The following is a 115,343-nucleotide window of genomic DNA, read 5'->3' on the forward strand; positions in this document are numbered from 1 at the left end:
GAAAGTATATATTACGCAGAATGCGTTTGAACAAGCCTTAGTAATTCACAATTTATTTTATTTTTAGCATATGCAAATAAAATAAATTTTAGAAGTACTTAGCGATGTGAACGCATTCCAGTAATATATACTTTTCGTTATAGCATACTCTAAGAAAAAAATTCCCCATGCCCTATTCCTTATTTTCTTTCCATATTAAAAAGGCTATAAGAAATACAGATGCATCTTTAAAGTTCCTAATATCAAAATTTGTTTCTTTCTTAATCTTATCCAATCTATAGATCAGGGTATTCCTATGAACATATAGTTTCCTAGCAGCATCACTAATATTAAGACCACAATTTACAAATTGCTCAATAGTTGATATCATTTCACCATCGAAAGCATCGAATTTGTCTTTTAACATATATAAAAGTTCCTGCTTAATTTTTATGTCTATGTTATAGACGATTTTCTCAAACAACATTTTATTATAACTAAATATATGATCTTTTATATCAAATTTTTTCCCTAGCTGCATACATTGAACAGCATCATTATAAGCTTTTTTAAACTCGTTTATATCATAAGCTCTATCTCCATAACTTAGATAACATTTACAATACAAATCTGATGATATGGATTCCTTTATACTTTCTGTATGTTCTTGTATTTCAGCAAAGTCACCAATTACAATAATACTATCATTATATATTAAACTTACAACTGGTTCTTTATCATATATTTGTTTTATTATGTTGAGAGATTCATAATTACTTCCATCTGAACTTATTAATATGATATAACACCCATCTTTGAGAAAAGGTAAATTGTAATTAATATTATCAATAGAAATTTCTCTATTCTCTAAAATATCAATAACTGCTTGTTCTTTAGTTAAAAAATGCTGGGTATATTTATTTTCAATAACATATTTAAGTAAGAATGTACAATTTTCATACTTCTTCTCTAAACTTATTATGCCTTTAACTCGTCCAAGCATAATAGTAAAGTTAGTTATATTTGAATTTTCAATATTTAAGTCACTAATATATAAAGCAATCCCATCTTCGGTAACTATATCAAATGGTATGTTTGAAGAGTGACTTAAATCCTTCAGGAATTCAGTAAAATTGTACATAGTACGTTTCCCCCTATATTATCGTGTTCTCCGTTTCTTTATCAAATATATGAATTTTATTAGTATCTAAAGCAATCTTAATTTTTTCTCCAACTATAGCTTTGGACGATCCATTTACTCTAGCTACAATACTTGTATTTCCTTTTGACAAATAAATATTAGTCTCCGCGCCCATAAGCTCCGTAACGTCAACTTTGGCTTCTATAACTGAATTTTTATTTTTTTCAATAAAGTCAATACCGTCATCAATATCTTCTGGTCTAATTCCCATTATAACAATTTTGCCTATATAGTCTTTTTCTTTTACAGCTTCTGCCTTATCCTTCGGTAATATTATAGTTTCATTATCGAAAGAAAGCACAACTTCACCATCTTTTTCTAAAACCTTAGCTTCCATAAAGTTCATTTGAGGACTTCCTATAAACCCAGCAACAAACATATTAACTGGATGTTCATATATGTTATGAGGAGTATCTACTTGTTGCACTAATCCATCTTTCATTACAACTATTCTTGTCCCCATAGTCATAGCTTCTGTTTGATCATGCGTTACGTATACAAAAGTTGTTTGAAGTTTATGATGGAGTTTTGCTATTTCTGTTCTCATTTGAACTCTAAGTTTAGCATCTAAATTCGATAGTGGCTCGTCCATTAAGAATACCTTTGGACTTCTTACTATAGCTCGTCCAAGCGCTACTCTTTGCCTTTGTCCACCTGACAATGCCTTTGGTTTTCTATCAAGCAAATGTTCTATATCAAGGGTTTTAGCTACATCAGTAACCTTTTGTTTTATTTGATCCTTTGGCATTTTTCTTAATTTTAATCCAAATGCCATGTTATCATATACAGTCATATGAGGGTACAATGCATAGTTTTGGAAAACCATTGCTATATCTCTATCTTTGGGTGCCACATCATTTACTAATTTATCTCCAATATATATCTCCCCTTGTGATATTTCTTCAAGACCTGATATCATTCTCAAAGTTGTTGATTTACCACAACCAGATGGTCCTACAAAAACTATAAATTCTTTATCTTCTATTTCAAGATTAAAATCTTTAACCGCTGTTACATTCCCTGTATAAACCTTGTATATGTGTCTTAATGATAAATTTGACATAATATATACCCCCCCTATATGTTTCTATATATATATATTAAACCTTTAAAAGCTATTTATCTATTTGCAAAACACACAAAAATTGTAAAGTTAATTTGTAGAAAGACACAACTGACCCTTTATTAAATTATCACCTGCGGTGCTGCAACATCTTCACAGAAGATACATTGACGACTTCAGAAGGAGATTTATACTCCCACTGAAGTTTCTCTTTGTTATTGTATGTAACTCCCACTCATAAAAGTGGGAGACTTTCCTTCTGAAATGTCGTCAAAACCTAATCCTTAAAATTTTTCCCTTGATATAAATCTAATTCCTTTAATCTGTTATCTATTCCATTTAAAACTTCCCATTTTTTCAAACTCCACATAGGGCCTATTAGTAACTCCCTTGGTGCGTCGCCTGTTAATCTATGAATAACCATATTAGGTGGAAGCATAGTAATTGACGTACAAATTATATCTATATACTCATCTTGCTGCAAAAACTTCAGCTTTTCTTGTTTGTAAAGGCTAACCATAGGGGTATCTTCCATAAGATGAAGTAGATGCATTTTTATACCCTTTACATTTTTATGTGCCACGTAGTCTATGGTTTTTAGCATGTCCTCCCTACTCTCTCCAGGAAGTCCAAAAATGGTATGCACCACCACATCAATGTTTCTCTTATTAAGCTCACTTAGAGCCTCCTCAAATCTCACTAATTTATATCCCCGATTAATAATTTTTGCGCTTTCATCACTACTAGTTTGAAGCCCTAGTTCTACCCATGTGTATACTCTATTAGAATATTCCTCTATAAGATCTAATACCGCATCGTCTAAACAATCAGGCCTTGTAGCTATAGCAAGAGCCACCACTCCTTCTTGTGATACTGCCTCCTCATATTTTTCTCTTAATACATCGATATTTGCATAAGTATTTGTATAAGCCTGAAAATAAGCAATGTATTTCCCTGTTTTCCATTTTTTATTCATCATAACCTTTATATCTTCAAATTGCTTTGTAATAGAAAAATCCCTATTCCCAGCAAAATCTCCTGAGCCCCTTTCGCTACAAAACAAACACCCTCCACTACTAATAGTCCCATCTCTATTTGGACAAGAAAATCCAGCGTCCAAAGCAATTTTAAAAACCTTATTACCGAACTTGTCCCTTAAAAAATAATTTAAACTGTGATATCTTTTGTCACTCCATATTTTCTGCACTAATATCATCCTTTCTTTATTTAAAGACCATTTAAATAAACTAACTAGTCGTAAGACTAGTTAGTTATTTGAAGATTCAAGCCCTATATCAATTATACCTTATAGTCTGTGAACAGTGCATTATTTATAATTTATCTACGGTAAAAGTCTTTAAATCAAGTTTCCATTTACCAATTATATCTGCTTCCGAACTGTTAACATTTGGTTTAGGCATTACTTCATAAGTCATAGTATCCTCACCAAAAGAAGAAAATACAATTTGAACTTTTTCTACAGGATAGTCTTTTTCAAAATTAACAGGAATCATATCTCCATTATCTACATTATAAACCCTAATATATTTGCCCGTTTTTTCCTTATTATACTGTACAAGCAAAAATTTTTCATCTAAGGAGAAGGTCATAAATTCTACTTTACAATCAAGCAATAAATCTATTGAAATTAATTCCTTTCCAATTGGTTTTTCCTTAGCTACTTCACCCGATCCTCCACCTTGCGGGGACTCCTCAGTTGGATTTGTAGCACTTCCCTGAACTGCTAGAGATTGATCAATGTTAACAATACCAATAAATGAGTTTTTGTTATAAGTACTAACTGCAAGTTTATCTCCTTCATAACTAAAATTTATAGAGCTGAATTCTTTTGTAGGCACCACTACTTTATATAATCGCGCTCCATCATCTTTCGAATATACATATTTAGGAAACCCCGCTTTATCAATAATTAAATTGGTTTTTACATTTTTTTTATCTCTAAATCTAATACCCATGTCCTCCACAAAAGCTTCATTTTGTGGTGTATTGGTTATTTCGCTTATTTTATATTCAGCCCCATCTTTAATAATTCTGATAGAATATTCATCAAGGCATGACTGAGAGCTATCCATCGATGTTCTTGTAACTCTAACCTTAAAAACCCCACTTCTACCAACTTCATTACTTTCTGTAACTTTATAACCTTTTATCTTCATATCACTAATTGGCATATTAGAAACTTTTTCAGATAATTCCTTACTATATAGTTTTTTACCATTTTCATAATCTTCCTTCATTATAAAATTCATATAGCTCTCAACTACATTAGTTGCAGTTTTAATTTCAAAAGCATTAACTTTTGGCTTTTCTTTATTCTCTTTTTTTGAACATGATGTAAAAGACAAAATACAACACGCTATTAATAAACAACTTAAAATTTTTTTCAATTTTTCACTCCCTTTAATCCAATTTTAATTTAATTATGGAAATTATAATTACTTTTATACTTAGGATTTATAAAATCAAATTCATTATGCTAATTATAGTTTCCCTCTAAATAAATTTTTAATTTATAAAATCATCATTTATTATTAAACAATGCACATATATTTAGAAAGACAAGCATCTTATTTAAGTATGACTATTAATTTAATAATTTTGTGGGGGAGATTTTTTGAAAAAAACAATTGGTCAAATGTTTCAAATTTCAGCTGTATTTATCGGAACAATAGTCGGTGCAGGCCTTGCTTCCGGTCAGGAAATAACTCAATTTTTCAGTACTTATGGGTATATGAGCTTCTGGGGAATCCTCATATGTGGTTTAATCTATATTTTAATAAGTTCTATTATAATTTCTATTAGCCTAAAACATAAATTAAGCTCCTATACTGAGCTTATAACCCTTATAAGCCCCGGTTTTTTTGGTGTAATTACCGATGTTTTTACAAGTTTTTTCTTAATTAGTGGAGCCGCCATAATATTAGCTGGAAGTGGTGCGCTTCTTCATCAATATTTTGGTGTTTCAAAATGGGTAGGAATTTTACTTATGTCTGTAATCTCTTTATATACCTTACTTAAAGATACCAAAGGATTAATAACAATAAATTCCTTTATAGTACCTGCTCTTACTACAATCATTGTAACTATATTTGTATTGTATTTAGTATTCTACAAAGATATAGTAAGCGCTTCCTATATAAAACAAATCCCCTCTTATAAAACCCAAATTGTCCCTGTCCAATGGTTTTTTTCAGCCGTGCTCTATGCCAGTTATAACATGCTATCCTGTAGTGGTGTTCTAGTCCCAATAAGTCAAGAAATAAAGCATAAACGTATTCTTATTCCCGGAGTTATAATAGGCGCTATAGTTTTAACCATATTATGCTATTTTGTTAATGTGATGCTTTTATTAAACATTCCTCAAATTTTTAAATATGAAATTCCACTTCTATATATTACAAACCGTTTTGGCACACTAATGCAGATTCTTCTGCTTTGTGTAATTTTTTGTGAAATGTTTTCAACTGAAGTTTCTAATATATATAGCGTAGGCAAGACCCTTGAGAAAAAGTTTAATATTTCTTATAAAAAAGCGGTCATATTAATACTTATTATATCTTTGCCTATTTCTCAAATTGGCTTTAAAAATTTAATTAAAGTCCTTTATCCTGGCTTCGGTGCAATAAGTTTTATTTTTTTGATTCAATGTATTCTATTTTATAGAAAAACTTCTAAAAATCAGAATTGACATTATATATATTGCGCTGTACAGTTCTTATATATTCTAAAGATTTAAATTATAAAACAAGGAGATAAAGATGATTAATAAAGGCACTAGAGAATTAGATAGTTCATATTTTTTAAAATTGTTAAAAAAATGCAATTTATGTCCTAGGAAATGTTTTGTTAATAGATTAGGTGGAGAATTAGGCTTTTGTAGAGCTTCTAAGGATGTAAAAATAGCTAAAGCTTCCCTGCATCACTGGGAAGAGCCCTGTATTTCTGGCGTAAATGGCTCTGGAACTGTATTCTTTTCCAATTGTAATCTGAAATGTGTATTTTGTCAGAATAATAAGATAAGCCATGAAGATGCTGGGAAAACGGTATCTATCTATCGCCTTAGTGAAATTTTTTTGGAGCAGCAGGAAAGAGGGGCCCTTAATATAAATTTAGTTACCCCTACTCACTATGTACCCCAAATAATAGAAGCCTTGAAACTTGCTAAAAATAAAGGCCTTAATATTCCTATTCTCTATAATTCAAGTGGCTATGAAAATATAGATACCATTAAAATGCTTCGAGGGTTTATTGATGTTTATTTACCAGACTTAAAATATTGTAGCAATAAATATGCTATTAAATATTCAAAAGCGCCTAATTATTTTATTGTAGCTTCTGCCGCTATTACTGAAATGGTTTCGCAAGTAGGAGAAGTCAAATTTGATGCTGATGGTATAATTCAAAAGGGAGTAATCATTAGGCACCTTATGCTACCAGGCTTATTATTTGATTCTAAGAAAATAATAGATTTTATATATAACACCTTTAATGATTCAGTATATATCAGCTTAATGAATCAATATACCCCTATGCAAGTCGCAATTAATTATCCTGAAATAAACAAGAAAGTAAACCCTAATCATTATGCTGCTCTAATTGAGTACTGCTTAAACCTAGGCATCACCAAGTGCTTTATTCAAGAAAGCGAAAGCTCATCTTCGACTTTCGTACCTGACTTTGATTTAAGCGGAGTATAATGCTAAAAGGTCCCCATGATTTTAATCATGGGGACCTTTTAGCATATAATCATTCCATATAGGTTGCGCTTTGATCTTTATGAATCATCTCCTGCGGAGCTGGATTAATGACTTCAGAAGGAGATTTATACTCCCACTGAAGTTCTTTCTTTATTACAGTATAGGACTCCCCCCTATAGAAGAGGCCACTGAAAAACTATATGAAAAATCGTCATCTAATTAAAGATGGCGATTTTTTTATATAAAAGACTAAAAAACAAAAAGGAATTTTAAAAGATATGTCGAATTAGTATAGTAGAATAAAATAAAAGGGGCTAAACTATTATGCTAAAAGGACAATTGGAAATAAAAATAAATACATACCATAGCTTATATTCGTTAATTATTCCGAAAGATAACATTTTAAAGCAAATTAATGACCTTGTTGACTTTTCATTTGTTTATGACGAATTGATGATTAACTATAGTTCATCTATGGGTAGAGGTGCTATTAACCCCATAATGCTATTTAAATATTTACTTTTGAAAGTAATATATGAATTGTCTGATGAAGATGTTGTTGAAAGAACTCTTTATGACATGTCCTTTAAATATTTTCTAAATTTAGCCCCAGAAGAAACAAATTTAATAAACTCAAGTACACTAACTAAATTTAGAAAGCTTCGCCTTAAAGACATGAATTTATTGGATTTATTAATAAACAAGACTGTAGAACTTGCTATAAAAGAGGGAGTTTTAAAAAGTAAAGCAATAATAGTTGATGCTACGCATACCAAGTCACGTTATAACCAAAAGTCAGCAAGCGAGGAATTATTGAAACGTGCAAAAAACTTAAGAAAAACATTGTACGGAGTACATCCTGGTATTAAAGAAGAGTTACCTAATAAAGTTACAACTGGAGTACTTGAAGATATTCTTGAGTACTGCAAATTATTAATTGATACCATAAACGAGAAGCCAGAAACTGCAGCAAATCCAGCTGTGAAAACTAAATTAAACTACTTAATGGAAGCTATTAATGATGACTTAGAAAATCTAAAAATATCAAAAGATGAGGATGCAAAAGTGGGGCATAAAACTGAGGATAGTTCTTTTTTTGGATATAAATCACACCTTGCTATGAGTGAAGAACGTTTAATTACAGCAGCTGTTATTACAACTGGCGAAAAAAGTGATGGAAAGGAGCTCATAACCTTAATAGAAAAAAGCCGTGAGGCTGGTATAGATGTAAATGAAGTAATTGGAGATACAGCTTATTCTGAAAAGAAAAACCTAGAATATACAAAAGAAAATAAAATTGCATTAATTTCAAGACTAAATCCTGTAATTTCACAAGGAATGCGAAAAAAAGAAGATGAATTTGAGTTTAATAAAGATGCTGGTTTATTTGTATGTCCGGCAGGTCATATGGCTATTAAAAAAGCAAAACAGGGAAAGAAGAATGTTGGTAAAAATCAAGTGCTAACCTACTATTTTAATGTAGAAAAGTGTAAAAATTGTGTTCATAAAGATGGGTGTTATAAAGAAGGCGCTAAATCTAAAACTTATTCAGTTTCAATAAAGTCAAATACTCACAAAGATCAAATAGAGTTCGAAAAAAGTGAATATTTTAAAAAACGAGCTAGGGAACGTTATATGATAGAGGCTAAAAACAGTGAACTTAAGCACCAACATAGCTATGATGTAGCAATATCGTCAGGCTTAATTAGCATGCAAATGCAAGGTGCATTATCAATCTTCACTGTGAATATAAAGAGAATAATTAAGTTGAAAAGCATGAAATAGGGCTTTTAAAACTTAATTATAAAATAAAAAGCATGAGATATCCAAAATATGGACATCTCATGCTTTTTCTATTCAAGCTTGAAAACTCTACTAAATAAAGAGTGCTTTTTTCAGCGGCCTCCTATAGAAGTGGGAGACTTTCCTTCTGAAATGTCATTAAAATCAAACTTTATATTCTTAAAAGAAAAATACAATACACAAGCGAATATTATGCCTGCAAGCACATCTACAAAATAATGTTGCTTTATAAACATAGTAGATAGAATTATAAAAACAGCTGCAGTAACACAGATCATTTTAATAGGTTTACAAACCTTTTCCGATTCATAAATATATAAAGCTACTAACACTGAATTTAAAACATGAATGCTTGGGAAACAGTTATAAGGATTATCAGCCATGTATAAGCTTAAAACCAAATTACTGAAGAAATCCGTTCCTGTTATCATGGGCCTTGGAACACAGGTTGGATAAAAATAATATATTATATAACATGTAATCATACCTATATTTAAAGTTATAAGTAGCTTTAGATACCTTCCTTTATCTACTATACATAGGATAGTCGCAAAAATTGCTATAAATATATACCAAGATATATAAGGTAATATAAAAAATTTATTAAAGGGGATGAGCTTATCTACAAAAGTAAATAGGTCGTTAGTATCTCCTCTATATTGATTTAACATTGGATATGTCATACTTATTAATGGTATACTTAGTCCCAGTAGGCCTCTTTTAATAATATCCTTCCATTCTTGTAGCGCTACCTTCTTTTGTAGTTGTTCCATTTTATCTCCTCCTTCCCTCCTTAATAAAAGCTATATTTTATACCTTAAACTCTACTCTATCTAACCTTGCAATTATCTTTATATCATTATGTTTAACTGTATCAGTTCTTAATGAAACTCTATTGCTTATTAACAATATTTTATTACTATCTAATTTTTTTATTTGTCTTAACACTCTTTCTCCATTGTAATCCACTAGCGAAATAGCATTATTTTCTATTTCATGTGTCAAATGAGCAAAAGCAATGTCCCCACTACAAATTCTAAACCCAAGCATATCGTCATTCTCTATTTCTAAAAACAATACTTTATCTTGAGCATATCCTTCTACTTTATTTGATATTATTGGCATTTGTTTTACACCTATTGCTTTAGCTAAATCATATTTATAAATAGAAACATCTTTTAACACTGAGCTAAACGCATCATTCCATACCTCGTTTACTTTTCCCACGCTAGGTCTTTCGAGCTTTGGTTTTCTTTCTTCTACATACTCAGCGGCTTGAAATGATACAGATGTATCTTCAATTTCTTCCCCTAAGATTTTAGAGATTTTTTCTAAAAATTTCTCATTTATAATCTTTTTTCCCATTTCAACTTCATTAATAAAATTTTCAGAAACTCCGATTTTTTTACCTAATTGTTTTTGACTTATCGCTTTTGATTCTCTTACCTCTTTAATTCTATCTCCTACTCTGCTCATAATTCTCCACCTTTCCAGTTGAATAATTTTCCGTAAAATATAAATCTCCTGCTATCTTGCAGAAGATTTATATTTTGTGCCACATGCCTTATTCCATTTTTCTATAGGCTTCTCTTTCTTCAATTAGATGTTGCATAAGATAATTAACCGTCCAGTTTATAGATGTTGGTGTTACAGCGGCTAGTATAGTATTACTGCTTTTAATTTGCCTTATACTATCAATTAAATCATACAGTTCCTTATCTTTATAACTATTAAATAAAAGTAATTTTTCGTGGGGTAGTTCGATTTTATTTTTTTCACTTTCTATATTCTCTAATACTTCTTTAATTGTTACATTGCCCATATTTTTCTCAATTACTTTGCAAGGTAACATATTTTGTTTTGATAGTAAACTATTAAGTTTTTCTTCTTCATCCTCGTTTAGTCCATATGCAAGGATAAGTTTTTCATTAATAAGCTCCACAATATATACCCCCTACAATTTAATATTTTTATTACATTTTTTCTGGCTGATCGTACTCAATTCCTAAAGTATCAACGCTCATGCTTTTTATCCTTTGCACCTTACGTGGCATATCTCTAAAATCTCTTTCTACCTTAGCTATTTCTAAAGCATGCTCCATACCCTCAGTTACTTTTCCAAAAGCTGCATAACTTCCATCTAAATGATAAGAATTAGCTACCATAACAAAAAACTGGCTTCCTGCTGAATCTGAATCATTAGATCTAGCCATTGATAGAACACCAACTGAATGCTTTAAATCATTTTTAAATTTATTAGAAGAAAACTCACCTTTTATTGAATAATCTGGTCCACCAACACCTGTTCCCTCAGGGCAGCCACCTTGAATCATAAATCCTGGAATTACCCTATGAAAAGTAAGTCCGTTATAAAATCCCTTGTTTATAAGACTTATAAAATTATTTACCGTGTTAGGTGCAACTTCTGGGAACAATTCAGCCTTTATTACTTTTCCATTTTCCATATTAATTGTTACTATTGGATTCATATATTTATCTCTCCTTCTATTATGTATTCATTATAAATTATATCACATTTTATGTTATTTACTAATTTATATATATAAGCCGTATATTTAGTAATCTAAAAAAATAACTAGTAACTTCCCTAGTTATTTTTTTAGATGATGCGCCTTGTAAAAAGTTAAATAACTTGATGACCGACACTTATTTGCAAAATCATTTTTTCTTGAGGGTTCTCTAATTTTATATGAATGTTACCTCCAGGAAGTATTATTAGAAAATGTTCATCTAGCATGTCTACCTCTCGATTTTTTTCAATATTTACTGTATCTATTTCTAAGTTTCCGTAAGCCTCCGCTATATTGTATTCATATCCAATGTTTAAACTACCAAAGTTAGTTATATTTTCTAACTGTTTATCCTCATTTGCAATGATTAAATGTGCGATATTTTTATTTTCTTCGGATTTACATACTAGATGATTTATAATACATAAACAATCACTTTGAACTGGATTATTGATAATTATACAATTAATTTTTTTTGATTCTTCAATTTCCATATTAAATATATCCTGACCTATATGGTGTTCATTATTATTTTTTAATTGAAATACTCTGATTTTATCACCTTATTTCTGTTGTTCTTTGTATAGTTTAGTCTATTCTCATAGTCATGATATTGCTATACTTAATTCAAAATAAAATATGTAACATCTTCATGTTTTTTAGTCACAAATACACATTATATTAAATAATATATTATTAAGTCTATGCATTAAATTCAGACTGCACCATAAAAAGGAGGAATATTATGCCTTCCGCACCCAATTTGGACAAAATTAAAGATTCAATAAGCAATAGTTTAGATATTATATCAAACAAGTCTGAATATTTTATTGAAATATCAAAACTTAAATATAAAATTCATTCTGAAGAGAACAGTATGGAAGATCTCTACAAAGATATAGGAAAAGAACTGTACGCAATTTTTAAAACTAATAATCACATTGATGACTCCCTTTTAGATTATTGTAAGACATTAAAAAAAATAGAAGCCCGAATAAAAAATCTAGAAAAAAAGCTCAATAAAATTGATAATAAAAAATAAATAAAAAAGTATATATTACTATTAATGCATTCATTTCGCTATGAACTACTAATTTCAATGCATTATACGTAATATATACTTTGTTTTGCGCATGAAAATATTTGTTATTTATTTTAACGTACCCTGTTATGTAATTACATCCATGCCTTCATCATGTAGTTTATTTAAATGTCTTATCTCTACAAAAATAAACACGGCTGTTATAATTGAAGCTAATGCATCTGAACTAGGTCCCGATAACCATACACCATCTAATCCAAAGAACCTTGGCAGAATAAATAGTAATGGTATGAGGAGTATTACTTGTCTGCTTAATCCTAAAAATATGGATATTTTAGCTTTACCTATAGCTTGGAAGTAGTTCGAACTAACTATTTGAAATCCTATTATAGGGAGCATAAACAGGTATATTCTAATGCCATGGCTACCTATTACTATTAGTTCTGGATCCTTATTAAACAAACTTATAATTTGTTTTGGAAATACCTGTATAATTATAAACCCAGTTGTAGTAATAGTTGTAGCTGCGATTATTGCTAATCTTAGGGCATGTTTTACTCGTCCATAATTTTTTGATCCATAATTGTATCCGATAATTGGTTGACACCCTTGGTTAATTCCAAAAGTAGGCATCAACACCATCATCACCACACTCATAATAACTCCCATGGCTCCGAGTGCCATGTCCCCACCATATTTAACTAAACTTCTATTAGAAATAATAGACACTATACTTGCAGCAAGTTGCATTGAAAATGGCGACATACCTATAGCAAAAATGCTTTTTACAACCTTAACATCTAATTTTAAATTTTTATAGCGTATTTTTAGCACACTATTCCCACCAAAGAAATAGGATAATACCCATATCATACTTACGGCCTGAGAAAGAATAGTTGCAATAGCTGCACCTCTAGTTCCCATATGAAAAACAAAAATGAAAATTGGATCTAAAATTGTATTTAATACTCCCCCAATCAACATTGTAACCATAGCTGCTCGCGGATTACCCTCAGACCTTATTATATTATTCAGTCCAAATCCTACACTTTGAAATATTCCGCCTATAAGTATTATTGTTATGTATTCCTTAGCATATGGCAATATATCTTTACTCGCTCCAATTTTAAGTAACAGGGGTTCTAAAAATATAAGCCCTAAAATAGTTACTACAATTGAAAGTATAATAAGAAGAGTAAAGGCATTTCCTAAGATATGTTCTGCCTCTTCTTTTTTTTGTTGTCCAAGTTTAATAGATATAAGTGCGGCACTTCCAATTCCCACAAGCATTGCAAACGCCATAATCATAATAGCAATAGGAAATGTAACTGTAACTCCTGATAGTGCAAGTTTTCCTATTCCTCTTCCTATAAATATTCTATCTACAACATTATATAAACCATTAACTAGCATCCCTATAATGGCAGGAATTGAAAACTTCATAAGTAATTTACCTATATTTTCCTCTCCTAATTGTTTTGAGCTATCCAAAAAATCTCCTCCTCGTATGTATAATTATATAATCTTATCACAAAAGCTATCATTAATACAAAAAAGTATATAATATTACAAGTTAGTTTAACGATATTTTAGAATAAAAGTCCTCCTCTTCTATAAGATGGAGTTACGGACTATAACAAAATCGAGTAGGAGGCTAATCATTATTTGATTAGCCGACCTCTCACACCACCCTGCATACCGTTCGGTACAAGGCGGTTCTATAAGAACTAACAAGTTCTAAGATAATATTTCGTTATACTGATTAGACCTAGACTTTCTAGGTCTTTATCTTTATATGCAATATTCATAATTGGACTCTTGGATATTCTCCAATAACTTCTTCGTGTATTTGCATATTCCCAAGACTTTTGTTTTGATAGCCCTCTCTTTTTAAGTTCCTTGAATCTCGTTCTGACCCTTTTCCATTGTTTCCATATACAGAGGCGTATCCTTCTCCTTAACCATCGGTCTAGCTCTTTTGCTATAGTTTTCATATTAGCTATTCTGAAATAATTTATCCATCCTCGAAGTTTCTGATTCAGTTTTTGGAATCTCCATTCTAGGCTTTTCCCATTACTTCTTGAAGTTACTTCTTTGATGTTTTTCTTAAGTTTTTCTATAGCTTTCGGGTGTACACGTACTTGAATTCCACCTTTGCCATTGTAAAATGAAAAACTTAAGTATTTCAGTTTCCATGGCCTAGCTACCTTACTTTTGTTTAGATTTATTTTCAGTTTCAGTTCTTCCTCCAGAAATTTTGTAACTGACCTCATTACTCTTTCCGCAGATCGTTTGCTCTTAACGTAGATATTGCAATCATCTGCAAAACGACAGAACCTTAATCCACGCCTTTCCAGTTCTTTATCCAATTCATTTAGATAAATATTACTGAGTAGCGGACTACATGGACCACCCTGCGGGCATCCGAGGTCTGTTTCTGCGACCACTCCGTTTATCATTACACCTGATTGTAAATATTTCCTTATTAATCTTAATACCTTTTTGTCATCTAAATCCTTGGATAGGATGGACATGAGTTTATCATGATTTACAGTATCAAAATACTTAGATATGTCAATGTCAACGACCCATTTATAACCGTCGTTGATGTGTTCTTTACATTTTTCAATCGCTTGGTGTTGACTTCTTCCTGGTCGGAATCCAAAACTTGTTTCTGAAAACTTTTCCTCGTAGATTGGTGTTAACACTTGGGCTATCGCCTGTTGTACTACCCTGTCTACTACCGTAGGTATTCCTAGAAGTCTTTTCCCACCGTCGGGTTTATCTATTTCTACCCTACGGACTGGCATTGGGGTATAACTTTCTTCTATTAAATCCTTTTGAAGTTGGCTGTTGTTACGTTTTAGGTATTCTAGTAGTTCATCTACTGTCATTCCATCCACGCCACTACTTCCTTTATTTTTCTTCACCTTTTTGTATGCTTTGTTCAAATTGCCACGATGAAGAATTTGCTCCATTAGGTTATTAGTATCTCGTTTCTTGTCGTCTCTTCCATTCCTTGACGCCGAAGAAATACTCATCACTTCTATGTTATCTTGGATTTCCAACCCTACCTCGCATAGATAGTCTTCATTATGAAGTTTTCTGATTTCTACATATTTCTTTGAGTTCTTCAAAATTTTCAAAACCTCCTATAGTTCAGCCCTTCCCAAAATATTTATAAATATTTTGGTACTATGGCGTCGGCTGACTGCTCATGATAAATCTTATTTCAACCATGTATCGAAATACATCTTAACATGTCCATGAGCTCTCCCCGGGTAAGAACGCAATCTTTCTCTCCATGTATCTGCTACATTTACACAGTATATTTTTTTGAATAGTTTTGGGCTTCAATTTGTTTAGCAATTTTACCCAGTATACCATGCCTTATATGTAATTTCTGTTCGTCAGACTGGAAATTTGTCTACACCTGCCTTCAGATTCCTCGTCGCCGAGGACACCCTTGGTGTTCAACTATGTGCTTGGCACTATCAACCCGCACTCGGGACTTTCACCCGTTAGATTACGCCCATGCCGGGCACACTAAAAAACTTCAGAAGGAGTATAAATCTCCTTCTGAAGTCGTCGATGCATTATCTCCGTACCCCTTTAATTTAATTTAATTATAAATTTGCAACCTTTATCTATATCGCGCCCTAAATATATACTTCCTCCATGCTTTTCAATTATTGCCTTTGATATTGCAAGTCCAAGTCCTGTACCACCATTTTTAGAGTTTCTTGTAGAGTCTACCCTAACAAAAGGCTCAAAAATATCTCCTTCAAATTCCTTAGATATTCCTACTCCATCATCTTCAATAATAATTACAGCCGTGCCATCATCTATTAACAGCTTGATACTAATAGTAATCCCTGGACCATTGTATTTAATACTATTTAGTATAATGTTACTTATAGCTCTATCTAAATTTTTTCTATCAAACGGTATTTCAACTTCATCTTCGGTAATATCAAATTCATATTGAACACCTTTTTGCTCCATCATTGGTACATACCCGGCAATAAGTTCTCTTAAAAACTCGCCTACATCATGATTTCCTATATCTAATTTATATTCCGTACTTTCAACACGAGAAAATTCAAAAAGATCTTGAATTAAGTCATTTGCTCGTCTACTATTATTATTAATAACTTTTAATAACTTATTTTTATCTTCTGATGAGATATCCTCATTTTCTAATAAGAATTCTGAATACCCCAATATACTTGTTAATGGATTTTTTAAATCATGAGATATATCAAGAATCATCCTCTTCCTGTTATGTTCCGCTTTTTTCTTTAGTAGCTTTTCTTGCTGTATTTTTTCAGCCATTAGATTAAATGCATCTTTTAGTTGACCTATTTCATTCAAAGAATTAATTTCAACTCTCGCTGAATATTCTCCATTTTTTATAGTATTAACCCCTTGTAATAGTTTTTTTAATGGTTTAACAAAAATCCTTGATGTGAGTTTAGAATAAAGTACCATTGTAGATATTAAAAATATAAATATTATAAAGGGAAATATATTTAAAAAAATATGTCTTGTGTTTTTAGGTTTAGCGGCTTCTTCTATTTGATCTTTATGTTCAAGCCCCCAGGTATATGCGTCAAAAATACTGTCAGGCATAGCAGTTATTAAAATAAAGTCTTTATTTTCTCCATATTTACTAGAATAAAAATAACCATCTTTTAAATTATTAGTAATCATATCATTATAATAATCTAGTGAGTACTTAAATCCTGCTTTATGGTTACTTCCATTTTCCATCACAATAACTAGGTTTTTATCAAGCACTTCAACATATCCCTTATGTTTTATAAAATTCGTTACATTAATATCCTTATAATTTTGTTTTATCATATACTGTGCTGTAGCCTTATCCGTTGATGGATCAACATAATCAATAGAAATGTAAAAAAATAAAGCACCCATGGCTAGCATAAATATTGCAATTATAATAACCAAAAATAAAATGTAATTTTTAAACAATTGAGTTTCCATCTTCTTACTTTTAAAATATGTTGCTATCTTTTTTAATTTATTTCTATTAATCATGGTTCTTCTCCATTTTATATCCTATACCTCTTATTGTTTTTAAATATTTAGGATTTTTAGGGTCGTCTTCAATTTTTTCTCTAATATGGCTTATATGCACCATAATAGTATTAGAATCTCCATAATATGTATTACCCCAAACTATTTCATATAACTGTTTTTTGGTGTATACCTTTCCTGGATTCTCTAAAATAAACCCAAGCAGCCTATATTCCTTTGGATTTAAAACTATCTCTATATTGTTTTTATAAATAATACAACTTTCCTTGTCTAGCATCAACTCTCCAATTATTATTCCAGTTTTATAAGTTTTATTAGAATATTTATAATACCGTCGTAGCTGAGCCTTAACTCGTGCAATTATTTCAATGGGACTAAAAGGTTTTAATACATAATCATCAGCCCCTAGTCCAAGGCCAAGGATTTTATCCGACTCTTCTTCTCTTGCAGTAATAAAAATCACCGGTATTTCGCTAGTTTCCCTAATCTTTTTTAAAACCTTAAATCCATCAATTTTCGGAATCATAACATCAAGTAGTGCAATATCTATATCTTTATTTTCAAATATATTTAAAGCTTGCATACCATCTTCTGCTGTGAATATTTGATATCCTTCTTTTGATAAATGAATCTCTAGCAATTCTCTAATATCCTGTTCATCTTCTACAATTAGAATATTCATCATATATCTCCCCCCAGCTTATATACATTGTACCTCTAAACTGCACTTTAACTCAAATAAAAAAAGAAAAAAGTATATATTACTGGTGCTTGCTCAAATGCATTTTCCATAATATATACCTTTCTCAGCCTGCTAAAATAATGTAAATCATATAATTTCTAATGAAAAAAGAATAGAGGGTATTCCCCCTCTATTCTTTAGAGCTTTCACGGAAACTCCTTAGCTCCTGTGATTACTCATTTTTAGTATCATTAATTTTTGTTGATTCCCCCACTTTTTTTGCATAAAACACTTGACAAGCCTGTAAAATTTTGCGGTCCTCCTCTTAAAGACATGTTTTAATAGGAGGATTATTTTATGCTTAAAAATTGGAGCTCTCATGCTGATTATCAGCAATTTATTATTTTAAATCTCTCATGTTTCTACAAAGCTTTTCCTAAAAAAATTATAGAACTTGAACCTTCTATCTCTAAGTTGTATTGCTTAGACTTAGATATTCTTAGAGAGATATTAAAACCTTATTATTCTAATATTGGTAGACCTGCAACTCTTCAACCTGAGATATTTCGTTCATTTTCTTTAATGCTTTTTCAAAAGGAAACAAGCATTACCAACTGGGTTAAAAAGATTCATGCCTGTGAGTTACTTGCAACCTGTATAGGCTGCACTAAAAATAATGTCCCATCACTTGGTGCTCATTATGATTTTATCTCTAGATTATGGCTTTCAAATCTGTCTACCGACAGGGTAAACCTAAAAAAAATATATTCGTATAAGAAGAAACCCTCTAAAATTAAGGCACCCGGGAAAAATAAAAAGCTTCCTAATAAAAAAACTGGTGTTGTTAAGAGAATTTCAGATTTTTTTGAAGCTGGTCGCTCATTTTCCCTAAGAGCCGAAAGGCTGCTTCAAAAAATATTCTCATTAGTTGCTGTAGAACCCTCTTTTAATCTTAACTTAATAGAAAAAGATAACCTTACAGTTGGCGGCGATGGTACTTGTGTTCACTGTAAGTCTTCTTACTATGGTTCTAAAGTTTGTGACTGCCGTGAAAATGGAATTTACGATTGCAAATGCCCTCGTAGACTTTCTGACATAAATGCTAATTGGGGTTGGGACAGCCATGAAAATCGTTGGTTTTATGGCTACACTCTCTATGCTTTATCTGTCTATAATAAAAAATATAAGATAGATCTACCTATTTATCTACGATTTGTAGAGGCAAGCAGACACGACAGTGTCACTGGAATAGTAGCATTAGCTGAATTTAGAGAACTGTTACCGCAGTTCACTATATCAAATTATGTTCTTGACTCAGCTAATGATAACTACCCTACATATGAATTATGTTCTAAATGGAACATTAATCCCTTTATTGATCTGAACTCCAAAAACAAAGGAAATTCAAAATATCCAGTTACTCTAGATATTAATGAAAAAGGATTTCCTATCTGTATTGGTGGCCATGAAATGGTCTATAACGGTTATGAAAAAAGTCGTTCACGCCTTAAATGGCGTTGCCCTTTAGTTTTAAAAAAGGTTGCTAGTTGCTCTTGCTGTGAACAGTGCTCACCTTCACCTTATGGGCGAGTAATCTACACTAAACCATCATGGGATTTGCGGTTGTTTACTCCTGTGCCTCGCGGCTCAAAACAATGGAAAACTATTTATAAAACTAGAACCTGCTCAGAACGTATAAACAATCGTATTCTAAATGATTATAAAATTCATACTTTACGAATACATGGTAAAAAACGTTATTCATTTATGACTATGATTGCTGGAATTAATATTCATCTAGATGCAAGACTTAAAGTTTCAGGTTTTAGTATTTTAAATTTATTAGAGTAGCTGTTTGACAATTAAGTACTTTTTTCTGAAAATTCCTGCATCGTGTAGGCTTGTTTGCTATACCTATTTTTATTCCTAACTGCTCTCTGAACATAAAAATTATAGCACTATAATGACTCTATACATAATTAAGTTTTACATATTAGTTTCCGTGACTACTCCTTTACTTTATTAAATCATCTCCTGCGGAGCTGCAATATTAACGACTTCAGAAGGAGATTTATACTCCCACTGAAGTTTTCTATTTGTTAGGGTATGTAACTCCCACTTATATATGTGGGAGACTTTCCCTCTGAAATGTCGTTAAAATCTTGTCGTACCGTCTTTCGTAACAATACCTTTGATTAATGACTTAGCTATTATTTTTTCTTGTACTATTTCATACGCATCTAATACCATTTTTACAGATAATTTTTGTTTTTCAACACTACTTGCATAAACAGTTGCAATAGCCTCACCCTTGTTTACAAAATCTCCGATTTTCTTATGAAGAACAATTCCCACTGATAAATCTATTTTGCTTTCTTTAGTTTCACGCCCAGCCCCTAAAACTAAAGCAGCCTTTCCTATGTCGTCAGCTTTTATTCCTTTCACATAGCCTTCATGGATTGATATAATGGGCTCTATAATAGCTGGCACTGGGAATATAGATGGATCGTCTACGTAAGCTGGATTTCCACCTTGTGATACTACAAGTTCTCTTAATTTCTGGATACCTTTTCCTGATTTTATAATATCCACAAGCACTTTTCTCGCCTGCTGCGCGTCCGTTGCTTTTCCTCCTAATACAAGCATATGTGCTCCTAAGGTTAAACAAAGTTCTGTAAGATCTTCTGGACCTTCACCTTTTAATGTATCTATAGCTTCTTTTACTTCTAAAGCATTACCAACTGCGTAACCTAATGGTTGGTCCATATCAGTTATTACACCAATAGTATTCCTACCTACATTAGTTCCTATATCAACCATCTCTCTTGCAAGTTCAAAGGCATCATCCTCATTTTTCATAAATGCACCACTACCTGTTTTTACATCGAGTACTATGGCATCTGCTCCAGAAGCTATTTTTTTACTCATTATACTTCCTGCAATTAAAGACATATTATCAACAGTCCCGGTAACATCACGAAGTGCATATATTTTCTTGTCTGCTGGTGCTAAATCAGCAGTTTGACCACCTATAGCAATTTTGGCTTTGTTTACATTTTGCATAAACTTTTCAATTGACATGGCAACTGAGAAGCCTTCAAAAGATTCTAGCTTGTCAATAGTTCCACCAGTATGTCCGAGTCCTCTTCCTGACATCTTAGCAACTGGCACGCCTGCTGCTGCAACAATAGGCCCAAGTATTAAAGTAGTTGTATCACCTACACCACCAGTACTATGCTTATCAACCTTTACACCTTCAATAGAAGATAAATCAATAGTTTCACCACTATTCACCATTGCCATTGTTAAATCTTTAGTTTCTCTCTTATTCATTTTTTGAAAGTATATAGCCATAAGCAATGCTGAAACTTGATAATCCGGGATAGTTCCATCTGTATATCCGCCAACAAAAAAATTAATTTCTTCTGTAGTAAGTTCGTTGCCATTTCTTTTTTTTATTATTAAATCATTCATTCTCATACTAATCACCCCTAATTATTCATTTTAAATATATTTATATGTCTTCAAATTTAATAATTATAATTTGACTATTTAAATCCCTGGACTATTGCTATAGAACTACTAGCTCCTACTCTACTAGCGCCTGCTTCAATAACAGCTTTTGCATCTTCAGCTGTCCTTACTGCTCCAGACGCTTTAACTCCCATTTCTGGTCCTACAGTCTCTCTCATTAATTTTACATCATGAATTGTTGCTCCACCTGTTGAAAATCCTGTTGAAGTTTTTACGAAGTCCGCTCCAGCTTCTTTAGCTATTTGACATACCCTAACTTTTTGTGCATCTGTTAAAAGACAAGTTTCTATTATTACCTTTACTAGTGCGTATCCTTTACAAGCACCAACTACTGCTTTAATTTCATCTTTTACTACATCAAACTTGTTTGATTTTATAGCACCAACATTAACTACCATATCTATTTCCTGCGCACCATTTTCAATTGCTTGTTTTGCTTCAAATGCTTTAACTTCTTTTGTTGTAGCTCCCAGTGGAAAACCAACAACGATACAAGTTTTTACGTTACTTCCTTCTAATTCTTTTCTTACAAGTGATGCGTAATATGCATTAGCACATACTGAAGCAAATCCGTATTCTTTAGCTTCAGAACAAACTTTTATAATTTGGTCCTCGCAGGCTTCTTGTTTTAATAGTGTATGGTCTATATATTGTTCTATTTTCATATTAATCTTCTCCTTTATTTTTTATAAAATTATTTCCTATATACTTTTCTGATCCTTTTAAGAGAATCTCTGGCAAAATAGTTACTCTTTTAATTTCGGTAGGCTTGTTACTATTTAAATATTCTAATAACATTCTCATACCAATTCTGCCAAGTTCAATAGATGGCCCATTAATAAAACTAATGTTCATCCCTATTATATTTAACATATCAAGCTTATCAAACCCAATAATCGCCATATCACGCGGTACATCTATTTTTTCTTCATAAAAAGCTTTTATGCATCCCAAAATCATGGTATTACTACTTACAAAAATAGCAGTAGGTCTATTATCCATTTTCAATATTTGCTTTGTGATTTCATAAGCAGTTTCATATTTGTAGTCACCATAAAAAATATATTCCTTTGCTACAGGAATATTATTAGCTTCTAATGCTTTTTCATATCCTAGCAATCGTTCTTTTGCAGGTCTAGAATTCATATTTCCTGTAATTATAGCAATTTTTGTGTGACCTGCTTCTATTAAAGTAGTTGTTCCAGCATAAGCCCCTTTTATATGATCTATAAAAACTCCACTAAAATCAAGATACTCAACATGCCCATCAATTAAAATTATTGGAATTTCTAAGCTTTTAAGAGCATTTAAGTTTTCACTATTACCTGAATCTTTGTAGAACGTTGGAGTTATAAGGAGTCCTTGAATCCTTTGCTGCTTAAGAACATTAATAGCTTTTAGTTCCTTATCTTTATTCTCATCAGTATCACAAAGAATTATATTTAGATTATGTTCATCCGCAATTTCAGTTACACCTTTAATAATCTCCCCAAAAAACAAATTGTTTATATCAGGAACTATAACTCCAATAGTATTAGTTTTACTTTTGGATAGGCTTCTAGCTATAGCACTAGGTGTATAATTTAGATCTTTTATTACCTTTTGAACTTTTTTTCTTGTTTCATCTTTTACATAACCTGAATTGTTTAACACTCTTGACACTGTTGCATGTGATACTTTAGACTTTTGCGCAATATCACTTATTGTCACTGTCATTTTAGCCATCCTCACTTTCAGGAAAACGATTGTAAAATTCTAAATAAATACCCTTAAGACTCAATTTTCTGAAATATGTTACCGCTTTCACATTTAGTATACTGCAAGGTTATGTAAATTTCAATAGGATTTATTCGACATTTTTATGAATTTTATAACTCTATGTTTGTCTTTCAAAACATGTAGTCACCATTTGAAATATGTCAGAAATAAATAAGATGTACTTTTGGTACACAAAACAAACGCCTAAGGACTATTTCAAAAAGTATACTTTATGAAATAGTCCTTAATCCACCTTTTGGATGCTGAATGTAAAAATATAACAGGCATTCCAGCATTAACTAATATGATAGAAAGGAATAGGCAATAAAGAAATTCAGAATCTCATTCTCACCATGAATAAATAATATAATATACAAGGTAATCCGATGGCAGATAGTATTGTGATTGCAGTATGTACTTTTTTCTCATCTCGTAATATACACAATAAAAACTTATACCCTAAAATACCAATCAATCCACCCAAACAATTTAGAAATATATCATCAATGTCTGATGCTCCAATGCCTAAAAGCCCCTGAATGATTTCAACAAACAAACTCACTATAAATATAAACAACAAATTGGTTATTACTCTTTTATCATTTTTGAATAATGACAAATATGTACCAAGTGGAATAAAAATAACTATATTGCCACCCACATTACCAAAAGCAAATGCTTTTATATTCGCAGAACTGCCAGTTATATATTGCATTATACTATAAAAAGGAATGAGATTGATTGACCTATGCTCCAAATGCGAAATTCTTGATAACAACAATATTTTACTTAATAAAAGTATGTAACAAATGAAAACACCATATAAAAAGACTGTTTTAATTCTCTCTCGTTTATTCATAATACCTCCATTTATTCCTCTATTGATTTATTTAATGGTGCATGGAAGCTAATCGATATGATGTTCTGTACACTAAAATAAGCGAACTATTAGATATTAAAAAAGCTACGGAAGATTAATAATTTTTCTTAGCTTTTTTTTAGCTACTAAATGAATTTTAGCCCTATTTCAATGTTCTAAATTCATATCCTTTTTCTTTTAAATACCTTATGATTCTAGGTAATGCTTTAGCCGTTTCTTCCTTACCATATGTATCATGCATCAAAAGGACTACCTTTTCAGTAGTTCCTATAGATGCTTTTGTTAACTCGAATATTTCATCTGCAGTTTTCTTTTTCCCCTCTGAATCAAAATCATAGGCATTCCAATCAATCTCATACATATTGTTTTCCTTTAATCTAGTACTAAACTCATCCAAATTAGGGTCATTATAGTGTTTTCTAGACATATATCCACCTGGCATTCTCAGAACTCTTGTATGAAAATCTTGTCCAATAATTCCTCTTATTACCTCATTGGTTTCATTAACTTCATTCATGTAGGTTCCTATATCAATCTTATTCCCAGGATATATCTTTTTTAAATCGTGGCTATATGTATGATTTCCTAAGGCATGACCATCTTCAAAAGCTCTTTTTACTATCTGCTTACTTTTTTCATCAGCTTCTACGCTTTTCCCAATTAAAAAGAAAGTTGCTTTCACTTCTTCTTCATTTAATACATCCAATATTTTAGAAGTCACCGTGACAGATGGCCCATCATCAAAAGTAAGAAAAACCATTTTTTTACCATCTTTCTTACTACTCATTAAACCCTTTAATTTTGAAATATCATAGGTATACTTATCCCCTTTTTCGTTCACATTTGACCCCTTGATAAGACCTCTATCCGTTGTACTACCTTCATTTTTAGGTTTAGTTTCTTCAACATCCTTAACTATTTCTACCCTACTAGCTTGTCCATCTTTATTATAAAAATGATTATATACCTTATAACCCCCAGAAAAACTTCCAATAATTAAGGATAATATTAAAATATTCTTTATTGTTACAAGGCCTTTGTTTTTTCGCCTATTTCTTCTTATCATTTGTGTTATTTGCATTATTTTTTCTCCTCATATAATCTAGTTATGAATTTTATCGCTTTAGTTCTCACAGGGACAATTAAAATGGCCGCCCAAAGCTTCCCATTCCCGTACAGAATATCAATAACGGCTCGGGCTTATTCTCAGCATTTCCCTATTATTTCATAGGTTCAAATTCTGGTTCAGAAGTAAAATTATTTTCATGATCAATAAATGTTATGCATACATTATTATTTTCTAAGTGTACTGAAACTGCTTAGCCATTTTGATCCTTGCTTTGTTTATAACGTACAGGTATATACTATTCCTTTTTTTTAAATAATTATATTAATTTCAATTGTAATTACTTGTAAATTTTTGCAGATTCATAAAATTACCCTTTTCAACCGACCTCCTAAACGACTTAGCAGTTCACTGGCAATTGTCCCAGCATTTTTAGCTAATTGTTGTGCTGTAATTTTCTCTGGGCCATCACAACCAATCAATGTAGCAATTTCATTTTTACGAGCATCAGGAATATCGGTGACATCAACCATGAGTTGATCCATACAAATCCGGCCAATTGTTGGTGCAAAGCAGCCGTGAATCAAGACATAACCCACTCCACAGGAAAGGCTTCTCGGCAGGCCATCTGCAAAACCTATAGGAAGAATGGCAACGCGGGTCTCCCTTTGTGCAATAAATTGACGGCCATAGCTGACACTTTCTCCTGTATAAATTGTTTTTACGAGTACAATTCTCGCTTTTAAAGCCAGAACAGGTTGCAAATTTATCTGCATTCTTGTTTTATTATCGGGCGAACTTAATGCACCGTATAGTGCATCTCCGATTCTGACATAATCGCATTGGAGTTCTGGATAGTTCAAGACTCCATAACTGCTTTGAATGTGAATTTTAGGTAATGTATGCCCAAGTTTCTCAAGCCGATGCAACAGTGCATAAAAACTATGAAATTGATTTATGGTAAATTCAGTATCATCTGCTTTTGTGCTATCTGCGACGCATAGATGAGTGAAAATTCCACAAACCTTCAAATTCTCGCATCCCAGGATTTTATCAATCTCCATCGTGTTGTTGCAGCGTTCACCCAAACGATGCATACCAGTATCAATTTTGATGTGAACCTGTATAAGTTTTCCGAACACATTAAGCTGTTTTGCGTGGTCATAATCGGTTATCGTCTGCATCAAATTGTAACAAAGCATTTCTCTAGACCTCTTCGGTGAGGTATAACCTAAAATCAGTATATTGCCTTCAATTCCGTGCATCCGCAAATGGATAGCCTCGTCTATTGTGGCAACAGCGAAAGATTTAACGCCCAATTGGTTTAGATTGGCTGCTACCTCCACATCGCCGTGCCCATAGGCATTGGCTTTCACAACAGCCATCAATTCGCATCCATCTGAAAGAACCTCACTTAAGGCTTTCACATTATGTTTTAAGTTGGTTAAATTGATTTCAATCCACGCTCTGTCCATATGTGTTTGTTTTGAATTAAATTCCATTCTTTTCGTTTTTTTTAAAATCATACTGCTAAGGTTCGCAGTATCTTTAGGGTCTAATGTTAGTGTCCTCATCGTCTCATCTCCAGCATTATTAGGGAATCTACAATTTTATCAAAAGTCATACCAATTCCTTTAAGCATATTGGGATAGCGGCTATGAGAAGTAAACCCGGGAATGGTATTGACTTCATTAAAAATGATATCTCTATCCGGTGTTAAAAATAGGTCTACCCGTGCAAATCCGGAACATCGCAGCGCCTGATAAATTATGACAGATGTCCGCTTGATCCGCACAGCCATATCTGCGTCAATGCGGGCAGGCATATGAATTTGGGAGGTTTTCGGGGTGTATTTTTCGATATAATCATTAAACCCATTCGACAGTTCTATCTCATCCACCTCTCCAATAGTAAGTGAATCATTGCCAAGGACAGCGCAACCAACTTCGAATCCATTGATTGCTTCCTCTATGAGGATCTTATTGTCATACTGAAAGGCGACAGCGATCGCACCTTGAAGTTCGCTCTCTTGCGAAACCTTTGTGATGCCAAGAGAGGACCCTCCACTTACGGGTTTAACAAACATTGGAAATTTTAAGGGAACAATCCGCTCCATCAGTTCTGCATCGGAAATCTTAGATCTAAGCAAAATTGATGGGGGCGTTTTTACTCCAGCCAAATGAACGATTTTATGGGCAATGTCTTTGTCCATGCACATTGCCGAGCTCAACGTGTCGCATCCTAAAAAAGGGATACCAGCCATCGTCAATAAACCTTGTACTGTTCCGTCCTCACCGTTTTTTCCATGAAGGACGGGAAAAACCACATCAATTCTGGTCGCAATTATCTTATCATCATAAAACTCAAGCATCCCATGAATATGCCGATCAGGTGAAATAATAGCCGGAACACAGGCCCCAATATCCATCCATGTATTGTCACGAATTTGCTCCGGTGAACCATCATATCTCATCCAAACTCCCCACCGCGTAATACCGATTAGGATTACATCGTAATATTCCAGGTTAAGGCTTATAATAACAGAATAAGCAGATTGTAAGGAAACCTCATATTCGCTAGAACATCCCCCAAATATGATTGCAATTGTTTTCTTTTTCATTGTATTATTCTCCTTTTTCTATAATTTCTATATCATCATGTAACTGATATCCTATTTCACATATATTGTTATAAAGAAGACTATCGTAAAACTGTTGTAATTTTTCATCTGACTTTCTTTGATAAATAGATACCTGCTGAAATACATTGCACCCTTTTCTATAATAGGATATATCTCGATCAAATATTTCGTACGTGAAATCTAGCTCTTTATTTGTCAAAATACAACCCTGCATATAGCTGTCATTGAATGTAATCTTTATTTGGAATATGGAATTTGTCTCATTTTTAACCTTTAAATCCAACCACCCCTCACTGACAGTAGCATCCGTAGCTTCGGGAATATCACTTGCTTCTGATGAAAATGTTTTAATATCGTGGGTATGTCTCTCTACAATTGTAAGTGGGGTGTGAATCAGCAACCAAAAAATTAAATTACTTAATTGACAAAGTCCACCACCATACTCCCCTACTATTTTTCCATCCTGTAAGACTAATCCATCTTTATAATTTTCATAACGGTCGGCTGATTTGACAAGTTGCCAAAAGGAAAAGGTTTCTCCAGGTTGTATTAAAATATTGTTAACTGTTTTGGCAGCAAGTTTTAGGTTATATACTTTATTAATTTGATATTGTAAATCAAATCCACTGTTGTCGTTTATCAACAAAGACCCTGCTTCGAATACCTTGTAGGGTAATTCATTATCTTCTTTCGTTTTCGCATAGCTGTTTTTATCAAAATACATATGTATGTAGAAGAAATTTTTTCTTTGCATTTTTCTAAGTGGCAATAAAAATGGGAATATCTGTGTAATTCTCTTTCGTGTCATATAATCTATCCTTCCATCTATTTATTTGTAATATCTTTTCCTTACTCTCTAATATTACAAGAATTAGTTTAAGAAAATTGTAATTAAATCTTAAGATTTCTTAAGATTACAACTTATTAAGCAATATAATTAAACAATAGTTTTAATTTTTTTTTGTAGCATTTTTGTTAATTTTATCATTTGCATCATATGGAGATATATTCATTATTGAAAACAAATCTGAAAATAGCCTACGTGCTGCTGGTACTGCTGTCTGTCTCGCATAATATTTCATTGAGTTTGGCTCCTCTATAGTAGCTATTGAGCTTACCTTTGTATTACTTGAAGGGTCCATACCTACAGTTGAATTTACAGTAATTATATTTAAATACAACAATACAGTATCCTGCATTTATCATATTATAAATTAGGTAATCATTATACGAGTAGTGTTGTTAATAAGTTTTTATGGGAAGCTTATTTTTTTCCTAAGTTGTTGTACACTGTTAATGCATCGGTAATATTGTACTGCTCAGATTTGTGATTTCCCTTAGCACCGACTGTAATCAAAATATATTCTTTCCCGCCTACTTTAGCGAGACTTGCGAGGCATAGACCAGCCTTATCGGTATACCCAGTTTTTCCTCCTAAAATTTTTCCGCCACCAATATTTGAACCGTTAAGTTTTTCAAACATTGTACTGTTAAATGTTATCCCATCAGGGTGCTTATTCGTGGATTGGGTTGAATAGCTGGAAGAAGTGAAAATCTTACGGAATGTATCATTTTTAAGTGCATAGCTAAGAATTATAGTCATATCCTTAACCGTTGTATAGTGATTTTTATTGTCAAGTCCAGTCACATTGTCAAAATGGGTGTTATTCATACCGAGCTCTGCCGCCTTTTGGTTCATCATCTTTACAAAGTTCTGCTCTGAACCAGCAATTTTGTTGGCAAGCCCAATAGAACACTCCCCACCACTTGGTAGCAGCGCCCCGTATAGCAGGTCAATTGCACTGACTTGCTCATTCGGTAAGAAGCCGGCCATTGAAGCATCTGCATTGTACAGCTTTTTAAACATAGAATTAGGGAGTTCTATCTTTTCCTGCAAATTTGACAAATTTTCTATTGCAACAATTGCGGTAATTATTTTGGTCAAGGACGCAGGATTAATTTTTTCTTCACTCTTTTTCTGCATCATGATAGTGTGATCATTTAAGCAGACCAGAATCGCATGAGGACTATTCAGATTATTTGAAGATATAGAACTAGATGGGTCAGATGCTACCATTACCGAGGGCCTCAGCGTGGTTTTATTATCGCCACTCTTATCATGTAAAGATCGGCCTCCAACGATAGTAATAGATTTATATACGAGAAGGACAATGACAACCATCAATAATAATGACAAAAAAATTACTTTTGTTTTCTTCTTAGGTTTTTTAAGCATAATAAAACATCTCCTTATTTTGTGCTGGTTTTGTTTAATCACAGAAGATTGCACTTTTCTTCTCTTATGTATTATTTATTCATCACGTTTTACAGGAGTAAAATTATAAACTCCTTAATTTAATATTTTTAAAACTCATCCTTTTAACCATTTAAAGGATTGCTATTTTAATAACCTGTTTATTTTATGGTATTTACATATCTCGCCTTACCCTCAAAATATATATCTCACCTGGATGTTACCTTTCCATATCTCTGCACCTAGTTTATTATCATGTTCAAAACATATTTACTCTTCAAAGCTTGTACATTACCTTCTTCACTATCTTATTTCTAATATTACCAAAAGGAGTTTAAGAAAATTGTAATTAATTCTTAAGATTTCTTAAGATTACAATTTATTAAGAAATATTATTACAAAGCTTTGGTCCCAATTCTCATATTATAAACAACCGCTCCATAAAAAAAATAAAAAGGCTACATTCCTTTAAATTATCTTAAAGGGAATGTAGCCTTTTTATTTGGATATTTATTCTGAAGTCATAAATTGACTTTATTAAGAATTTTGCGGTAACTTCTAAATTTTTTTACCATTTTATATACCCAAAATCCTAAAATTGATCCTAAAACATTTAATATAATATCATCAATATCCAAGAACCTAAACTAAAAACTAACTGTATTATTTCAATTGATAAACTTACTGCAATTGTATAAAGAAGATATTTTTCAACTTGTTATATTCATTAAATACCTGTAGCCTAAGATGCTTTTATATTAATAGCTACAGATGTGAATTAACCTATACCATCCTTAGGTAATTCACTTTATTACTCTTATATCAGCTATTTATGGAAGCTTATTACCCGCTGCCCTATATATCTCATACCACTCAATCCTTGTTAGTTTAACCTGCGAGGCCTTACAAATATCCTTTAAACGCTTTTGGTTTGTTGTACCCACTAATGGCTGGATTTTAGCAGGATGCCTTAGAATCCAAGTAATTGCAATTGCTGTATTTGATACACCTCTAGTAGCTGCAATTTCGTTTATTTTATTGTTTAGCTCTGGGAATTTATCACCTTATTAACTATCCAAGGGCAATTTAATTATAAAAGCAGTTCTCTCATAATTGCTTTCAACAAAAATTTCACCTTCATGAAGCTCTATTATACTTTTGGTTATAGCGAGACCTAATCCTGAACCTCCAGTAAATCCTGAACGTGATTTTTCAACTCTATAGAACCTTTCAAAAATAAAAGGTACATCTATACTTGGTATTGGCTCACCATAATTAATTATCTCTATAACCGCACTATTATTTTCTTTCCTAGTACATATGTCAATATACTCAGTCCCACTACCATAGTTCATGCCATTAGAAATTAGATTTTCAAATGCCCTAGCCATTTTAACTGCATCAGCCACTATTAAGAGTTTATCCTCCGAAAAATATGTCCTACACTCTATATCTACTTTTCTAAACTCTAGCCTAAATTCCAATACCATTTGATTTATTAGTTCAATTACGTTTATTAATTCTTTATTTAATTTTAAAGTACTATTCCTCATTATAGTATACTGAAATAAATCATTGATTAAATTATTCAATCGTTTTGATTTTTCATAGGCAATATTTACATAATATCTAAGTTCAACTTCATCTTTATATTTATCCTTATCTATGAGTTCAAGATACCCTAGTATTGATGTTAATGGAGTACGTAAATCATGAGATACATTTGTTATTAATTCATACTTTGTTTGTTCGGATCTCCGCTCTTCCTCTATTGATTTATTTAATTTTTCTATTATTTCATTCATATTTTTAGCTATTTTCCCTAGCTCTGCTTTCGATTGTTCTGGTATCTTTTTATCTATCCTACCCTCTGCTATAGCTTTTATATGTTCATCGACTTCTACAAAGTACTTAATCTTCTTGTAAATTAATAAATGGGAATAACTTATAAAAATTATTATCCATAGTGCAATTGCTATCTTTATAAAATCGTAATGTAGCCTTGCCCTATAAATTCTATCTAAAACTTGTTGTGAATAGATTGCACCTATTTCCAAAAAAAACTTCCACATAATATACATTACTGCCATTGTTAATGTTGATAATAGAAAAGCAAGTAATATATTAAAAACTACTTTTAACTCTAATTTATATATAAGTTTTCTTTTCAATTTTATACCCTACTCCCCATATAGTATGAATAAGTTTCTCACCATCTAAAACCTCATCAAGCTTATCTCTTAATTTACTCATGTGAGTCATAACTGTATTATTAGATTGATAATATTTTTCCTTCCAAACCCTTTGAAATATTTCTTCTGCACTAAAAACTCTCCCTGGATTATTAGCTAAGACGTGTAATATTTCGAACTCTGTAGAAGTTAAAGCAATAATCTTATTATATACTTCTACCTGATGAGTGGATTTTTTAATTTTAAGTGGTCCTATAACTATAATATCTCTATCTTTTAATTCGTCGCTATTTTTATCGAATTCGTAAATTCTTCTAAATATAGACTTAACTCTAACCATAAGCTCTAAAGGATTAAATGGTTTTACCATATAATCATCAGCTCCTGACAATAGCCCTTTTATTTTATCTGAATCTTGATTTTTAGCACTTAACATAATTATAGGTATATTAAGCTTCTCGCGAACTTTGTTACACACTTCTATACCATCAATTTTAGGCATCATTATATCTAGTATTATAAGATTTATATTATAATTATCTATAACCTGCAAAGCTTGTTCCCCATCATATGCTTTGTAAATATTATGTCCTTCATTGGTTAAATATATTTCAATTAAATTAACTATTTCTTTATCATCATCTACAACTAATATATTTTTACCCATATAATCACTCCATTTATTTGTTCAGATAGCATTTTGTTCAATATATAACTTCTAAGCGTACTGAAGGTTGAAACTTATACATTTTTAATAAGTATATAACTTAAAAATATATTTGTCGAACATAAATATAGAAACACAAAATATGGAGGATTTATTCCAAGTTCATTTACTAAAAACACAGGTAATATCATACCAAACATACTTTGATTATATGCTTTGATTGTTTAAAATCCTAAAAACTCCTCCAAAATAATATCTTTTGAGTAAATTTTCTCTGAATTCTCAACACCTACATACCTTACATGCCAAGGTTCATAATTATAACCTGTAATATCTTCTTTTCCTTTTCCATACCTTATTATAAATCCAAATTTATAAGCATTCTCTTGAAGCCATTTACCTTCTTTAGTGTTTTCAAAACCTGTACTCTTTTCAGCATTAGTTATATCCATTGCTAACCCTGATTGATGCTCACTTTTACCTGCCGTTGCCACATACTTATATGTATACCCTTTCCCTCTTATTTTAATACTATTTTCATATAACTCTTTTTGAGTTGCATAAGACCTATAACCAGATAATGCATAAAGTATAATTCCTTCCTCCTCACCTTTATCAAATAGTCTTTTAAGTGCATCTACTGCATTCCCTTCCATTTGCATTTCTTCATTTGACACGTTAGGATAAATTTTAACCTTTGCCACTTTTAAATTATGTGGAACATAATCCTTATCCAGAGTATTTTTTCTATTCACTAACACTAACTCTCCATCATCTACATTGCTATTGTCATTAGACATATCTTTAATAGCTTCAATATAAGCATTCCTTTCAATTATATCCCCTATAACTTTTATACTACCATATTTGCTATTTATATACATTAAGCATACAATTCCTAAAATCAAAATCACTCCGATTTTCTTCTTCACCTTAAACTCCTCCTTATTTACTTTTAAAACTTAATTTCAAGTAAATAACACATTTATTTTATTTGAAATTTTTCAACAAAGTAAAATGCATATTCCTTACTTTCTTATATTACAAAAAGGAGTTTAAGAAAATTGTAATTAAACCTTAAGATTTCTTAAGATTACGGTATGATTATCTTTATGTAGAATACAGCTACACCTTCAAGCTTCATTATTATGTATAAGTAAACAATAAAAAATGGTTAATTTAAACATTTTAGTATTTATTGAATCAATCATTACATACAAATCTTTAGGATAATATATTTCTTTAAAGGACAATATATTAATGAATTAAAATTATTAATATATGGAGGTATTATATATGAGCATACTTGATGGATTTTTTGAAAAAGGTGATTCCGCTGTCAAAAAAACTACTAATGATACCGCAAACCTTAGTCTGCGCAAAGAAGAGCTTGATATTTCGAAAAGCAGAGTACAAAAAGGTGATGTAGAAATTAGTAAGGAAATTTTAGAAGAACATAAAAAAGTTGAAGTACCCGTAACACGTGAAGAAGTAGTAATTGAAAGAAGAACCTTAAACAATGAAGCAAGTGATTCTCCTATTACTAGTGAAGAAACCATTAACATTCCTGTAAGTGAGGAGAAAGTTAATGTAGGTAAACATACAGTAATAACAGGTGAAATTTCAGCTCATAAACACGAAATTGAAAATACAGTGCATATAGATGAGACCCTTAAACGAGAAGAAGCTCGAATAAATAAAATTGGTGATGTCAATATAATTGACAATGGAACCGATCAAAAATAATAAATTAGAAAACACCTCACTAATGACTCGTGAGGTGTTTTTAAAGATAAGTGGAGGGAAAAAGCATGGCAAAGGATTCCACAGAAAACAAAAACGGTAAATATATGCCAAAAGTAGCTGCTTTGAAACAAAGCATATGTGACCCTAATAAAAATGTTACCCTTAAAATTAAAGAAGAACAACTTGATATCTCTAAAGAGTGGATGCAAACAGGAGATGTTAAGATTTATAGAGAGTCTTCTACGCTACAAAAAAGTTTTACTGTGCCTGTTGAACTCGTAGATCTTGTAATAGAACATACAATTCCTGCAGATATTACTACAAAACACAAAGATATGCATACAGAAGTAATACGCATCCCTCTTAGTGAAGAAAGTATCGAATTTACAAAACACAAAGTTACTTTAGAAGATGTATCCATATATAAACAGAAGATACAAGATATAAAAATCATTGAAGCAACATTAAAAAGAGAAGAAGCTAAAGTTAAGATATCTGGCTCCCTAAGAATTAAAGACTAATTAAGTTTAAAGCGCTTTTAATTTCTAAATTTTATGTTACTTTTTCAAAGATTGAAAATATCCACATAAGTATATTAGGATGAATAGCTCTAGAATCTAGAAATTAAACCATCACCGTGTTATTGAAAACTCACTGCGATGGTTATTTCCATATTTTTCAATGTAATACCTTATTTAATCAAATCTATATGTTCTATATTCCTTATAGTTAGATACGCAATAAATACTCCTACAATAGAAAGTGCTATTGGTATTGCAATAATATCACCTAATGAGTACCCTCCATTATTAGAACATACAATAGATACTATTAATATTGAAGATATTATTGTAGTAGGTACCGATTTTTTTCTCATCCCAAAATATATAGGAATTAGTCCCATACCGGTAGAAGCTAAAGCATTAATGCCAATAGTCATAAAACTCCTTATTATCGTGGAACTGGTTAATTTATCAGGCGTAAAATTGTAAAAGTTATTAATAATGCATAAAACAAAATCTATAAAGATATTAGATAAAACTGTAGATATAAAAGTGAATAACACCACAATGAGCAGTTTAGCTATGATCAACTTTTTTCTACTTATAGGATACATAAACAATACCGTAATTGTATTGCTCTTATATTCTTCAATTATGAACCTGGCAATAAGCACTGAAGCAAATATTATAAAAGTAGCTTTTACCGTGGTATCAACCATTGAAAAAGTAAAAGGAAGGCTAGTGAAGTCTATGTCCCCTACATTTTTTGATACAACAATTGTCATTGCGAATATAGCTATTATAACTATGTTTGCGATTATGGCTCCTTTTATATATCCCCCCATCTTAACCTTTTTCATTTCTAATTTCATTAATTTAAACATCCATGTCATCTCCATGTAATAAATTTTAAAAGTGTATTTACCATTTTTTATACCTCTAAATCTACTTGCGGTTCCTTAATCAAGTTACTTCTAACAACCTGTACTCATTACTGTACTTACCCTTCCCATCATTGATAAATGCAAGAAGTTTCAACTTCAGTTATTCCTCCGTCAATATACAAATTTGCTAAATATTATTTAATAACATCTACATGTTCTATATTCCTTATAGATAGATACGCAATAAATACTCCTATAATAGAAAGTGCTATTGATATTGCAATACTATTACTTAATGAATGACCGCCCCTATCGCCACATACAATAGATACTATTAATATTGAAGATACTATTGTAACAGGTACTGATTTTTTTCTCATTCCAAAATATAGAGGAATTAGTCCCATACCGCTAGATGCTAAAGCATTAATACCAATAGTCATAAAGTTACTCATTATTAATGAGCTGGTTAATTTGTCAGGCGTAAAGTTATAAAAATTATTAACAATACATAAAACAAAATCTATAAAAATATTAGATAAAACTGTAGAAATAAAAGTGAATACTACCACAATAAGTAGTTTAGCTATAATCAACTTTTTTCTACTTATAGGATACATAAACAATACCGTAATTGTATTGCTTTTATATTCTTCAATTATGAACCTAGCAATAAGCACTGAAGCAAATATTATAAAAGTACCTTTTACCATGCCATCAACAAATGAAAAAGTAAAGGGGATGCTAGTAAACTCTACACCGCCTTCATTTTTTGTTGAAAAAATCATTACTGCCAGCAGCGCTATTATAACTATATTTGCGATTATAACCCCTTTTATATTTCGCCATACCTTACTCTTTTTCATTTCTAATTTTATTAATTTAAGAATTTATGTCACCTCCATTTAACAAGTTTAAGAAGTGTTCTTCTAATGAACTGTTTTTCTTAGTTATTTCTTCAATGAGAACATCATTTAAAACTAAGGTTTTAGATATAATGCTTTGTGGTACTGTAGCTTCATATATCCTTATTACACCAATATCCAGAACTTTAAAATTGGATATATTAAGATTGTTTGATAGAATATACGACGCTTTTTTGTAATCTTTAGTAACCAGTTCTATATATTCTGTATTACTTTCTCTGATGCTTTGCATAGAAACTTCTTCTATTAATCTACCACTATTTATAACTCCTATGGTATCCGCTATTTGCTCAATTTCTCCTAAACTATGACTAGATAACAATATAGTTATTCCGTACTCCTTACTCAACATTTTAAATAAATTTCTTAAATCCTTAATGCCTATTGGGTCAAGTCCATTGATAGGTTCGTCTAGTATTAATAATTCTGGCTTGGTTGTGATTGCTCTTGCAATTCCGAGCCTTTGCTTCATACCAAGAGAAAAATCTTTAACTAGTTTATTATCAATATTTTTTAGATTTACAAGATCTATCGCTTTATCAATTGCTCCCTTATCGTGGTAACCCATGTACCCACAGTGAAGCTCCAAATTTTCTCTGGCTGTAAGCCTTTCATAAAACACGGGATATTCAATGATAGAACCAAGCCTTTTTAAAACCTCATAGGAGGTATCTGTAAGCTTTTCGCCGAAAATTTCAACTTCACCACTTGTAGGCTTAACTAGATTTGTCATTATCTTCATTATTGTTGTTTTCCCTGCACCATTTGGTCCTAGAAACCCATAAATTTCACCCTTTTTAATATTCATATTCACATTTGCTACCACTTCTTTGCCATTATATGTTTTAGTCAGATTACTAGTTTTTAGTATATATTCCATTTTATCTCCCCCTTCAACCACTTTCCATATTTATATTATAGCAATTGAACTTCTCTTTTTTATTACTTAAATCTTACAAAATTCTTAAGTCTTTTCTAAAAAAAGGTGCCCTATCTTTATAGTGGTACTATAGACAGGTCACCTTGCTTTTCATAATCATTAATAGGTTATTCTTTTTAATTTAAAAATAAACGACGTTTTCTCATAAGGTTTGCTCTCGAGGATTATCTCTCCCTCTAATTTTTCTACAAGTCTTTTAGTTATTGTAAGACCAAGACCACTGCCTTGATACAGTTTATTTCTTGAATCCTCAAGAGTGTACATCCTTTCAAAGACCCTATCTTGATGCGTTTCACTAATGCCTTTACCCTTATCCCAAACCTCTACATATACATACTCCTCATCACTTCTAAGTGTTAATCCTAAAACCATTCCATCGTTTCCATATTTAATGGCATTTGAAATGAAATTATTTATAATTCTATCTAGCGACTCTTCATTTCCTAGACAATAAATGTTGATTTTTGGAATATCAATAATAACCTCAAAGCCTTTATTAGTTAAAATATCATAAAAAGCTAATATGTTTTTTTTGCAAACCTCATTAATATTAATTCTTGTTAGTGGGATATCCGTGTCCCCTGACTCTAGCTTTGCTAAGTCAAAGAACTTATTAATGAGCTTCATCACTTCTTTTGTTTTATTTTCAACCTTTGATAATAAGAAATTTCTTTCTTCGCTGCTTATATCGCTGTCCAGTTTTATTGTTTCAATATACCCAAGCACCACTGTAAGTGGTGTTTTTAAATCATGAGAGATATTTGAAAGCATTTTCTTCATTGTTATTTCAGCCTTCAAATAATCTGCTAGTATTTTTTGATTATGTTCTAAAACCTTATTAATCTCTATTAAAATGGGTATAATCTCTTTATCGTCAGTAAAGACTAAAAGCTTTTCACTGGTGTTGCTTTTTATAATATTGTTTAACTTTTCATGAATGTACTTTAAATTGTCACTTCTATGTTTTTTGGATTTATGCTGAATGTAAATGATACCCAATAAAATAACTATTACTATTAATAAAAAAATAATCATTTTAAAATTCTCCTAATTTGTAGCCTATGCCCCATAATGTTTTAAGATATTTAGGCTCTGAAGGATTGTCCTCTATTTTCTCTCTTAATCTTCTCATATGCACATTTATAACATTCTCATCTCCAAAATATTCATCATTCCAAACAACACTGTAGATTTGTGCTTTAGTAAAAACTCTATTTGGATTCGAAATGAATAGTCTTAAAATATCAAATTCTTTTGAAGTCAGCTGTAGATTTACACCCTTTTTAGTAACTGAATAGTTTTTCAAATTAACAGTAAGGTGGTTAACATTAATAATAGTCGCTTCTTCTTTCTTATCGTTTTTAGCATATTGATTGGCACGTCTTATCCCTGCCTTAACCCTTGCACAAAGCTCTATCATTGAAAAAGGCTTTGTGATATAGTCATCAGCACCGAGTCCCAGTCCTACAGCCGTGTCTACATCACTGTCCTTTGCTGACATAATTAAAATAGGTATTAAGCTTGTTTCTCTTACAATTTTCATAACTTCCATTCCATCAAGCCTCGGCATCATTATATCAAGAACAATTAAATCAAAGGAATTATTTAAAAACTTACCTACTCCTTCTTCTCCATTGAAAGCAGTAGTTATGTTAAAACCCTCTTTTATTAGGTAATTCTCAACCATTTCACTAATAGCTATATCATCTTCAACAAGTAGAATTCTATTTTCCATAAAAGTGACACCTCTTTTTTTATAAATATTTATAACTTTATTATAACTTAGTTATCAGTGTAAATAAATACCTGTAAATTTACACATTCATTGTTCTCTCTTTCAATAGAAAATACAATGACTACACCTAATTTGATTATGTAAAATATTTATTTTTCTATAATATATCTTTCAAAAAATTCATTTACATTCATCCCTGTTTCTTCTTCCATCTTTTTATTTAATTCATCATTCATTTTTGTCATATTTTCTATATATTTTTTATAATCTTCATTAAGAATAGTCAAATATTCACTAAATTTCGTGTGAAAACGCCCAAATTCTTTAGAATAATCATCGCAAAATGAACCGAATTCGTTCACTTGTTCCTTTTCTTTTTCATCTTCTTTTAACAATAGGTAACTGTCCTTAATCCTTTTTATATACCCTTTAATGTATGCTTTATCATAATTTATTATATTTTTAATGCCAGACAAATGTCTTCTCTTATCTTCTTCTGAAATACCTTCATTTTCAAGCTTATTTTGAAGTTCCTTAAAATAGTTATTATCCAAAAAAAATTCTTCGGTATTTATTTCATCCAATTCCTCCACAAGTTTTAACCACACTCTTCTTTTTCCCTCGTTATCAATAACAATATTCAAAAATGGTTCAAAGTTCATAATAAGACTTTCACCAAATATTCCTGGGAATATTCTACTAAGAGCATTTGAAATATATTCTTTCTTTTCACCTATGGACAATTCTAATGTTTCCCTAAGCAGCTTTATATGTTCTCCCGCAGCGTCATAATCAGTTAAATTTTTCTCTATAATATTTAAAATAATTAGTCTACTTTTCTCTAAATTTTCAATATCTTTATCTATTCTAGAAAGCGCTTGCGCCATAACTTCGGGAATACTTTTGTTACCAGAAGTCACAGTTTTGATTTGTGCAATGGGAATACCCAACGTTCTAAGCGCTCCTATTAAATTAAGCTTTATGACATCTTGACAAGTGTACTCTCTATAGTTATTTTGAATATTTTTTAAAGGCATAATTAACCCTTCACTTTCGTAATACTTTATTGCCCTTTTGGTTAATCCAGTTTTTTCAGCAGCATCTTTTATGTTCATGCGTCACCCCTCCCTTATAATAATTCAATTTTAAACCTGACAGTGAGGTACATGTCAATTCTTTTTATAGTATTGTTAAATAATCTAGAGATTTACCCTCATTATTATTAATGTTACAATTATACTAAACAAGGCAAATTTTACTGGAAATTTTCAGATTTCTATTATATATAATATTAGGCGAAACTAACCATTGATGTTTCACCTTATTTTAGGGGTGTAAAAAATGTATAAGATAATGATAGTTGAAGATGATAAATCACTGTGCACTAACATGAATGAAATGTTGATAAAGTGGGGGTTTGATGCAATGCCTGTGGATAACTTTGAGAACATAACTGCAGAGTTTGCTCGCAACAATCCAGATTTGGTTATTATGGATGTAAATCTACCTTGCTTTGATGGATTTTACTGGTGTAATAAGCTTCGCGAAGTATCAAAGGTGCCTATAATATTCGTTTCTTCAAGGGATACGAATATGGATATTATCATGGCCATGAATACCGGTGGTGATGAATATATAACCAAGCCTTTTTCAATGGATATTTTAATTGCTAAAATAAATGCATTGCTTAGAAGAGCCTATTCTTATGGTGAGCAAACTTCTGATTTAGTAGAATGTGATGGAGTAATCCTAAACTTAATTGAAAATACTCTAATGCATAAAGAAGCGAAAATTGAGCTGACAAAAAATGAATTCAAAGTAATGCTACTTCTTATGAAAAACAGGGGTAAGACCATATCTCGCGAGAGGATAATGAGGGCACTTTGGGATGATGATAATTTTATTAATGACAATACTCTTACAGTAAACATTAACAGGCTCCGCGAGAAACTTTGCGGTATTGGCCTCAATGATTTTATAGTTACTAAAAAAGGATATGGGTACATGATACTATGACTATAATGACATATATTAAAAATTCAGCCTTAAAAATATTATATTTCATCTGTATTTTGTTTACTATAAATCTAATCCTATTAAGCAGCAATCCTATTGATGCACAATTTACCGATATAGCATACATGGATTTTTTGCTCCTTTTTATATCATTAATCTTTACATTTATTGATTATAAAAGGTGGGCATACAGTTACAAAGGGATTTGCGAAGCTATAAATAATAAAGATAAAGTAGATACAAGATTACCAAGTAGCAGTTACTATTTTGAAGTTCAGCTTATAAAAGATATAGTCAAACTCAAAAATGTTGAAATGGAAGAAAAAGTTCAAGAAGTAAAGTCAGACCTTGATGAAATGAATGATTATATAACAAAGTGGGTTCATGAAATAAAAATACCTGTTTCGGTATGTGAGCTCATCGCTGGTAAAATAGAGGAAATAACTATGTCAGAGCAGCTTATACTCGAATTTAATCGAATAAATTTCCTTATTAACCAGGTCCTTTATACAAGTAGATCATCTAGCTATTCGGAAGATTTACAAATCAATGAAATTAACATTGAAACTCTGATAAAAAAAGTCGTTAGAAGAAATGCTACACTTTTCATATCAAAAAACATAAGTTTAGAACTTGGGAATATAAACTACACTGTTACGACAGATGAAAAATGGCTCTCATATATTGTTGATCAGCTTATTAATAATGCCTGCAAATATGTACCTAATGATGGTAAAATAACTATTTGTGTTAATGAAGAATCGAAAGTTATTGTACTTCATGTTAAAGATAATGGTATTGGAATAAAAGAAAAAGACATAAAAAGAATATTTGACAGGGGTTTTACAGGAGAAAACGGAAGAATCTTAGCAAAATCCACAGGCATGGGTTTATATTTATCTAAAAAAATGGCTCATAAATTAAGTCATAATATATATGTTAAATCTGAGGAAGAAAAGGGTACAGAATTTAGTGTGTGTTTCTATAAACTATCAGATTACGCAAAGGTTACATAAATGTAACCTTAAAACATTAAATGTAACTTAAATTCGATGGCAGGAAGCGAGGTCAATAGGTAGAATAAAGGTAAGCTTTTATTTTATGAGGAGGATTTTTATGAGTATTGTTATTGAAACTAAAAATTTAAAGAAAGTTTACGGCTTAAAAGGTATGGCGTCTAACGCTTTAGATGGACTTGATTTGCAAGTTGAAAAGGGTGAATTTCTAGGCATAATGGGACCTTCCGGGTCAGGTAAAACTACTCTTTTAAATATTATTTCTACCATTGATGAACCTACTAGTGGTAGCTATTTCTTTGAAGAAAATGATATGAAAAGAATTAAGGGACGTGACCTTGCAGCTTTTAGGAAGAACAAAATAGGTTTTATATTTCAGGATTTTAACCTACTCGATACAATGTCTATTCAGGATAATATAGCGCTCCCTCTTGCCCTTAGTAAAGTAAATCATGATGAAATAATAAAAAAGGTAAATGAGATTGCTGGCTTTTTAGGCTTAAAGGATCATCTAAGCAAATATCCATATCAGCTTTCTGGCGGTCAAAAGCAAAGAACCGCCGCAGCTAGGGCTCTTATAACTTCACCTTCGGTTATATTTGCAGACGAACCTACAGGGGCCTTGGATTCGAAATCGGCAGCAGAACTTCTGCAATGCCTTACAGACCTAAATGAGAAATTTAAAACTACTATAATAATGGTGACTCATGATGCGTTTGCTGCAAGCTATTGCAGACGAATAATGTTTATAAAAGATGGAAAGATTCATGCAAAACTTGATAAAAATCAAGGAAGAAAAGAGTTTTTTAAGCGAATTATGGACATGGGTGCATCAATGAGTGGCGATACAGATTATTACGGACAAAGGGAAGAAAATAGGAGGGCTTTTTAATGAATTCCTTCAGCATAGCTTTCGATAATTTTAAGAGAAACATAAAAGTCTACAGTCTATATATAATGTCTATGATTTTTTCAGTGCTTGTTTTCTACAATTTTGTAGCACTGAAATATAATCCAGATTTTCAAAAAGCTAATGAAACTAGTTATTATATTAAAGACGTATCAAGTTCAGTTTCTTGGTTGCTACTTTTATTTATTATATTTTTCATCTGGTTTTCAAGTTCTTTCTTTTTAAATCAAAGAAAAAAAGAAATAGGAATTTATGCTTTTATGGGCGTCTCCAATTCTCAAATAGCACTTATTTATTCTATAGAACTTATTTTTATGGGAATAACTGCAACAGCAGTTGGGCTTTTACTTGGAATTATCTTTTGTAAGCTGTTTCTAATGATGCTGGCTAAAGTAGCTCTATTAAACATGAAAATAGGTTTTTTCATATCTACTAAAGCAATAATTCAAACTTCCATCACATTTTTTGTAATCTTCTTTTTAAATGCAGTTTTAGGTTATATAAACATATCTAGAAGTAAGTTAATTGACTTGTTTAATGCAACTAAACGAGAAGAAAAACTTCCAAGGGCTAATTATGTAAAAGGTTTGTTGTCTATAATATTCATATTTACGGGATATTACTTTGCAAGAAATGCTATTGGTATGAAATTTACTGCAAACCTACCTCCTGCCATTATATTTGTAGTAATAGGTACCTGTTGGTTTTTTGGCTCTGTGTATTCTATAATAATGAAATTTATAATAAACAGAAAGAAAATATTATATAATGGAGTAAATATAGTATGCATGTCTAACATTGCCTTTAGGATAAAAAATAACTATCGAACTTTAGCGGCAGTTGCCATATTAGCTACAATTACTTTAACTTCTTATGGAACAGTAGCATCTCTTAAGTATTTTATTGGAATAAGAGATTATATACAATCTCCTTATGAAATTTCCTATGTTTCTTCTGAAAAAACAGTTAAGCAGCAGGTAAGAGACAAGTTAAAGGAATATAAAAAAGATATAATCCTTGAAGAAAACACTGAATTTCTTATTATAAAACCTCACGTTTATGTAGAAACCAAATTGAAGGATTCAGAAACAGTAGCCTTAAAATATTCAGATTTTATAAAAATAAGTTCTGACCTAGAAGCAAAGAACATTAATGATTTTAAAAAAGAGACCTTGTCCAGTGGCGAAACAATATATGTAGCACCACCTACTGTAGTAATGAGTCTTTATGATTATAAAAATGAAAAAGCTTCTATAAATAATAAGGACTATACTATAAAGAATACACTTAAAACTCCTGTTTTTGGTATTGGCATACCCACATCATGTCTTATATTAAATGATGAAGACTATGATTTCCTTAAGGCTACTTCTGACACATATCAGTTTAATGGGATAAAAATAAATAATACAGACAATATGAAATTGCTAAAACAGGAATTATACAAGATTAATTCACCTAAAGAGCCTTCGCGTGCAAATGTGAGTGAGAACATATCTTCTTTCCGTGAATTATTCACAACTAATTCAATTAAAGATTCTTTACGTGTAAATGCCAGCAAGGATACATCTTCTTACAATATTTTTGGAATAATTTATTTCCTTGGAGCTTTTCTTTCACTAGTTTTCATAATTGCAACAGGAAGCATAATATATTTCAAAATTGTAAGTGAAGCCTATTTAGATAAAAATAAATATGTTTTATTAAAAAGGCTTGGAATGACAGAGAAAGAAATTTTCAAAGCTACTGCAATACAAATAGGAATGTCCTATCTGTTGCCTTTAGTTGTTGGCATAATCCACAGCTGCGTTGCAATGTCTGTTTTAAGCAAACTGATGAATTATAACATAATAGTACCCGCTATCAGTAGCATTGTTATTTTTGTAGCTGTATATATCGTTTACTTTATTGCTACTACAAGGAAGTATATGAAGATAGTTATGTAAATGGTTTTTTTATTATGGACATGAAAATAGATTAGCACATTGACTTGTTATTTATTTAAATGCACTCTCATTTTTAAAATAAATAGAAGTAGGGAGTCATTCATCCTGTAATCACTTTACAGCTTCTTGACCCCCATACTTCTATTTATTTAGTCTACTTTTTCCCAAGCTGTCCATGGTGTTTCTGGGTTTGTTGTTCCACCCGATCCAGCACCTTAGTATAAAGTAACTCTACCGAATTCTGGACCATTTGCATGCATTCTTTGAGTCATTTCAATACTTACTATTCCGTCTAATCCATTTAATACTTTATCAGTTCTTAAATTAAACTTCATTGAAGCACCTGGCTTTATAAGTTTTTGTTCTGACCCATCAAATGAAAGAACATAGTATCCATTTTCTTCTTTAACTGCTGGTGCTGGATATTCTCCTCCAGTAATTTTAACTCCATTAGTTTTTATATATAATTTAGTATGCTTTAAAGTCTTTGCAGCTGTTTCTGTAAGTTGTATAGTTTGGCCGCTTGTTTCTATTTTACAATCATTTTTTAAATCAATAGATAATGCACCTCCATTTCCCCATGCTGGTTTGCTTGAAGTAACTGAAGCTTTTGCATATACTTTTGGTTGAACTATTTTATAAGTAGGTAATGCATCTTTCCCAAATAAACCTTCTTTAGTTGCTTTTGTTAACTCATCTCTCTTAGTTGAATCTGTTTGCTTATCTTGAGATGCCATCCATGCAATCATCCCACCTAAGTTATTATCCTTAACATACTTAGTTTTTTCTGCAATTGATCTTGGGTTATCATAAGTGAAGAACGCTCCTGTCTTTTCATTGTACATGTATGGTGCTTTTGCAGTATCATCCCAATATTCTTTTATTCCTGGATATTTAGCTTTTAACTCATCTTGATTTCTCCATCCCCAAACTCCACTGTTACGACCACCGTCTCCCGATTTTACCGGAGCATAATTGGTAGCCCCATAAGAGAGTGTTCCATCTGAATCCTTTTTTATTTTAGTTGCTTTTCCAAACAAACCTGGAAGATTTTTATCTGGCACATCATTTGAAACTTTTTCCCAGCCTCTAGTGTAATATGCGGCACCTATAACTAATTTTTCTGATGGTGCTCCAAGTTCAATATATTTCTTAATACTTGAATCAACTGTGAATCCCTTTCCTGCAAACGGATCATTAGGATTATCATAAAGAGCAGTTTGATGACCACTTGTATCTGACCATGCACCTGCTGCATCATAAGTCATAATGTTACCAAAATCTAATATTTTAAACATTTCATTAACATTAATACCAACATTAGTTTTTTCATGTGCCATTGGTAACGCTGCTGACATCTCATATTTCTTATCTAATATTTTTTCCTTTGCATCTAATGCTACTCTAAATTCTTTAAGCATCGTTATATAATTTTCTTTATCTGCCGGAATTGAATCGGGATTACCCATATCATTTTTGTTATCAACCTTGTCTGCCGCTCTAACTTCGCCTGGATATTCCCAATCAAAATCTACGAAATCTAAATTAGCATACTCCATAAAATCTAATACATTTTTAATAAACTTAGCTCTAGTTTGTGGATTTCTAGCTACCCATGTAAAATTATTTGATTTAGACCATCCACCTAAAGATGTACCAATTTTTAAATTCGGATTTTTCTCTCTTAAAGATTGGTATTCATTTATGATACCACCATTAATATCTCCATACGTAACACCTGCATTTCCTAGCGGATGTCCAATGTTAGCGTCCTTATCACAAAATACCAATTCACCATCTTTAGTAAAGTCCATGAATGCAAGATTCAAATGTGTTAGTTTATCTACCGGTATATCTTTAGGAAAAAAGTTTCCTTCTCCTCCCCAAATTGACCAATCTCCATAATACATAACATTACGAAGTTTAGAAGTAGATGCTTTTTGCTCGACCTCCTGTGGTGGTGCTGCTAAATTATTAACTGTAGCTGCTGGTACAACACTTGTCATTGTTAACGTGGCAATTGCAGCTAATGCTACTACTGATTTGATATTTTTAAATAATTTCTCTTTTGACATGATTTTTCTCCCCCTTAATAATTTTTTTCATTTAATTACATATCTTTTCCTACTATAACTAAGTCATATATATCAATGATATTATCACCATCTGCATTACTTTACAGCGATAAATCAACAATAACTTTGTAATGTGACACACTCGTTGGTAATGTTCCAGCAGGTGTCCACCACGAAATATTTTCATAAATCTTACCTTCATATACTACCTTTTGTCCATTTGTATATAAAGTTCCGGCATCCCAAATAGCTGCATTTGAATGAGCTTTAGGAATAACATATATTTTTGCATCTTTTTTATCTACCATTCCACCCTTATCTGTAATACTATATTTTACTGTATAAGTTCCAACCTTTTTTGTATCAACTTCACCTGATACAGCTATACTACTAGTTATATCTCCATCTTCTACATCATTTGCAGAAATACCATTCATAATATTAAAAGGTGACCCTTCTACTATAACTTGATCTTTAACACCTTTAAGTGTAGGAAGATGATTACCATTAACAGGTTGACTAGCAGGAATCTTCCCATTAATCTTTATATTTCTAACTCCCGCGAAACATAACTTCATCTTAGCCTTAACTGATGCGGTCCCACCATTTGGAATATCAGTCCAACCAGATGTTTTTAAGTTTACTCTATAGAAATCGCCAACTTCTGTAACAGTTCCAGTGCCTCCTTCCGCTCCAACGTATAAAGCAGATTTAGGTATATCAAATTGAATCTCCCATCCCTTAGGAATCGTTGCTCCAGTATTGTTAATTACTGTGAATACGGTTTCTCCATTTGGATGATCATATTTAGTAATAGTATCAACTTTAACATCGATTACTTGAGCATCTCCAATATCTTCTTTTGTTTCTTTACAATTTCCCATTTTATCTACTCCACTTTTCAGATTTTTAGTTAATGTATCCCCGAAAGTATATTTACCTTCGTTTGTCTTATCTGAACCTTTAACATAGTTAGGATTAACACCATAGTCACCATTCATAACCCAGATTAAAGCTCCACCTAAGTTTTTATCTTCAATGTACTTAACTCTTTCATCTATTGATTGTTCGTTTTCGAAAGATAAAAATACTTTTTTATCTCCTTGCCACACATATGGCACCTTACCAACATCGTCCCAGTGAATTCTCAAGTTAGGATCTTTTTCCATAAGGTTTAATACATGCCATAATGGATTAGTGCCAGCGGGGTCCGGAGTTCCATCTTTATTATCATCATCTCCCCAAAGGTTGTACTTTCCTGCGGCAGGTGTTTTACTTTTACCATGTAAACCTGAGCCATTTCCACCTTGTACATTTTCCCACCCTCTTGTATAGTATGGAATTCCCATTAAAATCTTTTCTGGAGGAAGCACCCCTCTATAGAACTTGTATGCCCAATCCATATTAAGAGTTGGCATCGCCATTCCAGTAGTTTCATTATCAGCTGCATCTGGGTATATATTTGCTAAGTTTTCAACATTTCCATTCCATCCACCATGAAAATCATATGACATTATACTTAGAAAATCTAAATAACTTGCATATCTATTATCTTGAACTCCACCAAGCACCCAAGATGAAGCAGTAACTGCTGCAGTTAATAAATATTTTTCATTATCTGCTTTTGAAGCTGCATCTAATTTTTCTCTTAACGTTTTCATTAAAACGTTGTATCTTTCATTTAATACAGCTCTTCTTGGTTCTGATAAATCTGCATCCGCAGGATTCCCAGATGTAGCTACTGATGATGGATATTCGAAATCAATATCCACGCCATCAAACCCATATTTTCTAATAAAGTCAACACAAGAATTTGCAAATGTGTTAATCCCAGAATCTGTATCTATCATTTTATAAAAACCTCTAGTTCCTGTCCATCCACCTACAGATATTAATAAATCTACATCTGGATATTGTTTTTTCATTTGTTGTAATACATTAAAGTGACCTTTATATGGTAGATTTGGATCCAACTTTACCTCCTTCCCATTATGCTCTAATTTATGATCTGCGAAATCCTCTTCAATAGCTGCTTTTTTATCTCCAAATCCAATTTTATTGTCTTCTCCAACCATTGCAAATGAATATTGGATATGTGTTAAAGAATCCCATTGTAAATCAGCTACATCGAAATTACCTTGAACTTCACTTTTGTAAGCCCATTCTGGAAAATATCCAACAACCTTTCTTTCTAAGTCTTTCGTCTTTTCATCGCTTGTAACTGCCTTTGCCGGTGTTGCAAATGTACTAACTGCAAAAACAGATACCATAATTGCTGCCATTGCCTTTTTAAATTTGATTACTTTCACTTATTACGCCTCCTTATTTTTTATAAAATTTACACTACAGAAAAGTTATTGATTTACAGTTTTATTTAAATAAACTGGATTTTTATAATATTGTTGCGCTTTTGTAATCCACCAATAATCTTCAGTAGGTGGTGATCCAACTGCATCAGTACTAGAATTAACACCAGCACCAAACAACATTGATACTACTCCCGCATCTCTAGCTTCACCCATATGACTTCCCCAAGTAATAGTGTCTCCTTGCCTTTTTATATCAGGATCATTAGCCCCATTTGAAGCAAAATAATCTACTCTATCAGAATTTCCAGCTTTAAATGTATCTCCAAAGAAGAATGATGGTGCTGAATCTTCACCTGTAGTATCCTTGTTAGTTAAAATTTCAAATGGTTTGCCAGTATATGGACTGTTTTCAACAGTTCCATTAATATGTCCCACAGGAATTTGCCATAGTATAACCGGCTTTTTTGTAGTTTCATGAAGAGTTTTTGTATATAACAAGTAATTATTCCAAAGGTCTGCATTCCAAAACCATTTAGAAGATTTTGGATTTACAGCTGCTCCTGTTTCGCAAACACCTCCATCTAATCCATACTTATCTATAGAAATAAATTCTGCATCATAGCTTGTAATTCCAGCTGCTAAATAATATTCAGCAGTTTCTTTCGCCACTGCTTCAATTTGTTGTCTTCCCGCTGCCCATCCATCTCTTTCAGTTAAATGCATTAAGCCTTGTCCTGGTATTTCTCCGTTTTCATAAGCCCATGTATTAAATTGCCATCCATTATATGCTTTAGGATAATATTTATTAACAGTATAGTTTATAGAAGTAACAAGGCCTTCCACCGTATTATTAAACTCTGGGTCTACACCCTTTTGTAGCACACCCGATGAGTACGCGGCTTCAACTAGCGCTGATATTTCATTTGGTTTTTTCTTAGATTGTTGCATCATATATCCTAAGAAATCTGGTTCAAATACCATTCCTATAGTTTCGCCTTGTCCATATTCAACACATATATCCAAAAAGAATTTTAAATTTTTGAAATAAGCTTCCATATATTCCTTACTATTGATATGGGCTAAATCTAATTCATAGTTTTCTCCGCTATCCGGAATGTTATAGTAAACAAAGAATGGAATTATTCCAAGCTTTAAACTTTCTTTAATATAATTCTTAGCCCTATCTCCATCAACAGTTGTCCACTCTCTCCACCCATTAGCTAGAGGTCCCCCATTTATATATATATATCTAACATCCATTCTCTTATTTGTATTATCTATATCTATATCTTTCCAAAAATCTAAATCTCCTTTTTTATCCTCTGAGACTTGTCCTAAAGATAAATACTTAGGCATACCCGGTAAGTCACCATTAGCCTCTTTAATTTTTACTCCTATGTATCTAGTTTCATTTGTGCTTGCTTCATGGATTTGAAGTCCACTTCTTCCAGCCGCAAGTCCTTCTAATGTTAAATTACCATCATTGTCTATAGTCGCTTTAAGTACTGATGAATTACTTATTTTCACGCTATATTGTGGCTCCTTTGTATTATTATTAACTACTTTATATTTATTTGTACCCTGTGTAATTACTGCTTGAAGCGCTTGAGAATCTCCATCAATGCCCTCAATTAGTATTTTACTTTCATTCGCTGTTCCAACGGAAACTTCAATTACATTACTTTTTGATTTCCCAAAACTATTAATTAATTCAACATAATAAAAATATGTTGCAGGAATTGTTCTTCCTTTAATACTAATCGCTTTAGATTGTGCTGCTGGTGTGTTATCAGTTAAATCCCCCTCGTCAACCACCTTAAATTCACTTAATCCTCCTATCTTTTCATAAAGTTTGTAGCTTGTTCCATTATTTCCATGCCACATACTTAATGTAATATTGTAATTACCATCTAAATCACCTGACCATTGATCATGAGATAATGATGCCACCCCTGGTGCATCTGCTGCTGACGCAAAAGTAATTTTTGCTGGAATCATAGTAATAAAAAACAACATTACTATAATTACTGATAGGCATGAGTTTTTATTAATTCCTCTTTTCATTTTTTTCTCCCTTATATATGTATTTATTACCATTATTATGTCATGATAGCAGGTCAGGTTTCAACCAAAATCACTCCCTTTTTTCGGTCATTTTTAATTATTTTCCAATTTTCTTCTAGGATTTAATGCTTAAAACGATGTTTTCTTTGAATTAATGGTCAATAATGGTTTAAACATGAAGTATAGTGGAGCAAATCTTTTGAAAAATTTACACAAACAAATTTGAAAAATGCCTTTAGATCCATTTACATTAACTTTAATATCCCGCTAGGAGCAGTTTTTCCACTAGGTTTTAACTTCTATTCAAAAAATAAAAGTAGGTATCATTCATCCTGTAAACACCTTACAGATTCCTGACACCTACTTCTAACTTTAGTTATTTATTAGTTTATTTAATAACCCTTTAACAAGATTTACTCCTACCCTTAACGTTCCTCTTAAATGTATAATATGTTGCAAGAAAATAGCATACATAGATAATTAAAATTATCGCCAATGATATAGCTATGTTAAACACAAATGCGCTATCCCCTATAAAGACGCTTATTACTTTACTGTTTATGCCTTCAAAATTATACATACATATTATGAACCCTATTATGGCTACCGATATTGGCATAATAAAGTACAATGCTATTTGTTTTAATATTATCTTATTGATTTCATTATTGTCTATTCCTAATTTCTTTAGCGTTTTAAATCTTTCCTTATGCTCAATGGAGTCTGATAACTGTTGCAAAGCAAGAACTGTCAAACTAATCATTAATAAGACTGTTCCTAGGTACATTCCTAGTATTCTCATTGCTAGTGTAGCATTTAATATCTCACTAACTTCAGCTACTTTTATGTTAGTAAAAATCGGATAAAAAGCTCGACTTTTATATTCACTTAGTACCTTACTATAGTTTTCCTCAAACCATTGTGGTACATACTGTTTTTCAAAGCCTAATGCCTTATCATAACTAATCTTCTTTTTTGTATTTGCGAAAAGATCAGTGCCGGCTAATATTAATTTTTTACACCATTTATCAGGAACTACTATCAGAGCATTTGTATTTCCGCTATAGATACCTTCTCCAATAGATTCTTTATAGTATGAATTTGAGCTAATCTTTAAGTTATTACTATTTATATTAATAGTTGAATTTTGTTTTATATAATTTTCAATATCAGTATCTTCTATCATTTTCGCCCATTGCATGGTAAACTCATTATTATTTAGCGTTACTTTCTCATATCCTCGCATTTTCCTTAGCTTATTATAATCACTTAAGCTAATTACTAACATAGGCTTTTTTCTTTTATCTCTTGCCTTAAAATCATCGACATTTAAGAAATATTTCTCTGCCTGACAGTAATCATCCATATTATAGTCATCATTATTTAGATGTTCTATTATTTTCTTATAATCTATTTTAAGTAAATTACTTTTTTTAGATATATCACTTCTATCTGAAATTATAGAATAATCATTGTTTATGATTATATCGTAAGGCACTCTATAATCTAGAAATCCTAAAGTCCATTGTGACATCAGTAAAGTTAGTGAAAAGCTTAATGCAGCGCCTAAAAATGTTATTGAAATTGTGGCCATTAAAATAGGCGCTGTCTTTATTTTTGAAACTATAGCCCCTATTAAAAATAAGTTTGTATATTCATATTTAAAATTTGTCCACTTATCCTTAACATCAATAATTATATACGCTAATGAATAAAACAATGCATATGTTCCTATAATGTATCCTATTAATCCTACTGCTATACAAATTGCCTTATCACCTTCTGTAACTGTAGTTTTTAAAATCTCATAAGAACAATATCCACAAACACTATATAGAACTATTGCCACAATAAATATGCTTACATATACAAACTTACTTCTTTTAAACTGAAACTCTGTTTTCTTTTGTGCATTTATCATATCAATAATCTTAACTTTCCCTAAAGCTTTCATATTGAAAAATCCAATAATACAAAACATAACTATAAAAAATATGAACGTTATAATTACAGTATCCATATATAATTTAAAAGAGAAATTTATGCTCTGCTTTTCAGTCATAAGAACTATTGCAGTAACTACTTGTGAAAATAATGTGCCTATAAAAATTCCTAATATAATTGAAGCAATTCCGATTATTAGCATTTCTATAAAAAACATTAATGCGACGCTTTTCTGCTCAGTTCCTAGCAATATATATGTAGCAAATTCATTCTGCCGTCTTTTTATCATATATTTGTTTACATATCCTATAAGTAATACTAATAAAGCTGTAACTATATATGTGGAATATTTCAATATTTGCTTTAATAGTTCAAGGTTAATAGAATCCTCTGTTATTAATTCATAGCCTGAGCTTGACATTGATGTAAACGCATAGAACAAGCTTACACATAATGTTATTGTTATAAAGTAAATCAAATAATCCTTAATAGACTTTTTTGCATTGTTAATTGCTAGCCTAACGTACATCTCTTATGTCACCTCCTAGCAGTGCAACTACATCTAAGATTTGATTTAAAAATTGTTTACGTGTATTTTCTCCCTTAACGAGTTCCGTGAAAATCTTACCGTCTTTAATAAATAGAATCCTCTCACAATAACTTGCTGTAAATGAATCATGCGTTACCATTAAAATAGTTGCTCCTAATTCCTCATTTAAATGTGAAATCATTTCTATTAGCATCTGAGCCGCTCTTGAATCTAATGCTCCCGTTGGTTCATCTGCTAAAATAAGTTTAGGATTTGTTATCAAAGCTCTTGCACATGCAGAGCGTTGCTTTTGGCCTCCCGATACCTCATATGGGTACTTTAAGAGTATATCTTCTATACCTAATTCTCTAGCAACTTTACTTACTTTTCCATCTATTTCACTCTTTTTACATCTATTAATTGTTAATGCTAAAGCTATGTTCTCATGAATAGTCAAAGTATCTAATAAGTTGAAATCCTGAAATATAAACCCTAGATTCTCTCTCCTAAACTTTGCAATATCCTTCTTACTTATCTCTGTTAAATCCTTATTATCTATATAGATGAATCCTGAACTAACTTCATCAATAGTTGCTATAATATTTAATAACGTAGTTTTTCCCGACCCAGAAGGTCCCATAACTCCAACAAATTCTTCCCTAAAAACATTAAAACTAATATCATCAATCGCCTTTACCACATTCCCCTTGTTACCATAATACTTTTCAACATTTTTCAAACTTAATATCTTATCCATTACTCTCACCTCAATATCATTGTACATTATTTCTATTACACCTAATTCGATTAAACCTTACTTTTATGTTACAACTTTGTCACCAAAAAAATTCCTACACCTTATGGTGTAGGATTAGATTTGAGTTACTAAAACTTCCCTTTGGGAAAGCAATTATTACTCTGGTATATAAATCTTCATTTGATTCTAATGTTATTAATAAACCTAATTTGTCACATAATTTTTTACAAATATATAATCCTATACCTGTAGATTTATTATTAAGCCTTCCTTTGGTTCCTGTGAATCCTTTTTCAAACACACGATTAATTTCATTCGATGGTATTCCTATACCGTTGTCTTCAATACTTAACTGAACACCATTTTTAATATCATCTGTATATATTTTAACCTTTGGAAAATTCTTTGTTCTATACTTTACTGAATTAACTATTATTTGATTTAATATAAACTCTAACCATTTGCTATCACAATAAATGCTTTTATCTAGGCTTATTAACTCAATATCTATACCGCTAGAAATAAATATTTGTTTATTTCTTATTAGAACATGACTTACACATTGCTCTAGCGAAATCTCTTTTATAAGATAATCCTTTTCAACTTCCTCACTTCTAGCATAAAATAAAGCCTGTTCAACAAATCTATCTATATTCTCTAATTCTTCTAAAACTACTCTAGAAGTATTCGTCTTATTATTTTCTTCTATTAACTTAATCGATGATATTGGTGTTTTTACTTCGTGAATCCACTGCTCAATATACTCTTTATAATCTTTACGTTGGACTTTGCTCTTATATATTTCTTCACGCATAGATTTACTAGCCTTTTTCATCATAATGTAGTATGGTACTGAATCACTATATGGTGGTACTTCTATCACTTCACTAATAAGATACTTCTTATCCAATCTATCAATAGTATTTAGGATATCATTAAAATATAATTTTCTTTTTCTATACTCATATGTAAAAAATGTTATAACCACTGTAATCCAAATTACTACTATAACTTTTATGGTATCAAAAGTATTTCCTACACTAAAGAGAAATATTACTAAGGTACCAAGTGATATAATATTTAGTAGTATCACATTAATTATTCCTTTAAAATAATCACTTAAACTCATATTATATACCCTTGTCCTCTTTTAGTTTTTATAAAGTCCTTAACTCCAATATCTTCAAATTTATTTCTTATTCTAGTAATGTTTACAGTAAGGGTATTATCATTTACAAATAATGAACTATCCCATAAATACTCCATAATATCTACTCTAGATACTATCGTGCCTCTGTTATTTAATAAGTAATGAAGTATTTTCAACTCATTTTTAGTAAGATCAACTTCATTACCATTGTGCTCTATGGTGCTAGATAATATATTTAACCTTATGCCATTATACTCAACCACATCCATTGTTTTTTCATTAGGGTAGGCTCTTTTTAAAAGCGAATTTATCCTAGCTAATAAAATTTGAGTATTATATGGTTTTGTAATAAAATCATCTCCACCTAATGTTATACTCATAAGCTCGTCAATGTTAGTATTTCTGCTTGTAACAAATATAATTGGTACTGTTGAAAAACTACGTATTTCTGTACATATCTTAAACCCATCATCATAAGGTAAATAAATATCTAATAAAATTAGATTAGGACTGCTCTCCTTAACCAATTTAGGAATTTTATTAAATTCATTAGCTTTTATAACAGAATATCCATTGCATATCAAAAGACTTGCTATTTCATTTTTTAATTGTTCATTATCCTCAACTATCATTATGTTAAACATCTATTACCCTCTATTCTTAGATTAACTTCTATGCTTTATTATAAGACTACATGTATTTGGAGCGCGACATAAAAACACCGTAAAATGCAATTGAATAATACGGTGTTTTAAAGAGATTATTCAGTTTTAATAGTTGCGACGTTCTATGTGAAGATTACGAATTAACCTATCCCTCGCATAATGTATGAAATCCACATTACTTAATGTTGCTTTTTAATTTTACTGTGCTATAACTTAAAACAAATATATCAATAAGCATTATGCAACCTACGACTCTTATTGCAATATCAGAGAATGGTGATATAAACCGATTAATCCCCATACATATTATCGTAATTATCATTATAATTATCATAAATACATTTTTGTTTTTCATTTACTCTTTTCCTCCTTATCAATAATAAAGGTCGCACCACAATATTTTACAACTTCGACGTAACTCTATATAAATTATAGCATATTATACATATTTCTACATCGATGTATTTTTATGATGGTGGTTTTTACAATTTTAAATACCGTATTATTCAGTTATCAAAGACCATTGTTCGTACTTTCAATTTCATTAATTATGACGCATTTTAATCAAAGGTTGAAATAACTATTTGCGCCTATTATCCAAACCCGTTCTTACTTATCTAATCCCCTTTTGCTATAAATGTAAACACCCCCCCTGCAGCGATTACTATCCAAGCCAAAATTACAAATAGGCCATAGGACGATTCAGCACCTATGATTTGACCTTTAAATACCTTTTCCAGTTCTTCTTTGAGAATAATTCAAATTTAATTTTCACATTCCAATGTCTAAAAGACCCAATTTTAACATTATCTCTTTATAATCTACTTTTAAGCCTAGAAGATTAGAGAAAAACTTCATATAATCCTCTATAGTCATCCTCTCACAAAAATCCTCTTCTCTTAATACAACTCCAACACTACCAATATTAGGTTTAATATACTGGTCGTTTCTTACGTCTTCTATATATATTTCACCTTTGGCTGGTGTTTCGTTTCCTAAAATCAAATTCACCAGCAAATCACTTACTTCATTGCTACACTCTATACTTATGGAACTACCTTTGTTTATATTAATATCTATATCTCTTATCACATTATTCTTTTGTTCTTTATAAACCTTTAATTCTAAGCATATAAAACATCCTTCCTAATTTTATATCCTAATATTATCACATAAATACAGAATACGTTAATTCTTAGATTGCTAATAGGCTCCTTGGTGATATATATTATTTCAAAAATATAGAAACCATGTTACAATTTTATTGTTGGTTTTGTATATTCTAAAAACACCATACATACAGCATTGTAGAAAATGGTGAAGTAACTTTATTTATATAATATTTCTCTAAAATATAAAAGCCCTATTGACACTCCCTTTAGAGGATACTGTAATCTAACTTCACAAGGAAAGGAGATGTGTATATGTTTCGAATAGGCGACTTTTCCAAACTTACGAAAACTACAGTAAAAGCATTAAGGTATTATGATGAAATTGATTTATTAAAATCTGAATTTGTGGATGAGGAAACAAACTATCGTTTTTATACAACGAAACAGTTGATAAAGCTTCACAAAATTCAATCTTTTCGCCAAATCGGTTTATCAATTAATGAAATCAAGCTGATCATGTCCGGACACTGTATAGAATTAATTTTGGAAAAACGAAAAAGTGAAATTGAAGATACTATCGCTGAAAGTAATTCACAGCTCTCTCGAATTGAATTTATATTACAAGGGAAAGGGGAGGAGTTAATCATGAATTATCAAGAGATTTTAAAGGAACTACCAGAGTGTATCGTCTATTCAAAGAGGATTACAGTACCAAGTTATGACTCATATTTTGAGATCATACCGGCAATCGGAGAAGAGGTTACTGCAGCAAATCCTGAATTAAAATGTACTGTTCCTGAGTACTGCTTCATCAAGTATATTGACAATGAATACAAAGATAAAGATATTAACATTGAATTCTGCGAAGCGGTAGACAAAATGGGTAAAGAAACTGGCGATATTAAATTTAAGAAGATTGAAAGTGTATCTGCAGTTTCCATTATGCATAAGGGTGCATATGCTGGGCTTGCAAAGGCTTATGCATTTGCTTTTAAGTGGACTGAAGATAATGGATATATAGTTGTTGACAGTCCACGAGAAAACTATATCGATGGTATTTGGAATAAAGAAAGCGAAGATGAATGGCTTACCGAGTTACAAATACCCTTGATAAAGAAATAAACTGGGGGATTATTAGCATAATCTTTGAGCTATTTATGTCGCATCCTTCATAAATAGCTCAACAATCATAAATATACGATTGCTGAACAATCGTTAAGTATGCCATTATCTGATTGGTTTGCGACACTAACACTATTAATTGCAAGCGCTTTAATGATCATTGGCGGTCTTAAAACAAAATGATAATATTCTTTTAAACTACTTTATAATGGGAGCCTTTAACTTTCAAAAGATAATACTTCTCCATCTTCGGGTATAGATACATTAATACTAATACTATTAGCACTTAAATAACACTTCAAGCCCTTTCTTGATAATCTGCAATGATTCCATGCCTCCATGTGTACAGCAACAATCTTTATATTTTCATATCTACGGCATAATTCATGTAAATCTTTTGTTGTCATAGTAATAGGTTTTCCATATTTAAATTGTGCACCACCACAATTGCAAACAACTATTCCAGGTTTAAAGTTTTCTATAGACTTTTCAACTTCCGTACACCATACTGTATCCCCCGCAATATAGACAGGAATTTCGCCTTTTAAAGAAATAACAAAACCAGATACTGGTGCCATTTTCATAGCAAGAACACCGTGACCATGTTTTCCTTTAGTTCTATTAAAAATTATATTATTCCAAGTATAATTATCCTGAATTGCGTATACATCAGTAAACCCATAGGATTTCAATTTCATTTCATCTTCTGGTTGGCAGAATATTGGAATGCTTTTAGGAAGTAATTTTGCTGCCGCATCATCAAAGTGGTCCCTATGAGTATGAGTAACAAGTACAGCATCACAATTAGTAATATCATCGATACTTATAGGTAATTCTACTAAGGGATTATATTTTTGATTTGGTACATTCCCAATAGGAGCTATAGATCCTGCTTCACTTAATACAGGATCTACAAGTATTCTCTTATTATTTACAGATAATATTAAGGTAGCATGACGAATTAATTGAATTTTCACTGTTCATTCCTCCTGTTGTTTTATATACATTTATTATATAATAGAAATTACTTGATTAGAGAAAGTAAAAGAGTGAAAATAATTTCGTCATGAAAGGATTTTATATATTATGCTTGATCAAACAGATATTCAAATTTTAAATATTCTTACAAAAAATTCACGTATGCAATGGCAGGAAATTGGCCAAGAAGTTCATTTAACTGGACAAGCAGTTAGAAACAGAATAACTAAAATGGAAAATTTAGGTGTTATTGAATGCTATACTATAAAAATTAATTCTGCGTTAATTGGTAAGCCCTTAACTGGTTTCATAACTGTTTTTATGAAAACAACTGACCATTTAGCATTTCAAACATATATACATAATAATTCTATAATAACTGAAGCCAACAGAATAAGCGGAGAAGGATGCTATATGTTAAAAGTAACTGCATCTTCTCAAGAAGAAATAGTACAACTGTTAGATGAAATTTTAAAATATGGAAATTATAAATTAAATTTATCCATAGAGAATATAAAATAGTAATGCAGCTCCAGTCCACCACCCCCATAACATTATACGTTCCTTTTCTCCCACCTACATCACTTTACATATAACATTGACATATATTTCATATTATGCTATTCTATCATTAGAATAGCAAGGGAGGAAAAAAATGACACAGATTGAAGTCATACTTTTATCACTTTTATGTGACAAAAATTATTATGGATATGAATTTGAAACTGTAATAGAGCAAAGAAATATGAGAGGTTGGACCAATATAGGCTTTTCCTCAATCTATAATTCTTTAACCAAACTTGAAAAAAACGGTCATATAGTTTCAAAATACGAAAAAGAATACGGTTCACCTAAGAGGAAAGTATATTCAATCAAGGATGAAACAAAAATAATTATTAAAGAGCATATTATCAAGATGATAAGTGAATATAACAGTGATCCAAGTGAATTTGATATAGGTATGCTGTTTTCTTATTTAATAATAAAAGAAAAATTAAAGGAAGCTTTAACTACTCATAAAGAAAATTTAGTTAAGAGGAAAGAATTTTTACTTAAAAGATATGACCAGCATCCTACAGCACGACAAAGACCACATATAAAAGCATTATTTGAAAGGCCATTAGCATTTGTAGATACTGAAATTTCATGGCTTGAAGATTTTATAAGTGATAATTTTAAAAAACACAATTAAATAGAGATAAAATCACAGTTTCGGTTGGTAGTCCGAACCTATCTTCTTTTTATAGATAGCAGTATCCTTCCCTCCTGGGGTCGTCCCTTCTCTTTATCAAATTCTACTAAACAGGAGGAATTATGAAATGGGAATTAGCATTAGTTTAAATGTATTTTTTGAGGGTACATTTTGGGTAGGGGTATTTGAGAAGGCTTATGATGGGAAATATGAAGTATCTAAAATTGTCTTTGGGGCTGAACCAAAGGACTATGAAGTGTTTGATTTTATATTAAACACCTTTTATAATTTAAAGTTTACTAATCCCTTACGTACTGAATCCGTTGAAAAAAGAAAGATAAACCCTAAAAGATACCAAAGAGAAATAAAGAAATCAATGGAAAACAAAGGTACAGGTACGAAAGCTCAACTTGCTATGCAACTACAGCATGAGCTAACTAAAACAGAAAGAAAAATAGTTTCAAAAGAAGAAAAAGAAGAAGAAAGGCAACTAAAATATAAATTAAGACAACAAAATAAGAAAGATAAACATCGGGGCCACTAATTAGTGAAAAATTAATAATAAGGGTGTGATTTCATGAGACTTCACAGGCTGCTCGGAATTATTATGTTGCTTAATACACGAGGAATAATGAAAGCCGGAAATTTATCAAAAATACTTGAAACCTCAGAAAGAACTATATACAGAGATATGGATATATTGTGCGAATCAGGTATTCCTATTTTATCAATTCCAGGTCCCAGTGGAGGTTTTTCTTTTGTTGAGGGGTATAAAATCAATTCTAATAACCTAGCGAGCGGAGATGTAGTTAATCTATTGCTTTCAGGTATGGGTATACACTCAGAAAAAAATACTGAAATGTCGCAGCAACTAAAACTTGCCGTCATTAAGCTTGAAAATAGTGTATCAAAGGAACATAGAGAAGAAATTATTAAAGCTAAGGAAAGGTTTTTTATTGATTCGCAACCTTGGTGGGGCACGCGAATACAAAATCAGAATGTAGATATAATAAAAAAATCAGTGCTTAATTTAAAAAAGTTAAAAGTTCACTATAAAAAATTTGACGGAGAAGTATCCGAAAGGATTATAAGACCTTATGGTGCTGTGGTAAAAGATTCTCAGTGGTATGTGGTAGCGTTTTGTGAATTAAAAAACGAGATTAGAATTTTTAAATGTAGCAGAATTGAAAGTATTGAAGTGCTAGATGAAAGCTTCAGCATGGATGAGAACTTTAACCTGGGAAAGTTTTGGGAAAATAGTAAGCATCAATTTGTGAGACAATCCTACCTCAAAGTAAACCACGCTTCATACCCTGTTAAAATTAAATTCTATGAGGAAAAGAAGCGGACCCTTGAAGGCTTTTGTGTACTCTCTTCCATGAAAGTTAATGATAATTGGTTTTATGATATCGACATGATAAGTTTTCAAACTGCCTGCAATGTAATTTTTCCTTTAAGTGATAGAATTGAGGTTTTAGAGCCTATAGAGCTTAGATCGTACATAATTAGAAAAACAAATATAATTTCAAATTTATATAGGGCTACATAATTCCTGACATACTGTTGGCAAGGATTCCCTGATATAATTGTGATATCAAATAAATGGATGGAGGCAATAATTATGGAAGAAAAAATAGTAAGCTTTGAAGGATTTAAGGCTGTAGGTATACCTTATTTTGGAAACAATAGTAATAGTGAAATTGCTACTCTTTGGGAATCATTTAACAAAAACTGCGGAGACATAAAGCAAAAAAGCAAGTCCATGCTGTATTATGGTATATGTGATTATGGAAATTGTGGAATGGATTCAGAAGGTAGGTTCAACTATACTGCTTGCGCCGAAGTAGACAGCTTTTCTGATGTACCTGAAGGTATGGTAACAAAGGTTGTCCCAGAGGGTAAGTACATGGTGTATACTTATAGTGGAGCTATAAAAGATTTAGGTGCATTTTACAATGATGTATTTGAAAAGTTCATTCCATCCTCTTCGTATGAATTTGATTGTAGACCCCTACTAGAATTGTACGACGAGAGATTTATGAATAATGGACAATTTGACATATGTGTTCCTATTAAATAACACTTTTATAACTCATAATTGGGTGACTTCCACCAAATTATGAGTTATTATCACATATAACGAATTATACCTGCTACCCTAGCTAAAATATTGATTTTAAGATAATCAGAACTTCTTATATCTACTAAATATATTTCACTTTTTGCTCCCTAAAATTAAATTGTATTCTTAATTTCCCATCCTTGTAACCGGCTTTAATGATTTCCTTTGATTGTAATTTTTGTGGAAGTACAAAATTTCGTTTTTCATTTTTAATGGAAATACTAATTTCATCTCCATTTTGAAGTAAATTTAATTCATTTTTATCTACAAAAGGCATATTGATATTTAAATAATAGCTTTCATCTGTACTTGATTTTTCAATTTCAAAAATTTTGTCTTTAAAGAGCACTTTGTCTGCAGAAACTTCTTTAAATATACTTTCTCCCATATTTAATAGGACCTCATAATTCCTAACCTCGCTATGCATTAACTCAGTTTTGAAAATTGGTACCGGGCTAAAACTTTCACTTATCTCCTTAAGATTTTCACTTTGAAGCTTCATCCATTTTTCGAAATATCCTTTCCCTCCCTCTTCTGAAATTATTTTATTTACAATAATTGCGTCTACATTAAAATCATAGAGATGCAAATAAGAAAAATTTCTTTTAGCTTCCTTGATAACAATCTTTTCTGGAGTAGTAACTATTCTAAGGCTTACCTTATCCTTTTGGAGCATTAACTTATGGAGTTCATCAATTTTCTTATATAGCATTTCTATTTCATCAAAAGTTCTCTCATCAGGAAGCGGAATCTTTACTGTATGCTCAATTATTGGCTTTGCAATTTTTGCCATCTTTCTTTTCATAGGAAAAATTTTGTCCATCCACCACTTGAAAAGCTCTGGAAACTTCAAAAGCGACATAGTTTCGCCAGTAGGAGCACAATCAACTATTAACACCTCATAGTTATTTTCATCATTAATCTGTTTAATTTTAAGTAAGGAGATCAGATCCTCGAACCCTGGGAAAACCAGTAATTCTTCAACATCAATGGTTTTTGCATTTTTTAAAAGCATCAATTTTTCTATATAGCCTTTGATATTCCCCCAAATAGCTTCATTTTCAATAAGAGCATCCACCTCTATAGCTTCTAAATTTTCTGAAATTTGGGTAGGTGTATTCGATAGCTTTACACCGAAGGCATCGGAAAGACTATGAGCCTGATCAGTGCTCATTATAAGCACCTTTTTCCCCTGCTTTGCAATCTGGCAGGCTGTGGCTGATGCGACACTAGTTTTTCCAACTCCACCTTTTCCTGTATATAAAATAATTCTCATTTTAATCCCTCCAATTCAATTATAAAAAATCTACTTTAACCTTTTTAATCTCTTGGTTTGCTTCCTCTTCCGCTTTTTCACAACCCTCGTTAATAAGATCCAATCCAATATCCTTAATAAGGATAATTGCTTCCTTCTCAAAGTTATTGATCTTGTGCAAGATTTTTTCTGGCAAAACATCTTTTATAACCTCATATTTAAGTTTTTCTATTCTTATCAATTTTTTAATTATTTCACCATTCATCTAATCCACCTTCTCATCAAAATAAATAGATAGATAATCCTCATTAAAATCAGCTTTACTTATTGAGTATTTTCTCAGTGAATTTGGACAAGGAATATTCCTCTTAAAATTGCCTATTTTTATGGATATATCAGAACCAGTTTCATACAGTTCTAAGTCTTTCTTATCTCCAAAGGGCACATAAACTTGAAGCTTATAACCACCCTCAACCTTTTCAAATTTCTCGTTAAAGGTTATTTTTTGAACCTTAAATATATCCTTAACATTCAGAGAATCCACAACTATCCTTTCTAAGCCGCAAATTCCATTAATATCTACCTCATACCATTTAATTTTGAACCTCGGCAAATTCAAAAATACTGAATCTATTTCTTCCATGTACTTTCTTTGAATACATTTCCACTCATCAAAAAATTTATTTCCTATATCCTGGGGTATTATCCTATTAATATATATTGTATCTACATTAAAATTATAAAGGTTTAAATACATGTAATTTCTCTTGGTCTCTTCAATAACCATTTTTTCAGGAATTGTAACCAATCTTATACTGCAACTCTCTCTATCCTTAAATAAGTTTTGAAGATCTGTTAGCATTATATAAAGTTTTTCAATATCATTCATAGCTTGCTTATCAGGCATTTCTATCTTAAATGCTATTTTAGAGATAGGTCTGATCACTTTCATTGCAACCTTTCCAATGGGAAATAATTTCTCCATGTACCAACTCATAAGCTCTGGAAATTTTAAAAGGGATATGGTCTTGATATGCTCCCCTTATGGTAGACAGTTAAAATAATAAAACTGTTTACTATAAGGAGGGCTATTTTTTTATGGGAAGAAAATCAACTATATCAGACCAACAAAAAATTAAGGCTGTAACATCATATTTAAATGGAAAAGCTAGTATGTTAAGTTTATGCAACAAACTTCAAGTACATAAGAGTTCTTTTCAAAAATGGGTAATACGATATAAATCAGAAGGTGAAGCTGGGTTAAAACATTCTAGCAAAAATACTTCTTATACTGCCAAAATCAAGATTAACATTGTAAAAGAATATCTTGATGGGCATGGCTCACTGAATGATTTATGCATTAAGTATCATATTTCGTCAAATACAGTTTTATGCAATTGGATAAAGAAGTATAATGGTCATGAAAACATAAAATCTTCTGGAACAGGAGGAAAAATAATCATGACCAAAGGACGCAAAACTTCTTATATTGAACGCATTGAAATCATAAAGTACTGTATTGAAAACAATAACAGTTATAATAAAACTGTTGAAAAATATAAGGTATCTTATCCTCAGATTTATACCTGGATGAAGAAGTATAATCAGTTTGGTATTGAAGGGCTTTTGGACCGACGTGGAAAGCCAAAGGCTGAAGAGTTAATGACAGAAGATGAAAAGCTAAAAGCTCAATACAAGCTTTTAGAAGCACAAAATAGAAGATTACGGATGGAGAATGCTCTTCTAAAAAAAATCCAAGAGATAGAAAGAAGGCGATATTAAGCGAAGCTAGATACGAAGATACTTATCTTGCAATCCAAGAATTATCTAACAAAGATAAATTTCCTATAACTGAGTTGTGCATTATAGGCGGCGTTAGCCATTCTGCATATTATAAATGGCTACACAGAGAAAAAAGTAACCGAGTATTGAAAAACGAAGAATTATTAAAGCTTATTTGTGAGTTATATGAGGAAAAAGACGGTATCTTAGGCTATCGCCAGATGACGATTAAAATCCGTAGAGAATATAATAAAAAAGTTAATTATAAACGAATTTATCGTCTGATGCAGATATTAGGATTAAAATCCGTATGCAGAAAAAAAAGATATAATTATATTAAGTCAACTCCTGAAGTTACTGCAGAAAATATTTTGGATAGAAATTTTAAAGCAGAACAAGTCAATAAAAAATGGCTTACAGATGTAACCGAGTTTAAATATGGGAGAAGTGGACAAAAGGCTTATCTAAGTGCAATATTTGATTTAGGTGATAGAAGTATTGTTTCATATGTCATTGGTCATTCTAATAATAACCAATTGGTTTATCAAACCTTTAATCTTGCTGTTAAAGTATACCCTGATGCTAAACCAATATTTCATAGTGACCGAGGTTTCCAGTATACTTCAAAAATATTTAAAGAAAAACTAAAAAAAGCTGGAATGATACAGAGCATGTCGAGGGTTGGGCATTGTATTGATAATGGTCCAATGGAAGGATTTTGGGGAATCTTAAAAACAGAAATGTATTATCTTCATAAATTTGAAGACTATGAAAGCTTAAAGAAATCGATTGAAGACTATATAGAATATTATAATAATAGACGTTATCAAAAACGTTTAAAGTGCATGACACCAATGGAATATCAGCGATATCTATTAGGTAATGCAGCATAAATAAAGCGCCTACCAAATGATAGACGCCTTACATAAAATCTTTAATTATTTCCACTGTCTACTTGACAGGGGGCAGTTCATCTCTCCTGTGGGTGCACTATCTACAATTATTAGGTCATAAGTACCTTTGTCATATAAATCTTTAATTTTCAAAAGACAAAATAGCTCTTCCATTCCCGGAAATACAACAATATCCTCAAAACTTTCTGCTTGCTCCTCATCTTTAAAAACCATCATTTTTTTTAAAAGCAGCTTGAATACTCCCGTAATAATTCTCCATTTCATAATTAGGATCAATTTCAAGCCCCCATAAATTTTCCCGTATTTCTGTAGGCTCATTCTTTATTTGTTGCATAAAAATATCACTCAAGTTATGTGCCATATCAGTGCTAACAATTAAAGTTTTTATTCCCTCTATTGAGGCCTTAAGTGCATGAGCTGCTGCGGTGCTTGTTTTACCAACTCCACCTTTTCCAGTAAAAATAATTATTCTTTTCATATCATCCCTCCTAATTTTAATTCTTTAATTGAATAGTTCTTTTAACGAAGTATTTCTTCTTAAAATAACTCAGGTTCACTGAGCTATTCAATAATTATTTTTCTTAATTTTTTAACAGGAACATCTTCTTTAACTGGATTCTTAATTCCCTTAAAAACTCCCAGTACTTTGTTATAAATACTTAAAGCTGAAGAAATTTCCTCCTCGGTAAGCTTTCCGTAAATCTCAATAAAATATTTAACAATCATAGCCTTTTCCTTCTCAATCACAGTACTTGCAACCTCTGTAAGGGTTATTAAAACTATTCTTCTATCCTCTGCACTTCTTATTCTTTCTACCATTAGCTTTTTTTCTAATCTAGCGATAACCCCTGTGGCAGTATTTAGTGGAGCATTTATGTACTCTGCTATTTCCGTCATATTAGCATTACTTTTTCGATGCAAGAATAATAATGCTAATATTTCATTCTTAGAAAAATCTAAGAATATATCACTCCACTGTTCTGGAAAAAATAAAACCTTAAACTCATCAATATGATTAAAAATAATTTGCTCTATTTTGTTTATATCCATAAATTTCCTCCGAATTAGTTCTTGTTACGAATTATATTTTAATTCTATCGCCGAAGTATTTTCTTGTCAATAAAATTGTATAAAAAGTATTATATGGACCCTTCTGTGCTTAATTGCTTCCTGCTAAGTATCCTGTAGAAAATGCCATTTGAAGATTGTATCCACCTGTCTCAGCATCAATATCTATAACCTCTCCTGCAAAATAAAGGTTTTTTATAAGTTTTGATTCCATAGTTGAAGCATTTATTTCTTTAACTTTAACTCCACCTGAAGTTACTTGAGCTGCTTTAATCGATAAAGTTTCTCTAACTGTTAGTTTCATTTCCTTCATATAAGTAATTATCTTATTCTCATCAGTCTTCTTTAAGTCATTAATCTTAACCTCTGTTACTCCTAACATATCAAATATTTCTTTCAAGTAATTTTGTGGAAGAATGCCTTTTAAATTATTAAGTACAGTCTTATTTGGATTGCTCCACATAATCTCTGATATTTCCTCCTTAGACTTATTTCTTAAAAAATCTAAAGTAACTTGTACTTCTCCCTCTCCTAAAGCTTTGCTTATATAAGATGAAAGCTTTAACACTGCTGGTCCTGATATTCCAAAATGAGTGAATATCATATCACCAAACTTTTCTATACTCTTCTTTTTAATCTTAGCTGAAACTACAACATCCTTCATTGCAACGCCTTGTAAACTCTTAACAAACTCTTCCTTTATAACTAATGGGATTAATGCTGCGTATAAAGGTGTTATAGTGTGTCCACATTTACTTAATACTTCAAACATAGAACCATCTGAACCAGAACCTGGGTAGCTCTTTCCTCCTGTTGTAACAATTACCTTTTCGCCTAAAATCCGCTTGCCATCATCCGTTACTACACCTTTAATTTGTCCATCTTCAACTATCAACCCTTGAACCTTACTGTTATACATAATCTTAACATTATTTCTTTCTAAATCATTTTTCAGTAATTCTATAACTTCATCGGCCCTATTACTTTTGGTATATATCTTTTGGTCAAGCTCCTCCTTATATTCTAATCCAATTCCTTTAAAGTATTCTAAAAGTTGATTATTTGAAAATGTATAAAGAGCGCTATATAGAAATTTCTTATTACTTACTATCTTATCAAAAAATTCCTCTATATCTCTATTATTTGTAATATTGCATCTGCCTCCACCCGTAAGTTTTAGCTTTGCACCAATTTCTTTGTTTCTTTCTATTAATATAACTTCACTATTTTTTGCTGCACTGATAGCTGCCATGATACCAGCAGGTCCTCCTCCAACAACAATAACTTTTAGCATAAACACACCTCACTAATTTTCATTTTTTAGTCCTTTAATACACTTTTTTAAAATCCTCATAATATTTTTATCGTAAGTTTCACCCTGAAAAATAATGCTTAATACGCTACCTTCTAAAATGCCTTTTAATAATTGTGACTCATCTATAATAATCCCTCCCTTCTATTCTATTTATAGTAGTAATTATACTAATAATAAATCCTAGAATTCAAATGAAGCTAGGATTTATTATTATATCATTTTACGTGCATCAATTATTGTTTGATATAAAGCTATTAGAATACAATCAATAATCTGATCTTTTTTCTCCCCTGTAGTTTTCTCAGAGTAACAAATGATTTTTAGCTTCTCTATGCACTTATCTATTTTAGACTGATGTTCTTGCGATATTTTTTCAATATATTTAATTGGAATTTTCTCTTCTACCCATCTCTTATTCGTATCGTTAATGCCTAACTCTACTAATGATAGTATCTTACAAAACAAAATATCTGGATTATCCTGAATAGTTTCATTTATAAGCATGATTTGATTAATAATAGACTTCCATACATCATATTTAATTTCTAAAAACATCCTCATATATTTATCCTCAAAAGTAGGAATTTGATAATTTACTATATCATCAATATCATCAATAGCAGAGGATTCTTCCTTGTTGTGTTTCGAATCTTCCAACAAATTATTTAATCCTGGTATCTTTAAGGTCTTAATCAATAAAGGTAAAAAATTAGAAGGTATAGGCACTCCGACTAATGTTAGATTTTCTAAAATACTTATACTCTCTGTAATTGCTAGAAAAGCTATAACAATTTGAGATAACATGCTTGTATTTACTATTGGAACTATAATATTCTCTAACAATTTAACTGTAATTATGGAAAGTGTATAAGTGCTAACTTTTTTAGTGAATTTACGTAGTCCCACACTTGAAAACCTTTTATATTTTATAGCAGTATATATTCCTGTAATAGTATCTAAGCTAATAAGCACCAAAAGTATAGTATATGAAGTTTGTATGCTTGTGAATATTTTAGAAAGGATGCCCAATATTCCAGATATTCCATATATTTTTAAAAAAATGTTGTTCTTGTCCATTTTCTCATCTCCATTAATACTAGACAACTATAAACATGGGACAAATAATTAAAACAAATTATTTGTTCCATATAATATATGCAACATTTAAGAGTACTGGCATAGATATATTTATCCATATTCTAAATAATATTAGTTGGAGATGACAAATGACTGTATACTAATATGAATAAAATGTTGATAAAGTGGAGGTTTCATACTATGGTTGTGGATAACTTTAAGAATACATCTAGCAAGTTCGATAAGCTCGTATTAAGCAAGGTGAACTTCCACAAATAAATTCTACATTACTTATGGTACGGTTCCCCACTTATTATTCTAAACCCTCTATAAACCTGTTCCAGTAGCATTACTCTAAATAATTGATGTGGAAAAGTCATCTTTGAAAAGCATAATTTATAATTAGCTCTTTCTAAAACAGCCTTAGATAGTCCCAATGAACCTCCAATAACAAAAGCTATATTACTGTCACCTCTTATACCTAAATCCCTTATATAATTGGACAACTCCACTGAGGATAACATCTTTCCATTTAGCTCTAGAGCAATTACAAACACATTATCCTTTATGCTTCTTATTATTGCGTCGCCTTCTTTATCTTTTATTATAATCTCTTCTTTTTCAGAGGCATTATCAGGAGTTTTTTCATCACTTAATTCAATTACATTAAGTTTACAATATCTAGATAATCTTTTTGTATATTCATCTATAGCACTTTTTAAATATTTTTCTTTTATTTTTCCTACACAAATTATAGTTATATTCATTTTTAGCTCTCCTTATTTCACTTATATTACATTTTTCATAAGTATAATATAAGATTGCATGACATATTTTAAAATTACAAACCAGATCATTACCTGCGGAGCTGGAATGTCGTTAAAAACAAATAACATGGATAAACCCCCATGTTATAACTAAAATTCGAATGGCATTCTATATGCTCAAGTCTCTTTTCTTATAAAACACATATGTGATGCTTATGGTTGCTGAAATAATTATAATTGATAAAACTACAAAACTCAATTGAAAACCACCACCATTAATCAAATTCTTAGCTTCATAATATTTGAATGGTGTAAAGTATTTAAGATTTTTAAATTTACCGCTTAAGTCTATTGCCATAGATAATATATACGTTATTAAAAGAACTGCTGTAGATATTGATGTTGCAGTCTTTGGATTTTCGCTTATTGCAGCTATGGCCGTGCCAATAAACATAAATATAAGCTGCAAAACAAACATTCCGCTCATTAAGATTACTATCTCTGTGGTTACTGCTTCCCCTTTACTGTATTTCCCTACCACAATGATCGAAGAAACCAAAGTAATAATATTAAATATTAAAACATTCACAAAGGCTGCCAATAGTTTTGATGTTATGATTTTATTTCTTGAAATAGGTTTTGAAAGTAGAAACTCTGCAGTTTTATCTCTCTCTTCTTTTGAAATTATATCAGCCCCAAGCATAGCAGCATGAATAGTTGCCATAAGCGCTAAATATAAAAAGAGCATTCCATAATAACCACTAGCCTTTGACAAATCAAAACTACCTATACCAAAGATTGTTTGCATAGATTTTGGCATTTGATCAAATAAATCATTCATTGACTGACCTGAGGCTGATAATGCAACATATTTGCCCATACCAGCAATAACCATAAATAAAATACCAAAAGCCCATATAATAAGCCCTTTTCTATGGGCCCTCATCTCTACAATAAATACATTCATAAACTAACCCCCTCGTATCATTCATTAATAAATATTAAGTGTTAACATATCTAAGCAGCATGAACATCTTTTTTAGAATATATAAAATAGCTGGCAGTAATTGCAAAAGCAATAAATCCTATTCCTATTATAATAAATGAAACCTCATAACTTGAATTTTTCATGATGTAATTTGCGTCAAAATACTTAAAAGGAGTAACGTAACGCATGGCAGCATCTCCCGATGTAGCTGCAAACATACCAATAATGAAAAATGTAAATACAGTACCAAGGGAAATAGGTAGCACCGATTTAATCTTTGGCATCACAACTGAAATTATAATCCCCAAAGCAAGAAACATAATCTGAACGAAAAACAATGTAATAGAAATCATAAAAAATAGCTTGTAACTATAGTCTTTTGTTGAAACAATGGACACCATAATGCTAGAAGCTAACAAGTAGATTATATTAGTAATTACAAGACAGGTTAATGCAGCCATTAGCTTTGATGTCATAATCGCCCTGCGAGTAACAGGCCTAGTTAAAAGAAAATCTGCTGTTTTTGCGCCAACTTCCTTTGATACAATGGAGGTTCCTAGATTCATAGCTTGAATGGCACCACAAAGTGTTGTATATAAAAACATATAGGAGTAAAACCCTAAAATAGAAGACATACTATCTACAGAGAATCCCATTGCTTTTCTTACTGGCTCTGGAAATCCTTTCATTATTTCTTTAAATGCCTCAGCTTCCTTTGAAAAAGCGGGGAACATTGATAAGAAAAGAATAACAAGTGTTATTAAAGAACAAGTCCATATAATAGTGGATTTCCTATAAGTCTTTAATTCATGAAGAAACATATTCATAGCTTTTAGTCCTCCTTTTCATAGTAATGCATAAAGATCTCTTCGAGGTCTGGCTCTTCAATCCAAAGATTACTTATTTCTATTTCCGAAATCTTTTTCATAATAAAATTAATATTACCACTAAACAAAAAGCTTACTACATTATCCTTTATATCTAAATTGGCGACTCCACTGATTTTAAAATAATTATCATCTATTTTTGATTTTACCTCAATTTTAATTTTTTTATGGTTACTTTCTTGTAATGTACTAATCTTATCAACCTTTATTATTTTCCCCTCTTTAATAATTGCAACACGATTACATAGCCTCTGGACCTCACTTAAAATATGAGAAGAAAGTAAAATTGTTGCACCTTTTTTGTTCTCCTCCTCAAGAAGCTCAAAGAATTTTTGTTGCATAAGCGGGTCAAGTCCACTAGTGGGCTCATCAAGTATAATAAGTTTAGGTGAGTGTAGCAGGCCTTGAACAATACCCACTTTCTTTTTATTCCCAAAAGATAAATCATCAATTTTCTTATTGAGGTCAAGATCCATTATCTCAGCTAGTTCTGTAATTCTTTTGCTACAATCTTTCTTGTAAAAACTAGCAGAATACTTTAGTAAATCAATAACTTTCATATTATCATAATAAAAAATTTCTGACGGTAAATATCCTATTTCCTTCCTTATCTCAGGACCAAATTCTATACAGTCTTTACCGAAAATTGTAGCACTACCACTAGTAGGATAAATCAGAGATAATAACGTTCTTATCGTTGTTGATTTACCTGCACCGTTAGGTCCAATAAAGCCAAAGATTTCTCCTTGTTCAACATTAAAACTTACATTTGTAATACCTCTTGCTTTACCATAACTTTTAGTCAAATTTTTGATTTCAATAGCATTCATTAATAATCCCCCCTGTAATCTTGATACAATTATATTGTTTATTATAGATATTCCTCCTTGTATACTGCATTTTTATAAAAATCATAAATATCAAGTGCCTGTTCATACATTTCGCTCATACTTGAATGATTTTTAACACCTTCGTTCCAAATTCCTTCTGAACACCATCCAATCATTTTATTTAGCTTTTCAATATCCGTGCCATCTTTGAACTTATTTAAATCGATTTTTTCAAACATTTGCTTATACATTTTTTCTTCGATTTTATCATTGATTTCTTTCATTGAGTCAGCAATCTCTGGCATTTTTTCGCAACTCGCTTTAATCACAAATTTATACATATAAGGATATTTTTCTAAAAGAACCATTGTAAAATTCAGACTTTGCGTAAGCATTTTAAAATAATCTTTCTCATCAAAATTAAACTTTTCGTACACTTTTTTCTCCAAAATCTTCATAGCATATTCATATAAAAAAATAAATAATGACTTTTTGTTCTTAAAATATTGAAATAATGAACCTTTGGAAATTTTAGCCTCCGCTGCAATATCGTCTGTTGATGCATGTTTATAGTCCTTTATAGAAAATATATTCGTCCCTGCATTAATAATTCTATTTTGTTTTTCTTCATCCAATTTATAAAAGATCTGATACATAAAAAACTCCTTTCTGATTAGTATAGTCATAATATTACCCCGATGACTGAATGTAGATTGCAATATAAAATGTCCGAAATTTTGAAGAAAAATATAATGTTAAGTTGTAATGGTTTTCTGTTCCATCATATTGGCAGATAAACCGTTGAAAATCCTTCTTGGATAATTGTTGATCCAGTGCTGTATTTGCATAATTTGTTTTTTAGAGAATGCTGAAATATCCACACCTTTTGGGATAAATCGTCGTATCATTTTATTGATATTTTCGTTTGTGCCTCGCTCCCATGAACTATATGGGTGAGCATAATACACTTTAGTTCTCTTTCGTTTATTTCTTACTGAGTTCTCAATACCCTCGAAATCAAGGTTCTCACAGCCGTTATCACAGGTGATTGTTTTAAATGTTTTTGAGAATAACATTCCCATTTTACGCTCCAATTTGTCCAATTCTTTCACGACAGCCGCCTGTGATTTAGATGGTATTTTAAAGACTAACTCCTTACGAGTTACTCTTTCACTTAACACCATTAAGACAGTTTTTGTACCCTGTTTGCCAACTACAGTGTCCATTTCCCAATGGCCTATCTCATCACGTGCAGCTACCGCTGCAGGTCTCTCCGATATGCTAGTTCCTTTGGTATTGTTATACGCTGATCTTATTTTTTTATAGTTTCTCTTTTTAGCATTCTTTTTAACAGGCAGATCTTTGTTACTTATATTTAAAAACAAATTATTATCCAAATAGTTATACACAGTTTTGAAGCAAATAGTTGTTTCAAATTGTAGATCTTTATTTGTGATATTTTGAATAGCTGCATACGGAGATTCGCCATCTATACCAATAGCTTTTTCTAAGTACCTCACCAATTTGTGATCTTTTCCTATTTTTAATGCAGGACCTTTAGCGGCACCTTGTTTGTCATGCTCTGACTGCCCAATTTCTGCGCTATATTCCATTCGAGTGGTTAAGTCACTATTCAATAGTTCTACAATTCCTTTAGCAATTTCACGCCTTATTGTACGTTCTGAACGCCCACCTATTTGCTCCGCAATACGAGTTGAATTAAGTCCCATTTTGTGTAAAGCTTCTAACTTTATGCGTTCCTCGTATGTTATGTGTTTACCTTTTCTGCTCTGTGTGATAAAATCTAATTGACTCATTTGAAATCCTCCCGTATATGTTGGTTTAGTCACTTAACATTATACAAGAGTATTTCTCTTGAGTCTTTATTTTTTGTTACTCTTCGGTCATTTCATTATACAACTTACCACCCCGATGACTGAAAAAAACAACCCCTACAGGAAAGATATTGTTATTTTACCAACAATATCTCCGTTAATTAATATATTTATCCTTTTATTAGAATAGCATCTAATTGATTAAATTATAAAAAAATTCAAAAAAAATAAATAAAACTTACCACAAAAGTGCAAAGTTTTATTTACTACAATTCATATATTGTTTTACATAATTATACTATATTATTTCCCACAGCATTTTTTGTATTTTTTTCCACTCCCGCAGGGGCAAGTGTCATTTCTTCCGATTTTGTCGTTATTGACCACCATTTTGGAATCTCTATAAGCTATTTGAATTTCTCTTCTTTTTTCTTTTGAAAAAATCCCTTCCCATTGTGGAAGTTCATATAAATAATCTGCTTTTGCGTCTAGCATATTGAAATAAAGTTTTTCAAAATCTATTTTGAAATCTACTTTTGTATCACTTTCAGTTTCTTCTAGTTTTATAGGGTCTAAAAGACTATCGTTTATCCCATCAGCAAATCCCATAAAATATATGTTAGATACATCAAAGTATTTTGCAAGCTCGTCCATTGTACCCTTAACTTCATCTTTATGGTTTGATAATAATTTTGTATAGACACGTTTTTCTATTTCCCCATAATCATGCCAAAATGCAGGTTCTCCTTTACGTTTAACATAATCAACCACCATATCTGTCCACTCTTTATATAAACTCATTCTCTATTCTCCTCCGAATCATACTATATTTTGTTATATTACATTATTTTAATAAATATTTCGCTAGCATTCAACATAAAATTGTTAAATCGAATATACTTTCAGAATTTCTTACAACTAACCTATTATTTTTTAATTGGAATTAGGTCCTCTTTACTAAAAGGCTTTGATATATCAAAATTTCCACCTATAGTATCAATATTCCTATTTTCCACTGTTATCTTTACTTTCTTTACAGATGACAATTGAGTTAATGACGCCGATATCCCTTTTAGACAGCTTTTTTCTTTTGTTTCTGTCATATCTATTTTAGCTTCTTTACTTAAATTAACATAAGCAATATTATCTTTAATAGAAAAACTTAATATCCTAGTCTCTTTAGGAAGTATTGGTTTTAGCTCACTTTTTACAGTAGGCCCTTTTACAAGTTCTTGCATAATAGTTTCCCCGATAAGTTCTTCTTTATTAATAAGTCTCTCATCTTTAACTACTCCTACATCAGAACCCTCTTTAGTGCCATCAAAATAAACACCCAATTGGATAAATCCATCTTTTTCTAGGGGCAGGTTTAGATTTTGAAGCTTTTCTTTATTTGTGACACTTTTCTCATCTTTTTTTTCGCACCCATAAAATGACATTGTTGAGCCAACTAGCAATGAACATAATAATATTTTGATTGCTTTTTTCATATTTGACCTCCCTTTAATAATCCACTAAAGTGGCCTAATTAACGACTTCAAAAGGAGATTTATGGCACTCACTAAAGTTTATATTCGTTATATTATGTAACACCTGCTTATAGACGTAAGTGACTTTCCTTCTGAAATGTTGTTAAAAGTTGATTACATCACTTGGCATATCTCTTCTAGCTAAATTCAAAGAAATATCCCTACCTATTTCAATATGATTTTCTTTGAGTATATTGACCACTGTTTGATAGGCTAAATCAGGATAATTATTAGTTTTACTCAAATGTCCCAAAAAAATATGTTTTTGCTTATCATTCATTATTTCTACTATAGCTTTCCCACATGCATCATTGGATAGATGTCCCATATTACTTAATATTCTTCTTTTCAACGGATACGGATATGGTCCAAATTTCACCATTTCCACATCATGATTACTCTCGAGTAGAATTACATCTGCATCTTTTATCATATTCTTTACTTCATCAGAGAAATATCCTAAATCTGTAGCTATGCATGCCTTCTTATTACCACTATATAAAGCATATCCTATAGGCGCTGCCGCATCATGTGATATATTATAATTTATTATATGCATGTCTTTTATATCCACAGAATTATTATTGATGATTTTTATATTATTTTCTTTTATCTTACCTATCTTGATTTTCATAGCTTCCCAAGTATTCTCATTGGCATATATCGGTATATTATATCTTCTAGAAATAATTCCTGCACCCTTTATGTGGTCAGAATGTTCATGAGTAATAAAAATGCCATCAATATCATTAGGATCTTGGTTTATTTCTTTAAGTGCGCTTTCAATGCTTTTACCTGGCATACCAGCGTCAACTAAAATTTTTGTATTTTCTGACGCTACAAATATGCTATTTCCGCTACTTCCACTATATAATGGACAGAATATCATAATTGTCTCCTTTAATTTCAAATTGTTACATAGTAACTCTTTTTATATCCGCCCCTATGCTTCTAAATTTTTCTTCAATATTTGGATATCCTCTATCAATATGCTCTATGCCTAAAATTTCTGTAGTACCTTCTGCTATAAGCCCCGCTATAACCAAAGCTGCTCCCGCTCTTAAATCTGATGCAATAACTACTTTCCCTATAAGTTTATCTACGCCATCTACCGTAGCGACACTTCCTTCAACCTTTATATTAGCGCCCATTTTTTTAAGCTCGTCCACATGCTTAAATCTAGCTTCCCAAATGCTTTCATTTATTATGCTTCTACCCTCTGAAACAGATAACAATGTGTTCATTGGTTGTTGGACATCCGTTGGAAATCCAGGATAAGGCAAAGTCTTAATATTTACAGCCTTGAGTCTTCCTTCAGATTTAACAGTAACACTATCTCCACCTTCATGTACATCTGCTCCCATTTCCATAAGCTTTGCTGAAATTGATTCAAGATGTTTTGGAATAACATTATTTATAGTTACTTCCCCACCACAAGCAGCAGCTGCTATCATAAAAGTACCTGCCTCAATTTGATCTGGAATTACACTATAGTTGCATCCTGTTAATTCTTTTACACCTATAATTCTTATAACATCCGTACCTGCCCCTTTAATATTAGCTCCCATAGAGTTTAAAAAGTTAGCTACGTCAACAACATGTGGTTCTTTTGCAGAATTTTCTAAAATAGTTGTACCTTCTGCAAGCGTTGAAGCGGCCATTACATTTATTGTTGCACCTACACTAACAACATCAAAATAAATACTAGTTCCAATTAGTTTATCTGCCTGAATGTTTACAGCACCATTCTCAATAACTACTGTTGCTCCAAGTGCTTCAAACCCTTTTATATGTTGATCTATAGGTCTTACACCTATAGGGCACCCCCCCGGAAGCTCTACCCTAGCCTTTTTAAACCTAGCTAAAAGCGCACCAATCAAATAATAGGAAGCTCTCATTCTTCTTACATCTTCTGTGTTAGCATCAATGCTAGTTATATTTGTACTATCTATAGAAACTGAATTTTTTTCTCTTTTAATTTCACATCCTAAATTTTCCAATATTCTTTCTATACAATTTACATCTTCTATATTAGGAATATTTTCAATGATACATTTACCCTTACTTGCTATTATAGCTACTGGTAAAATTGCTACTGCTGCATTTTTTGCACCACTTATTTCTACCTGACCAAAAATACGTCGGCCTCCGTTAATTACCAATTTATCCATATTTGTATCATCCTCACTATGCATTATATATTAATTACTTTCATTTTTATACATACAATTGAATTATACCATAATAACATTATATTTTAACATTTTTTTTAAATGTTAGACGATATTATTTTATTAAACACAGAATTTCTTACAATATTTATACTTTGTAAAAAAAATAACGTAAAAAATCACCCGTGCTTCCACGAGTGATCTTTACATTGTTTAACTTTATTATATTGTTTTAAAACTTCCGCAGTCTGTACATTCTGGTGTTTTAGCAACACTTTCATGTTTTACAACTTCAATTTTGTTTAAAGTGCAGTAATTATCATCTTTACAATGGTATTCACATTCATTTACGGTACAACCTATACTGTCATTATGTTTCATAAGAAAAGCACCTCCCTTTATTAATTATAAAACTATTGTTAGCATAATCAAAAATAATTATGCTAACAATACAAAAATATTTGAATTATAACATCTTCATTTTTTCCCCTTAATAAGTTACAAACAAATCTTCATACATAAATTTACACAGGAAATACAAAACCTAAAAATTATGTTATAATACACTTATAATTTACTCAAAATAATGTTAACCAACATTGGTTATTAATTTTGCTTGGAGGAAACATATGAAATATTTTTTAGTTGCGTTATTTGATGATTTATCTAATTCTACAGTTCAAAATATTCAAAGAAATATCTGTAGAAAATATAAACTATATAAGAGTTCTCCTAATCTTTTTATACCTATAGTTTCAATAATTAATCCTGATTTAGAAAAATTAGATGTTGTTGTTTCTAAAATTCTATCTCCTTATAAAAAATTTAAAGTGGGCATAAATAATAGTATTAGTTTAAACGAAAATTTAAGTCAAGTTAATCTTGATGTTGAAGATAAAGGATATATTTCTCGATTAGCAAGAAATATTACAGACACTTTAGATTTACATAGTTTTAACGTTAAAAGTGATGATTATAATATTGATTTAAATATTCTATTAGCTAATGCCAATCACATCATTAAAAAGTCATATAACGGAAGTACAATTTCTATTAATGACGCTTTAGATAAGGATGATTTCTTGCAGTTTGTAAAGGTTTCTAAACTTGAATTGTGGAAACAGGTTAGTACTAAAAAGGAAATGCTAGTTAAAAGTTATGAGCTAAGGGAATACTAAAAACATAAAGTTATATTTTAGGTTTGAGGGGGATGACAATGATTTACTACTTGGTTGGCTTATTTGATAAAGTTTCTTATAAATATATAGAATCTATGCAAAAGGCAATCTGTGAAAAGTATAACCTATACAAGTCTGATGCTAATTTACCTATGCTTCATGTAACTCTAGAAATAATAACTAATCCCAATCTTTACGATTTGGATACTGCTTTAAAAAACATTCTTAAGAATTATACTAAATTTGAAGTTGAATTGAATGGTGTGATATGTTTTGACCCTCCCTATAAGTCTGTAAATTTAAATATTGGTAATGAAGGCACTATATATCAATTATCTAAAGATATAAATTCAATTTTAAATTTACATGGCTTTAAGGTTAGAGATGATATTGAAACTTGGAATTTGCATATCTCACTAGCTAACACAACTTTTGCTGATAGAGAATGGTCTAATAGTGAATATTTAGCAGCTTGTGCTTCAGCCAAGGATGAAAATTTCTCAAGAACTATCACAGTGGATACTGTCGAACTTTGGAAACCTATAAATAACAATGATGAAATGGTGACTAAGAAATATATTCTATAAAATATATCATTCGATTTTCTTGCACCTTAATATCAATTAAAATGAATATACATAATTCAGTAAAAAGGCGGTTTCAAATATGAATTTACAAAAATTATTCCAGATGCAAAATACTTTAGACCATAGAATTCAAGTGCAACATAACCTTGAAGGAGTACCCTTATTACAAAAAAAAATACTTTCCCTTCAAGTGGAACTAGGCGAACTCGCGAATGAAACTCGTTGTTTTAAATTTTGGAGTACAAAGAAACCTTCAAGTAACGATGTAATTCTTGAAGAATATGTTGATTGTATACACTTTATTTTAAGCCTCGGAATAGAAAAAAACTTTCAAGATATTACTTTGAATACTAAATGTATTACCTCTGAATTATCTCAGCAGTTTTTAACTGTGTATACAAATATTTCAGATTTTATAATTTGTTCTTCTCTTGATAACTATTTAAATATTTTTCAAAACTTTTTGAGTTTAGGTCAAAATCTAGGATTTTCAGAAGAAGATATTGAAAATGCATATTTCTATAAAAATAAAATTAATCATGAAAGACAGGATAATGGATACTAATTCATATTCAAATATAGTGAAAACCTTTCTTCTGAAAGGTTTTCACTATATTTTTTTAATATTATAACACATTCTGGGTAAACTACCCTAGAGGAGTGTGATTGTAATTGGGATTAATATTTTCTATAGTCGCAGGCATCTGTATGAGTCTTCAAGGTGTTTTTAATACAAGGGTAAGTGAAAAAGTTGGGCTTTGGGAAACTAACGTATTCGTTCAAGGAACTGGATTCATCGTGACCTTAATAATACTCCTTATAGTTGGCAATGGTAATATCAAAGCTATAAAAGAAGTAAATAAATTATATTTACTAGGAGGATTCTTAGGGGCTATAATTATATTTTCTGTTATGCAGGGAATATCAATAATGGGACCGACCTGCTCCATTGCAATTATATTAGTTGCTCAACTACTAGCCGCCGGTGTAATTGATAGATTTGGAATGTTCGGAGCTCAGCAAATTAAATTTGCTTTATCTAAGTTTATAGGTATTGGCATAATGATTGTAGGTATAATAATTTTTAAATGGAAATTTTAATAATCTTTTTTATTAACATTTTAAAAAAATTTGCATATACTATAATAATGTAACAATACATTTAGGAGGCATACATGTTTTCCTTCAAAAATAAGTTAGATCCCAACTTAAGGTGTGCTTTACTTAGTAGCCTATATGAAAACTATAGGGTAATAATACATTGCAAATCCCTTGAGACTAAAACCGTTAATAAAATTAAATCTTTAAAATGTGATATTCTCCGCCATATCCCCTCAATAAATTGTATTTGTGCTATTTTAACTTCCAGTGCTATATACAGATTACTAGAATATCCCCAAGTAACTTATATAACTTTTGATTCTTATGCACATTTATGTGGTAATAGTATACTCGCGTCTAATGGCGTATCCTTTCAAAATGACTATAGCCTTACTGGAAAGGGCATTGGCGTTGGAATAATTGATAGCGGTGTGTATCCCCATCCTGACTTATTAAATCCTTGTAATAAAATTAGAAAGTTTGTAGACGTTGTTAATAATTTAAACTATCCTTATGATGATAATGGTCACGGCACCTTTATGAGCGGATTAATTTGTGGTAGTGGTTATGGATCTAAGGGTATGTATAAAGGTGTCGCCAAAAATAGCCATATATACATGATTAAAGCCTTTAATAAACTAGGAAAGGGTTTTGTATCTGATATTTTATTTTCATTAGAAACTCTATTAAGCGAAGATAATGACTTTAACCTTAAAATCATTTGCCTTCCTTTTGAAACTTTTGAAACTAATGAATTTGTCCTTTCTTTATTCTCAAAGCTTTTCGACCTTGCAATCTCAAAGGGCATAGTAGTAATCGTTCCTAGTGGTAGCAATAAAAATGTTAAAAGTTCTGTGCGGGGCATAGCTACTCTTAAAAATTGTATAACGGTAGGTGGGTATGATAGCATAGGAAGCCCAAAAATATATGAATATTCTTCCTGCGGTCCTTTCCAAAAGCTTGATAAGCCAAATTTGATAGCTGCCTGTGTTAATATTTGCTCTTTGATTTCTGATGCACAATTTATCTCTGAAAAAAATGGTGTGAAGCTTTATCCTACTCGCATCACTAATCTGTATACGACCTACACTGGAACTTCATGCTCTGCGGCTTTTATAAGTGGATTATGTGCACTGCTGTATGAGAACAATATAAATTTATGTTATAAGGATACATTGGCTTTATTAAAGACATCTTCAAGCCTAATAAATTCCCCAAAATATATGCAAGGTTCTGGAATTGTAAACTTAGAAAAATTATTACCTTAAAACATCACCTGCGGAGCTGAAACATTAACGACTTCAGAAGGGGATTTATACTCCCACTGAAGTTTTCTATTTGTTAGGGTATGTAACTCCCGCTTATAAAAGTGGGAGATCTTCCTTCTGAAATGTTTAATGTAATTATATTTTAAAGCCTAATTCCTAATATATATGGCATGTTAGCACAATAACTATACATTCGCTGTATAATTATTGTTTAATAAAAACACATTTGGTGTATAATATAGATATCGTTTAATATTTATAATTAAGTAAAAACAATTATCAACGTCAAACAATAATATTATACTATTGTAAATTTACATTTCCAAGGTCATAATCATTGTTTTAGACCAGAGGAATATGAGGAGGATTATTATGATAAGCGAAAGATTGTTCAATGAACTAAACAAGCAAATGAACTTTGAATTTTATTCTGCACACCTTTATTTAGCTATGTCAGCTTATTGCGCAGCAGAAGATTTTGATGGTTTTTCTAATTTCTTTAAAGTACAAGCTGAAGAAGAAAAATTCCATGCTATGAAATTTTATAATTATATAAATGAAATGAACGGACGCTTAACTTTAGAAGGAATGAGTGAACCTCAAAACGATTATGAAACACTTCTTGATGTTTTTAACATAGCATATGCTCATGAAAAAGTTGTAACTAGTAATATTTATAATCTTACTGACATTGCTACTGAAGAAAAAGAACATGCTACTATAAGCTTACTTAAGTGGTTTATTGATGAGCAAGTTGAGGAAGAATCTAATTTTAATGGCCTTATAAAAAGGCTTGCGAGAATCAACGCTGATCCTACAAGTATTTATATGCTGGATAACGAACTCGCAACTAGGGTTTTTGTACCACCTGTTACTAAATAAAATAGATAAATTCATAAAAGTAACATATATATTTTAAATAGATTTTTAAAGGCACATATCAATATTGATATGTGCCTTTATTAGTTCCATTATACAATACTATAAATTTTTTTTATTTAATGACTTTTTATAAGTGCAAGTTAACTACAATAGCTCTCTCCTAACTAAATCAAGTAACTCCATAGTTGCACTCTCACGTATTTTCTGCCTGTTACCAGATAATTTAAGCATCTTAGTTTTAACTTCACCATTAATATATAACCCAACATATACAAGTCCCACTGGTTTTTCTGCACTCCCACCATCTGGGCCCGCAATTCCCGTAGTTGAAAGGCCAATACTAGTGCCTGCAGTTTTTGCTATACCTTGCGCCATTTCTGCTGCTACTTCACTACTTACTGCACCATACTTATCTAATGTTTCTCTCGCAACTCCTAATCTATTAATTTTAGCCTCATTGCTATATGTAATTGCCCCCTCTATAAACGCAGAAGATATCCCTGGGTAATTTATAAGCTTTGCAGCTACCATTCCTCCTGTGCAAGATTCTGCTGTGGATATAGTTAACTTCTTATTTATAAGCATTTCTCCAAGTACATTTTCTAAGGTTGTATTCCCTTCGCCATAAATGTTATTTCCTAGTCTTCTACGTATTTCATCTTCCATAGGCGCAATCAGTCTTGTGCCTTCTTCCTGTGTATTAGCCTTTGCTGTAATTCTAAATGTCATTTCCCCTGCTTTAGCATAGGGTGCCACAGTTGGATTAGTTTGATTATTCAATATATCTTCTATCATTTCTTCCGCACTGCTCTCTCCCACTCCAATAACTCTGAGCACCTTTGAAACTAATACACCTTGCGCAAACTTTTTAAGATAAGGAATAACAGCCTCCTCAAACATAGGTTTCATTTCCCAAGGTGGACCAGGTAAAAGTGCAATTATCTTTCGATTTTCTTCTATTATACATCCTGGCGCTGTGCCATTATTATTAGGAATCACTACCGCATCTACTGGAAAATACGCTTGTTTCTTATTGCTTTTCGTCATTGGTCTGTTCATATCTTTAAAATAATCCTCAATAATTTTTAAAGAAGCTTCATGAACAACGCTACGCTTGCCAAAATATTCAAAAGCTACTTCCTTGGTTAAATCATCCTTTGTAGGTCCAAGTCCCCCACTAGTTATAACTAAATCAGCTCTACTAAATGCTAATCTATATGATTCTAAAAGTCTTTCTGGATTATCTCCAACTACGCACTGATGATAAACTGATATACCTAAATCTGCAAGTCTCTTAGCAATATATTGTGCATTTGTATTAACAATATCGCCGAGTAATATTTCCGTACCTACTGATAATATTTCTGCTTTCATAATAACTTCCTCCCTTAGATGCCACTTACGTAGCAAGTGGTATTTACATATTTACATTAAAGAGTAATTTCGCTTAAATTTTACTCTTTATAATTCTTTCATTGGTTCTATGAATAATTTCTTCTGGATATCCCATAAATTCAAGTACTTTTATTGCATTTCTGGTAGAAGATACCCCTTTTCTTATTTTATAATCAAACTCTAATCCATGCTCCCCTACACTCTCAGTAAAATAATAGCATTCATATAAGTCTCCTACCATTTTAGTTATTTCAAGATCATGTGTAGCTACTGCAACCAAAGAATTGTGAATAGACAAATAAGCTAAAATTTCAGCAGAAGCATTAACCCTCTCAATAGGGTTAGTTCCCCTAAAAATTTCATCAATAAGACATAGGTTTGTTACTTCCTCATTGCAAACATTAATTATTCTAAATATTGCCTCTGCCTCACTTAAATAATAACTTTTTCCACCAGTTACATTATCACTTACAGTCATCGAAGATACTATATTGAAATATCCACCTTCATAGCTTGTAGCAAGGCAGGTAAAAATAGTTTGTGCAAATAGTGCATTTAAGCCCACAGCCCTTAAAAAAGTAGATTTACCTGACATGTTTGAACCCGTTATAATAACACCCTTTTCTATAGTTAAAGAATTACCTACAGCAGCTTCTATTAATGGATGTTTTATATTCTCACCTTTTATCTCTTTAAGTCCTTTTGTTAATTTAGGCTCCGTATATTCTAAAAGCCCATCCCTATAGGACGCTACAGATATTAATGCATCAATTTCTCCTAAAATTAAATAAATTTCTCTTATTTCTCCGATATGTGCTTTAACCTCATCTATTATTCTATAAAAGCCTCTAGCTTCTTTTAAAAAGAACATATTAAAGTACTCAAAAATAACATCTGCACCTTCTATTCTTCCTATTCCAATGGAGGTAGCTTTTTTCATTATCACCTTGCAACCCTTTGCTTTTTCTTTAAGCTTTAAGGTATATTCCTTTATCTCTTCATCCTCTACTCTTCCCATAACTTCAGCTAACGTAATTATCTTTCCTAAATATCCCATAGCTTCAATTTCTGCCCCAACCTGTTTTTTAATCTTAACATTAATAAACCCATTAGCTAAAAACATTATAAATAAAAAATAAAAGGCTTTAGATATTCCAATAAAAGCTATTGAAACTAAAGAACCATAAGCTAGTACTGTTAAAAGATATAGCAATGGCTTCATTGAAGTTTTATATAAGATTTCATTCCATAAAAACGATGTTACAGTATTATTACGCTGTCTTCCCAGCTTTAATAAACTAACTTGTATTTTTTCTCTTGTTTCCTTATTTTTTTGAAAAAAACTTATAGTCTTATTTCTATTAATTAGTTTTTCTTTTTTTAAAATTGGATTTCTTAAAATATGGTATAAGTACTGTTCCCCTGGAGATGACAATGTTCTGTCTACCTTTTCAAAAACCTGGTTCATATTTAAATCTAAGTAAGTTTGATCATCAACATATATTTCCTGCGGATTTTTATACTTTAATACATCAAATAATAATTTAATATCTTCAAATTTCCTCTCTCGCTTATTTTCCACACCATAGTTTTCTCTAACCTGTTTTAATTTCTTATAAAATATTGCTTTGCTTCTTGCTACTAGACCTAGCATCACTAAGACTAAAGAGATAATAATTCCCCACAAATATATTTCTTTTGCATTTTTCCCTAAAATAATTGTTATGTAAGTTATGATTGCAGCCATAACCATGCTTGTTATAAATAAGTTGCTAAATTTTTTATCCTTGTCCACTTACCTTATCCCCCTTAAAAATCACTAACTCCTTTTTATAAATAATCTAATACCCTTTTTTTAAATCTACTACATTTACTAGTTCTTCCCCTTGTACATATTTTTTCATATTCTTATATATAAGGTTAAATCTTCGCTGGTTTCTCATCTCTGAAATCCAGGAATTATGAGAAGTTAATATAACATTATTTAGATTCCATAATGGATTATCCACTTTTAAAGGTTCTTCTTCATATACGTCTATTGCGGCTCCTGCTAGTTTACCATTTTTCAAATTTTTAATTAAAGAAGCTTCATCCACAATACTCCCTCTAGCTACATTTATGAAAAAAACTCCATTTTTCATTGCAATAAATCTATCTTCATTAATTAAATGATGGGTAGCTTTGGTATATGGCACTGTACACACAATCACATCACATAACTTAATCATTTGGTCTAATTCACTCATAGCATAGCATGTATTAAAATATTCAACATCTCTACCATCTGTATTTACACCTATTAAGTTTACGCCGAACCCTTGAAGTCGTTTAGCTGCCTCCGCAGCTATTGTGCCTGTCCCTATAAATCCTATAGTTTTACCATATATCTCCCGAATACTTGTATCCGTTTTCCATTTTTTATTAGCTTGATTTTCATATAGCCCCTTACTATTCTTAAAGAGCTCTAGAATTTTTAATACAATCCATTCCCCCATTGGTATACTATAGCCACCTTTATTATTCGTAATTATAATAGAAGTGTTTTTAACATACTCTGTTGGCAATTGGTCAATACCTATGCTAGATAATTGAATCCATTTTAGCTTTTTCATTTTCTCTATGGCGAGTGTTTTAAATGGATCATAACAAATTAAAACCTCTATGTCCTCAAGCTTTTCACTATAAATTAAATCTTGCTCTTTAGCTACCTTTATATCATACCCAAAATCTTCTATACCTTTCATTTTTTCTTCGCCATAATTGTATGTAAAGAGTGCTTTAATAGCCATGCAAATCCTCCTTCGAAAAAAAGGTGCCATAAGGCACCTTATTTAAATACATTTACCAAATTAGTAAATATTTCTTTATTATCTTTAAGTTTAGTTTCATTTCCCAGTACACAAAAGTAGTTTTCCTTTATAACATCATTTAATAGTGCTTTAAAAGACTTAATGTCCGCAGGATTTGTACTTAATACTTCTTCTCTCTCCTTTTGTCTTTGCTCCTCAGTAATACCTCTTATATAATATGCTGTCGCCCGCTCACCTTTCATAGAAGGTGTTAATGGTGAGTCAAGCTCACTGATTGTTCCAATAATGTATTTTGTCATTTCTCTTTCTGAGGCTTCAAAGCTTCCTATATAATTACATATTCCATCGTAAGCTTTTAAAGTCTCTTGGACATTAGGATCACGATAAGATACAAAGACTATATTCCCACTTCTAGCTATATTTGCAAAACCACCATAGGCGCCACCTTGCACACGCACTCTATTCCATAGGTAATCGAGACTTGCTATAGTTTTAAGTACTAGCATTTTACCTGAATATGAATATCCCTTCTTAATGAAGTTATATCCTTTAGCTACATACTGAACATCTGATGAGGTTAATAATCCTTCATTATTTTTATTTAGATCAAAATTATACAATGCATCTGGCAATTTTTCTTCTCCTAAGACGCTTATAATCTTAGGTAGCTCTGTAGTAAATGCAGTATATATGTCTTCTTCTCCTGTAACACTTATTATAAGATTATTTTTGTTAAATATAAGCTTTGATACCTTGTTTAAGTTTTCAATGATCTCTTCTGCTTTGTTATCAAAATCTCTTTCAATCTCATCAATAAATTTATAAAAAGCTATTCCTGTAGTTTTTTCTATATAAGCTGAAGCTGGCGAGAAGTAAGATGTAAGTCTTCCAGCTGCTACCATATGTCCTCTATCAAGAATCTTCATTTCATGCCTTGATTTTAATTGTTGAATTAGCTCCTTCAAACGTTTCTTTTCATCAAATTTAGTATTACTAATTATCTCTGCCATAATATCAAATAATTTAGGAAGCTTTTCAGTTAAAGCTTTAGTCTTTACTACTAACTTGGGGCTATATTTTTCGAAATTTCCACTTTCGCCAAATACCTCTGTGGTAAAATGAATTCCGCCTGTATGAATATTAACCTCATTAGATAAATCAGAATAACTAGTATTCCGCGTACTTACCCTTCCTAAAATAGTTGATAATAATGTTACATAAGGCAGTAACTTTATATCTACTTTTTTAGAATCAAATAATACATTTATATAGGCAATTTTATTAGTGAATATATTATGAGATAATACCTTTACTCCTTGCTCATCCTTTTCCTTTAAAGGTAAATGTTCTACTTGTTTCTCAATATCGGTTAGCTCAAGTAAAGGAATAGTTTCGAGCACTTCCACAGCATCTGGCGTCATTTGTCTTTCTTTAAGAGCTTTCCCCTGCTTAACTATTTCCTCTATTTGTTTTTCTGAAAGACTTTCCTTATACTTAGCTAGTTTTTCTTCTACTGCCTTGGACTTTTGTTCTGCTAAGCCCTTTTTACCATTCAATATAACCATAGAACTATGGGTATTATTTATTAGGTACTTTTCTATAAGTTTTTCAAAATAATTAGTAGTTAATGCAGCTTTTATTTTGATCAAATAACTTTCATACTCTAAATGCATAGTTGGATCTTTATCATAAAGCCAGCTGTCCATACTAGTTATATAGTAATATAATCCCTTTGGAAAACCACCTAAGTCAGCTTCCCTTAATTTAAATTCAGTACTATTTATACAAGCTTCTATTAATTTTTTATCTATTCCTTCTTTAACTAAATCCTTTAAAGTTGTAAATACAACTTCCTTAAATCTTTCTTTTTCACTTTCATTAGAGTTTTTTACTACTATACTAAACACCGGTTGTAATATGCTATTATCAAAACCTCCAAATACATCTTTACCTATCTCGGCGTCTATAAGTGCTTTCTTCAAAGGTGCTGCAGCGCTTTCTAATAATAAATACTCTAAAATTTCAAAGGCTAAATGCATTTCTGGATGGCTAATATTATCACCTGATACAAAGTTCATACTTAAGAATGTTTTGCCATTCTCATCATCATCACATGAAATAGGATAATCCATCTTAACTTCTTCCATTTTGCTAAATGGTTTCTGTAAGCTAATAGATGACTCTACTGTAATTTTATCAAAATTATTTAAATACTCTTCACTAATAAATTGTAACTGTTTATCAATATCTCCATCTCCATATAGGAATATATAACTATTTGATGGATGATAATATTTTTTATGAAACTCTATGAATTCTTTCTGCGATAATTCTGGTATACATTCTGGATCTCCACCAGATTCTACGCCATATGATGTGTCCGGAAATAAGGACTCTTGAACCTTGCGCATGAGGCACCCTTCCGGAGATGAAAATGCACCTTTCATTTCATTATAAACTACACCTTTATAAGTTAGTTTATCTTCCTTGTTTTCTAATTCATAATGCCAGCCCTCTTGCATTAATATTTCAGGTTGTGAGTATATATTCGGATAGAAAACTGCATCTAAATACACATCCATAAGATTAAAAAAATCTTTATCATTTTTACTAGCTAGAGGATATATCGTTTTGTCAGAAAAAGTCATAGCATTTAAAAATGTATTTAAAGATCCCTTTATTAATTCAACAAAAGGCTCCTTTGTTGGAAATTTTCTAGAGCCACAAAGCACTGAATGTTCCAGTATATGTGGAAGCCCATTACTACTTTTCGGTGGTGTTCTAAATCCTATAGAAAACACCTTGTTATCATCATCATTTTCTAAATGCAACAGTCTAGCCCCACTTTTAATGTGTTCAAACAACCTTGTAACAGAATTTAGCTCTCCTATATTTTTCTCTTCAATTAACTTAAATCCGTGATATATACCGCCAATCGTAAACTTCATTTCTGTCCTCCTCGTACTTTTTTTAAAAGTTTAAATACTTATTAAGTGTTTCATATCCTAAAACCTTGCCCCATGTAAATTACACCTGTCAATATCAATATTTACCTATTATATTCATTATACAACATTTTATTCCGCGCTACCATCAACATAAATTATAGATTTATCTTTCCTCATTTTTATTTTGTCTATACTACACCTAAACAACAAAATCATATAATGCTATTTTATCTTCCCTTTCTCCATTTATGTTCATAAGCTTAATTAATCCTATTTATAAAATTTAACGACATTTACAATACCATTGGTACATAAATAAAAATAGAATAGTGACTTATAAAACATTATATATAAAAATACCTCCATTTCTGGGGGTATTTTTACATATAATGTAGTCTTATGTTAGTATCTCATATCCTGTTTTAGTAACAAGTATTGTATGTTCCCACTGAGATGACAATGAACCATCTACTGTAACCGCTGTCCAATCATCTTCAAGTACATCTGTTTCAGGACTACCGATATTAATCATAGGCTCAATAGTAAAAATCATATTAGGTAGTAATATTGACCCCTCTCCTTTTTTGCCTATATGAGGTACAAATGGTTCTTCATGAAACTCCAATCCAACGCCATGACCACCATAATCGTATACTACTGAATATCCAAAACCTTCTGCATGCTCTTGAATAGCACACCCTATATCTCCAAGGGTATTGAAGGGTTTTACCTGCTCTATACCCCTTTCTAAACACTCTTTCGATACACGCACCAAATCTAACGCTTCCTTAGACATTTCTCCAATTGTATACATTCTACTAGCATCACCATAATATCCATCTAATATGCAAGACACATCTACATTAATTATATCACCATCTTTTAGAACTGTATCATCGGGTATACCATGACATATTACATCATTTATAGATGTACATACACTCTTAGGAAAGTCCCCATAGCCGAGTGGTGCTGGATATGCATTATGCTGCACAGTATATTCATGTACCCAAGTATTAATTTCATTTGTGGTTACTCCAACTTTTATTCTCTCCCCAACAATATCGAGTATATCATGAGTTAACTTGCAACTTTTCCTTATACCCTCTATTTGTTCCTCTGTTTTCATTATATCTCTAGGTATTTTATAACCTACTTTTTCCTCTATATTCCCTATAAATATATCCTGATCCATGTGACATTTTTTATATTTCTTACCACTGCCACACCAACAAATATCATTTCGCGATAGTTTATTCATTATATTTCCTCCCAATTGAAATTATTCAAACCGTCAATTACAACCACAGTTTAGTTGTAAGTATATTCTATATTGATGATTTCATCTTTAATTATAGTTCATAATCCCAAGTATTCAACCGTTTCGCAAAAACTTTTTGTGATTGTGTCAATGTATTCATTGAAAATTCAAAATACATAGTGCTATTAATGCGCATTTATGTTAACCCTATTTCAGATGTTGATAGTTTAAAATACTCATATTTATTAACTCCTGCTTTGGCCACTAGATTATTATTAGCTATTTCTGAAGCTTCTTCTATATTTTTGGCCTTAAACATTATAGTTCCACCATTTCTATTATACCTTCCTCCACAAATTAAATACTTAGAAGAATGATTATCCTTATTTATATTAGTAGTATAAGATATTGCTAAACTGTCATTACCCTCTTGCGAATAATTAATCTTAACCAATAAACCCTTTGTTTCCATTTGCTTTCCCTCCAGTTAAATCATCTCCTGCCGAGCTGAAATGTCGTTAAATTATCTGCTATAGTGGTGCTTTAGGGATGCAAATTGCTCAAACCCTTAATAAATGTATATGTTTTTCATGTAGTTTTATTACAAATATTTTCAGGGGTAATTCTTTGTTGCACAATAAAAAAGGTACAGGATTAGAGCATATTTTATACCCTAATCCTGTACCTAGTCACCAAACAGTTTCATTCTATTGAGATTCATATGTAACTGCCTCTATTTTTTGAAAATCTTATTTTTCACCCATTTTAATTGCCTTTTCTGTACAACTCTCCATAGCTGAAATTACTGTTCCTCTAAAATTATTCTTTTCTAAGGTGTATACGGCCGCTATAGTAGTTCCACCTGGTGAGCATACATCGTCTTTAAGTTTTCCTGGGTGTTCTCCTGTTTCAAGTACCATTTTAGCTGCCCCTAGCACTGCTTGCGCTGCCATTTTATAAGCCTTTTCTCTTGGCATTCCTTGAAGCACCGCCCCATCACCTAAAGCTTCAATAAACATATAAACATAAGCAGGAGATGAGCCACTTACCGCCGGAACTACATCAATAAGCTTTTCCTCTAATATCTCTATCTTACCAAAACTTTCAAAAATATTTACTACGTCTTGCAATTCTTCTTTAGTTATATTTTTATTAGCACAAAGTGCACTCATACCCGCGCCAACAAACGCTGGAGTATTTGGCATAGTTCTTATAACCTTTGCAGCGCCTCCGAGTGCATTGCTCATATATTCTAAAGTTACCCCTGCAGCTATAGTTACTATAACTACCGTCGTCTTTAAATATGGTTTTATTTCATCGATAACCTCAGAGTATTTATAGGGTTTTACAGCTAAAATTAATATATCAGAAGATTCAGCAACTTCCTTGTTGTCATTAGTTACTAGAATATTATATTGTTCTTTTACCTTATTTAAACTCTTATCTGATGGATTACTTGCTATTACTTGTTGGCTAGAAACTAAATTTGATTTTACTATTCCACTTATCATAGCCTTTGCCATATTACCACAGCCTATAAATCCTATCTTTTTATTCATATAATTATTTCCTCCTATATAATTTTTTTAATAATACTAATTATATCACATACATTTCATGAACTTGGTTATACTAATATTGAAATATTTATTATAAAGGAGCAAATCAATTAATAGTTATTTGTGCTCTAAGTAATATAAGGAGGATCTTGCAATGTCACATAAAAACAACAAAAATAGTAAAGATAATAAAAAGGCTAATCCAAAAACGAAAAAAGAATTAGATAAAATGAGAATGGAAACTGCCAACGAAATAGGTGTTTCTAAAGAATCTAAGAAATTAGGAAATGAAACAGAATAGATCTTCTCTATATTAGTAAAAGAAAGATATCTTCCCCTGTCTTTCTTTTACTTCATAAAATAATTTTTAATTTATGATATTGTATAAATTGCAATTCCATTTATCATAATACGCCTTAACCATTATCTTTCATCACCCATAAAATATAATCCTAATATTTCTGGTCCTGTATGGGACCCTATTGCCGTACCCACATAATTTAAAATAACATCTTTAACATTTCCATTTTCTCTAACTAAAGCCTCTAAAGCTAATGCATCTTCAATACAATCTCCATGACTTATAGCAATAACTTGCTCTTTATTTGGGTCTGTTCTTTCCTTGAATTTTTCAACTAAGGTATTTATTGCCTTTTTTCTACCTCTACACTTAGAAAAAGGAGTAAGTCTTCCTTCATTATCCACAAACAAAACTGGTTTTATATTTAACAAGGTGCCAACAGCTGCAGCGGAACTTGAAATTCGTCCACCTCTTTTTAAATGGTTTAAATCATTAACTGTAAACCAATGGTTAATCTTAAGTTTATTTTCCTCAAGCCAGGTAACTATCTCTCCTTTTGAATTTCCTTTCTTTAACATTTCATAAGCATAATGCACTAACAGCCCTTGTCCAAGGCTTGCGCATTTACTATCAACTATACTTATATCCGCCTCAGGGAACTCTTCAAGTATAGCCTCTATTGCTATATTTGCACTGTTTATAGTTCCTGTTAATGCAGAAGACAAAGCAATATATATTATAGATTTTTCTTCCTTCACATACTTTCTAAAAACCTCTACATATCTTTGGCTATTTATTTGTGATGTAGTAGGCATCTCTCCCTGCCTTAAAGCATCATAAAAGTCCTTACGAATAATATTTTTCCCAAAATCATCCTCTATTGCTTGACCTTTAAAATTACATATTATTCCTATCGGTACTATGTTTTCTTGTTTAATATAATCTAAAGATAGATCGCATCCTGAATCTATCACTAAAATCGTCCCACTGTGTGTTCTACTCATAACTTAATTCCCCTTTGCCATTATCTTAAATATTATTCTCACCTTCTATTATGTATGATTTATATAAACACTTCAATACAAAAAAAAAGAAAAGTATATATACTTTTCTTAACATCACTAAAATGAAAATTATTCCACTACCTTACCAATCTTTCTAAATTTATAATATCTCTTAGTAAGTAAAGATTCTATAGGTTCCCGCATTAATCTAACAATTGACTCTTCTAAATTACGTTTAATACTTGCCGCCATCTCATCTAAATTAGTGTGCGCCCCACCTAAAGGCTCTTTTATGATTCTATCTATTATTCCAAAATCAATTAAATCCTGAGCTGTTATTTTCATTGCAGTAGCCGCTTCTTTAGCAAGACTTGCATCTTTATATAATATGCTAGCAAAACCTTCTGGTGACAAAATAGAATAAATTGCATGTTCTAGCATCCAAACCTCATCTGCTACCGCCATAGCTAAAGCTCCACCACTTCCGCCTTCTCCTATAACTATTGAAATTACTGGTGTTTTTAATGTTGCCATTTCCATAAGATTTCTAGCAATTGCCTCACCTTGACCTCTTTCTTCTGCACCTAGTCCACAATATGCTCCCGGAGTATCTACAAGACAAATAATAGGCCTTTTAAATTTTTCTGCCTGTTTCATAAGTCTTAAAACTTTTCTATACCCCTCTGGATTTGGCATACCAAAGTTTCTCTTTATGTTTTCCTTGGTGTTATTTCCCTTTTGCTGGGCTATAACAGTTATAGGAATACCATTAAACTCTGCTATTCCACCTACAATAGCAGAATCATCTCCATAATACCTATCACCATGTAGCTCCATAAAGGAATCAAAAATCAGATTTATATAATCAAGAGCAGTAGGACGTTCCACAAGCCTCGCAATACTTACTTTATCCCAGGCAGTTAAGTTTTTATAGGCTTCCTTTTTCATATTGTAGAGCTTAATTTCCATCTGTCTTATTTCTTTTTCTAAATCCATATTTTGATCTATTGCTAAATTCTTTAGTTCATCTATTTTACTTTTAAGTTCATACATGTGCTTTTCAAAAGGTAAAGTTACCATAAAATTCCACTCCCTACCGTTACTTTTGTCTTTCTCTTAATGCTATGAATGAATTTTCAATATTTGCGTTAAAGTATCCTTCATAGCTTTTCTATCCACTACTTTATCTATAAAACCCTTTTGGAGCAGAAATTCAGCCCTTTGAAAACCATCAGGTAATTGTTGCTTTAATGTTTGTTCAATAACTCTTTTACCTGCAAACCCTATTAATGCATTAGGTTCAGAGATTATTATATCTCCCAGCATAGCAAAACTTGCTGTAACTCCACCTGTAGTTGGGTCTGTAAGAACAGTTATATAAAGACAACCTTTTTCATTATGCCTTGCAATAGCAGCACTAGTTTTGGCCATTTGCATTAGCGAAAATATGCCTTCCTGCATCCTAGCTCCCCCTGAGGCAGTGAATATAATAATTGGTTTTTTAGCTTCTGTTGCTCTTTCAATGACCCTTGTAATTTTCTCTCCGACAACGCAGCCCATGCTTCCCATCATAAAATTGCTATCCATTACTGCAATTAACGTATCCTGTCCATTTATCTTTCCTTCTCCAGTTATTACAGCTTCTTTTAATAAGGTTTTATCATGCAAACTTTGGAGTTTATCTTTATATCCCTCAAAATCTATAGGGTCATCTGAGATCATATCTTTATCGTATTCTATAAAAGTCCCTTCATCCATAGTATAATTTATTCTTTCTCTAGACCCAATTCTGAAATGGGTTCTACAATTATCACATGTCATTATGCTACTCTCTAAATCCTTATTATAAAGGATTTTGCCACATGTTTCGCATTTAACCCACATTCCTGTAGGGATATTAGGTTTTTTCTCACCATATTCATCTTCTAAACTTTTAACCTCAATATATTTACTTTTTTTAAATATACGTTTAAACTCAAACATATAGCTACCCCTTTCTAAAAACATACCTACACTATAATTTATAGCATACCAAATAGATACCACTCTCATAGTATAAAACTTTTATGCAATAAATTCCAGTATGTGTTTAGCTACTTGTTAAATTCTTTACTAATAAAACTAGTATCAAATTTTCCTTTTATAAAATTACTATTATTTATTATTTTAAATTGAAAATCTATATTAGTATCCACACCCTCTATTATAAACTCCCCTAATACTCTTCTCATTTTACGTATTGCTTCATCTCTATCTTTTCCGTGGACAATGAGTTTTCCTATCATGGAGTCATATGTTGGTGGAATCTTGTATCCTTGATATGCCGCACTATCAATCCTTACTCCATATCCTCCTGGAATATGGAGTGATTTTATAACGCCAGGACAAGGCATAAAATTTTTAGAAGGATTTTCTGCATTTATTCTACATTCAATAGCATGGCCCTCAATTTTTATATCCTCCTGTTTATAAGGAAGTATTTGGCCTGCAGCAATTCTTATCTGCGCTTTAACTAAATCTACTCTAGTGATCATTTCTGTTATTGGATGCTCTACCTGTATACGTGTATTCATCTCCATAAAGTAATATTTTTCATGTTTATCTAATAAAAACTCTATAGTTCCAGCATTTTTATAATTAATAGACTTAGCCGCTTTAACTGCAACCTCACCCATCTGTTTTCTAAGTTCTCCTGTCATTCGGACTCCTGGTGCCTCTTCTATTACCTTCTGATTACGCCTTTGAATAGAACAGTCTCTCTCGCCAAGATGAACAACATTTCCATGCTCATCTGCAAGTATTTGAAACTCTATATGTCTTGGCTCTTCTATGAATTTTTCCATATACATTGTATCATCACCGAAAGCAGTTTTCGCCTCAGCTTTTGCAGTGTTGTACGCAGGTATAAGATCTTCTATTTTACTAACGACTCTAATTCCTCGTCCCCCGCCTCCTGCTGAGGCCTTTATCATTACAGGATATCCTATTTTTTCAGCTTCCGTTAAAGCATCTGCTTCAGAGTCAATCGCTCCGCCCGAACCAGGGACTACTGGTATCCCAGCATTTATCATAATTTCTCTTGCCTTTAATTTATTTCCCATATTATCAATGTTTTGTGAATTTGGGCCTATATATTTTATATTACACTCCTCACACATCTGTGCAAACTTACTATTTTCTGATAAGAACCCATACCCCGGATGAATTGCCTCTGCGCCCGTAAGCACCGTGGCACTCAAAATATTTTGCATATTTAAATAACTATCCTTAGATTTACTAGGTCCAATACATACAGCCTCATCTGCCATTTGAGTATGAAGAGCATCTTTATCTACCTCAGAATATACTGCAACAGTTTGAATACCCATTTCATTACACGCCCTGATTATTCTTACCGCAATCTCGCCTCTATTTGCAATCAATATCTTCTTAAACATATTATTACCTTCCCCACACTAAAAATTATTAACAAAAGTGTTTTTAATGTTTATTTCCCTACCGCAAATGTAATTTCAGCTTGTGCCACTTTAACTCCATTTACTGTAGCTATGCCTAGACCTATCCCAACAGGTCCCTTCATTTTGATTATTTCTACCTCTAGCTTTAACACATCTCCCGGAACAACTTTCTTTCTAAATTTAGCTTTATTAATACCACCAAAGTAAGCTATTTTACCTTTATAGCTCTCCATACTTAAAAGTGCCACTGCCCCAACCTGCGCTAAAGCCTCAATAATTATTACTCCCGGAAGTATAGGTTCTTCTGGAAAATGCCCCTGAAAGAAATACTCATTCATAGTAACATTCTTATACCCAACAGCTCTTTTGCCTGGTTCTAGTTCCTCTACTTTATCCACAAATAAAAATGGATATCTATGAGGAATAATTTCTTGTATTTGTTTTATATCTAAAGTAGTACCTTTTATATCTTCCATATTAATGATTCCACCTTTCATGCAATTACACCAGTCACCATATGACAGTTTTAAGCTGTCTTTTCGCCACTAGTTTTCAATTATTTTGAACAATGGCTGTCCGTACTCTACCATATCTTCATTTGAAACCAATACTTCTACAACTTCTCCATCTACTTCGCTTTCAATTTCATTCATAAGCTTCATAGCTTCTAAAATACAAAGTGTGTCTCCAACTTTAACCTTAGTCCCAACCTTTACAAAATTCTTTGATTCAGCACTTGGAGAAGAATACATAGTTCCAACAATAGGTGATTTAACTACAAATAGGTTTTCCTTGGGTATTGCCTTTTCTGCATTTTCTGTAGTTATAGCTATATCCTTTTCTAGTTTTTCTAAATACACTTCTTTAGAAGCTACATCTTCCCTAGTAAGGATTTCCTTAGCAACTCGCTCTAAAGGTGCAGCATTTAAAGGTGTTTTTTCTATTACCACCTGTTGTTCTTTTTTCTCCATCATTATTCTGATACCTTCTGTCTCAATTTCAAAAGAAGTAAGAATCGATTCACTAACGGTTTTTATTAACTCTTGAATATTTTTATAATCCATAATTATCTACCGTCCCATTTTTTTAATATAATAGTAGCATTATGACCACCAAAGCCTAATGAATTTGACAATGCATATTTAAGTTGCTGTTTTCTTCCTACGTTTGGAACGTAATCTAAATCACAATCTTCATCTGGCACTTTATATCCTATAGTCGCTGGCACAAAACCTTCTTCTAATGCTTTTGCACATACTATAGCTTCTATAGCCCCTGATGCTCCTAAGAGATGACCTGTCATGGACTTTGTTGAACTTACAGGTATTTTATATGCATATTCGCCAAAAGCAGATTTTATAGCTATAGTTTCAAACTTATCATTATATGGAGTACTTGTTCCATGTGCATTAATGTAAGATATTTCTTCTGCCTTAACATCTGCGTCTTTAAGCGCTATTATCATTGATCTTGTTGCTCCTTCTCCATCTGGAGATGGTGAAGTTATATGGTAGGCATCACAAGTTGATCCATAACCCTTAACCTCTGAATATATTTTTGCATTTCTTTTTTCTGCATGCTCTAAAGATTCAAGTATAACTATACCTGCACCATCGCCCATAATAAAACCATCCCTCTCTTTATCAAAAGGAATCGATGCTCTTAAAGGATCTTCACTTTTGCTTAAAGCTGTTAGTTGTGCAAACCCTGCTAAAGCTAGCGGGCTTATTGAAGCCTCTGCACCTCCAGCTATTATTATGTCCGCTCTTCCATCTTGAATCATGTGAAAAGCATCTCCTATTGCATTAGTTCCTGTAGCACAAGCCGTAACAACGCTCGAGCACATACCTTTAGCACCATATTTTATTGCAATATTCCCGGCCGCCATATTACCTATTATCATAGGTATTAAGTAAGGGGTAATTCTGCTTGCTCCCTTTTCCATAAGCTTTGCATGCTCGTTCTCAATAGTACCAATTCCGCCTATTCCTGAACCAACTATTACTGCTAATCTTTCACTATCTATAGTTTTTAAATCTAATCCTGAAATTTTAATTGCTTCATCTGCTGCAACCATTGCATACTGACAATATTTATCCATTTTTCTAGCTTCTCTTTTGTCGAGTGCAACCGTTACGTCAAAATCCTTAACCTCTGCAGCAAGCTTACATTTAAATTTAGAAATATCGAAAGCCTTAATTACATCTATGCCACAAGTACCTTTTTTTATATTATCCCAAAAACTATTTACATCATTTCCTATAGGAGTAACTGCTCCCATGCCTGTTATAACAACTCTATTTTTCATAAAGTAAACCCTCCTTTAATCATCAACTAAGTTACATTACCATTCCACCATCTACATTTATAACTTGACCTGTTATGTATGAAGCTTCCTCTGAGGCTAGAAATGCTACTACATTTGCCACATCTTCTGGCGTTCCAAGTCTCCTTAGCGGAATAGTGCTCATTATAGTATCCTTTACCTTCTCGGTCAAACCACGTGTCATATCTGTTTGAACATATCCTGGGGCTACTGCATTACAAGTAACTCCGCGGCCCCCAAATTCTCTAGCCACAGCCTTAGTCATACCTATTATACCTGCCTTTGCGGAGGAATAATTCACTTGGCCTGCATTTCCTGTAAGCCCAGACACTGAAGATATATTTATTACTCTTCCACTTCTCTGTTTAAGCATTATGGCTGATACATGTTTTGTGCAATTAAAAGCACCCTTCAGGTTAATATCTATAACACTGTCAAAATCAGCTTCCTTCATTCTCATTAAAAGACCATCTTTTGTTATGCCAGCATTATTAACTAGAATATCTAAGCTTCCGAACTCTTCAACACTTTTTTTCATCATATTTTCCACATCACTATAACTGCTAATATCACATTGAATTGCTAACACCTTAACTCCTAAATCTTCTATTTCTTTAACTACTTCGCGCACTGCGTCTTCACTATTTCTATAGTTAACAACTACATTTGCTCCAAGCTTTGCTAGCTTTACGGCTATTGCTCTTCCAATACCCCGACTAGCTCCTGTAACTACTGCTGTTTTCCCTTTTAACATAAATTCATGCTCCTTTACATCTTTCATAGGATTCCACTTTTTAATCAATTCTATTGTTTAAGCAATTCTATCGCTTACTTAAAGATGCAACAGCTTTGTCCAAAGATGCCATATCTTCTACATTAACTACTGTAAGTTTTCTATCTATTTTCTTGATAAATCCACACAGGACCTTACCTGGACCTATTTCTACGAAAGTATCGACACCGTCTTTTATCATATTTCTTATAATTGTTTCCCATAAAACGGAACTCATAACTTGAAGTTTTAAATTACCTTTAATATCATCCTTGCCCTTTACATAATCACCATTTACATTTGTCATTACTGGAATAGTAATGTCTTTAAGGTTTATATTTTCAAGTTCAATTTCTAACTTCTCCGCTGCTGGTTTTAACATAGAAGTATGAAATGGTGCGCTTACAGGTAAATTAATAGCCCGTTTTGCGCCTTTTTTCACAGCTCTTTCGCAGGCAAGTTCTACCGCCGCTATTTCCCCGGCAATTACTATTTGTCCTGGGCAGTTTAAATTAGCGATTTCTACTATCCCAGAGGTTCTAGCCTCACTACAAGCTTCTTCAACTAAGTTAACTGCAAGGCCTAAAATAGCTGCCATAGTTCCTATCCCTACAGGCACTGCTTCCTGCATAAATCGTCCACGCTTTTTAACAATCTTTACCGCATCTTTGAAATCCATAGCTCCACTACAAACCAGTGCTGAGTACTCTCCAAGACTAAGTCCTGCAGTTACATCACATTTTATGCCATGTTCTTTTAATGCCATAAGGGCTGCTATACTAGTAGTTAAAATAGCTGGTTGAGTATTCTCTGTGATATCTAGCTCATCTTCTGTGCCCTCAAAACAAAGTTTGCTTAGCTCAAATTTAAGCTCCTTATCTGCTATATTAAATATATTTTTGCAAACCTCTATATTTTCAAATAATTCCTTACCCATACCAATATATTGGGCTCCCTGTCCAGGAAAAATAAAAGCAATTTTACTCATATTTCCCTCCTTAAATAATAATATTCTTTTTTATCTAAATTTTATAATACCTTCTTCTGCCTCTGCAAACATTTCTTCTATAATTTCTCTGCAGCTTTGTTCTTTCTTTACAAGACCTGCGATTTGACCTGCCACAACAGATCCCATCTCAATATCGCCTTCTTTTACTGCCCTTTGTAGACATCCTCGTCCGAGGGCCTCTAGCTCCTCTACTGGAGCATTTTCCTTTTCAAGCTTTTGAAATTGTCTTGATAACCTATTTTTTAAAGCCCTAACAGGGTGCCCTGTAGGTCTTCCTGTAACTACAGAGTCTATATCCTTTGCAGCCAATACCTTCTTTTTGTACTTTTCATGTATTGTGCATTCATCCGCCACTAAAAATCTTGTTCCTACTTGAACTCCCTGGGCTCCAAGCATAAATGCTGCCGCAATACCACGCCCATCACCTACACCCCCTGCTGCAATCACCGGAATACTAACTCCATCGACAACTTGTGGAACCAGAGCCATAGTTGTAAGTTCACCGATATGTCCTCCAGATTCACAACCCTCTGCGATAACTGCATCTGCGCCTGCCCTCTCCATGCGTTTAGCCAGTGCCACTGATGGTACCACTGGTATCACCTTAATTCCATGTGACTTCCAAAGTTCCATATACTTACCTGGATTGCCTGCACCCGTAGTAACAACTTTAATACCTTCTTCACATACAAGCTGTGCAATTTCTTCTGCATTATCACTTAAAAGCATTATATTAACGCCAAATGGTTTATCTGTTAACTTCTTTGCTTTTCTAATTTCATTTCTTATATAATCAACTGGTGCATTAGCCGCTGCTATAATACCTAATCCCCCTGCATTAGATACTGCAGATGCTAAGCTACTGTCTGCAACCCAAGCCATACCACCTTGTATTATCGGATATTTCACACCTAAATCTTCAAAAAATACGGAATTAAACATTTTATCCCTCCTTTGTTCCTTAAAAGTATATAGTTAAATCATCTCCCGCGGAGTTGCAATATAACAACCCAAGAAGGAGATTTATACTCCCACTGAAGTTTCTTCTTCGTTATAGTATGGAACTCCCACTTATAAAAGTGGGAGATTTCCCTTTTGAAATGCCGTTAAAGTCAGATAATTATAGAAAAAAAGCATATATTACGTGGACTACATTTCATGTAATATATACTCTTTTATCATACTGAAATAAACTAAATTTTAATATGATTAGTATCTCAGTTCTCTAATCACCTAACCCATTAATTCCAATTATTTTAACTTTTCTTCTATATAGTTAACAATTCCCTTTACATCTTTAATGTTTTCTATATCTTCATTCGGTATTTCAATTTCAAAGGCCTCTTCGAGTGACATTACAATTTCAAATATTTCAAGAGAATCTATTCCTAAATCATCTGTGAAATTCGCCTCCATTTTAACCTCTGCTTCGTCTATCCCTAATTGTTCAACTATTACATTTTTAACTTTTTCAAATACCATTACTAATTCCTCCTAATATTTTATTTATTGATTGTCCATTCTATTAATGAAGCTCCGTAGGTTAATCCACCGCCAAAGCCTACAAGTATAATCTTATCTCCAGCTTTTAATAAATTCTTCTTATTCATCTCATCTATTGCTATAGCTATGCTTGCCGCTGAAGTGTTCCCATAACGATCTAAGTTCACAAAGAATTTATCTTTATCAGCCTTCAATTTTCTAACTACAAAATCTATTATTCTGTAGTTTGCTTGATGGCAAACTACATATTTAACATCCTCTAAGGTATAATTATTTTGATTTAAGATTTCGTTTATACTGCTTGCAATAGTTTTTACTGCAAATTTAAAAATCTCTTTGCCATCCATACTTATTTTCGCATTAAAATTTTCATTTCCTTCTATAAAAGTGTTTTTTACATCTACAGTAGGACAAGTTAAAACTCCACCTTTTTCACCCTCTGAAGCTGAATTTATAGAAATAATTCCTTTTTTACTGCCTGCCTCAAGAACTGCTGCTCCTGCTCCATCACCAAAGAGTATACAAGTTTTTCTATCTGTCCAATCAACAATCTTTGATAGAACCTCTGCACCTATTATTAAGGCTCGTTTACGCTCTCCTGTTTTAAGAAATTGCATTGCTATATCAAGGGCAAATATAAACCCCGTACATGCTGCTGATATGTCAAAGGCCATAGCATTAACTGCTCCAATATTCCCTTGAACTATGCATGCAGTGGCCGGTACAAATTGATCAGGCGATGTACTTGCAAGAATTATCAAATCTATATCTTCCGCTTTAACTTGTGCATCCTTTAATGCCTCAAAGGCTGCTTTTGTTGCTAAGTCTGAAGTGTTTTCACCTTGTGATATATGTCTCTCTTTGATACCCGTCATAGAAACTATCCATTCATCAGAAGTGTCTACAATCTCTGCCAATTGATGATTAGTCATTATGTTTAGAGGAGCATAACTTCCTGTACCAATTATTTGTACTTCATTCATTCCTTAATCGATCCTTTCATTAACTTTCTAATCTATATTTTTTTTTGAAGAAATCATTTAATTTTTCTAGAGATTTTATTAGTACATCTTCTTCTTCTGCATTTAGACCATCTATAGTTGCGTGCACCATATCAGAATGAAATTTTTCATGTATTCTATAGGCGAGTTTCCCTTTTCTAGTAAGCGCAATCATTACTGATCTTCTATCTTCTTCTCCTCTTTTCCTATTTACATATCCTTTTTTAAGAAGCTTATCGATAGCCGTTGTAAGCGTACCTACAGTAATTTTAATATCTTGAGCTGCTTCTGACATAGTTCTGTACTCATACATCCCTATTGCATCAATAGTATGTATTTCCGTTATAGATAGGTCTTTAAGTATACCCTCTTTAAGTGCCCTCTGTTCTATCTGTAATATATCGTTAAAGGTCTCTACTAAAAGTTCATTTATAACACCAACAGATTTGCTCATATTTATCACCATTTCCCATACTTTGATTTGCATGTACTTTACTTTTCATATACTTTGACAATCAAAGTATATCGATGTAATGATTATTTGTCAATATACTTACCATAAATATGCAAATTTTCTTTTTTAATTTATATTTGTAATAAAATTAAAAATCGTGTTCTGCCTCTACTACTAGTTCACTCATAAGTTCTTTAACCGATATAATTTTATCTACTTTGTAAGCATTACTTCCAACGAAAATAAGTCCCTTATCTAAATTACCTTTTACTGATTGTATTAACGCTTCCGTAATACAATAAGGAGTTTTTTGAGGATTACAGTCCTTTATGCATAAATAACATTTATCCACTTTGCAACCACTTTCCTGAGTGAGCTTCATAAACTTATTGTTAATAGCCCTCCCTGGCATACCTACAGGACTTTTTACTATCTTTATATCTTCTTCTTTTAAATTAACATAAGCCATTTTAAAAGCTAAACTAGCATCACACTCCTGCGTAGCCACAAATCTAGTAGCCATTTGTACCCCTGCTGCTCCAAGTTTCATGATTTCTGCAATGTCTGCGCCAGTATAAATTCCACCAGCAGCTACTACAGGAATTTTTTTATTATACTTTTCTTCAAAAGGCTTGATTGCCTCAATAACTTCTTTAACTATATCCTTTAAGTCTTGGGTTTTCTTTTCTAGTAATGATTCCATAGAGAAACCAAGATGTCCACCAGCTTCAGAACCTTCAACAATAATTAAATCTGCAGCACAATTGTTTTTTTTATCCCACATTTTTGATATAACTGTAGCTGCCTTTGCTGATGATACTATTGGTGCAAGCTTTGTATTAAACCCCTTAGCCATTTTAGGCAAATTAAGTGCAAGTCCTGCACCAGATATTATTAAATCTATTCCTTCTTCTAAAGCAGTTGCTGTAAGTTCTTCATAATTATTCATAGCTACCATAATATTTATCCCAATAATACCCTTAGGACTTAATTCTCTAGCTCTTCTGATTTCACTTCTTAATGCTCTTATGTTTGCTTCCTTTGCATTGGTTCCAAAGTCTTTTTCATTATATCCAATTTGAGCAGTAGATATTATCCCAATCCCGCCTTCATTTGCAACCGCTGATGCTAGACTCGAAAGAGACACTCCCACTCCCATACCGCCTTGAATTATAGGAATACCTGCTATTAATTCTCCAATTTTTAAAGGAGGTAACTTCATAATTATCCGCTCCCTTTACTTTGATTTTGAATTAGTTTGATAGTCAAAGTATATATATCTTTATATTCTATGTCAAGACAAAAGTATCTTATAACTTTTTTGAGTATTTTTTTGATAATACCGTTTTACATTACATACTTCTTAGTATTTACTATGTTTTGAAAATTATTTATTAATTTAATATTTTAATTGCCTTTAGCATATATTGTATTATAATGAATTAGCACTATCCGTCATTATTATGGGGGGGAAATATGAAAAAGTTTATTAGGCAAAATAAAAAAATAGTGGTAATTGCAAGTATTTTGAATATATTGTCATCGTTGTTATTGGTATTAACAGCGTTAATGTTAGCAAATCTCTTGAATGTTATTATTGCAGGTGATGTACATGCCTTAATAAAACAAAGTATTTTTATGATTTTGATGTGGACTATATCTATCATTATGGATTATGAAAGTAAAATAAATACAGCAAAAGCCGTTGCAAAAATGAATTTCACTTTAAGATATCAAATTACAGATAAATTAACACAAATGGACTATGAGCAATTTTATAAAAACGAGACCGGAAGCTATGTTTCTTGGTTAACTAACGATGTAACTCAGATTGAAAGTACAACATTCAACCAATTTTTCGTATTAATTTCACAATTATCTATGATTATATTTTCATTATGTGGATTAGTATATATTCACTTGTGGGTCGCAATGCTTGCAATTGTTTTATGTGTTTTAATGATAATTCCCCCAAAGCTTATGAACAAAACTGTTGAAAAAGATTCAAAAGCTATGTCTGATCAACAAGAAGAATTTGTAAAAGTTACAAAGGAAACTATGATGGGACATGAGGTATTATATAGTTATAATTTATTGTCACGATTCAAATCCAGCATTTTAGAAAATTCTAAGATTTTAGAATTAATGAAGTATACATTTAAGAAGACACAGATAGTAGTTAACACCTTAATTAGTTTATCAAATATAATTTCTCAAATTGCAATGACTTTTATTACTGGATATTTGTCAATTAAGGGATTAACATCTGTAGGTTCAATTTTACCAGCTGCAAATTTAGCTGGTTCATTTTTCGGTTCATTTGCTACTTTATTAAATTGTGTTACAACAATAAGGTCTTCTAAACCTGTTTTGCAGAAATTTGATACCGATTCTAATCAATTTACAACTTTAGAAATGTGCCCACCTTTTTCTAGCTCCATCGAACTTAAAAATGTAAGTTTCGGTTATAAAAATAAAGATGTTTTTAAAAATCTTTCACTTATCTTTGAAAACGGAAAAAAATATGCAATCATTGGGAAAAGCGGAAGTGGTAAAACCACATTGATTAAATTGATTTTAGGTCATTTAAATAATTATGAAGGAAACATATATATTGATAATGTTGATATAAAACAATATAGTCAAGAAAGTATTAGGGATAATTTTGCATATATTAGTCAAAATGTATATATATTTAGTGGGACTATAAAAGATAATATAACATTGTGCGAAAACTTTACTAAAGAGGAATTAGATAATTCATTAAAAGAAAGCTGTCTAAGTGATTTTGTTTTATCTTTAGATCAAAATTTAAATACTTTTTTAGGCGAAGAAGGGAATAACATTTCAGGTGGCCAAAAACAACGCCTTTCTATAGCCAGAGCTTTGATCCGTCATAAACCAATCATCATTATTGATGAAGGAACTTCAGCATTAGATAAAAAAAATGCATTTGAAGTCGAGTCAATGTTATTAAAAAATCCTAATTTCACTATTATTCTCATCACACATCGTTTAAGCGAGGAATTGATAGATAATTTCGACAAAATAATTGAGTTATAATCACTTAAAAGATTAAACCGGCATTAGAGAGGGTATAGCCGACATACGTACAAAGACCGTCCACAGGGTGGAATGAATATCCATTATGTGGCTTTTTAAGCGTTATACTTTATTAGATCATGAATTTAAGTACTGTTATGCTCCCTATTATCCACTGGTAGTTGAATAGATTTTTAGGGTTAGCCACGTTGATAATAGTATTTTATGGTAGTATAATGAACTAAATATAAATGAAATATTAAAAGGATTTAGGAGGCATTATGAATTGGATTTATAAAGTAAAACAAATAACAAGTCTATATGATAGTTGTAATACATGTGGGTTACCAATTATAAATTGCCTTTGTGATAAAGCACCTAAAATAAAAACTAATGCAAATATTTGGATTCTATCTACAGAAAAAGAATTTTACAGACCCTCTAATACTGCAAGAATATTAAAGATAGTTAATCCACATTCAACAGAAATTTTTCTTTGGGAAAGAACGAAGATACCTGAAAAATTAGTAGCAAATATAAATAATGAAATATATGAGCCATTCTTACTTTTCCCTATAGAAAATTGTGAGGCTGCGCTCCGAAAAGTTGAATATAAAAGGACTGGTAAAATCCCTGTATTTATTATCATAGACGGTACATGGAAGGAAGCACGAAAAATAGTTAGGAGAAGTGCCTATCTAGAGAAACTTCCAATTATTTCATTGAATCCAAGTTTTAAGTCTAAATATGATTTAAGACGAGGTGCGGTCGATGGTAATTTATGCACAATAGAAGCTGCGATCGAAGTATTAAAACTAAATAGAGAGATCGAAAGTGCACAAGTAGTAAATACATTTTACAATCTATTTTTAAAAAGCTATAAGGCAGGTTCAAGTGGACATGAACTTTCACCTTCTAATAAAAATTGAAAATGCCACCCAAAAGGCGGCAAAAATTCTACATCGGTTGCTGGAAATTTTGAGACTGCTGATCTTTAATTTTCTGTTTACCATCCTCCATAAATTGAGAATCCTTTGGTGATAACATATACAAAACCTCTTGAAGCTCCCCAACGTGCCTTCTTTCTTCATCTGAAATGTGATTTAAAACCTTTTTAACTATTTCATGAGATGTTGACATTGCATGAGCTTCATAAGCTATGATAGCCTCAAGTTCACCAGCAATGTCCACACGAATTGCTTGCGCCAGCTCTTCATTTGACATTTGTCTTGGTACATTTGCAACGAATGGATTTCCTAATAACGCCATAGTTTCTTCCTCCCTTTCAATCTTAAATTTATTTTTAGCATCATACTGAATTATTATTCATTTATAAATGCTACTTCTGAAGTCTTCTCTTTGTTATAGTGTATACCCCCCTCTTATAGAATAGAGGACCTTTCCTTCTGAAATGTCGTTAAAACGAAAAGGTGTGTTATCATAGTTTAAAACTTTTCTATGCTGCAACATGTATACCTATCTATAAATATATATATATATATAACTACAAATGTATGTAATCTTTTCTACTGAATTTATGAGCAGACCTTTAGCAAAATATTACACCAAATAAAACCTCATACGGATTATATATATTAAAAAATAAAAAGAGAGGGTGAAACAAAATAGAAATTAATTTCTATTTTGTTTCACCCCCTTTTCTAATCCAGGTTATATTAATATTCTATTTCAACTACTTTTTCTACTGCTGCTAATAACTTTCCGCTCTTAACGAGTTCAGTAACTTTATCTAGATCTTTATACATAACTATATCATATTCAATAAAGTCTACAGATTTTCTAACTAAATCGTAAGCTTCTTGAGTTGCCATGCCAAGTTTGAATCCAGATTCTTTTCTGAAATCTATAGCTTGACATGCAGCTAATATTTCTGTTGAAACTACTCTAGATGCATTATCAACTATATCCCTAGCTTTTCTTGCTGCTATTGTTCCCATACTAACTAAGTCTTCTTGATTAGCTGAAGAAGGTATTGAGTCTACTGATGCAGGATGAGCTAATATCTTATTCTCAGATACTAAGGCTGCTGCTGCATATTGTGTAATCATAAATCCTGAGTTTAATCCACCATGTTTAGCTAAGAACGCTGGTAAATCGTTTAATTGAGGGTTGATCAATCTTTCTAATCTTCGCTCAGATACACTAGCAATTTCAGCTGATCCAATTCCTAAGAAGTCAAAGCTTAATGCCATAGGTTCTCCGTGGAAATTACCTCCTGAAATTACGTCTCCCTCTTCAGTTACTATAGGGTTATCTGTTACTGAATTTATTTCTCTTTCAACTTGAGCTTTTACATAGTTTATAGCATCTTTACTTGCACCATGAATTTGAGGCACACATCTTAATGAATAAGCATCTTGTACTCTTACTTCACCTTGTCTTGTTACATAAGTACTACCTTCAACTAGTTTTAATATGTTTCTGGCTGTTGCTAATTGTCCTGGCTGTGGTCTTAGCACATGAATTCTTGGATCAAAAGCATCTGTAATTCCTCTTAAAGCCTCCATTGTCAAAGCTGCTGCTATATCACTAGTTTTTAATAACTTTATAGCATCATAAGTAGCTAACGCTCCTGTTGCAGTTAAAACTTGCGTACCATTTATAAGCGCTAAACCTTCTTTAGCATCAAGTTCTATTATAGGAATTCCTGCTTTTTCCATAGCAACTTTACCTGGTAATATTTCACCTTTATACTCTGCTTCACCTTCACCAATCATAGGTAAAACCATATGTGCAAGTGGAGCTAAATCTCCTGACGCTCCTAAAGATCCTTTTTCAGGAATTGTTGGGTAAACACCTTTATTAATCATTTCAATTAATGTTTGCAAAGTTCCAGGTCTTATACCTGAAAATCCTTTTGATAGTGCATTAGCTCTTAAAAGCATTATAGCTCGTACGACATCAGTTGGAAATTTAGGACCATATCCACAAGCATGTGAGCAAATTAAGTTTCTTTGAAGTGTTTTGCAATCTTCTTTAGAAATACTAACATTACAAAATTCACCAAACCCTGTAGTTACACCATAAACAGCTCTTTCATTTTCAACTATATCATCAATTATTGCTCTTGATTTTATAACTCTTTCTATAGCACTCTCTTTTATAGAAACCCTGCAACCATCTCTAGCTATAGATACCATTTCCTCTAAAGTTAAATCATTTCCTGTCAAAAGTATTTCTTTCATTTTTATTCCTCCTAAAATTTATTAGTAATTTATTTAGACTAGAATATCATAGATCCTATAATACCAAATATCATAAGTGGTATAGTATAATGTAAGAATGTCGGTACACATGTATCCCAAATATGATCATGTTGACCATCTACACTAAGTCCTGATGTTGGTCCAAGTGTACTATCTGATGCTGGTGAACCTGCATCTCCAAGCGCTGATGCAACACCTATTAGAAGTATAGTAGCTAGTGGAGAATATCCAAGTTTCATTGCAAGTGGGCAGTAAATTGCAGCCACTATAGGAATAGTACCAAATGAACTCCCTATACCCATCGTTACTAATAAACCGACAAGTAACATTAAAACTGCACCTGCCAGTTTACTTCCATTAACCATTCCTGCAAGAGATGTAACTAAAGCTTCCACTGCTCCAGTTTTCCTTAAAACATCCCCATAACCTGATGCAACGAGCATTATAAATGCTATTAACCCCATTATTTTAATTCCACCATCAAGTAATCCATTAACATCCTCAAACTTAACTGCTCCTGAAACAAATATTATAATTAATGCTCCCAACGCTCCAAGAGGAAGCGATCCTGTAAGAACTTGAATTACAAATGCAGACACAGCTCCAATTAGAACACGCCAATGTTTTGAATTCATTTTAAGGTCTCCATCTTTAATTTCATCCAGCCCTTCTATTTGAATATCCTTGTATTCTCTTGGCTTTCTATAAGTATAAAATACAGCTATAAGAAGACCTATAACCATTCCAATCCCTGGAAGCCATAGCACTTTAGCTACATCAGCTGTCATAACAGGTATACCATTTTTAGTCATTTCAGAACTTATAATCCCATGAAATATTAGACCAAATCCTACTGGTAAAACAATATACGGAGCCTTTAATCCAAATGTAAGAGCACAAGCTACTGCTCTCCTGTCTATTTTAAGTTTATTCATTAATAAAAGTAGCGGTGGTATTAATATTGGAATATATGCTATATGAACTGGTATAAGATTTTGAGAAAAACAACCTAAAAAGGCTAATAACATTATAAATACATATTTCTTTTGTCCAACGATTTTAGATATTTTCTTAGCCAAAATCCCTGCTAGTCCAGTTTTATTTACTGCAACTGCTAATGCGCCAAGTAATATATAGCTTAATGCAGTTTCAGCATTTCCTCCCATTCCTCTAATGAGTGTCCTCATAGTATCTCCCAAAGACATACCAGAAACTAAGCCTGCTGTCATGGCTGCAATTAATATAGACAGTAGCACATTAAGTTTAAAAAGACATAAAATTATCATTACAATAACTGATACAACAACTGGATTAAATAATAACATATATTCCCTCCTCGTGGCTAATTGTTATAGATAAACTTCACCTTCATCAACAATTTTCACCTTACCTTTTAAGTAAAATAACTACGCTTCTCTCTTGTTTTTGAGTTAATTCTCCCGCTAAAGTGGATGTGCCTGAAGCACACCTTCTTTCCCAAAATAAACTATCTATTCCCTTTACTGCCTACCATTAAATGAATTATTCCTGGAAACTCTACCATTGCACTTGTAAACGATTCCATTGTGATTAACATAAAAATCTTTAGTCTCTTTAACCAAAGGCATAACAATTTTAGATTTATATTCGTTGCTATTTTTTAAATGCTCTACCTCACAATTTATTACTCCGTTAAATCCTGATACTTCTAAAGAACAATAAGTTTTTCATTTTCCTTTTTCACACAAGGATACTCCTTGTCCACCAAAACTGCCACTAACGACTTTGTCGCATTTCCACAAAACTCGCCTCCCATCATCTGAAGCCTAGGACAGTACTATCTTTTCCTTCTTCTGTACAAGGTTTTTCTATGAATTCAACCTGTTCAGCATGGGGGCTTCCATACTCCATAATTTTATTAGCAACATTGATATGAAATTGTCTCGATGCAGGCTCTAAAATAAAAACGGTCATATTTTCTACTTGATTTACTTTAATGAAATGTAACTTTATTGTTATAACTTCCTTTTTATTTTTATTATAAATCAATTTTAACATCCAAACGTCAAATAAGTGTCTATTATGAATTATCAATTAAATTTGATAAAAATTTTAAGTATATACTGCACATTATTAGTTCACTGTTT

Annotated in this window: 114 protein-coding genes and 1 pseudogene; 28 read left to right on the forward strand and 87 right to left on the reverse strand. The window is 31.7% G+C overall.

The window, feature by feature from the left end; all coding sequences use genetic code 11:
- Positions 1 to 172 precede the first annotated feature (172 nt).
- From ACWJKS_RS17740 to ACWJKS_RS17755, 4 genes are all read right to left on the reverse strand, one after another.
- Positions 173 to 1,120, reverse strand: coding sequence for a PucR family transcriptional regulator (locus tag ACWJKS_RS17740; protein WP_216303774.1), 948 nt, complete (start codon positions 1,118 to 1,120; stop codon positions 173 to 175).
- A 13-nt stretch (positions 1,121 to 1,133) separates the two neighbouring features.
- On the reverse strand, positions 1,134 to 2,243 hold the full coding sequence (locus ACWJKS_RS17745) for an ABC transporter ATP-binding protein (protein WP_462960111.1): 1,110 nt from the start codon (positions 2,241 to 2,243) through the stop codon (positions 1,134 to 1,136).
- A gap of 277 nt (positions 2,244 to 2,520) precedes the next feature.
- On the reverse strand, positions 2,521 to 3,459 hold the full coding sequence (gene mnmL / locus ACWJKS_RS17750; protein WP_258875988.1) for a tRNA modification radical SAM protein MnmL/YtqA: 939 nt from the start codon (positions 3,457 to 3,459) through the stop codon (positions 2,521 to 2,523).
- A gap of 115 nt (positions 3,460 to 3,574) precedes the next feature.
- Complete coding sequence (locus ACWJKS_RS17755; protein WP_216303771.1) at positions 3,575 to 4,651, reverse strand: hypothetical protein; 1,077 nt, start codon at positions 4,649 to 4,651, stop codon at positions 3,575 to 3,577.
- Positions 4,652 to 4,899: 248 nt separating this feature from the next.
- Here ACWJKS_RS17755 and ACWJKS_RS17760 point away from each other — a divergent pair, with 248 nt between their 5' ends.
- The 3 genes from ACWJKS_RS17760 (at position 4,900) to ACWJKS_RS17770 (ending at position 8,746) form a co-directional block, all read left to right on the forward strand.
- Positions 4,900 to 5,952, forward strand: a complete 1,053-nt coding sequence (locus ACWJKS_RS17760) for a YkvI family membrane protein (RefSeq protein ID WP_220286288.1) — start codon at positions 4,900 to 4,902, stop codon at positions 5,950 to 5,952.
- A gap of 70 nt (positions 5,953 to 6,022) precedes the next feature.
- Positions 6,023 to 6,961, forward strand: coding sequence for a radical SAM protein (locus tag ACWJKS_RS17765; RefSeq protein ID WP_462960112.1), 939 nt, complete (start codon positions 6,023 to 6,025; stop codon positions 6,959 to 6,961).
- Positions 6,962 to 7,285: 324 nt separating this feature from the next.
- Positions 7,286 to 8,746: an IS1182 family transposase gene (locus ACWJKS_RS17770; RefSeq protein WP_462960113.1), complete on the forward strand. Its 1,461-nt coding sequence runs from the start codon at positions 7,286 to 7,288 to the stop codon at positions 8,744 to 8,746.
- 110 nt (positions 8,747 to 8,856) lie between these two features.
- Here the strand turns inward: ACWJKS_RS17770 and ACWJKS_RS17775 are convergent, their stop codons facing one another.
- The 5 genes from ACWJKS_RS17775 to ACWJKS_RS17795 all read right to left on the reverse strand — a co-directional run bounded on the left by ACWJKS_RS17775 (position 8,857) and on the right by ACWJKS_RS17795 (position 11,789).
- A complete protein-coding gene (locus ACWJKS_RS17775) occupies positions 8,857 to 9,537 on the reverse strand; it encodes a phosphatase PAP2 family protein (RefSeq protein WP_462960114.1) in 681 nt (226 codons plus the stop codon).
- 37 nt (positions 9,538 to 9,574) lie between these two features.
- On the reverse strand, positions 9,575 to 10,240 hold the full coding sequence (locus tag ACWJKS_RS17780; RefSeq protein ID WP_216303769.1) for a S24 family peptidase: 666 nt from the start codon (positions 10,238 to 10,240) through the stop codon (positions 9,575 to 9,577).
- A gap of 88 nt (positions 10,241 to 10,328) precedes the next feature.
- On the reverse strand, positions 10,329 to 10,706 hold the full coding sequence (locus ACWJKS_RS17785) for a DUF3783 domain-containing protein (RefSeq protein WP_216303768.1): 378 nt from the start codon (positions 10,704 to 10,706) through the stop codon (positions 10,329 to 10,331).
- A 31-nt stretch (positions 10,707 to 10,737) separates the two neighbouring features.
- Positions 10,738 to 11,253 (reverse strand): peptidylprolyl isomerase, encoded by a 516-nt coding sequence (locus ACWJKS_RS17790; RefSeq protein WP_216303767.1) that lies wholly within the window; start codon positions 11,251 to 11,253, stop codon positions 10,738 to 10,740.
- 155 nt (positions 11,254 to 11,408) lie between these two features.
- Positions 11,409 to 11,789 carry a hypothetical protein gene (locus tag ACWJKS_RS17795; protein ID WP_216303766.1) on the reverse strand — a complete coding sequence of 127 codons (381 nt, stop codon included), beginning with the start codon at positions 11,787 to 11,789 and terminating at the stop codon, positions 11,409 to 11,411.
- Between the two features lie 251 nt (positions 11,790 to 12,040).
- Here ACWJKS_RS17795 and ACWJKS_RS17800 point away from each other — a divergent pair, with 251 nt between their 5' ends.
- The gene (locus ACWJKS_RS17800; RefSeq protein ID WP_165412371.1) at positions 12,041 to 12,337 is read left to right on the forward strand and encodes a zinc ribbon domain-containing protein; all 297 of its coding nucleotides are present in this window, start codon (positions 12,041 to 12,043) and stop codon (positions 12,335 to 12,337) included.
- A 126-nt stretch (positions 12,338 to 12,463) separates the two neighbouring features.
- Here ACWJKS_RS17800 and ACWJKS_RS17805 read toward each other — a convergent pair whose 3' ends face one another.
- The 4 genes from ACWJKS_RS17805 to ACWJKS_RS17820 all read right to left on the reverse strand — a co-directional run bounded on the left by ACWJKS_RS17805 (position 12,464) and on the right by ACWJKS_RS17820 (position 18,080).
- A complete protein-coding gene (locus tag ACWJKS_RS17805; protein ID WP_220286266.1) occupies positions 12,464 to 13,828 on the reverse strand; it encodes an MATE family efflux transporter in 1,365 nt (454 codons plus the stop codon).
- A 236-nt stretch (positions 13,829 to 14,064) separates the two neighbouring features.
- Complete coding sequence (gene ltrA / locus ACWJKS_RS17810) at positions 14,065 to 15,474, reverse strand: group II intron reverse transcriptase/maturase (RefSeq protein WP_165415056.1); 1,410 nt, start codon at positions 15,472 to 15,474, stop codon at positions 14,065 to 14,067.
- Between the two features lie 475 nt (positions 15,475 to 15,949).
- Positions 15,950 to 17,398, reverse strand: a complete 1,449-nt coding sequence (locus ACWJKS_RS17815; protein ID WP_220286265.1) for a HAMP domain-containing sensor histidine kinase — start codon at positions 17,396 to 17,398, stop codon at positions 15,950 to 15,952.
- Complete coding sequence (locus tag ACWJKS_RS17820) at positions 17,391 to 18,080, reverse strand: response regulator transcription factor (protein WP_216303795.1); 690 nt, start codon at positions 18,078 to 18,080, stop codon at positions 17,391 to 17,393. The genes ACWJKS_RS17815 and ACWJKS_RS17820 overlap by 8 nt, the downstream gene beginning before the upstream one ends.
- A 357-nt stretch (positions 18,081 to 18,437) precedes the next feature.
- Between ACWJKS_RS17820 and ACWJKS_RS17825 the strand changes: the two genes are divergently transcribed.
- Positions 18,438 to 19,931 carry a hypothetical protein gene (locus ACWJKS_RS17825; RefSeq protein WP_462959674.1) on the forward strand — a complete coding sequence of 498 codons (1,494 nt, stop codon included), beginning with the start codon at positions 18,438 to 18,440 and terminating at the stop codon, positions 19,929 to 19,931.
- A 303-nt stretch (positions 19,932 to 20,234) separates the two neighbouring features.
- Here ACWJKS_RS17825 and ACWJKS_RS17830 read toward each other — a convergent pair whose 3' ends face one another.
- The 14 genes and pseudogenes from ACWJKS_RS17830 to ACWJKS_RS17895 all read right to left on the reverse strand — a co-directional run bounded on the left by ACWJKS_RS17830 (position 20,235) and on the right by ACWJKS_RS17895 (position 34,004).
- Complete coding sequence (locus tag ACWJKS_RS17830) at positions 20,235 to 21,560, reverse strand: pyrimidine-nucleoside phosphorylase (protein ID WP_216302050.1); 1,326 nt, start codon at positions 21,558 to 21,560, stop codon at positions 20,235 to 20,237.
- Positions 21,561 to 21,628: 68 nt separating this feature from the next.
- Positions 21,629 to 22,279: a deoxyribose-phosphate aldolase gene (gene deoC / locus ACWJKS_RS17835; RefSeq protein ID WP_216302051.1), complete on the reverse strand. Its 651-nt coding sequence runs from the start codon at positions 22,277 to 22,279 to the stop codon at positions 21,629 to 21,631.
- 1 nt (position 22,280) lies between these two features.
- On the reverse strand, positions 22,281 to 23,330 hold the full coding sequence (locus tag ACWJKS_RS17840) for a LacI family DNA-binding transcriptional regulator (RefSeq protein WP_220319871.1): 1,050 nt from the start codon (positions 23,328 to 23,330) through the stop codon (positions 22,281 to 22,283).
- A 376-nt stretch (positions 23,331 to 23,706) separates the two neighbouring features.
- Complete coding sequence (locus ACWJKS_RS17845) at positions 23,707 to 24,231, reverse strand: VanZ family protein (protein ID WP_216302053.1); 525 nt, start codon at positions 24,229 to 24,231, stop codon at positions 23,707 to 23,709.
- A 163-nt stretch (positions 24,232 to 24,394) separates the two neighbouring features.
- The gene (locus ACWJKS_RS17850) at positions 24,395 to 25,333 is read right to left on the reverse strand and encodes a polysaccharide deacetylase family protein (RefSeq protein WP_462952663.1); all 939 of its coding nucleotides are present in this window, start codon (positions 25,331 to 25,333) and stop codon (positions 24,395 to 24,397) included.
- Positions 25,334 to 25,680: 347 nt separating this feature from the next.
- Entirely contained in the window at positions 25,681 to 26,892 is a 1,212-nt protein-coding gene (gene vanT / locus ACWJKS_RS17855; protein ID WP_220319872.1) for a serine racemase VanT catalytic subunit, read from the reverse strand.
- The gene (vanG, locus tag ACWJKS_RS17860; protein WP_462960115.1) at positions 26,889 to 27,938 is read right to left on the reverse strand and encodes a D-alanine--D-serine ligase VanG; all 1,050 of its coding nucleotides are present in this window, start codon (positions 27,936 to 27,938) and stop codon (positions 26,889 to 26,891) included. The genes vanT and vanG overlap by 4 nt, the downstream gene beginning before the upstream one ends.
- 4 nt (positions 27,939 to 27,942) lie before the next feature.
- Positions 27,943 to 28,767, reverse strand: a complete 825-nt coding sequence (vanW, locus tag ACWJKS_RS17865; RefSeq protein ID WP_462960116.1) for a glycopeptide resistance accessory protein VanW — start codon at positions 28,765 to 28,767, stop codon at positions 27,943 to 27,945.
- 142 nt (positions 28,768 to 28,909) lie between these two features.
- The gene (locus ACWJKS_RS17870; RefSeq protein ID WP_216302057.1) at positions 28,910 to 29,143 is read right to left on the reverse strand and encodes a hypothetical protein; all 234 of its coding nucleotides are present in this window, start codon (positions 29,141 to 29,143) and stop codon (positions 28,910 to 28,912) included.
- Positions 29,144 to 29,223: 80 nt separating this feature from the next.
- Positions 29,224 to 30,195, reverse strand: a complete 972-nt coding sequence (locus tag ACWJKS_RS17875) for a D-alanyl-D-alanine carboxypeptidase family protein (protein ID WP_462960117.1) — start codon at positions 30,193 to 30,195, stop codon at positions 29,224 to 29,226.
- Positions 30,196 to 31,043: 848 nt separating this feature from the next.
- Positions 31,044 to 31,274: pseudogene (locus tag ACWJKS_RS17880) on the reverse strand (aldo/keto reductase); the annotation flags it as partial.
- 6 nt (positions 31,275 to 31,280) lie between these two features.
- Positions 31,281 to 32,384 carry a sensor histidine kinase gene (locus ACWJKS_RS17885; protein ID WP_462960118.1) on the reverse strand — a complete coding sequence of 368 codons (1,104 nt, stop codon included), beginning with the start codon at positions 32,382 to 32,384 and terminating at the stop codon, positions 31,281 to 31,283.
- On the reverse strand, positions 32,362 to 33,072 hold the full coding sequence (locus tag ACWJKS_RS17890; RefSeq protein WP_216302060.1) for a response regulator transcription factor: 711 nt from the start codon (positions 33,070 to 33,072) through the stop codon (positions 32,362 to 32,364). The genes ACWJKS_RS17885 and ACWJKS_RS17890 overlap by 23 nt, the downstream gene beginning before the upstream one ends.
- Before the next feature lie 224 nt (positions 33,073 to 33,296).
- On the reverse strand, positions 33,297 to 34,004 hold the full coding sequence (locus tag ACWJKS_RS17895; RefSeq protein ID WP_462960119.1) for a M15 family metallopeptidase: 708 nt from the start codon (positions 34,002 to 34,004) through the stop codon (positions 33,297 to 33,299).
- A gap of 364 nt (positions 34,005 to 34,368) precedes the next feature.
- On the opposite strand from ACWJKS_RS17895, the gene ACWJKS_RS17900 reads away from it, so the two are divergent.
- Both ACWJKS_RS17900 and ACWJKS_RS17905 read left to right on the forward strand, forming a co-directional pair.
- Positions 34,369 to 34,818, forward strand: coding sequence for a YsnF/AvaK domain-containing protein (locus ACWJKS_RS17900; protein WP_462960120.1), 450 nt, complete (start codon positions 34,369 to 34,371; stop codon positions 34,816 to 34,818).
- Positions 34,819 to 34,883: 65 nt separating this feature from the next.
- Positions 34,884 to 35,339 (forward strand): YsnF/AvaK domain-containing protein, encoded by a 456-nt coding sequence (locus ACWJKS_RS17905; protein ID WP_462960121.1) that lies wholly within the window; start codon positions 34,884 to 34,886, stop codon positions 35,337 to 35,339.
- A gap of 170 nt (positions 35,340 to 35,509) precedes the next feature.
- On the opposite strand, the gene ACWJKS_RS17910 is transcribed toward ACWJKS_RS17905, so the two are convergent.
- The 6 genes from ACWJKS_RS17910 to ACWJKS_RS17935 all read right to left on the reverse strand — a co-directional run bounded on the left by ACWJKS_RS17910 (position 35,510) and on the right by ACWJKS_RS17935 (position 40,921).
- The gene (locus ACWJKS_RS17910) at positions 35,510 to 36,205 is read right to left on the reverse strand and encodes an ABC transporter permease (RefSeq protein WP_462960122.1); all 696 of its coding nucleotides are present in this window, start codon (positions 36,203 to 36,205) and stop codon (positions 35,510 to 35,512) included.
- A 194-nt stretch (positions 36,206 to 36,399) separates the two neighbouring features.
- Positions 36,400 to 37,095 (reverse strand): ABC transporter permease, encoded by a 696-nt coding sequence (locus ACWJKS_RS17915; protein ID WP_220319896.1) that lies wholly within the window; start codon positions 37,093 to 37,095, stop codon positions 36,400 to 36,402.
- The gene (locus ACWJKS_RS17920) at positions 37,088 to 38,011 is read right to left on the reverse strand and encodes an ABC transporter ATP-binding protein (protein WP_216302063.1); all 924 of its coding nucleotides are present in this window, start codon (positions 38,009 to 38,011) and stop codon (positions 37,088 to 37,090) included. The genes ACWJKS_RS17915 and ACWJKS_RS17920 overlap by 8 nt, the downstream gene beginning before the upstream one ends.
- Positions 38,012 to 38,170: 159 nt before the next feature.
- Positions 38,171 to 39,106 carry a sensor histidine kinase gene (locus ACWJKS_RS17925; protein WP_462960123.1) on the reverse strand — a complete coding sequence of 312 codons (936 nt, stop codon included), beginning with the start codon at positions 39,104 to 39,106 and terminating at the stop codon, positions 38,171 to 38,173.
- 1 nt (position 39,107) lies between these two features.
- Entirely contained in the window at positions 39,108 to 39,806 is a 699-nt protein-coding gene (locus ACWJKS_RS17930; RefSeq protein WP_216302065.1) for a response regulator transcription factor, read from the reverse strand.
- Between the two features lie 149 nt (positions 39,807 to 39,955).
- Positions 39,956 to 40,921, reverse strand: a complete 966-nt coding sequence (locus ACWJKS_RS17935; protein WP_462960124.1) for a MerR family transcriptional regulator — start codon at positions 40,919 to 40,921, stop codon at positions 39,956 to 39,958.
- A gap of 226 nt (positions 40,922 to 41,147) precedes the next feature.
- On the opposite strand from ACWJKS_RS17935, the gene ACWJKS_RS17940 reads away from it, so the two are divergent.
- The 4 genes from ACWJKS_RS17940 to ACWJKS_RS17955 all read left to right on the forward strand — a co-directional run bounded on the left by ACWJKS_RS17940 (position 41,148) and on the right by ACWJKS_RS17955 (position 45,694).
- Complete coding sequence (locus tag ACWJKS_RS17940; protein ID WP_216302067.1) at positions 41,148 to 41,822, forward strand: response regulator transcription factor; 675 nt, start codon at positions 41,148 to 41,150, stop codon at positions 41,820 to 41,822.
- Positions 41,819 to 42,838: a sensor histidine kinase gene (locus ACWJKS_RS17945; RefSeq protein WP_220319877.1), complete on the forward strand. Its 1,020-nt coding sequence runs from the start codon at positions 41,819 to 41,821 to the stop codon at positions 42,836 to 42,838. Before ACWJKS_RS17940 ends, ACWJKS_RS17945 begins: the two co-directional genes overlap by 4 nt.
- Positions 42,839 to 42,938: 100 nt before the next feature.
- Positions 42,939 to 43,730 carry an ABC transporter ATP-binding protein gene (locus ACWJKS_RS17950; RefSeq protein WP_220286249.1) on the forward strand — a complete coding sequence of 264 codons (792 nt, stop codon included), beginning with the start codon at positions 42,939 to 42,941 and terminating at the stop codon, positions 43,728 to 43,730.
- Positions 43,730 to 45,694, forward strand: coding sequence for an FtsX-like permease family protein (locus tag ACWJKS_RS17955; protein WP_462960125.1), 1,965 nt, complete (start codon positions 43,730 to 43,732; stop codon positions 45,692 to 45,694). The genes ACWJKS_RS17950 and ACWJKS_RS17955 overlap by 1 nt, the downstream gene beginning before the upstream one ends.
- Before the next feature lie 215 nt (positions 45,695 to 45,909).
- Here ACWJKS_RS17955 and ACWJKS_RS17960 read toward each other — a convergent pair whose 3' ends face one another.
- The 9 genes from ACWJKS_RS17960 to ACWJKS_RS18000 all read right to left on the reverse strand — a co-directional run bounded on the left by ACWJKS_RS17960 (position 45,910) and on the right by ACWJKS_RS18000 (position 58,279).
- Complete coding sequence (locus ACWJKS_RS17960) at positions 45,910 to 47,769, reverse strand: glycosyl hydrolase family 18 protein (RefSeq protein ID WP_462960126.1); 1,860 nt, start codon at positions 47,767 to 47,769, stop codon at positions 45,910 to 45,912.
- Between the two features lie 101 nt (positions 47,770 to 47,870).
- Positions 47,871 to 50,078, reverse strand: coding sequence for a glycosyl hydrolase family 18 protein (locus tag ACWJKS_RS17965; protein ID WP_462960127.1), 2,208 nt, complete (start codon positions 50,076 to 50,078; stop codon positions 47,871 to 47,873).
- Between the two features lie 45 nt (positions 50,079 to 50,123).
- On the reverse strand, positions 50,124 to 52,142 hold the full coding sequence (locus ACWJKS_RS17970; protein WP_462960128.1) for a hypothetical protein: 2,019 nt from the start codon (positions 52,140 to 52,142) through the stop codon (positions 50,124 to 50,126).
- Between the two features lie 403 nt (positions 52,143 to 52,545).
- Positions 52,546 to 54,615, reverse strand: coding sequence for an FtsX-like permease family protein (locus ACWJKS_RS17975; protein WP_462960129.1), 2,070 nt, complete (start codon positions 54,613 to 54,615; stop codon positions 52,546 to 52,548).
- Positions 54,605 to 55,372, reverse strand: a complete 768-nt coding sequence (locus ACWJKS_RS17980) for an ABC transporter ATP-binding protein (RefSeq protein ID WP_462960130.1) — start codon at positions 55,370 to 55,372, stop codon at positions 54,605 to 54,607. The genes ACWJKS_RS17975 and ACWJKS_RS17980 overlap by 11 nt, the downstream gene beginning before the upstream one ends.
- A 94-nt stretch (positions 55,373 to 55,466) precedes the next feature.
- Positions 55,467 to 56,501, reverse strand: a complete 1,035-nt coding sequence (locus ACWJKS_RS17985) for an ATP-binding protein (protein WP_462960131.1) — start codon at positions 56,499 to 56,501, stop codon at positions 55,467 to 55,469.
- A complete protein-coding gene (locus ACWJKS_RS17990; protein ID WP_462960132.1) occupies positions 56,498 to 57,166 on the reverse strand; it encodes a response regulator transcription factor in 669 nt (222 codons plus the stop codon). Before ACWJKS_RS17990 ends, ACWJKS_RS17985 begins: the two co-directional genes overlap by 4 nt.
- Before the next feature lie 196 nt (positions 57,167 to 57,362).
- Positions 57,363 to 57,542, reverse strand: coding sequence for a hypothetical protein (locus ACWJKS_RS17995; RefSeq protein ID WP_462954846.1), 180 nt, complete (start codon positions 57,540 to 57,542; stop codon positions 57,363 to 57,365).
- A gap of 416 nt (positions 57,543 to 57,958) precedes the next feature.
- Positions 57,959 to 58,279 carry a hypothetical protein gene (locus ACWJKS_RS18000; RefSeq protein WP_462960133.1) on the reverse strand — a complete coding sequence of 107 codons (321 nt, stop codon included), beginning with the start codon at positions 58,277 to 58,279 and terminating at the stop codon, positions 57,959 to 57,961.
- 332 nt (positions 58,280 to 58,611) lie between these two features.
- Here ACWJKS_RS18000 and ACWJKS_RS18005 point away from each other — a divergent pair, with 332 nt between their 5' ends.
- Positions 58,612 to 59,421, forward strand: a complete 810-nt coding sequence (locus ACWJKS_RS18005) for a MerR family transcriptional regulator (RefSeq protein WP_462960134.1) — start codon at positions 58,612 to 58,614, stop codon at positions 59,419 to 59,421.
- A gap of 218 nt (positions 59,422 to 59,639) precedes the next feature.
- Here ACWJKS_RS18005 and ACWJKS_RS18010 read toward each other — a convergent pair whose 3' ends face one another.
- Positions 59,640 to 60,398 carry an MBL fold metallo-hydrolase gene (locus ACWJKS_RS18010; protein WP_462960135.1) on the reverse strand — a complete coding sequence of 253 codons (759 nt, stop codon included), beginning with the start codon at positions 60,396 to 60,398 and terminating at the stop codon, positions 59,640 to 59,642.
- A gap of 109 nt (positions 60,399 to 60,507) precedes the next feature.
- Here ACWJKS_RS18010 and ACWJKS_RS18015 point away from each other — a divergent pair, with 109 nt between their 5' ends.
- From ACWJKS_RS18015 to ACWJKS_RS18035, 5 genes are all read left to right on the forward strand, one after another.
- Positions 60,508 to 60,921 (forward strand): Lrp/AsnC family transcriptional regulator, encoded by a 414-nt coding sequence (locus ACWJKS_RS18015; RefSeq protein WP_462960136.1) that lies wholly within the window; start codon positions 60,508 to 60,510, stop codon positions 60,919 to 60,921.
- Between the two features lie 133 nt (positions 60,922 to 61,054).
- On the forward strand, positions 61,055 to 61,591 hold the full coding sequence (locus ACWJKS_RS18020; RefSeq protein ID WP_462960137.1) for a PadR family transcriptional regulator: 537 nt from the start codon (positions 61,055 to 61,057) through the stop codon (positions 61,589 to 61,591).
- A 127-nt stretch (positions 61,592 to 61,718) separates the two neighbouring features.
- Complete coding sequence (locus tag ACWJKS_RS18025; protein ID WP_462960138.1) at positions 61,719 to 62,135, forward strand: YjdF family protein; 417 nt, start codon at positions 61,719 to 61,721, stop codon at positions 62,133 to 62,135.
- A gap of 33 nt (positions 62,136 to 62,168) precedes the next feature.
- On the forward strand, positions 62,169 to 63,140 hold the full coding sequence (locus ACWJKS_RS18030; RefSeq protein WP_216302089.1) for a helix-turn-helix transcriptional regulator: 972 nt from the start codon (positions 62,169 to 62,171) through the stop codon (positions 63,138 to 63,140).
- A 72-nt stretch (positions 63,141 to 63,212) separates the two neighbouring features.
- Positions 63,213 to 63,671, forward strand: a complete 459-nt coding sequence (locus ACWJKS_RS18035; RefSeq protein WP_216302090.1) for a GyrI-like domain-containing protein — start codon at positions 63,213 to 63,215, stop codon at positions 63,669 to 63,671.
- Positions 63,672 to 63,795: 124 nt separating this feature from the next.
- Here the strand turns inward: ACWJKS_RS18035 and ACWJKS_RS18040 are convergent, their stop codons facing one another.
- The 3 genes from ACWJKS_RS18040 to ACWJKS_RS18050 are packed head-to-tail and all read right to left on the reverse strand — an operon-like array spanning position 63,796 to position 66,001.
- Positions 63,796 to 64,989 (reverse strand): ArsA family ATPase, encoded by a 1,194-nt coding sequence (locus ACWJKS_RS18040; RefSeq protein ID WP_462960140.1) that lies wholly within the window; start codon positions 64,987 to 64,989, stop codon positions 63,796 to 63,798.
- Between the two features lie 19 nt (positions 64,990 to 65,008).
- A complete protein-coding gene (locus tag ACWJKS_RS18045; protein WP_216302092.1) occupies positions 65,009 to 65,233 on the reverse strand; it encodes a hypothetical protein in 225 nt (74 codons plus the stop codon).
- Positions 65,234 to 66,001 (reverse strand): ArsA family ATPase, encoded by a 768-nt coding sequence (locus ACWJKS_RS18050; protein ID WP_462961095.1) that lies wholly within the window; start codon positions 65,999 to 66,001, stop codon positions 65,234 to 65,236. It lies immediately after the preceding gene.
- Positions 66,002 to 66,066: 65 nt separating this feature from the next.
- Between ACWJKS_RS18050 and ACWJKS_RS18055 the strand changes: the two genes are divergently transcribed.
- Both ACWJKS_RS18055 and ACWJKS_RS18060 read left to right on the forward strand, forming a co-directional pair.
- Positions 66,067 to 66,750: a helix-turn-helix domain-containing protein gene (locus tag ACWJKS_RS18055; protein WP_258280590.1), complete on the forward strand. Its 684-nt coding sequence runs from the start codon at positions 66,067 to 66,069 to the stop codon at positions 66,748 to 66,750.
- Positions 66,744 to 67,643: an IS3 family transposase gene (locus ACWJKS_RS18060; RefSeq protein WP_258280758.1), complete on the forward strand. Its 900-nt coding sequence runs from the start codon at positions 66,744 to 66,746 to the stop codon at positions 67,641 to 67,643. The genes ACWJKS_RS18055 and ACWJKS_RS18060 overlap by 7 nt, the downstream gene beginning before the upstream one ends.
- Before the next feature lie 45 nt (positions 67,644 to 67,688).
- Here the strand turns inward: ACWJKS_RS18060 and ACWJKS_RS18065 are convergent, their stop codons facing one another.
- From ACWJKS_RS18065 to ACWJKS_RS18140, 16 genes are all read right to left on the reverse strand, one after another.
- Positions 67,689 to 67,880, reverse strand: coding sequence for an ArsA-related P-loop ATPase (locus tag ACWJKS_RS18065; RefSeq protein ID WP_462960141.1), 192 nt, complete (start codon positions 67,878 to 67,880; stop codon positions 67,689 to 67,691).
- The gene (locus tag ACWJKS_RS18070) at positions 67,867 to 68,142 is read right to left on the reverse strand and encodes an ArsA family ATPase (RefSeq protein WP_462960142.1); all 276 of its coding nucleotides are present in this window, start codon (positions 68,140 to 68,142) and stop codon (positions 67,867 to 67,869) included. Before ACWJKS_RS18070 ends, ACWJKS_RS18065 begins: the two co-directional genes overlap by 14 nt.
- A gap of 83 nt (positions 68,143 to 68,225) precedes the next feature.
- A complete protein-coding gene (locus ACWJKS_RS18075) occupies positions 68,226 to 68,714 on the reverse strand; it encodes a MarR family transcriptional regulator (RefSeq protein ID WP_462960143.1) in 489 nt (162 codons plus the stop codon).
- 109 nt (positions 68,715 to 68,823) lie between these two features.
- Complete coding sequence (locus ACWJKS_RS18080) at positions 68,824 to 70,026, reverse strand: BaiN/RdsA family NAD(P)/FAD-dependent oxidoreductase (RefSeq protein WP_462960145.1); 1,203 nt, start codon at positions 70,024 to 70,026, stop codon at positions 68,824 to 68,826.
- A gap of 231 nt (positions 70,027 to 70,257) precedes the next feature.
- The gene (locus ACWJKS_RS18085) at positions 70,258 to 71,124 is read right to left on the reverse strand and encodes a phage holin family protein (protein ID WP_462952646.1); all 867 of its coding nucleotides are present in this window, start codon (positions 71,122 to 71,124) and stop codon (positions 70,258 to 70,260) included.
- Between the two features lie 287 nt (positions 71,125 to 71,411).
- On the reverse strand, positions 71,412 to 71,891 hold the full coding sequence (rlmH, locus tag ACWJKS_RS18090) for a 23S rRNA (pseudouridine(1915)-N(3))-methyltransferase RlmH (RefSeq protein ID WP_462960146.1): 480 nt from the start codon (positions 71,889 to 71,891) through the stop codon (positions 71,412 to 71,414).
- A 169-nt stretch (positions 71,892 to 72,060) separates the two neighbouring features.
- Entirely contained in the window at positions 72,061 to 72,858 is a 798-nt protein-coding gene (locus tag ACWJKS_RS18095) for an ABC transporter permease subunit (RefSeq protein ID WP_462954834.1), read from the reverse strand.
- A gap of 50 nt (positions 72,859 to 72,908) precedes the next feature.
- Positions 72,909 to 73,706, reverse strand: coding sequence for an ABC transporter permease subunit (locus ACWJKS_RS18100; protein WP_216302106.1), 798 nt, complete (start codon positions 73,704 to 73,706; stop codon positions 72,909 to 72,911).
- A 5-nt stretch (positions 73,707 to 73,711) separates the two neighbouring features.
- A complete protein-coding gene (locus ACWJKS_RS18105) occupies positions 73,712 to 74,596 on the reverse strand; it encodes an ABC transporter ATP-binding protein (protein ID WP_216302107.1) in 885 nt (294 codons plus the stop codon).
- 41 nt (positions 74,597 to 74,637) lie between these two features.
- Complete coding sequence (locus tag ACWJKS_RS18110; protein WP_462952643.1) at positions 74,638 to 75,252, reverse strand: TetR/AcrR family transcriptional regulator; 615 nt, start codon at positions 75,250 to 75,252, stop codon at positions 74,638 to 74,640.
- Positions 75,253 to 75,351: 99 nt separating this feature from the next.
- Entirely contained in the window at positions 75,352 to 76,413 is a 1,062-nt protein-coding gene (locus ACWJKS_RS18115; protein WP_462959495.1) for an IS30 family transposase, read from the reverse strand.
- 321 nt (positions 76,414 to 76,734) lie between these two features.
- A complete protein-coding gene (locus ACWJKS_RS18120; RefSeq protein WP_216302109.1) occupies positions 76,735 to 77,232 on the reverse strand; it encodes an SEC-C metal-binding domain-containing protein in 498 nt (165 codons plus the stop codon).
- Between the two features lie 125 nt (positions 77,233 to 77,357).
- Complete coding sequence (locus tag ACWJKS_RS18125) at positions 77,358 to 77,921, reverse strand: GerMN domain-containing protein (protein WP_216302110.1); 564 nt, start codon at positions 77,919 to 77,921, stop codon at positions 77,358 to 77,360.
- Positions 77,922 to 78,063: 142 nt separating this feature from the next.
- Positions 78,064 to 78,849 carry an MBL fold metallo-hydrolase gene (locus ACWJKS_RS18130; RefSeq protein ID WP_216302111.1) on the reverse strand — a complete coding sequence of 262 codons (786 nt, stop codon included), beginning with the start codon at positions 78,847 to 78,849 and terminating at the stop codon, positions 78,064 to 78,066.
- A gap of 25 nt (positions 78,850 to 78,874) precedes the next feature.
- Positions 78,875 to 80,131, reverse strand: coding sequence for a UDP-N-acetylglucosamine 1-carboxyvinyltransferase (locus tag ACWJKS_RS18135; RefSeq protein ID WP_165411760.1), 1,257 nt, complete (start codon positions 80,129 to 80,131; stop codon positions 78,875 to 78,877).
- A 222-nt stretch (positions 80,132 to 80,353) separates the two neighbouring features.
- Positions 80,354 to 80,512, reverse strand: coding sequence for a DUF1540 domain-containing protein (locus tag ACWJKS_RS18140; protein WP_165411761.1), 159 nt, complete (start codon positions 80,510 to 80,512; stop codon positions 80,354 to 80,356).
- A 248-nt stretch (positions 80,513 to 80,760) separates the two neighbouring features.
- Here ACWJKS_RS18140 and ACWJKS_RS18145 point away from each other — a divergent pair, with 248 nt between their 5' ends.
- The 6 genes from ACWJKS_RS18145 to ACWJKS_RS18170 all read left to right on the forward strand — a co-directional run bounded on the left by ACWJKS_RS18145 (position 80,761) and on the right by ACWJKS_RS18170 (position 85,147).
- Positions 80,761 to 81,309: a hypothetical protein gene (locus tag ACWJKS_RS18145; RefSeq protein ID WP_216302112.1), complete on the forward strand. Its 549-nt coding sequence runs from the start codon at positions 80,761 to 80,763 to the stop codon at positions 81,307 to 81,309.
- Between the two features lie 38 nt (positions 81,310 to 81,347).
- Positions 81,348 to 81,896, forward strand: a complete 549-nt coding sequence (locus tag ACWJKS_RS18150; protein WP_216302113.1) for a 2'-5' RNA ligase family protein — start codon at positions 81,348 to 81,350, stop codon at positions 81,894 to 81,896.
- A 79-nt stretch (positions 81,897 to 81,975) separates the two neighbouring features.
- A complete protein-coding gene (locus tag ACWJKS_RS18155) occupies positions 81,976 to 82,461 on the forward strand; it encodes a dUTP diphosphatase (protein ID WP_165411764.1) in 486 nt (161 codons plus the stop codon).
- Between the two features lie 107 nt (positions 82,462 to 82,568).
- Complete coding sequence (locus ACWJKS_RS18160; RefSeq protein WP_258280603.1) at positions 82,569 to 82,997, forward strand: DMT family transporter; 429 nt, start codon at positions 82,569 to 82,571, stop codon at positions 82,995 to 82,997.
- A 74-nt stretch (positions 82,998 to 83,071) separates the two neighbouring features.
- On the forward strand, positions 83,072 to 84,265 hold the full coding sequence (locus ACWJKS_RS18165) for a S8 family serine peptidase (RefSeq protein ID WP_462953416.1): 1,194 nt from the start codon (positions 83,072 to 83,074) through the stop codon (positions 84,263 to 84,265).
- 372 nt (positions 84,266 to 84,637) lie between these two features.
- The gene (locus tag ACWJKS_RS18170; RefSeq protein WP_165411766.1) at positions 84,638 to 85,147 is read left to right on the forward strand and encodes a ferritin; all 510 of its coding nucleotides are present in this window, start codon (positions 84,638 to 84,640) and stop codon (positions 85,145 to 85,147) included.
- 144 nt (positions 85,148 to 85,291) lie between these two features.
- On the opposite strand, the gene ACWJKS_RS18175 is transcribed toward ACWJKS_RS18170, so the two are convergent.
- From ACWJKS_RS18175 to proC, 7 genes are all read right to left on the reverse strand, one after another.
- Positions 85,292 to 86,521 carry a competence/damage-inducible protein A gene (locus ACWJKS_RS18175; protein WP_462960147.1) on the reverse strand — a complete coding sequence of 410 codons (1,230 nt, stop codon included), beginning with the start codon at positions 86,519 to 86,521 and terminating at the stop codon, positions 85,292 to 85,294.
- Between the two features lie 73 nt (positions 86,522 to 86,594).
- The gene (locus ACWJKS_RS18180) at positions 86,595 to 88,337 is read right to left on the reverse strand and encodes a MutS-related protein (protein WP_462960148.1); all 1,743 of its coding nucleotides are present in this window, start codon (positions 88,335 to 88,337) and stop codon (positions 86,595 to 86,597) included.
- Between the two features lie 46 nt (positions 88,338 to 88,383).
- Positions 88,384 to 89,331 (reverse strand): phosphoglycerate dehydrogenase, encoded by a 948-nt coding sequence (locus tag ACWJKS_RS18185; protein WP_462960149.1) that lies wholly within the window; start codon positions 89,329 to 89,331, stop codon positions 88,384 to 88,386.
- A 38-nt stretch (positions 89,332 to 89,369) separates the two neighbouring features.
- On the reverse strand, positions 89,370 to 92,300 hold the full coding sequence (locus ACWJKS_RS18190) for an insulinase family protein (protein ID WP_216302117.1): 2,931 nt from the start codon (positions 92,298 to 92,300) through the stop codon (positions 89,370 to 89,372).
- A 397-nt stretch (positions 92,301 to 92,697) separates the two neighbouring features.
- Positions 92,698 to 93,561: a methionyl aminopeptidase gene (locus ACWJKS_RS18195; protein WP_462953415.1), complete on the reverse strand. Its 864-nt coding sequence runs from the start codon at positions 93,559 to 93,561 to the stop codon at positions 92,698 to 92,700.
- Between the two features lie 196 nt (positions 93,562 to 93,757).
- Positions 93,758 to 94,033, reverse strand: coding sequence for a hypothetical protein (locus ACWJKS_RS18200; RefSeq protein WP_462953414.1), 276 nt, complete (start codon positions 94,031 to 94,033; stop codon positions 93,758 to 93,760).
- Positions 94,034 to 94,310: 277 nt separating this feature from the next.
- Positions 94,311 to 95,120 (reverse strand): pyrroline-5-carboxylate reductase, encoded by an 810-nt coding sequence (gene proC / locus ACWJKS_RS18205; protein WP_462960150.1) that lies wholly within the window; start codon positions 95,118 to 95,120, stop codon positions 94,311 to 94,313.
- 154 nt (positions 95,121 to 95,274) lie between these two features.
- Between proC and ACWJKS_RS18210 the strand changes: the two genes are divergently transcribed.
- Complete coding sequence (locus ACWJKS_RS18210; protein ID WP_165411774.1) at positions 95,275 to 95,421, forward strand: small, acid-soluble spore protein, alpha/beta type; 147 nt, start codon at positions 95,275 to 95,277, stop codon at positions 95,419 to 95,421.
- A 122-nt stretch (positions 95,422 to 95,543) separates the two neighbouring features.
- On the opposite strand, the gene ACWJKS_RS18215 is transcribed toward ACWJKS_RS18210, so the two are convergent.
- From ACWJKS_RS18215 to ACWJKS_RS18280, 14 genes are all read right to left on the reverse strand, one after another.
- Positions 95,544 to 96,425, reverse strand: a complete 882-nt coding sequence (locus ACWJKS_RS18215; RefSeq protein WP_216302121.1) for a DegV family protein — start codon at positions 96,423 to 96,425, stop codon at positions 95,544 to 95,546.
- Positions 96,426 to 96,554: 129 nt separating this feature from the next.
- The gene (locus ACWJKS_RS18220) at positions 96,555 to 97,505 is read right to left on the reverse strand and encodes an acetyl-CoA carboxylase carboxyltransferase subunit alpha (RefSeq protein ID WP_216302122.1); all 951 of its coding nucleotides are present in this window, start codon (positions 97,503 to 97,505) and stop codon (positions 96,555 to 96,557) included.
- 42 nt (positions 97,506 to 97,547) lie between these two features.
- The gene (accD, locus tag ACWJKS_RS18225) at positions 97,548 to 98,408 is read right to left on the reverse strand and encodes an acetyl-CoA carboxylase, carboxyltransferase subunit beta (RefSeq protein WP_462960151.1); all 861 of its coding nucleotides are present in this window, start codon (positions 98,406 to 98,408) and stop codon (positions 97,548 to 97,550) included.
- 110 nt (positions 98,409 to 98,518) lie between these two features.
- Positions 98,519 to 99,862: an acetyl-CoA carboxylase biotin carboxylase subunit gene (locus tag ACWJKS_RS18230; RefSeq protein ID WP_216302123.1), complete on the reverse strand. Its 1,344-nt coding sequence runs from the start codon at positions 99,860 to 99,862 to the stop codon at positions 98,519 to 98,521.
- Between the two features lie 50 nt (positions 99,863 to 99,912).
- Positions 99,913 to 100,359 (reverse strand): 3-hydroxyacyl-ACP dehydratase FabZ, encoded by a 447-nt coding sequence (gene fabZ, locus ACWJKS_RS18235; RefSeq protein WP_165411779.1) that lies wholly within the window; start codon positions 100,357 to 100,359, stop codon positions 99,913 to 99,915.
- 69 nt (positions 100,360 to 100,428) lie between these two features.
- Positions 100,429 to 100,947: an acetyl-CoA carboxylase biotin carboxyl carrier protein gene (gene accB / locus ACWJKS_RS18240; RefSeq protein WP_216302124.1), complete on the reverse strand. Its 519-nt coding sequence runs from the start codon at positions 100,945 to 100,947 to the stop codon at positions 100,429 to 100,431.
- Between the two features lie 2 nt (positions 100,948 to 100,949).
- On the reverse strand, positions 100,950 to 102,191 hold the full coding sequence (gene fabF / locus ACWJKS_RS18245) for a beta-ketoacyl-ACP synthase II (protein WP_462960152.1): 1,242 nt from the start codon (positions 102,189 to 102,191) through the stop codon (positions 100,950 to 100,952).
- 31 nt (positions 102,192 to 102,222) lie between these two features.
- Positions 102,223 to 102,963, reverse strand: coding sequence for a 3-oxoacyl-[acyl-carrier-protein] reductase (fabG, locus tag ACWJKS_RS18250; protein ID WP_165411858.1), 741 nt, complete (start codon positions 102,961 to 102,963; stop codon positions 102,223 to 102,225).
- Positions 102,964 to 103,030: 67 nt separating this feature from the next.
- Positions 103,031 to 103,969 (reverse strand): ACP S-malonyltransferase, encoded by a 939-nt coding sequence (fabD, locus tag ACWJKS_RS18255; protein WP_216302126.1) that lies wholly within the window; start codon positions 103,967 to 103,969, stop codon positions 103,031 to 103,033.
- Between the two features lie 30 nt (positions 103,970 to 103,999).
- Positions 104,000 to 104,932: an enoyl-[acyl-carrier-protein] reductase FabK gene (gene fabK / locus ACWJKS_RS18260; RefSeq protein ID WP_216302127.1), complete on the reverse strand. Its 933-nt coding sequence runs from the start codon at positions 104,930 to 104,932 to the stop codon at positions 104,000 to 104,002.
- Between the two features lie 309 nt (positions 104,933 to 105,241).
- Complete coding sequence (acpP, locus tag ACWJKS_RS18265) at positions 105,242 to 105,472, reverse strand: acyl carrier protein (protein ID WP_216302128.1); 231 nt, start codon at positions 105,470 to 105,472, stop codon at positions 105,242 to 105,244.
- A 20-nt stretch (positions 105,473 to 105,492) separates the two neighbouring features.
- Entirely contained in the window at positions 105,493 to 106,476 is a 984-nt protein-coding gene (locus ACWJKS_RS18270; protein ID WP_216302129.1) for a beta-ketoacyl-ACP synthase III, read from the reverse strand.
- Positions 106,477 to 106,495: 19 nt separating this feature from the next.
- Positions 106,496 to 106,948, reverse strand: a complete 453-nt coding sequence (locus tag ACWJKS_RS18275; protein ID WP_165411859.1) for a MarR family winged helix-turn-helix transcriptional regulator — start codon at positions 106,946 to 106,948, stop codon at positions 106,496 to 106,498.
- A 148-nt stretch (positions 106,949 to 107,096) separates the two neighbouring features.
- Positions 107,097 to 108,170, reverse strand: coding sequence for an NAD(P)H-dependent flavin oxidoreductase (locus tag ACWJKS_RS18280; protein ID WP_216302130.1), 1,074 nt, complete (start codon positions 108,168 to 108,170; stop codon positions 107,097 to 107,099).
- 254 nt (positions 108,171 to 108,424) lie between these two features.
- Between ACWJKS_RS18280 and ACWJKS_RS18285 the strand changes: the two genes are divergently transcribed.
- Positions 108,425 to 110,011, forward strand: a complete 1,587-nt coding sequence (locus tag ACWJKS_RS18285; RefSeq protein ID WP_462960153.1) for an ABC transporter ATP-binding protein — start codon at positions 108,425 to 108,427, stop codon at positions 110,009 to 110,011.
- A 260-nt stretch (positions 110,012 to 110,271) separates the two neighbouring features.
- Positions 110,272 to 110,919 (forward strand): tRNA-uridine aminocarboxypropyltransferase, encoded by a 648-nt coding sequence (locus ACWJKS_RS18290; protein WP_216302132.1) that lies wholly within the window; start codon positions 110,272 to 110,274, stop codon positions 110,917 to 110,919.
- Positions 110,920 to 110,947: 28 nt separating this feature from the next.
- Here the strand turns inward: ACWJKS_RS18290 and ACWJKS_RS18295 are convergent, their stop codons facing one another.
- The 4 genes from ACWJKS_RS18295 to ACWJKS_RS18310 all read right to left on the reverse strand — a co-directional run bounded on the left by ACWJKS_RS18295 (position 110,948) and on the right by ACWJKS_RS18310 (position 115,245).
- Complete coding sequence (locus tag ACWJKS_RS18295; protein WP_220286229.1) at positions 110,948 to 111,259, reverse strand: demethoxyubiquinone hydroxylase family protein; 312 nt, start codon at positions 111,257 to 111,259, stop codon at positions 110,948 to 110,950.
- Between the two features lie 407 nt (positions 111,260 to 111,666).
- Positions 111,667 to 113,196, reverse strand: coding sequence for a histidine ammonia-lyase (hutH, locus tag ACWJKS_RS18300; RefSeq protein ID WP_216302134.1), 1,530 nt, complete (start codon positions 113,194 to 113,196; stop codon positions 111,667 to 111,669).
- A gap of 38 nt (positions 113,197 to 113,234) precedes the next feature.
- On the reverse strand, positions 113,235 to 114,542 hold the full coding sequence (locus tag ACWJKS_RS18305; protein WP_220286227.1) for a Na+/H+ antiporter family protein: 1,308 nt from the start codon (positions 114,540 to 114,542) through the stop codon (positions 113,235 to 113,237).
- A 469-nt stretch (positions 114,543 to 115,011) separates the two neighbouring features.
- Entirely contained in the window at positions 115,012 to 115,245 is a 234-nt protein-coding gene (locus tag ACWJKS_RS18310) for a hypothetical protein (protein ID WP_462960154.1), read from the reverse strand.
- Between the last annotated feature and the right edge of the window lie 98 nt (positions 115,246 to 115,343).

The sequence above is a fragment of the Clostridium sp. CM038 genome (assembly GCF_055081105.1).

Excerpts from the sequence above, each read along its gene's own strand:
- ACWJKS_RS18135 (WP_165411760.1), bottom strand. The coding sequence starts at position 80,131 with ATGGATAAATTGGTAATTAACGGAGGCCGACGTATTTTTGGTCAGGTA.
- ACWJKS_RS18150 (WP_216302113.1), top strand. The coding sequence starts at position 81,348 with ATGATTTACTACTTGGTTGGCTTATTTGATAAAGTTTCTTATAAATAT.
- vanT (WP_220319872.1), bottom strand. The coding sequence starts at position 26,892 with ATGAGGACACTAACATTAGACCCTAAAGATACTGCGAACCTTAGCAGT.
- ACWJKS_RS18165 (WP_462953416.1), top strand. The coding sequence starts at position 83,072 with ATGTTTTCCTTCAAAAATAAGTTAGATCCCAACTTAAGGTGTGCTTTA.
- ACWJKS_RS17875 (WP_462960117.1), bottom strand. The coding sequence starts at position 30,195 with ATGCTTAAAAAACCTAAGAAGAAAACAAAAGTAATTTTTTTGTCATTA.
- ACWJKS_RS18105 (WP_216302107.1), bottom strand. The coding sequence starts at position 74,596 with ATGAATGCTATTGAAATCAAAAATTTGACTAAAAGTTATGGTAAAGCA.
- ACWJKS_RS18175 (WP_462960147.1), bottom strand. The coding sequence starts at position 86,521 with ATGAAAGCAGAAATATTATCAGTAGGTACGGAAATATTACTCGGCGAT.
- ACWJKS_RS18305 (WP_220286227.1), bottom strand. The coding sequence starts at position 114,542 with ATGTTATTATTTAATCCAGTTGTTGTATCAGTTATTGTAATGATAATT.
- ACWJKS_RS17985 (WP_462960131.1), bottom strand. The coding sequence starts at position 56,501 with ATGAGTTTAAGTGATTATTTTAAAGGAATAATTAATGTGATACTACTA.
- ACWJKS_RS17935 (WP_462960124.1), bottom strand. The coding sequence starts at position 40,921 with ATGAACATAAAAGATGCTGCTGAAAAAACTGGATTAACCAAAAGGGCA.
- ACWJKS_RS18275 (WP_165411859.1), bottom strand. The coding sequence starts at position 106,948 with ATGAGCAAATCTGTTGGTGTTATAAATGAACTTTTAGTAGAGACCTTT.
- ACWJKS_RS17975 (WP_462960129.1), bottom strand. The coding sequence starts at position 54,615 with ATGTACGTTAGGCTAGCAATTAACAATGCAAAAAAGTCTATTAAGGAT.
- accD (WP_462960151.1), bottom strand. The coding sequence starts at position 98,408 with ATGTTTGAGTTTAAACGTATATTTAAAAAAAGTAAATATATTGAGGTT.
- ACWJKS_RS18285 (WP_462960153.1), top strand. The coding sequence starts at position 108,425 with ATGAAAAAGTTTATTAGGCAAAATAAAAAAATAGTGGTAATTGCAAGT.
- ACWJKS_RS18040 (WP_462960140.1), bottom strand. The coding sequence starts at position 64,989 with ATGAGAATTATTTTATATACAGGAAAAGGTGGAGTTGGAAAAACTAGT.
- ACWJKS_RS17980 (WP_462960130.1), bottom strand. The coding sequence starts at position 55,372 with ATGGATAAGATATTAAGTTTGAAAAATGTTGAAAAGTATTATGGTAAC.
- ACWJKS_RS18210 (WP_165411774.1), top strand. The coding sequence starts at position 95,275 with ATGTCACATAAAAACAACAAAAATAGTAAAGATAATAAAAAGGCTAAT.
- ACWJKS_RS17800 (WP_165412371.1), top strand. The coding sequence starts at position 12,041 with ATGCCTTCCGCACCCAATTTGGACAAAATTAAAGATTCAATAAGCAAT.
- deoC (WP_216302051.1), bottom strand. The coding sequence starts at position 22,279 with ATGAAAATAGAACAATATATAGACCATACACTATTAAAACAAGAAGCC.
- ACWJKS_RS17795 (WP_216303766.1), bottom strand. The coding sequence starts at position 11,789 with ATGGAAATTGAAGAATCAAAAAAAATTAATTGTATAATTATCAATAAT.
- ACWJKS_RS17815 (WP_220286265.1), bottom strand. The coding sequence starts at position 17,398 with ATGATTAATAGAAATAAATTAAAAAAGATAGCAACATATTTTAAAAGT.
- ACWJKS_RS17790 (WP_216303767.1), bottom strand. The coding sequence starts at position 11,253 with ATGAATCCAATAGTAACAATTAATATGGAAAATGGAAAAGTAATAAAG.
- ACWJKS_RS17995 (WP_462954846.1), bottom strand. The coding sequence starts at position 57,542 with ATGAAAAACAAAAATGTATTTATGATAATTATAATGATAATTACGATA.
- mnmL (WP_258875988.1), bottom strand. The coding sequence starts at position 3,459 with ATGATATTAGTGCAGAAAATATGGAGTGACAAAAGATATCACAGTTTA.
- ACWJKS_RS18120 (WP_216302109.1), bottom strand. The coding sequence starts at position 77,232 with ATGAGTTTATATAAAGAGTGGACAGATATGGTGGTTGATTATGTTAAA.
- ACWJKS_RS17900 (WP_462960120.1), top strand. The coding sequence starts at position 34,369 with ATGAGCATACTTGATGGATTTTTTGAAAAAGGTGATTCCGCTGTCAAA.
- vanW (WP_462960116.1), bottom strand. The coding sequence starts at position 28,767 with ATGACACGAAAGAGAATTACACAGATATTCCCATTTTTATTGCCACTT.
- ACWJKS_RS18025 (WP_462960138.1), top strand. The coding sequence starts at position 61,719 with ATGGGAATTAGCATTAGTTTAAATGTATTTTTTGAGGGTACATTTTGG.
- ACWJKS_RS18290 (WP_216302132.1), top strand. The coding sequence starts at position 110,272 with ATGAATTGGATTTATAAAGTAAAACAAATAACAAGTCTATATGATAGT.
- ACWJKS_RS17845 (WP_216302053.1), bottom strand. The coding sequence starts at position 24,231 with ATGAATAAACGAGAGAGAATTAAAACAGTCTTTTTATATGGTGTTTTC.
- ACWJKS_RS17960 (WP_462960126.1), bottom strand. The coding sequence starts at position 47,769 with ATGTCAAAAGAGAAATTATTTAAAAATATCAAATCAGTAGTAGCATTA.
- ACWJKS_RS17850 (WP_462952663.1), bottom strand. The coding sequence starts at position 25,333 with ATGCAAATAACACAAATGATAAGAAGAAATAGGCGAAAAAACAAAGGC.
- ACWJKS_RS18170 (WP_165411766.1), top strand. The coding sequence starts at position 84,638 with ATGATAAGCGAAAGATTGTTCAATGAACTAAACAAGCAAATGAACTTT.
- ACWJKS_RS18095 (WP_462954834.1), bottom strand. The coding sequence starts at position 72,858 with ATGAATGTATTTATTGTAGAGATGAGGGCCCATAGAAAAGGGCTTATT.
- ACWJKS_RS18070 (WP_462960142.1), bottom strand. The coding sequence starts at position 68,142 with ATGAAAAGAATAATTATTTTTACTGGAAAAGGTGGAGTTGGTAAAACA.
- ACWJKS_RS18110 (WP_462952643.1), bottom strand. The coding sequence starts at position 75,252 with ATGTATCAGATCTTTTATAAATTGGATGAAGAAAAACAAAATAGAATT.
- ACWJKS_RS18020 (WP_462960137.1), top strand. The coding sequence starts at position 61,055 with ATGACACAGATTGAAGTCATACTTTTATCACTTTTATGTGACAAAAAT.
- ACWJKS_RS18015 (WP_462960136.1), top strand. The coding sequence starts at position 60,508 with ATGCTTGATCAAACAGATATTCAAATTTTAAATATTCTTACAAAAAAT.
- ACWJKS_RS17830 (WP_216302050.1), bottom strand. The coding sequence starts at position 21,560 with ATGAGAATGAATGATTTAATAATAAAAAAAAGAAATGGCAACGAACTT.
- ACWJKS_RS18100 (WP_216302106.1), bottom strand. The coding sequence starts at position 73,706 with ATGAATATGTTTCTTCATGAATTAAAGACTTATAGGAAATCCACTATT.
- ACWJKS_RS18280 (WP_216302130.1), bottom strand. The coding sequence starts at position 108,170 with ATGAAGTTACCTCCTTTAAAAATTGGAGAATTAATAGCAGGTATTCCT.
- ACWJKS_RS17950 (WP_220286249.1), top strand. The coding sequence starts at position 42,939 with ATGAGTATTGTTATTGAAACTAAAAATTTAAAGAAAGTTTACGGCTTA.
- ACWJKS_RS18155 (WP_165411764.1), top strand. The coding sequence starts at position 81,976 with ATGAATTTACAAAAATTATTCCAGATGCAAAATACTTTAGACCATAGA.
- vanG (WP_462960115.1), bottom strand. The coding sequence starts at position 27,938 with ATGAAAAAGAAAACAATTGCAATCATATTTGGGGGATGTTCTAGCGAA.
- ACWJKS_RS17745 (WP_462960111.1), bottom strand. The coding sequence starts at position 2,243 with ATGTCAAATTTATCATTAAGACACATATACAAGGTTTATACAGGGAAT.
- fabK (WP_216302127.1), bottom strand. The coding sequence starts at position 104,932 with ATGTTTAATTCCGTATTTTTTGAAGATTTAGGTGTGAAATATCCGATA.
- fabG (WP_165411858.1), bottom strand. The coding sequence starts at position 102,963 with ATGTTAAAAGGGAAAACAGCAGTAGTTACAGGAGCTAGTCGGGGTATT.
- ACWJKS_RS18080 (WP_462960145.1), bottom strand. The coding sequence starts at position 70,026 with ATGCTAAAAGTTATTGTTGTTGGAGGAGGACCTGCTGGTATCATGGCA.
- ACWJKS_RS17780 (WP_216303769.1), bottom strand. The coding sequence starts at position 10,240 with ATGAGCAGAGTAGGAGATAGAATTAAAGAGGTAAGAGAATCAAAAGCG.
- rlmH (WP_462960146.1), bottom strand. The coding sequence starts at position 71,891 with ATGAATATAACTATAATTTGTGTAGGAAAAATAAAAGAAAAATATTTA.
- ACWJKS_RS17820 (WP_216303795.1), bottom strand. The coding sequence starts at position 18,080 with ATGAATATTCTAATTGTAGAAGATGAACAGGATATTAGAGAATTGCTA.
- ACWJKS_RS18185 (WP_462960149.1), bottom strand. The coding sequence starts at position 89,331 with ATGGCTATTAAAGCACTCTTTACATACAATTATGGCGAAGAAAAAATG.
- ACWJKS_RS17840 (WP_220319871.1), bottom strand. The coding sequence starts at position 23,330 with ATGACAGTGACAATAAGTGATATTGCGCAAAAGTCTAAAGTATCACAT.
- ACWJKS_RS17970 (WP_462960128.1), bottom strand. The coding sequence starts at position 52,142 with ATGAAAAGAGGAATTAATAAAAACTCATGCCTATCAGTAATTATAGTA.
- ACWJKS_RS17930 (WP_216302065.1), bottom strand. The coding sequence starts at position 39,806 with ATGGAAAATAGAATTCTACTTGTTGAAGATGATATAGCTATTAGTGAA.
- ACWJKS_RS18220 (WP_216302122.1), bottom strand. The coding sequence starts at position 97,505 with ATGGTAACTTTACCTTTTGAAAAGCACATGTATGAACTTAAAAGTAAA.
- ACWJKS_RS17925 (WP_462960123.1), bottom strand. The coding sequence starts at position 39,106 with ATGATTATTTTTTTATTAATAGTAATAGTTATTTTATTGGGTATCATT.
- ACWJKS_RS18295 (WP_220286229.1), bottom strand. The coding sequence starts at position 111,259 with ATGGCGTTATTAGGAAATCCATTCGTTGCAAATGTACCAAGACAAATG.
- ACWJKS_RS18125 (WP_216302110.1), bottom strand. The coding sequence starts at position 77,921 with ATGAAAAAAGCAATCAAAATATTATTATGTTCATTGCTAGTTGGCTCA.
- ACWJKS_RS18270 (WP_216302129.1), bottom strand. The coding sequence starts at position 106,476 with ATGAATGAAGTACAAATAATTGGTACAGGAAGTTATGCTCCTCTAAAC.
- ACWJKS_RS18030 (WP_216302089.1), top strand. The coding sequence starts at position 62,169 with ATGAGACTTCACAGGCTGCTCGGAATTATTATGTTGCTTAATACACGA.
- ACWJKS_RS17740 (WP_216303774.1), bottom strand. The coding sequence starts at position 1,120 with ATGTACAATTTTACTGAATTCCTGAAGGATTTAAGTCACTCTTCAAAC.
- ACWJKS_RS17890 (WP_216302060.1), bottom strand. The coding sequence starts at position 33,072 with ATGGGTAAAAATATATTAGTTGTAGATGATGATAAAGAAATAGTTAAT.
- ACWJKS_RS17940 (WP_216302067.1), top strand. The coding sequence starts at position 41,148 with ATGTATAAGATAATGATAGTTGAAGATGATAAATCACTGTGCACTAAC.
- ACWJKS_RS18215 (WP_216302121.1), bottom strand. The coding sequence starts at position 96,425 with ATGAGTAGAACACACAGTGGGACGATTTTAGTGATAGATTCAGGATGC.
- ACWJKS_RS17910 (WP_462960122.1), bottom strand. The coding sequence starts at position 36,205 with ATGTTTAAATTAATGAAATTAGAAATGAAAAAGGTTAAGATGGGGGGA.
- ACWJKS_RS17920 (WP_216302063.1), bottom strand. The coding sequence starts at position 38,011 with ATGGAATATATACTAAAAACTAGTAATCTGACTAAAACATATAATGGC.
- ACWJKS_RS18085 (WP_462952646.1), bottom strand. The coding sequence starts at position 71,124 with ATGGACAAGAACAACATTTTTTTAAAAATATATGGAATATCTGGAATA.
- proC (WP_462960150.1), bottom strand. The coding sequence starts at position 95,120 with ATGAATAAAAAGATAGGATTTATAGGCTGTGGTAATATGGCAAAGGCT.
- ACWJKS_RS18230 (WP_216302123.1), bottom strand. The coding sequence starts at position 99,862 with ATGTTTAAGAAGATATTGATTGCAAATAGAGGCGAGATTGCGGTAAGA.
- accB (WP_216302124.1), bottom strand. The coding sequence starts at position 100,947 with ATGGATTATAAAAATATTCAAGAGTTAATAAAAACCGTTAGTGAATCG.
- ACWJKS_RS17905 (WP_462960121.1), top strand. The coding sequence starts at position 34,884 with ATGGCAAAGGATTCCACAGAAAACAAAAACGGTAAATATATGCCAAAA.
- ACWJKS_RS17825 (WP_462959674.1), top strand. The coding sequence starts at position 18,438 with ATGCTTAAAAATTGGAGCTCTCATGCTGATTATCAGCAATTTATTATT.
- fabF (WP_462960152.1), bottom strand. The coding sequence starts at position 102,191 with ATGAAAAATAGAGTTGTTATAACAGGCATGGGAGCAGTTACTCCTATA.
- ACWJKS_RS17770 (WP_462960113.1), top strand. The coding sequence starts at position 7,286 with ATGCTAAAAGGACAATTGGAAATAAAAATAAATACATACCATAGCTTA.
- fabZ (WP_165411779.1), bottom strand. The coding sequence starts at position 100,359 with ATGGAAGATATAAAAGGTACTACTTTAGATATAAAACAAATACAAGAA.
- ACWJKS_RS18005 (WP_462960134.1), top strand. The coding sequence starts at position 58,612 with ATGTTTCGAATAGGCGACTTTTCCAAACTTACGAAAACTACAGTAAAA.
- fabD (WP_216302126.1), bottom strand. The coding sequence starts at position 103,969 with ATGAGTAAAATTGCTTTTATTTTTCCTGGACAGGGAGCCCAATATATT.
- ACWJKS_RS18190 (WP_216302117.1), bottom strand. The coding sequence starts at position 92,300 with ATGAAGTTTACGATTGGCGGTATATATCACGGATTTAAGTTAATTGAA.
- ACWJKS_RS18145 (WP_216302112.1), top strand. The coding sequence starts at position 80,761 with ATGAAATATTTTTTAGTTGCGTTATTTGATGATTTATCTAATTCTACA.
- ACWJKS_RS17945 (WP_220319877.1), top strand. The coding sequence starts at position 41,819 with ATGACTATAATGACATATATTAAAAATTCAGCCTTAAAAATATTATAT.
- acpP (WP_216302128.1), bottom strand. The coding sequence starts at position 105,472 with ATGGTATTTGAAAAAGTTAAAAATGTAATAGTTGAACAATTAGGGATA.
- ACWJKS_RS18200 (WP_462953414.1), bottom strand. The coding sequence starts at position 94,033 with ATGGAAACAAAGGGTTTATTGGTTAAGATTAATTATTCGCAAGAGGGT.
- ACWJKS_RS18140 (WP_165411761.1), bottom strand. The coding sequence starts at position 80,512 with ATGAAACATAATGACAGTATAGGTTGTACCGTAAATGAATGTGAATAC.
- ACWJKS_RS18075 (WP_462960143.1), bottom strand. The coding sequence starts at position 68,714 with ATGGATATAAACAAAATAGAGCAAATTATTTTTAATCATATTGATGAG.
- ACWJKS_RS18065 (WP_462960141.1), bottom strand. The coding sequence starts at position 67,880 with ATGATGGTTTTTAAAGATGAGGAGCAAGCAGAAAGTTTTGAGGATATT.
- ACWJKS_RS17775 (WP_462960114.1), bottom strand. The coding sequence starts at position 9,537 with ATGGAACAACTACAAAAGAAGGTAGCGCTACAAGAATGGAAGGATATT.
- hutH (WP_216302134.1), bottom strand. The coding sequence starts at position 113,196 with ATGAAAGAAATACTTTTGACAGGAAATGATTTAACTTTAGAGGAAATG.
- ACWJKS_RS18115 (WP_462959495.1), bottom strand. The coding sequence starts at position 76,413 with ATGAGTCAATTAGATTTTATCACACAGAGCAGAAAAGGTAAACACATA.
- ACWJKS_RS17955 (WP_462960125.1), top strand. The coding sequence starts at position 43,730 with ATGAATTCCTTCAGCATAGCTTTCGATAATTTTAAGAGAAACATAAAA.
- ACWJKS_RS18130 (WP_216302111.1), bottom strand. The coding sequence starts at position 78,849 with ATGATATTCTGTCCATTATATAGTGGAAGTAGCGGAAATAGCATATTT.
- ACWJKS_RS18045 (WP_216302092.1), bottom strand. The coding sequence starts at position 65,233 with ATGAATGGTGAAATAATTAAAAAATTGATAAGAATAGAAAAACTTAAA.
- ACWJKS_RS17765 (WP_462960112.1), top strand. The coding sequence starts at position 6,023 with ATGATTAATAAAGGCACTAGAGAATTAGATAGTTCATATTTTTTAAAA.
- ACWJKS_RS18195 (WP_462953415.1), bottom strand. The coding sequence starts at position 93,561 with ATGAATAAACTATCGCGAAATGATATTTGTTGGTGTGGCAGTGGTAAG.
- ACWJKS_RS18035 (WP_216302090.1), top strand. The coding sequence starts at position 63,213 with ATGGAAGAAAAAATAGTAAGCTTTGAAGGATTTAAGGCTGTAGGTATA.
- ACWJKS_RS18055 (WP_258280590.1), top strand. The coding sequence starts at position 66,067 with ATGGGAAGAAAATCAACTATATCAGACCAACAAAAAATTAAGGCTGTA.
- ACWJKS_RS17760 (WP_220286288.1), top strand. The coding sequence starts at position 4,900 with ATGTTTCAAATTTCAGCTGTATTTATCGGAACAATAGTCGGTGCAGGC.
- ACWJKS_RS17990 (WP_462960132.1), bottom strand. The coding sequence starts at position 57,166 with ATGTTTAACATAATGATAGTTGAGGATAATGAACAATTAAAAAATGAA.